At 64.2% G+C, this 115,343-nt stretch carries 94 protein-coding genes and 1 tRNA gene (1 of these 95 running past the window's edge); 54 read left to right on the top strand and 41 right to left on the bottom strand.

Going from position 1 to position 115,343, the window contains the following annotated elements; translation table 11 throughout:
• A protein-coding gene (locus ACG2LG_RS06490; protein ID WP_396257399.1) for an AAA family ATPase crosses the window boundary here: on the bottom strand, positions 1–279 show its 5' end (the start). 777 nt of this gene lie to the left of the window's left edge; 279 of the gene's 1,056 nt are visible here — the first part of the coding sequence; its start codon is at positions 277–279; its stop codon lies beyond the left edge, outside the window.
• A 318-nt stretch (positions 280–597) separates the two neighbouring features.
• Here ACG2LG_RS06490 and rpsM point away from each other — a divergent pair, with 318 nt between their 5' ends.
• From rpsM to ald, 9 genes are all read left to right on the top strand, one after another.
• Positions 598–966: a 30S ribosomal protein S13 gene (rpsM, locus tag ACG2LG_RS06485; RefSeq protein ID WP_396257398.1), complete on the top strand. Its 369-nt coding sequence runs from the start codon at positions 598–600 to the stop codon at positions 964–966.
• Positions 967–998: 32 nt separating this feature from the next.
• Complete coding sequence (gene rpsK / locus ACG2LG_RS06480) at positions 999–1,643, top strand: 30S ribosomal protein S11 (RefSeq protein ID WP_396257396.1); 645 nt, start codon at positions 999–1,001, stop codon at positions 1,641–1,643.
• A 24-nt stretch (positions 1,644–1,667) separates the two neighbouring features.
• A complete protein-coding gene (gene rpsD / locus ACG2LG_RS06475; RefSeq protein WP_396257394.1) occupies positions 1,668–2,279 on the top strand; it encodes a 30S ribosomal protein S4 in 612 nt (203 codons plus the stop codon).
• A gap of 124 nt (positions 2,280–2,403) precedes the next feature.
• Complete coding sequence (gene zwf, locus ACG2LG_RS06470; protein ID WP_396257393.1) at positions 2,404–3,936, top strand: glucose-6-phosphate dehydrogenase; 1,533 nt, start codon at positions 2,404–2,406, stop codon at positions 3,934–3,936.
• A gap of 9 nt (positions 3,937–3,945) precedes the next feature.
• A complete protein-coding gene (locus ACG2LG_RS06465) occupies positions 3,946–5,019 on the top strand; it encodes a glucose-6-phosphate dehydrogenase assembly protein OpcA (RefSeq protein WP_396257391.1) in 1,074 nt (357 codons plus the stop codon).
• A 104-nt stretch (positions 5,020–5,123) separates the two neighbouring features.
• Positions 5,124–6,848 carry a sulfite reductase flavoprotein subunit alpha gene (locus ACG2LG_RS06460; protein ID WP_396257389.1) on the top strand — a complete coding sequence of 575 codons (1,725 nt, stop codon included), beginning with the start codon at positions 5,124–5,126 and terminating at the stop codon, positions 6,846–6,848.
• 39 nt (positions 6,849–6,887) lie between these two features.
• The gene (locus ACG2LG_RS06455) at positions 6,888–7,364 is read left to right on the top strand and encodes a hypothetical protein (RefSeq protein WP_396257387.1); all 477 of its coding nucleotides are present in this window, start codon (positions 6,888–6,890) and stop codon (positions 7,362–7,364) included.
• A gap of 79 nt (positions 7,365–7,443) precedes the next feature.
• Positions 7,444–8,958 (top strand): MFS transporter, encoded by a 1,515-nt coding sequence (locus ACG2LG_RS06450; protein WP_396257386.1) that lies wholly within the window; start codon positions 7,444–7,446, stop codon positions 8,956–8,958.
• An 83-nt stretch (positions 8,959–9,041) separates the two neighbouring features.
• Positions 9,042–10,154 (top strand): alanine dehydrogenase, encoded by a 1,113-nt coding sequence (ald, locus tag ACG2LG_RS06445; RefSeq protein WP_396257385.1) that lies wholly within the window; start codon positions 9,042–9,044, stop codon positions 10,152–10,154.
• On the opposite strand, the gene ACG2LG_RS06440 is transcribed toward ald, so the two are convergent.
• Positions 10,137–12,320, bottom strand: coding sequence for a sulfatase (locus ACG2LG_RS06440; RefSeq protein ID WP_396257383.1), 2,184 nt, complete (start codon positions 12,318–12,320; stop codon positions 10,137–10,139). The genes ald and ACG2LG_RS06440 overlap by 18 nt on opposite strands.
• A gap of 52 nt (positions 12,321–12,372) precedes the next feature.
• Positions 12,373–13,479 (bottom strand): hypothetical protein, encoded by a 1,107-nt coding sequence (locus ACG2LG_RS06435; protein ID WP_396257382.1) that lies wholly within the window; start codon positions 13,477–13,479, stop codon positions 12,373–12,375.
• A gap of 76 nt (positions 13,480–13,555) precedes the next feature.
• Here ACG2LG_RS06435 and ACG2LG_RS06430 point away from each other — a divergent pair, with 76 nt between their 5' ends.
• Positions 13,556–14,662 (top strand): hypothetical protein, encoded by a 1,107-nt coding sequence (locus ACG2LG_RS06430; protein ID WP_396257380.1) that lies wholly within the window; start codon positions 13,556–13,558, stop codon positions 14,660–14,662.
• Positions 14,663–14,724: 62 nt separating this feature from the next.
• On the top strand, positions 14,725–15,321 hold the full coding sequence (locus tag ACG2LG_RS06425) for an HAD family hydrolase (protein WP_396257379.1): 597 nt from the start codon (positions 14,725–14,727) through the stop codon (positions 15,319–15,321).
• On the opposite strand, the gene ACG2LG_RS06420 is transcribed toward ACG2LG_RS06425, so the two are convergent.
• Complete coding sequence (locus ACG2LG_RS06420; protein ID WP_396257378.1) at positions 15,311–16,339, bottom strand: glycosyltransferase; 1,029 nt, start codon at positions 16,337–16,339, stop codon at positions 15,311–15,313. The genes ACG2LG_RS06425 and ACG2LG_RS06420 overlap by 11 nt on opposite strands.
• A gap of 110 nt (positions 16,340–16,449) precedes the next feature.
• Here ACG2LG_RS06420 and ACG2LG_RS06415 point away from each other — a divergent pair, with 110 nt between their 5' ends.
• From ACG2LG_RS06415 to ACG2LG_RS06405, 3 genes are all read left to right on the top strand, one after another.
• Positions 16,450–17,448 (top strand): glycosyltransferase, encoded by a 999-nt coding sequence (locus ACG2LG_RS06415; protein WP_396257376.1) that lies wholly within the window; start codon positions 16,450–16,452, stop codon positions 17,446–17,448.
• A gap of 70 nt (positions 17,449–17,518) precedes the next feature.
• Positions 17,519–17,950 carry a hypothetical protein gene (locus ACG2LG_RS06410; RefSeq protein WP_396257375.1) on the top strand — a complete coding sequence of 144 codons (432 nt, stop codon included), beginning with the start codon at positions 17,519–17,521 and terminating at the stop codon, positions 17,948–17,950.
• A gap of 53 nt (positions 17,951–18,003) precedes the next feature.
• Positions 18,004–18,468, top strand: a complete 465-nt coding sequence (locus ACG2LG_RS06405; protein ID WP_396257373.1) for a hypothetical protein — start codon at positions 18,004–18,006, stop codon at positions 18,466–18,468.
• Between the two features lie 24 nt (positions 18,469–18,492).
• On the opposite strand, the gene ACG2LG_RS06400 is transcribed toward ACG2LG_RS06405, so the two are convergent.
• Both ACG2LG_RS06400 and ACG2LG_RS06395 read right to left on the bottom strand, forming a co-directional pair.
• On the bottom strand, positions 18,493–22,215 hold the full coding sequence (locus tag ACG2LG_RS06400) for a phosphoribosylformylglycinamidine synthase (protein WP_396257372.1): 3,723 nt from the start codon (positions 22,213–22,215) through the stop codon (positions 18,493–18,495).
• Between the two features lie 54 nt (positions 22,216–22,269).
• Complete coding sequence (locus ACG2LG_RS06395; protein ID WP_396257370.1) at positions 22,270–23,262, bottom strand: hypothetical protein; 993 nt, start codon at positions 23,260–23,262, stop codon at positions 22,270–22,272.
• 173 nt (positions 23,263–23,435) lie between these two features.
• Between ACG2LG_RS06395 and ACG2LG_RS06390 the strand changes: the two genes are divergently transcribed.
• Positions 23,436–24,122, top strand: coding sequence for an outer membrane lipoprotein-sorting protein (locus tag ACG2LG_RS06390; protein WP_396257368.1), 687 nt, complete (start codon positions 23,436–23,438; stop codon positions 24,120–24,122).
• A gap of 79 nt (positions 24,123–24,201) precedes the next feature.
• Here ACG2LG_RS06390 and ACG2LG_RS06385 read toward each other — a convergent pair whose 3' ends face one another.
• From ACG2LG_RS06385 to ACG2LG_RS06350, 8 genes are all read right to left on the bottom strand, one after another.
• Positions 24,202–24,828 carry a YqaA family protein gene (locus tag ACG2LG_RS06385; RefSeq protein ID WP_396257366.1) on the bottom strand — a complete coding sequence of 209 codons (627 nt, stop codon included), beginning with the start codon at positions 24,826–24,828 and terminating at the stop codon, positions 24,202–24,204.
• 102 nt (positions 24,829–24,930) lie between these two features.
• The gene (locus ACG2LG_RS06380; protein ID WP_396257364.1) at positions 24,931–25,932 is read right to left on the bottom strand and encodes an NAD(P)H-dependent glycerol-3-phosphate dehydrogenase; all 1,002 of its coding nucleotides are present in this window, start codon (positions 25,930–25,932) and stop codon (positions 24,931–24,933) included.
• A 35-nt stretch (positions 25,933–25,967) separates the two neighbouring features.
• A complete protein-coding gene (gene plsY / locus ACG2LG_RS06375) occupies positions 25,968–26,684 on the bottom strand; it encodes a glycerol-3-phosphate 1-O-acyltransferase PlsY (RefSeq protein ID WP_396257363.1) in 717 nt (238 codons plus the stop codon).
• A 12-nt stretch (positions 26,685–26,696) separates the two neighbouring features.
• A complete protein-coding gene (rfaE2, locus tag ACG2LG_RS06370) occupies positions 26,697–27,182 on the bottom strand; it encodes a D-glycero-beta-D-manno-heptose 1-phosphate adenylyltransferase (RefSeq protein WP_396257361.1) in 486 nt (161 codons plus the stop codon).
• Positions 27,183–27,200: 18 nt separating this feature from the next.
• Positions 27,201–28,220: an HAD family hydrolase gene (locus ACG2LG_RS06365; RefSeq protein ID WP_396257359.1), complete on the bottom strand. Its 1,020-nt coding sequence runs from the start codon at positions 28,218–28,220 to the stop codon at positions 27,201–27,203.
• A gap of 63 nt (positions 28,221–28,283) precedes the next feature.
• Positions 28,284–29,150 carry a glycosyltransferase family 9 protein gene (locus ACG2LG_RS06360; protein WP_396257357.1) on the bottom strand — a complete coding sequence of 289 codons (867 nt, stop codon included), beginning with the start codon at positions 29,148–29,150 and terminating at the stop codon, positions 28,284–28,286.
• Positions 29,151–29,154: 4 nt separating this feature from the next.
• Positions 29,155–29,859, bottom strand: a complete 705-nt coding sequence (locus ACG2LG_RS06355) for an SDR family oxidoreductase (RefSeq protein ID WP_396257355.1) — start codon at positions 29,857–29,859, stop codon at positions 29,155–29,157.
• Entirely contained in the window at positions 29,856–30,791 is a 936-nt protein-coding gene (locus ACG2LG_RS06350) for a hypothetical protein (protein ID WP_396257353.1), read from the bottom strand. Before ACG2LG_RS06350 ends, ACG2LG_RS06355 begins: the two co-directional genes overlap by 4 nt.
• A 137-nt stretch (positions 30,792–30,928) precedes the next feature.
• Between ACG2LG_RS06350 and trpS the strand changes: the two genes are divergently transcribed.
• The 5 genes from trpS to ACG2LG_RS06325 all read left to right on the top strand — a co-directional run bounded on the left by trpS (position 30,929) and on the right by ACG2LG_RS06325 (position 39,251).
• Entirely contained in the window at positions 30,929–31,894 is a 966-nt protein-coding gene (gene trpS, locus ACG2LG_RS06345) for a tryptophan--tRNA ligase (protein WP_396257351.1), read from the top strand.
• 437 nt (positions 31,895–32,331) lie between these two features.
• Entirely contained in the window at positions 32,332–33,084 is a 753-nt protein-coding gene (locus tag ACG2LG_RS06340; protein ID WP_396257350.1) for a YebC/PmpR family DNA-binding transcriptional regulator, read from the top strand.
• Positions 33,085–33,104: 20 nt separating this feature from the next.
• Positions 33,105–34,949 carry a transcription termination factor Rho gene (gene rho, locus ACG2LG_RS06335; protein ID WP_396257348.1) on the top strand — a complete coding sequence of 615 codons (1,845 nt, stop codon included), beginning with the start codon at positions 33,105–33,107 and terminating at the stop codon, positions 34,947–34,949.
• A 348-nt stretch (positions 34,950–35,297) separates the two neighbouring features.
• The gene (locus tag ACG2LG_RS06330) at positions 35,298–37,952 is read left to right on the top strand and encodes a valine--tRNA ligase (protein WP_396257346.1); all 2,655 of its coding nucleotides are present in this window, start codon (positions 35,298–35,300) and stop codon (positions 37,950–37,952) included.
• A 57-nt stretch (positions 37,953–38,009) separates the two neighbouring features.
• On the top strand, positions 38,010–39,251 hold the full coding sequence (locus ACG2LG_RS06325) for a DUF4332 domain-containing protein (RefSeq protein WP_396257344.1): 1,242 nt from the start codon (positions 38,010–38,012) through the stop codon (positions 39,249–39,251).
• Positions 39,252–39,395: 144 nt separating this feature from the next.
• Here the strand turns inward: ACG2LG_RS06325 and dtd are convergent, their stop codons facing one another.
• From dtd to ACG2LG_RS06310, 3 genes are read right to left on the bottom strand one after another with little or no spacing between them, the layout of a single operon-like run.
• Positions 39,396–39,851 carry a D-aminoacyl-tRNA deacylase gene (gene dtd, locus ACG2LG_RS06320; RefSeq protein WP_396257342.1) on the bottom strand — a complete coding sequence of 152 codons (456 nt, stop codon included), beginning with the start codon at positions 39,849–39,851 and terminating at the stop codon, positions 39,396–39,398.
• Positions 39,852–39,869: 18 nt separating this feature from the next.
• Positions 39,870–40,226 carry a rhodanese-like domain-containing protein gene (locus tag ACG2LG_RS06315; RefSeq protein WP_396257341.1) on the bottom strand — a complete coding sequence of 119 codons (357 nt, stop codon included), beginning with the start codon at positions 40,224–40,226 and terminating at the stop codon, positions 39,870–39,872.
• Complete coding sequence (locus ACG2LG_RS06310) at positions 40,223–40,831, bottom strand: L,D-transpeptidase family protein (protein WP_396257339.1); 609 nt, start codon at positions 40,829–40,831, stop codon at positions 40,223–40,225. The genes ACG2LG_RS06315 and ACG2LG_RS06310 overlap by 4 nt, the downstream gene beginning before the upstream one ends.
• Positions 40,832–40,937: 106 nt before the next feature.
• Between ACG2LG_RS06310 and ACG2LG_RS06305 the strand changes: the two genes are divergently transcribed.
• A complete protein-coding gene (locus ACG2LG_RS06305; protein ID WP_396257338.1) occupies positions 40,938–41,570 on the top strand; it encodes a DUF1080 domain-containing protein in 633 nt (210 codons plus the stop codon).
• A gap of 234 nt (positions 41,571–41,804) precedes the next feature.
• Here ACG2LG_RS06305 and ACG2LG_RS06300 read toward each other — a convergent pair whose 3' ends face one another.
• From ACG2LG_RS06300 to ACG2LG_RS06290, 3 genes are read right to left on the bottom strand one after another with little or no spacing between them, the layout of a single operon-like run.
• The gene (locus tag ACG2LG_RS06300) at positions 41,805–42,659 is read right to left on the bottom strand and encodes an alpha-1,2-fucosyltransferase (protein WP_396257337.1); all 855 of its coding nucleotides are present in this window, start codon (positions 42,657–42,659) and stop codon (positions 41,805–41,807) included.
• A 3-nt stretch (positions 42,660–42,662) separates the two neighbouring features.
• The gene (locus ACG2LG_RS06295; protein WP_396257335.1) at positions 42,663–44,192 is read right to left on the bottom strand and encodes an MBOAT family O-acyltransferase; all 1,530 of its coding nucleotides are present in this window, start codon (positions 44,190–44,192) and stop codon (positions 42,663–42,665) included.
• A 2-nt stretch (positions 44,193–44,194) separates the two neighbouring features.
• The gene (locus ACG2LG_RS06290) at positions 44,195–45,400 is read right to left on the bottom strand and encodes a hypothetical protein (RefSeq protein WP_396257334.1); all 1,206 of its coding nucleotides are present in this window, start codon (positions 45,398–45,400) and stop codon (positions 44,195–44,197) included.
• 136 nt (positions 45,401–45,536) lie between these two features.
• Here ACG2LG_RS06290 and rfbF point away from each other — a divergent pair, with 136 nt between their 5' ends.
• Genes rfbF through ACG2LG_RS06250 form a run of 8 tightly spaced genes read left to right on the top strand, consistent with a single transcriptional unit; the run spans position 45,537 to position 52,814 of the window.
• The gene (gene rfbF, locus ACG2LG_RS06285) at positions 45,537–46,307 is read left to right on the top strand and encodes a glucose-1-phosphate cytidylyltransferase (protein ID WP_396257332.1); all 771 of its coding nucleotides are present in this window, start codon (positions 45,537–45,539) and stop codon (positions 46,305–46,307) included.
• Entirely contained in the window at positions 46,292–47,371 is a 1,080-nt protein-coding gene (gene rfbG / locus ACG2LG_RS06280; RefSeq protein ID WP_396257330.1) for a CDP-glucose 4,6-dehydratase, read from the top strand. The genes rfbF and rfbG overlap by 16 nt, the downstream gene beginning before the upstream one ends.
• Positions 47,368–47,928 carry a dTDP-4-dehydrorhamnose 3,5-epimerase family protein gene (locus tag ACG2LG_RS06275; RefSeq protein WP_396257328.1) on the top strand — a complete coding sequence of 187 codons (561 nt, stop codon included), beginning with the start codon at positions 47,368–47,370 and terminating at the stop codon, positions 47,926–47,928. Before rfbG ends, ACG2LG_RS06275 begins: the two co-directional genes overlap by 4 nt.
• Positions 47,925–49,154, top strand: a complete 1,230-nt coding sequence (locus tag ACG2LG_RS06270) for a methyltransferase domain-containing protein (protein ID WP_396257327.1) — start codon at positions 47,925–47,927, stop codon at positions 49,152–49,154. The genes ACG2LG_RS06275 and ACG2LG_RS06270 overlap by 4 nt, the downstream gene beginning before the upstream one ends.
• Positions 49,155–49,214: 60 nt before the next feature.
• A complete protein-coding gene (locus tag ACG2LG_RS06265) occupies positions 49,215–50,057 on the top strand; it encodes an NAD-dependent epimerase/dehydratase family protein (protein ID WP_396257325.1) in 843 nt (280 codons plus the stop codon).
• Positions 50,054–51,109 (top strand): class I SAM-dependent methyltransferase, encoded by a 1,056-nt coding sequence (locus ACG2LG_RS06260; RefSeq protein WP_396257323.1) that lies wholly within the window; start codon positions 50,054–50,056, stop codon positions 51,107–51,109. Before ACG2LG_RS06265 ends, ACG2LG_RS06260 begins: the two co-directional genes overlap by 4 nt.
• Positions 51,106–51,846, top strand: coding sequence for a cephalosporin hydroxylase family protein (locus ACG2LG_RS06255; RefSeq protein WP_396257321.1), 741 nt, complete (start codon positions 51,106–51,108; stop codon positions 51,844–51,846). Before ACG2LG_RS06260 ends, ACG2LG_RS06255 begins: the two co-directional genes overlap by 4 nt.
• Positions 51,847–51,887: 41 nt before the next feature.
• Entirely contained in the window at positions 51,888–52,814 is a 927-nt protein-coding gene (locus ACG2LG_RS06250; RefSeq protein ID WP_396257319.1) for a glycosyltransferase family 2 protein, read from the top strand.
• Positions 52,815–52,864: 50 nt separating this feature from the next.
• On the opposite strand, the gene ACG2LG_RS06245 is transcribed toward ACG2LG_RS06250, so the two are convergent.
• From ACG2LG_RS06245 to ACG2LG_RS06235, 3 genes are read right to left on the bottom strand one after another with little or no spacing between them, the layout of a single operon-like run.
• Positions 52,865–54,184 (bottom strand): hypothetical protein, encoded by a 1,320-nt coding sequence (locus tag ACG2LG_RS06245; RefSeq protein WP_396257318.1) that lies wholly within the window; start codon positions 54,182–54,184, stop codon positions 52,865–52,867.
• Positions 54,117–55,373 carry a hypothetical protein gene (locus ACG2LG_RS06240; protein WP_396257316.1) on the bottom strand — a complete coding sequence of 419 codons (1,257 nt, stop codon included), beginning with the start codon at positions 55,371–55,373 and terminating at the stop codon, positions 54,117–54,119. Before ACG2LG_RS06240 ends, ACG2LG_RS06245 begins: the two co-directional genes overlap by 68 nt.
• Positions 55,374–55,380: 7 nt before the next feature.
• Positions 55,381–56,931 carry an MBOAT family O-acyltransferase gene (locus tag ACG2LG_RS06235; RefSeq protein ID WP_396257314.1) on the bottom strand — a complete coding sequence of 517 codons (1,551 nt, stop codon included), beginning with the start codon at positions 56,929–56,931 and terminating at the stop codon, positions 55,381–55,383.
• Between the two features lie 123 nt (positions 56,932–57,054).
• Between ACG2LG_RS06235 and ACG2LG_RS06230 the strand changes: the two genes are divergently transcribed.
• From ACG2LG_RS06230 to ACG2LG_RS06215, 4 genes are all read left to right on the top strand, one after another.
• Positions 57,055–58,029, top strand: coding sequence for a glycosyltransferase (locus ACG2LG_RS06230; protein ID WP_396257312.1), 975 nt, complete (start codon positions 57,055–57,057; stop codon positions 58,027–58,029).
• A gap of 53 nt (positions 58,030–58,082) precedes the next feature.
• Positions 58,083–58,331: a hypothetical protein gene (locus ACG2LG_RS06225; RefSeq protein WP_396257310.1), complete on the top strand. Its 249-nt coding sequence runs from the start codon at positions 58,083–58,085 to the stop codon at positions 58,329–58,331.
• Between the two features lie 3 nt (positions 58,332–58,334).
• Positions 58,335–58,775 (top strand): TA system VapC family ribonuclease toxin, encoded by a 441-nt coding sequence (locus ACG2LG_RS06220; protein ID WP_396257308.1) that lies wholly within the window; start codon positions 58,335–58,337, stop codon positions 58,773–58,775.
• Between the two features lie 140 nt (positions 58,776–58,915).
• The gene (locus ACG2LG_RS06215) at positions 58,916–59,674 is read left to right on the top strand and encodes a hypothetical protein (protein WP_396257306.1); all 759 of its coding nucleotides are present in this window, start codon (positions 58,916–58,918) and stop codon (positions 59,672–59,674) included.
• Here ACG2LG_RS06215 and ACG2LG_RS06210 read toward each other — a convergent pair.
• Complete coding sequence (locus ACG2LG_RS06210) at positions 59,664–60,542, bottom strand: FkbM family methyltransferase (protein WP_396257304.1); 879 nt, start codon at positions 60,540–60,542, stop codon at positions 59,664–59,666. The genes ACG2LG_RS06215 and ACG2LG_RS06210 overlap by 11 nt on opposite strands.
• 115 nt (positions 60,543–60,657) lie before the next feature.
• Between ACG2LG_RS06210 and ACG2LG_RS06205 the strand changes: the two genes are divergently transcribed.
• Positions 60,658–62,538 carry an ABC transporter ATP-binding protein gene (locus ACG2LG_RS06205; protein ID WP_396257302.1) on the top strand — a complete coding sequence of 627 codons (1,881 nt, stop codon included), beginning with the start codon at positions 60,658–60,660 and terminating at the stop codon, positions 62,536–62,538.
• Positions 62,539–62,548: 10 nt separating this feature from the next.
• Here ACG2LG_RS06205 and ACG2LG_RS06200 read toward each other — a convergent pair whose 3' ends face one another.
• Both ACG2LG_RS06200 and ACG2LG_RS06195 read right to left on the bottom strand, forming a co-directional pair.
• Positions 62,549–63,481, bottom strand: coding sequence for an FkbM family methyltransferase (locus ACG2LG_RS06200; protein ID WP_396257300.1), 933 nt, complete (start codon positions 63,479–63,481; stop codon positions 62,549–62,551).
• A 73-nt stretch (positions 63,482–63,554) separates the two neighbouring features.
• Positions 63,555–64,334, bottom strand: a complete 780-nt coding sequence (locus ACG2LG_RS06195) for a thiazole synthase (protein WP_396257298.1) — start codon at positions 64,332–64,334, stop codon at positions 63,555–63,557.
• A 107-nt stretch (positions 64,335–64,441) separates the two neighbouring features.
• On the opposite strand from ACG2LG_RS06195, the gene ACG2LG_RS06190 reads away from it, so the two are divergent.
• Positions 64,442–64,735, top strand: coding sequence for a FitA-like ribbon-helix-helix domain-containing protein (locus ACG2LG_RS06190; RefSeq protein WP_396257296.1), 294 nt, complete (start codon positions 64,442–64,444; stop codon positions 64,733–64,735).
• The gene (locus tag ACG2LG_RS06185) at positions 64,735–65,136 is read left to right on the top strand and encodes a type II toxin-antitoxin system VapC family toxin (protein WP_396257294.1); all 402 of its coding nucleotides are present in this window, start codon (positions 64,735–64,737) and stop codon (positions 65,134–65,136) included. Before ACG2LG_RS06190 ends, ACG2LG_RS06185 begins: the two co-directional genes overlap by 1 nt.
• Positions 65,137–65,194: 58 nt before the next feature.
• Here the strand turns inward: ACG2LG_RS06185 and ACG2LG_RS06180 are convergent, their stop codons facing one another.
• The 4 genes from ACG2LG_RS06180 to cls all read right to left on the bottom strand — a co-directional run bounded on the left by ACG2LG_RS06180 (position 65,195) and on the right by cls (position 70,830).
• Positions 65,195–65,455 carry a hypothetical protein gene (locus tag ACG2LG_RS06180; RefSeq protein ID WP_396257293.1) on the bottom strand — a complete coding sequence of 87 codons (261 nt, stop codon included), beginning with the start codon at positions 65,453–65,455 and terminating at the stop codon, positions 65,195–65,197.
• A gap of 125 nt (positions 65,456–65,580) precedes the next feature.
• Positions 65,581–68,082: a sialate O-acetylesterase gene (locus ACG2LG_RS06175; protein WP_396257291.1), complete on the bottom strand. Its 2,502-nt coding sequence runs from the start codon at positions 68,080–68,082 to the stop codon at positions 65,581–65,583.
• A 183-nt stretch (positions 68,083–68,265) separates the two neighbouring features.
• Positions 68,266–69,255 carry a malate dehydrogenase gene (locus ACG2LG_RS06170; RefSeq protein WP_396257290.1) on the bottom strand — a complete coding sequence of 330 codons (990 nt, stop codon included), beginning with the start codon at positions 69,253–69,255 and terminating at the stop codon, positions 68,266–68,268.
• A gap of 141 nt (positions 69,256–69,396) precedes the next feature.
• Entirely contained in the window at positions 69,397–70,830 is a 1,434-nt protein-coding gene (cls, locus tag ACG2LG_RS06165; protein WP_396257288.1) for a cardiolipin synthase, read from the bottom strand.
• 82 nt (positions 70,831–70,912) lie between these two features.
• On the opposite strand from cls, the gene ACG2LG_RS06160 reads away from it, so the two are divergent.
• The 7 genes from ACG2LG_RS06160 to ACG2LG_RS06130 all read left to right on the top strand — a co-directional run bounded on the left by ACG2LG_RS06160 (position 70,913) and on the right by ACG2LG_RS06130 (position 77,195).
• The gene (locus tag ACG2LG_RS06160) at positions 70,913–71,317 is read left to right on the top strand and encodes a DUF2721 domain-containing protein (RefSeq protein ID WP_396257287.1); all 405 of its coding nucleotides are present in this window, start codon (positions 70,913–70,915) and stop codon (positions 71,315–71,317) included.
• A gap of 566 nt (positions 71,318–71,883) precedes the next feature.
• Positions 71,884–71,957 (top strand) — tRNA-His (locus ACG2LG_RS06155).
• 15 nt (positions 71,958–71,972) lie between these two features.
• Positions 71,973–72,632, top strand: a complete 660-nt coding sequence (locus tag ACG2LG_RS06150; RefSeq protein WP_396257285.1) for an HNH endonuclease — start codon at positions 71,973–71,975, stop codon at positions 72,630–72,632.
• Entirely contained in the window at positions 72,629–74,158 is a 1,530-nt protein-coding gene (locus ACG2LG_RS06145) for an RtcB family protein (protein WP_396257283.1), read from the top strand. Before ACG2LG_RS06150 ends, ACG2LG_RS06145 begins: the two co-directional genes overlap by 4 nt.
• A 76-nt stretch (positions 74,159–74,234) precedes the next feature.
• Positions 74,235–75,611: an exodeoxyribonuclease VII large subunit gene (gene xseA, locus ACG2LG_RS06140; protein ID WP_396257281.1), complete on the top strand. Its 1,377-nt coding sequence runs from the start codon at positions 74,235–74,237 to the stop codon at positions 75,609–75,611.
• The gene (gene aat, locus ACG2LG_RS06135) at positions 75,611–76,180 is read left to right on the top strand and encodes a leucyl/phenylalanyl-tRNA--protein transferase (protein ID WP_396257279.1); all 570 of its coding nucleotides are present in this window, start codon (positions 75,611–75,613) and stop codon (positions 76,178–76,180) included. The genes xseA and aat overlap by 1 nt, the downstream gene beginning before the upstream one ends.
• A 118-nt stretch (positions 76,181–76,298) precedes the next feature.
• The gene (locus ACG2LG_RS06130; RefSeq protein WP_396257278.1) at positions 76,299–77,195 is read left to right on the top strand and encodes a glycosyltransferase family 32 protein; all 897 of its coding nucleotides are present in this window, start codon (positions 76,299–76,301) and stop codon (positions 77,193–77,195) included.
• Here ACG2LG_RS06130 and ACG2LG_RS06125 read toward each other — a convergent pair.
• A complete protein-coding gene (locus ACG2LG_RS06125; RefSeq protein ID WP_396257277.1) occupies positions 77,158–77,997 on the bottom strand; it encodes an ion transporter in 840 nt (279 codons plus the stop codon). The genes ACG2LG_RS06130 and ACG2LG_RS06125 overlap by 38 nt on opposite strands.
• A gap of 136 nt (positions 77,998–78,133) precedes the next feature.
• On the opposite strand from ACG2LG_RS06125, the gene sucC reads away from it, so the two are divergent.
• From sucC to sucD, 3 genes are read left to right on the top strand one after another with little or no spacing between them, the layout of a single operon-like run.
• Positions 78,134–79,315, top strand: coding sequence for an ADP-forming succinate--CoA ligase subunit beta (gene sucC, locus ACG2LG_RS06120; RefSeq protein WP_396257275.1), 1,182 nt, complete (start codon positions 78,134–78,136; stop codon positions 79,313–79,315).
• Positions 79,316–79,333: 18 nt separating this feature from the next.
• Positions 79,334–79,861, top strand: a complete 528-nt coding sequence (locus ACG2LG_RS06115) for a nucleotidyl transferase AbiEii/AbiGii toxin family protein (RefSeq protein ID WP_396257274.1) — start codon at positions 79,334–79,336, stop codon at positions 79,859–79,861.
• A 5-nt stretch (positions 79,862–79,866) separates the two neighbouring features.
• A complete protein-coding gene (gene sucD / locus ACG2LG_RS06110) occupies positions 79,867–80,763 on the top strand; it encodes a succinate--CoA ligase subunit alpha (RefSeq protein WP_396257273.1) in 897 nt (298 codons plus the stop codon).
• A gap of 89 nt (positions 80,764–80,852) precedes the next feature.
• Here sucD and ACG2LG_RS06105 read toward each other — a convergent pair whose 3' ends face one another.
• The gene (locus tag ACG2LG_RS06105; protein ID WP_396257272.1) at positions 80,853–82,376 is read right to left on the bottom strand and encodes a cryptochrome/photolyase family protein; all 1,524 of its coding nucleotides are present in this window, start codon (positions 82,374–82,376) and stop codon (positions 80,853–80,855) included.
• Positions 82,377–82,549: 173 nt separating this feature from the next.
• On the opposite strand from ACG2LG_RS06105, the gene ACG2LG_RS06100 reads away from it, so the two are divergent.
• Together ACG2LG_RS06100 and ACG2LG_RS06095 are read left to right on the top strand one after the other, a co-directional pair.
• Positions 82,550–83,737, top strand: coding sequence for a cysteine desulfurase family protein (locus ACG2LG_RS06100; protein WP_396257270.1), 1,188 nt, complete (start codon positions 82,550–82,552; stop codon positions 83,735–83,737).
• Positions 83,738–83,741: 4 nt separating this feature from the next.
• On the top strand, positions 83,742–84,656 hold the full coding sequence (locus ACG2LG_RS06095; RefSeq protein ID WP_396257268.1) for a family 16 glycosylhydrolase: 915 nt from the start codon (positions 83,742–83,744) through the stop codon (positions 84,654–84,656).
• A gap of 37 nt (positions 84,657–84,693) precedes the next feature.
• On the opposite strand, the gene ACG2LG_RS06090 is transcribed toward ACG2LG_RS06095, so the two are convergent.
• Positions 84,694–93,300, bottom strand: a complete 8,607-nt coding sequence (locus ACG2LG_RS06090) for a right-handed parallel beta-helix repeat-containing protein (RefSeq protein ID WP_396257267.1) — start codon at positions 93,298–93,300, stop codon at positions 84,694–84,696.
• A 405-nt stretch (positions 93,301–93,705) separates the two neighbouring features.
• Here ACG2LG_RS06090 and ACG2LG_RS06085 point away from each other — a divergent pair, with 405 nt between their 5' ends.
• From ACG2LG_RS06085 to ACG2LG_RS06075, 3 genes are read left to right on the top strand one after another with little or no spacing between them, the layout of a single operon-like run.
• Positions 93,706–94,179: a PTS sugar transporter subunit IIA gene (locus ACG2LG_RS06085; protein ID WP_396257265.1), complete on the top strand. Its 474-nt coding sequence runs from the start codon at positions 93,706–93,708 to the stop codon at positions 94,177–94,179.
• 8 nt (positions 94,180–94,187) lie between these two features.
• Positions 94,188–95,936 (top strand): arginine--tRNA ligase, encoded by a 1,749-nt coding sequence (argS, locus tag ACG2LG_RS06080; protein ID WP_396257263.1) that lies wholly within the window; start codon positions 94,188–94,190, stop codon positions 95,934–95,936.
• 7 nt (positions 95,937–95,943) lie between these two features.
• Entirely contained in the window at positions 95,944–97,629 is a 1,686-nt protein-coding gene (locus tag ACG2LG_RS06075; protein ID WP_396257261.1) for a putative manganese-dependent inorganic diphosphatase, read from the top strand.
• A 32-nt stretch (positions 97,630–97,661) separates the two neighbouring features.
• Here the strand turns inward: ACG2LG_RS06075 and ACG2LG_RS06070 are convergent, their stop codons facing one another.
• The 8 genes from ACG2LG_RS06070 to ACG2LG_RS06035 all read right to left on the bottom strand — a co-directional run bounded on the left by ACG2LG_RS06070 (position 97,662) and on the right by ACG2LG_RS06035 (position 109,079).
• On the bottom strand, positions 97,662–100,340 hold the full coding sequence (locus ACG2LG_RS06070; RefSeq protein WP_396257259.1) for a VWA domain-containing protein: 2,679 nt from the start codon (positions 100,338–100,340) through the stop codon (positions 97,662–97,664).
• A 44-nt stretch (positions 100,341–100,384) separates the two neighbouring features.
• On the bottom strand, positions 100,385–102,214 hold the full coding sequence (locus ACG2LG_RS06065) for a BatA domain-containing protein (RefSeq protein WP_396257257.1): 1,830 nt from the start codon (positions 102,212–102,214) through the stop codon (positions 100,385–100,387).
• Between the two features lie 3 nt (positions 102,215–102,217).
• On the bottom strand, positions 102,218–103,099 hold the full coding sequence (locus ACG2LG_RS06060) for a DUF58 domain-containing protein (RefSeq protein ID WP_396257255.1): 882 nt from the start codon (positions 103,097–103,099) through the stop codon (positions 102,218–102,220).
• Entirely contained in the window at positions 103,096–104,571 is a 1,476-nt protein-coding gene (locus ACG2LG_RS06055) for a hypothetical protein (protein ID WP_396257253.1), read from the bottom strand. The genes ACG2LG_RS06060 and ACG2LG_RS06055 overlap by 4 nt, the downstream gene beginning before the upstream one ends.
• Positions 104,572–104,595: 24 nt before the next feature.
• Positions 104,596–105,645, bottom strand: coding sequence for an ABC transporter ATP-binding protein (locus ACG2LG_RS06050; RefSeq protein ID WP_396257251.1), 1,050 nt, complete (start codon positions 105,643–105,645; stop codon positions 104,596–104,598).
• A gap of 171 nt (positions 105,646–105,816) precedes the next feature.
• Positions 105,817–106,200: a four helix bundle protein gene (locus tag ACG2LG_RS06045; RefSeq protein ID WP_396257249.1), complete on the bottom strand. Its 384-nt coding sequence runs from the start codon at positions 106,198–106,200 to the stop codon at positions 105,817–105,819.
• A gap of 73 nt (positions 106,201–106,273) precedes the next feature.
• Positions 106,274–108,064: a hypothetical protein gene (locus ACG2LG_RS06040; RefSeq protein ID WP_396257248.1), complete on the bottom strand. Its 1,791-nt coding sequence runs from the start codon at positions 108,062–108,064 to the stop codon at positions 106,274–106,276.
• A gap of 4 nt (positions 108,065–108,068) precedes the next feature.
• The gene (locus ACG2LG_RS06035; protein WP_396257246.1) at positions 108,069–109,079 is read right to left on the bottom strand and encodes an AAA family ATPase; all 1,011 of its coding nucleotides are present in this window, start codon (positions 109,077–109,079) and stop codon (positions 108,069–108,071) included.
• A gap of 247 nt (positions 109,080–109,326) precedes the next feature.
• Between ACG2LG_RS06035 and ACG2LG_RS06030 the strand changes: the two genes are divergently transcribed.
• The 3 genes from ACG2LG_RS06030 to ACG2LG_RS06020 form a co-directional block, all read left to right on the top strand.
• On the top strand, positions 109,327–110,247 hold the full coding sequence (locus tag ACG2LG_RS06030; protein WP_396257244.1) for a hypothetical protein: 921 nt from the start codon (positions 109,327–109,329) through the stop codon (positions 110,245–110,247).
• Entirely contained in the window at positions 110,244–110,738 is a 495-nt protein-coding gene (locus ACG2LG_RS06025) for a hypothetical protein (protein WP_396257242.1), read from the top strand. The genes ACG2LG_RS06030 and ACG2LG_RS06025 overlap by 4 nt, the downstream gene beginning before the upstream one ends.
• 13 nt (positions 110,739–110,751) lie before the next feature.
• On the top strand, positions 110,752–115,343 hold a 4,592-nt coding region (locus ACG2LG_RS06020; RefSeq protein WP_396257241.1), incomplete at its 3' end, for a hypothetical protein.

Genomic DNA, 115,343 nt, shown 5'->3' with positions numbered 1-115,343 from the left:
GAAGGTGAGGTCGAAGGTCTGGGCCACCGAGGAAATGAGCAGCGTCTTGGCCAGGCCCGGAACCCCCATGAGCAGCGCGTGACCGCGGGCGAACAGGCAGATTGCCAGCTTTTCGATCACATCGTCCTGACCGACGATCGCCTTGGCGAGCTCGGCCTTGAACGCGGCGTAGGTTTTGCCCAGCTCATCGATCGCCGCCACATCGTCGGGCGGAAGCTGATGATCAGTATCGGGGGCGGGCGTCGGGGCGGCGGGGGAGTCGGTCAAGGTGTCTTCCATGGAGCTGCGGGATACGGCTTGAGAGCGACGCTAGAGCGGCGCTTCGTTTTGTCGAGTCGCTAGAAACCGCGGTCTGCCGAAGCTTGTGCGGAAGCCACGGCCGCCGCTTGAGGAAGTGCCGAGTGAGTGACCTCGTGGCGGCGGACTCGGCGGGGGATCCCGGCAGCGATGGCGGGGAGGGGTGAAAGCCTCGGAAAATTTCCATTTCCCACTTGTCAGCCCGCAATCCTCTGGTAAACAGCCCGCCCGCTCCGCTGTGGTGCGCGCTTCGGCGTCGTCACTTCCATCGGAGCGAATTTCGCTCAACACAGAGTCCCCATGGCACGAATCTTCGGTATCGAGATCCCCAACGAGAAGCGCATCGAGGCTTCTCTGCTTTACATTTATGGCATCGGCCCGTCCACGGCGTCGCGCATCCTGGATCATGCCGGGATCGACCCGAACATCCGGACCGGTCAGCTCACCGAAGACCAGCTGGTCAAGATCGGCGGGGTCATCCAGAGCGAGGAGATCATCATCGAAGGCGACCTTCGCCGGGAAAAGCAGTCACAGCTCAAGCGGCTCACCTCGATCAACTGCGTGCGTGGCATCCGTCACAAGCGGGGCCTGCCCGTCCGCGGCCAGCGCACCCGCACCAACGCCCGCACCCGGAAGGGCCGGCGCCGCACGGTGGGTGTGCAGAAGTAAGCTGGCGACGCGACCCCGAACCATCACCGAACATGGCTGACGACGAGACCAAGAAAGAAGTGCCCGCGGCCGAGGAAGCCGAGGAAAAGCCGGCTGCCGCCGAGAAAGGCGCACCCGCCGCCCCGAGCGAGGAACCCAAGGCCGAGCAGAAAGCTCCCGCCGCCGAGGCGAAGGCTCCCAAGGCTGACGAGAAGGCACCTGCGGGCGAAGGTCCCAAGGAGGGTGAGGAGGGAGCCGGCTCCAAGAAGGAGGAGAAGCGCGACATCTTCGCCGAGATCGCCGGTGCCGAGGAGGGCCAGCTGAAGATCCACAAGGCCAAGAAGTCGAAGAATGTGACCAAGGGCATTGTCCACGTCACCGCCACCTTCAACAACACCCTGGTCAACGTCACCGACGCCTCGGGCAACACCATCGGCTGGTCGAGCGCCGGCAAGATGGGCTTCAAGGGGTCCCGCAAGAGCACGGCCTACGCCGCGCAGGTGGTGTCGCAGGACGCCTGCCGCCAGGCGATGGGGCACGGTCTCAAGGAAGCGGAAGTCCGGGTCAAGGGTCCCGGCTCCGGCCGCGAGTCCGCCGTCCGCGCCGTTCAGGCCCTCGGCGTCGAGATCATCTCGATCAAGGACGTGACCGCCATCCCGCACAACGGCTGCCGCCCGAAGAAGGCCCGTCGCGTTTAATTGTCTCCAACGATTTTCTGAATCATGGCTCGTTACACCGGTCCCCGCACCAAGATCAGCCGCCGCTTCGGCGTGGCCCTCTTCGGTCCCTCGAAGGCGCTTGAGCGCCGCATGTTCCCGCCAGGCCAGCACGGCCTCCGCGCGGGTCGCAAGAAGAAGAGTGACTACTCGATCGCCCTCGGCGAAAAGCAGAAGCTTCGCTTCCAGTACGGCGTTCTGGAGAAGCAGTTCCGCGGTTACTACGAGACCGCCGCGCAGCGTCGTGGAGTGACCGGTGAGATCCTCCTGCAACTTCTCGAGCTGCGTCTCGACAACGTCTGCTACCGCCTGGGCTTCGCCAACACACGGGCCGCGGCCCGCCAGATGGTCAATCACGGCCACATCCTGGTGAATGGCGAAGCGGTCGACATCGCGAGCTACCAGGTCAAGCCGGGTGACAAGATCAAGGTTGGGCCCAAGCCGTCCGCCCAGCAGCTTGCGCTGCGCATGATGGACCTCACCCAGTCGGTGCCGCTGGTCGACTGGCTGACTCTCGACCGCGAGACCATGGAGGCCACCGTCGAGCGGGTGCCCGAGCGTTCCGACATCGATCCGCTCGTCAACGAGCAGCTCATCGTCGAGCTCTACTCACGCTGAGGACTCCGCTCGCTCCGCGATTTTCGAAGGCGCCCGGGGTTTCCCGGGCGTTTTTCGTTCCGGGAATTCGTTGCCATTTGTCTTTTCCATTCGATGAAGTTGGGCGAAACCGCCGACCTGTTTCATGACCAATCCCTTTCGCGAACACCTGGTTTCCCGCAATAGTGCGGAGCCGTGCACCGTGGTGATCTTCGGCGCCACCGGCGACCTGACCCACCGCAAGCTGATCCCCGCGCTCTACAACCTCGCCGTCGATGGCGAGCTGCCGCCGGGGGTGAGGATCGTCGGCTTCGCCCGCCGCGACAAGAGTGACCAGGTCTTTCGCGAGGGGCTCGAGGAGGTGAACCGCAAGGTTTCCCGCTCGGGTCACGACGACGCGATCTGGTCGAGCTTCGTCGGCAACATCGAGTACCACCGCAGCGAGTTCGGCGACCTTGACGGCTACAAGAGCCTGGCCGATCGCTTGGACGAGATCGACCGCGAACGCGGAGGCAAGGGCAACCGCTTGTTCTACATCGCCAGTGCGCCGGATTTCTTCGACGACATCCTCGACTACCTCAAGCAGGCTGGGCTGAACGCCTGCCGCGACGGGTGCTGGTCGAGGGTGATTGTCGAGAAGCCCTTCGGCACCGACCTGGCGACGGCCCAGCACCTCAACGAGGTCGTGAACCGGACCTTCGAGGAGAAGGACACCTACCGGATCGACCACTACCTCGGCAAGGAGACGGCGCAGAACCTGATGGTGCTGCGCTTTGCCAACGCGATCTTCGAGCCGCTTTGGAACAGCCGCTACATCGAGCAGGTCCAGATCACCTGCTCGGAAAACCTCGGCATGGAGGGCGGGCGCGGCGGGTATTACGACACCGCGGGCGCGCTTCGCGACATGGTCCAGAACCACCTCCTGCAGTTGCTCAGCCTGGTCGCGATGGAGCCGCCCACGGATCTGAGTGCCGACGGTGTGCGCGACGAGAAGGTGAAGGTGCTTCGATCCCTGCGCCAATGGGACACGCCGGAGAAGGTCGCGGAGAACGTGGTGCGCGGCCAATACGTGGCCGGCAGCATCGACGGGCGGGGGGTGCCGGGCTACCGCGAGGAGGATCGGGTCGACCCGGAGAGCATGACCGAGGCCTACGTGGCGCTGCGGCTGCGGATCGACGTCTGGCGCTGGAGCGGCGTTCCCTTCTACATCCGGATGGGCAAGCGGCTGCCGAAGAAGGCGACGGAAATCTCGGTGCATTTCAAGGAAGCGCCGGACGTGCTTTTCAGTGCCTTGCCCGGCGGGACGACCGGTTCGAACGTGCTGGTCATCCGCATCCAGCCGGACGAGGGGATTTCCCTCCGGATGGTCTCGAAGCTGCCCGGCACGAACCTGCGGCTCGAGCCGGTGAAGATGGATTTCCACTACTCGACGAGCTTCGGCAAGGGCAGCCCGGAGGCCTACGAGCGCCTGCTGCTCGACGCGATGGCGGGGGATGCGACCTTGTTCGCCCGCCGTGACGAGGTCGAGGAGGCGTGGCGCTTCATCGATCACATCCAGCGCGCCTGGCACGCCAGTGACAATCCACCGCCGATGACCGAGTTCGTCGCCGGGAGCTGGGGGCCGAAGGAAGCCGACGACCTCTTGAAGGCGGACGGTCACGCGTGGCGCAGGCTTTGATTCAAGGACATGAGTGAGACGCTTTCCATCCATCCCGAGCTCGGACAGGAAGTGGCGATCGGCGAGATCGACCATGAACTGCACCGGCTCTGGGAGGCGGACGATGCGCGGACCAACGCGTCGTTGATCAACCTGGCGGTGTATTCCGAGGAGCCGGACTGCCTGGTCCGGAATTCGCAGGCGGTGAGGGAACTCACCCGCGAGCATGCCTGCCGGGCGCTGCTGATCGGAATCGAGGACGACGCCCCCGAGACCTCGATCCGGGCATGGATCACCGCGCACTGCCACCTTCGCGACGGCCGCAAGTCGGTCTGCTGCGAACAGATCGCCTTTCATCTGGCAGGGCGGGCGACCGGACGGCTCCGCAACACCGTCTTCGCCCATCTCAACTCGGATCTGCCGCTGATCCTGTGGTGGCAGGGGGAGCTGAGTCCGATCTTCAACGAGAGATTTTACAGCCTGATCGACCGCTTCGTGTTCGATAGCTCGGACTGGAGTGAACCGATGCCCTCGCTGGAGCGGATTCTCGAGGCCAACGACAGCTCGTCGCGGCTCGTGGTGCAGGATCTTTCGTGGACGCGCTGCTACCAGTTCCGGGTCTCCGTGGCCTCGCTCTTCGATGATCCGGTGGCGCTGGCATCCCTCGACTCGGTGGATTCCATACGGATCGTCCATCACCCCAAGCACCGCCTCACCGCCCTGCAACTCCTGGCATGGTTGGCGAACCAGGCGGGATGGCGCGATGGCCTCGAACTCGGGCTCGCCGACGGGCGCAAGGATGGCTTCTCGTTTGAAACCGAGGGGGGCCACACGATCGAAGCGGTGCTGGTGGCCGATTCCGATGCGGCGGCCCTCGGGCTCCTTGAAATCTCCGCCGGCGACGTTCGTGTCGAGGTTTCCCGGGAAGCGGGATCGAGCCACCTGATGCGGACCCTGCGCAGTCCCGGGCACGACTTCGAGGCACCGGGACCGGCCGATCCCGACGCACCGGCCGACCTGATCGGCGAGCAGTTGTCGCGGGGCGGGCGCAACACGCTCTACCGCAAGATGTTGCCGAGAATGCTCAAGCTGCTGGAACGTTGACGGGAGCGAGGCCAGAGAGTGCGGCGACTGGCATGAAACAGGCTTGAACGCGATTGCGGGCACACGCATCTTGCGCCCCCGCCCAAGCCGGACCATTTCTCGACATGATTCGACTCCCTGACGATGCTCCCTTTACTGCCGAACAGCGACTGTGGCTCGAAGACTTTCTCAGCAAGGCGCTGGCCGGAGCGGCCATCCCCAGTGCCCCGGGTGGACCCGCCGTGCCGGCGACCATTCTCTGGGGTTCGCAGACCGGCAATGCCGAAGGGCTGGCACGAAAGCTCGTCAAGCGGCTGAAGAAGGGCAACTTCGAGCCCGAGAGCTTCGACATGGCGGACTACGACCGCGACCGCCTTCCCAAGGAGAGCAACGTGCTCATCATCACCTCGACCTACGGGGACGGTGAGCCGCCGGACAATGCGGCCGATTTCTACGAATGGATCCTGAGTGACGAGGCCCCGAAGCTCGAGGGGGTGTCCTATTCCGTCCTCGCGCTCGGCGACACCGACTACCCGGACTTCTGCAAGTGCGGGATCGACATCGACGAACGCTTCGCCGCGCTCGGCGCGAAGCGCATCGTCGACCGGATCGACTGCGACGTCGATTTCGATGACGAGTTCAAGCAGTGGTACGAAGGCATCATCAGCGTGCTGGCGCCCGAGGTTCAGGTGATGCCGGCGCAGGTCGATGCACTGGACCAGACCGAGGAGGGCTACTCGAAGCATCGGCTTTTCCCCTCGCGCATCCTGCGGAACTTCAACCTCAACAAGGGAGGGGCCAGGGAAACCCACCACGTCGAACTCTCGCTCGAGGGTTCGGGCCTCGAATATGAGGTGGGCGATGCTCTCGGGCTGATGCCGGCAAACCCGCCGGAGGTGGTGGACGAGATCCTGGCGAATCTCCCGTTCAAGACGGATACCGACGTGCCCCTGCCGGACGGCACCGAAGGCCCGTTGCGGGAGGCGCTGATCCGGTCCTACGACATCGGCACGATCAACAAGTCGATCATCACCAAGTGGCAGCCCCGGAGCGGCTCGCCGTTCCTGCGGGCGCTGGTGGAGGCCGACGACATGGAGGCTTACGAGGAATTCGTCTGGGGGCGCGACCTGATCGATCTCGTCTGCGATCATCCCGCGGACTTTTCCGATGGCGAGGATTTCGTGGGCGTTCTCAAGAGGCTTCAGCCACGGCTTTATTCGATTGCCTCGAGCCCCAATGCCCATCCGGGCGAAGTCCACCTCTGTGCCGGCATCGTGCGTTACGAGACTCACGGGCGGAAGCGCGGCGGCATCTGCACGACCTACCTCGCGGATCGCGCCGAGGGCGAGCAGCCGGGCGTCTACGTGCATTCCAACAAGGCCTTCCGTCTGCCCGGGAGTGGCGACACACCGATCATCATGGTCGGCCCGGGGACCGGGATCGCGCCGTTCCGTGCGTTCCTTGAAGAGCGGCGGATCTCCGGCGCCAAGGGCGGCAACTGGCTGCTGTTCGGCAATCCGCACCGCGAGACCGACTTTCTCTACGAGGAGGAACTCACGGCCTTCCAGAAGGACGGAACGCTCCAGAAGCTCGACCTCGCGTGGTCGCGTGACCAGAAGGACAAGGTCTATGTCCAGCACCTCATGCTCCAGCAGGGTGGGGAGATGTGGAAGTGGCTTCAGGACGGGGCTTCATTCTACGTTTGCGGCGACGCCTCGCGGATGGCCAAGGACGTGGACTCCGCATTGCACATGATCGCCGAGAAGCACGGTGGGATGGGCGCCGAGGAAGCCGAGGCCTTCGTCAAGCAGCTCAAGAAGGACAAGCGCTACCAGCGCGACGTTTACTGATCATTGCCCTTCCTCGGGAAGTAGTTCAACATCGTGAGGATGAAGAGGAACGTGTGGTGGATCGGCCTCGCCGTCCTGGCGCTGCCAGGATGCGAGAAGCAGGAGAAGGCCCCCCGGGCGACGGTGGTGGTGGAGCAGGAGGAGGCAGTCGCGGAATCGTCCGGGGATGTGACGACCGAGCCCTCCGCACCCGAGGTGCCGCCCGCACTGCCCGTGCCCGAACCGGAGGAAGATGCGGAGGAAAGCCCGACGGTGGGCGAGCGGGTCGACCAGGCGATCGAGGCCACCGGCACGGGACTTCAGACCGCGGGCGAGAAAACCCGCGAAGGGGTCGCCACCGCGGCCGAAAAGACCGGGGAGGCCCTCCAGACGGCGGGTGAGAAGACGGAGGAAGGAGTCCGCAAGGGAGCCGAGGCCACCGGACGGTTTCTCAAGAAGGTCGGGGAGCGCATCGAGGATGCCGCCACGGGTGGTGAGTCGGAAGGACCGGCGGAGCCTCAGCCCGCCGATCCCTGAGGGGTGCTGCGGCGGGAATTGCTTTGTCAGTGGGGCGGCGAACTGCTGATCTAACCCCCAGCCTCAGCTTTCCCAACCCATGAGCCAGTCCAGCGCCCCGACCGATGCCCCGGTCGTACCCCGGAAGTTTCTCGTTTCCTTCATCCTCGTCACCTCCCTCTTCTCGCTGTGGGGATTTGCGAACGACATCACGAATCCCCTGGTTGCCGCGTTCAAGGATGTATTCGTAATCAACAACGCGCAGAGCAGCTGGGTGCAGATGGCCTTTTACGGCGGTTACGGCACCATGGCCATTCCTGCGGCGCTCTTCATCCGGCGGTTCAGCTACCGCTCGGGCATCATCCTGGGCCTGGTCCTCTACTCGATGGGTGCCCTGTTGTGCGTGCCGGCGGCATCGAATGCCAGCTTCAACCTGTTCCTCATCGCGCTCTACATCCTCACCTTCGGCCTGGCGTTTCTCGAAACCACGGCCAACCCGTACATTCTTTCGATGGGGGATCCGAAGACCGCCACCCGGCGGCTCAACCTCGCCCAGGCATTCAATCCGATCGGCTCGCTCACCGGGATGACGGTGGCCAGCGTGTTCATCCTCTCGAATCTCCAGATCGAGGATTTCCGCAACGACTTCGATGCCTATCAGGTCCAGTATGGGCCGGTCGAGAAGGCCGAGACCGAGCATGCCGTGCTGCCGATCTTCGAGGCGGAACAAGAGGAGCCGATCAAGGACCCCGTGCTCGGGGCCTACGTCTCCGAGCACTACGCGCAGGATGGCGCGGCGAAGCTCGACCTTTCCGAGGCGCTCGGAGATTACAAGGAGGGCAAGATTGCAACCTTTGCGGGGGTGTCTCACTCCGAACTCCAGCAACATGACCTGAAAATCGTCTCCACGCCGTACATGATCATCGGATTCGTGGTGATCGGAGTGATGGTGCTTTTTCTGGTCAACAAGCTGCCGCACACCTCGCACGGCGACGATGAACGGGAGGACTCGCCGCTTGCGGCCATTCTGGGACGCCTTTTCCGCAACCCGCTCTACCTGGGCGGAGTCGTCGCCCAGACCTTCTATGTCGGTGCCCAGATCATGTGCTGGACCTTCATCATCCAGTATGCCCAGAACGAACTGGGAATGAGCAAGGCAACCGCCCAGAACCACAACATCGGGGCGATGGTGATCTTTCTCAGCAGCCGCTTCATCTGCACCTTCTTCCTGAAGTATCTCTCACCGGGGAAACTCCTGCTGATCCTCTCCATTGGTGCGATGCTCGCGACCTTGGGGGCGATCCACCTCGGGGGCATGTCCGGACTCTACAGCCTGATGGCCATCTCGGCCTGCATGTCGTTGATGTTCCCGACCATCTACGGCATCGCACTCGACGGGTTGGGCCCGGACGCCAAGATCGCGTCGGCGGGCCTGATTCTTGCGATTGTCGGCGGGGCCTTCATGCCCCGGCTCCAGGGCGGGATCATGGACATGGAAACGTTCCTCGGAACTTCAGCCACTCGAGGTTCGTTCTATCTGCCGTTCATCTGCTTTGTGGTGATCGCCATCTACGGATTCTCCGCGGCCCACAGCCGGAGGCACGCCGCACTTTAGGTCGGTTTCTATCCAGAAATTCCTTCGATGGCGGGGTTTTCGGTCACGACACGGGGGATCGGTGTGCTTAGATTCTCCCGCATATGAAGATTGGCATTCCGAGGGAGATCAAAGCGCAGGAGCACCGGGTGTCGATGATTCCGGGGGCGGTCGGGGAACTGGTCCGCCGCGGCCACGAGGTGCTTGTCGAAAGCTCTGCCGGTGAGGGCTCCAGTTACACCGATCACCAGTATGAAGCCCAGGGAGCCCGCATCGTTCCCGACGCGGAGGCGGTCTTCGGCGAGGCCGAGATGATCGTGAAGGTGAAGGAGCCGCAGCCCGCGGAGGTCGCGATGCTCGAGCCCCGCCACATCCTTTTCACCTACCTTCATCTGGCGGCATCAAAGGACCTCACCGAGGGCCTGATGAAGTCCGGATGCACGGCCATCGCCTATGAGACGATCGAGGTGAACGGCCACCTGCCGCTGCTCGAGCCGATGAGCGAGATCGCGGGCCGGATGTCATCGATCGTGGGCTCCTACCACCTCGCGAAGCACGCGGGCGGGCGGGGGATCCTGCTGGGTGGCGTGCCCGGGGTCGCACCGGGGCGGGTGGTGGTCATCGGCGGAGGAACCGCCGGTGTGAATGCCGCGCGGGTGGCCAAGGGGATCGGGGCCGACGTGACCATCCTCGAGGTGGACTTCGACCGGATGCGCTTTCTGGACATCACCATGGACGGAACCCGCACCGTGTATTCGAACGAAACCAACCTCGTCGAGTTGCTGCCACGCGTCGACCTGGTGATCGGGGCCGTGCTGGTGCCCGGGGCTGCCGCACCGAAGTTAATCACCCGCGAAATGCTCCGGGCGATGCCGCCGGGGAGCGTGTTTGTCGACATCGCCGTCGATCAGGGCGGCTGCGCCGAGACCACCCGGCCGACGACCCACCAGGCACCGACTTTCGTGGAGGAGGACGTGATCCACTACTGCGTCGCCAACATGCCGGGTGCTTATGCCCGGACCGCGACGCAGGCCCTGTGCAACGTGACCCAGCGCTGGGTCGCCCTGCTTGCCGAGGAAGGGGTGGCGGGCGCTTGTTCAAGGCACCCGGACCTGCTGGGTGGAATCAACTGCCACGGGGGAAGGCTGACCTGTGGCCCGGTGGGCGAGGCCCACGGGATTGCGGTTGGTTCGGCTGCCTCAGTGCTGGGGATCTGATCCCGCCGGTTCTCCATCCGGAAAAATTTCCGGGATCAAGGTTTCGACCCGGTCATCGATCCAGGCATTCAAGGCCCGTTTCATGGGCTCGATAACCTCGGGCCGCTCGGCGGCCAGGTCCCTGCGGCAGTGGGGATCGGTGGCGGTGTGGAAAAGCTGGAAGTGCCGGCCCCCCGAAACCGTGGGAGTGCAGACCACCTTCCAATCGCGCGTCCGCAGGCAGCGTTGCTTCGAATCGATGACCAGGTCCCTGAAGTCCGGGCGCAGCACGAACTGATGGTTGAAATCCGCATCGACTTCGGTGAGTCCATCCATCGGCGGGAGCTGGGGACGTTCGATGCCGGGGACCCGGAACTGGATGAAGGGGAACTGGGTTTCTCCGTAGAACGGGAGCGGTGAGGCCTTGGCGGGATTCCGCAGCCATGGGCCGAGATCGCGACCTTCCCATTCGTCCGGAGTCTCAATCCCCAGCAGGCCGGTGATGGTTGGGGCAACATCGAGGGTCCGGACCGGTTCGTGGAACCGGTGCGCCGGACGATCCGGCACCCGGATTGCGAGGGGCACGTGGTAGGAGGGGTCGGCGCCGTTGAAACTGAGTCCGTGCCCGAGGGTGAGTCCGGGGCCATAGAGGTCATCGCCGTGGTCGGACACCAGCACGACGATGGTGTGGTCCAGCAGGCCATGCTCGTCGAGGGACCGGATGACCCGGCCGAAGTTCGTATCAAACTGCCGGGTGCATCCATCGAAGAGCGCTCGGATCTGCCGGACCTCCTTCTCGGGCAGGGCGGACCACTTCGTCTCGACGTCGGTGCCGCCGATGAAGGCGTCGATGTCGAAGTCGACGCCGGTCGTGTTGGGACCTGCGTAGTCGGGATCGCTGAACATCCGGTTGTAGGGTTCCGCCGATCGGTAGGGGAGGTGATTGCAGGAATAGAACACGTGCCAGAAAAAGGGCCGGCCGCTCATGGCCTGCCGCTGGATCTTCTTCTCGACCCTTTCGGTCACCACTTCGGGAGTGACGAACTGGGCGAAGGACCGGATCTGGGGAAAGAGCCGGCTGCCGAGCTCGTTGTCGAAGTAAAGGGGCACCACGAAATGGGCCATCAGCACCACCTGGCTGACGTAGATCCGGAAGCTGTCGAAACTCGAGACGTCGATCTCGTCGAAGCCCAGCGGGGTGAGCTGGTAGTAGCCGGCGCACCAGTCGCCGATGGCGGCGGTTTCGTAGCCGTGCTCGCGCAGGATTTCGGCAAGCGCCGTGGTCTTCCGGTCAAGGCCCTCGATCTGATCGCGGCTGGCGAACATCTGGCGCAGCCCGTGGGTGTGGGGATAGGACGATGTCATCAGCGAGACGCCGGATTCGAGCGTCGATCCGATGGGTGTCCGGCAGGCGTCGAACACCACTGCGTCCGCAGCCCACCGGTCGATGTTGGGCGAGACTCCATCGGCCGCGGGGCCGTCGGTGCGGCCCGGCCGGTAGCCGGCGTAGCCCAGCCGGTCGCCCCGCAAGGAATCCGAGCCGATGAAGATGACGTTGAGGGGTTTCGTTCCCGAATTCTCCGAAACCATTGCCGATCCGGTGAAGCCGTGCTGTTCCACGAAACCCAGGATGGCGAGCAGGAGCATCAGGCCGCCGAAGATCAGGCGACCGGCTGGACGGAAGCGGATGAACCACCAGAGGGTGACGGCGAAAAGTCCGATGATGGGAAGGGTGTCGAAGATGAATCCGTTGACCCAGGTTTGCCATGGTTCCGGCGGCAGCCGGAGGATGCCGTAGTACCAGTCGCCAAACGATGCGTCGCCGGTGAAATACGGTCGGGCGTGGGCGAGCCGGAACATGAAGTAGCCATGGAGCAGGAAGGCCCCGCCGAAGCCGATGACGGCGGCCGGGATTTTCCTCCTCAAGCGACGTCGGAGGAAGGTCGCCACCGGCATCACGACCAGCCATCCGGCCAGGCCGATCAGGGCGTAGGCGAGCAGCGCGTGGAGATTCTGGGAGATCACGTAACCCCGGTGGTCCTCGATGGCGATCCGGCTGAACTTGTTGTCCATCCCGCCCGAGTGGGTAAGGCGCCACAACGCCGCCCCGAACTGAAGCACGAGGAACACGGCGATCCCGACGGCGACGCCGCGACCAGTCCGGTGTTTCTGGGCTTCGGAACTCACAACGGGGGGAAACTGGCAGTCTCGATCCCGTCCATCAAGCGGCGAGGAGGCATCAATCGGAATCGACGATCAGCCAATGGGGGCTGACGATTTTTTCGATCACCACCCCCCGTGGCGACTGGGTGCCTTCGGGGATCGACAACCGCAGAATCAGCGTCATCGCCCGTTTGCCGTTGTCGAGGTAGAGCTCGTACATCTTCCGCTCGAGGTCGCTGCCCCGCTTCAGGTAGCCGATCATGAAGTCCTCCGCGTCGGGGGCGGTGAGCTCGAATCCCCTCCACACCTGATCATCGCGGAACTCGTGGCTGTAAAAGCCGCGAAGATCCGGCGCCACCTTGACCCGGAAATCCATGGCCTGGCCTTCGGGGCGTTCGCTGACGAACTCGTCCCATGGCATCGGTTGGTGGCGGACCGAGGTTTCCCAGTCGATCCGCACCGAATCGGGACCGGTTTGTTCGAGAAGAATGGGCTCCAGTTCCTCCTGGTCTCCGTTGCCGGATGCCACCGTCACCACCGACTTCCAGAAGGTGCTCGTGCCGATATTGAGAGGTTCGAAAACCATCAGTCTCCGGAACTCGCGCGGTTCGATGTTTCTGTTCCGATACCATTCGCGGATCAAGGGCTCGACCCGGTCCGGATGGCGGACGTGGGGAAGCAACTCCTCGACCGTGCCGGCGGCGAGATAGCGGGTGATCCGGCCTTCGACCTCCGCGACCAGGGCCTCGGCCTCGAGTTCGGCGGTGACGTCGGCCTCGACCCGTTCGCTCGCCGCCTCGCGCGCGACTTCTCCGGTGCCGGGTTCGTCGTTCCGGCCAACCAAGGTCGAGCCGACCACGGCGAGCACCACGATCAGGGCGATCAGCACGAACCAGCCGTAGGGCACCGGCTTGCGGGTCCCGACCCATTCCTCCTCAGGGTCGCGGGCCTCCTCCTCGGCGTCGATGATGACGTCGATATCCGGCTCGTGGGTGCGGCGTTCCTCGTCGGTGCCACCGGCATCCAGGCGGGTGGCCTCTTCCGGGGGCGGAGCCACCGGCAGGCGGTCCACGGGTTCGGCTTCGACGGCTTCGTCGGTGCTCTTGAGCCGAAGGACGTCCTCCGAGGGCGTTGCCTCGTCCTCGATGACCTTCAGCTCCTTTCTTTTCCCTCGATCGTTCACCCGGGGGGACGAAAGCCCGAATTGCCATTCGACGCAACCCCCCACGCCAGCCTAGAACTTTTCGACCTCGCCCCGCATGCCCGCCCGAATCCTGATCGTCACCGCTGCTTTCGGCGAAGGCCACAACAGCGCGGCCCGCAATCTGGCGCTCGCCTTCGGCGATCTGGGCGCCGAGGCCCGCGTGGCCGATCCCTGCATGGTGGGCATCCCGTGGACCACCCGCAACCTCTGCAAGGCCTACCGCTTCGTCACCACCCATCAACCGCGCCTCTGGAGCCGGATCTACCGGGCTACGGCCGATGTCGATTTCTCCCGCCAGCGGATGCCCTTCATGCGGCGTTCGGAGGCGGCGCTTGCCGGAATGATGGACGATTTCAACCCGGACGCAGTGGTCTCCACCTACCCGCTTTATCCGTATTTCCTCGACCGGATCGGCACCGCCCGGGGCAAGCCGGTGCCGGTCTTCACAGCCGTCACCGATTCGATCGAGATCAATGCCGCCTGGTTGAAGGCACCCGGCACCCGATGGCTGGTCACCGATCATTTCACCCGGGACATCATGATCGATCATGGTCTCGAGGCGTCGCGCGTCGTTGAGACCGGCTTTCCGGTGCCCCCTTCCATCTCGAGGCTCCGTCCACTCGCACCGGATGCGGCGGTGAATCCCTTCGATGTCCTCTATTTTGCCACCGCCAAGTTGCCGCATGTGAGGAGGATCTCGAAGGCGGTGCTCCACGCCCATCCGGACACCCGGATCACCATCGTCCTCGGGAAGAACGTCCGCCTGCTCTTCAAGCGTGCCCGCGAGATCAAGGAGCGCTTCCCCGGAAGGGTGAGGATCAAGGGCTGGACCCGACGCGTGCCCGAGCTTCTCGGCAGTCATCACCTCGTCATCGGCAAGGCGGGCGGGGCCACCGTGCACGAGGCCATCGCCGCGACCTGCCCGATGCTCGTCCACCACCTCGTGCCGGGGCAGGAGGAGGGAAACCTGGCGCTGCTGCGGCGGATCGGTGGCGGCGAACTGGCGGATTCTCCCGAGGCGATCCATCGTCACACCGCCGCACTGCTCGCCGACCGCGCCGCGCTGTGGCGTCGCATGAAGCAGAGCCTCGCCCGGCACGGCCGGAATGCCGGGGCCCTGACCGCCGCCCGCTACATCCTCGAGCAGATCGCCCGGCGCTGATCCCCCCGATTCGAATCCCGGCACCCGTTTCATTCGTCATTCGGAAACTGTTCAACTCCCCCATGACCTTCCTCTTCGACATCGGAAAAGTACTGTTGGACTTCGACTTTGAAGGCACCTTGGAAAGTCTGTTGCCCGCGGGTTCCAGTGTCTCGGCGCTCGACGCCTTGCTCGAGGACAAGGATGCGTTCGAGAGGGGCGACATCGCGCATGAAGACTATCTGGCCCGGGCGCTCGGCATCTTCGGTCCATCGGTGACGAGGGAAGAATTCGAGCGTGCCTGGCGCGACGTGTTCACCCCGAATCTTCCGATGTGGGATGCGGTGGAGCGCCTGGCGGCGGACGGTCACCGGTTGCTTCTCTTTTCCAACACCAATGCCATCCATTGTCCGTGGATGCTCGAGGAATACGACATCTTCCGGCATTTCGAAGCCGGAACCTATTCCTTCGAGGCCGGGTGCCTCAAACCCGAACCCGAAATCTATCAGCGGGCGATCGCCGATCACGGGCTCGAGCCCGCGTCGACCCGTTACATCGACGACCTGTCGGCGAATGTGGAAACCGGACGGGCGCTGGGCCTGCGAACCCACCACTACGACCTCGAAGATCACGCAGCCTTCGAATGCTGGCTCACTGCCGAGATGGCACTCACCCGGTGATTCTCTCGTAGAGCGCGAGTACCTTGCGGGTCATTGCATCGAGGGTCACCTCGCGGGCGACCAGTTTGTAGGACGGCTCAAGCTTCGCCTTCAGAGCGTCGGGTTTCTCAAGAGCCAGGCGCAGACCCCGCTCGAGCTCGTCGACCGAGTGGGTGTCCATCAGCGCCTCTTCGGGCAGGAATTCGGGGGCGAACCCGACCTTCGTCGAAATGCACGGCACCTGCATGTGAAGGGCCTCGGCCAGGGTGTAGGGCCCGCCTTCGTTGCGGGAGGCGACGATGAAGAGATCCGCGCACCCCATCAGCCCGACCGCGTCATCGCGATGACCGGCCATCCAGACCCGGTCGGACAACTCCTGCTTCGCAATGATCTGCTCCAGCTGTTTCCGCTGGTTGCCGTCGCCGACGATCCAGAGCTTGAAACCGGGAACCCGGGCGGTGGCTTCCAGAAGGAGGTCCATTCCCTTGGCGGGGACCAGCCGGCCGACGGTGCAGAACACCGGTTCATCCCCACCGACAAAGGGTGGATCGGTGGCCAGGGCGGCTTCCCGCGTGCCGGACGGTGGAGGCTCGATCGAATTCCAAATGACGGTGGCGGGGATGCCGCCCAGAGAGTCGCGCACCTGGGCCGAGGCGGTGATCACGGCGTCGTAGTCGCGGAACGGTGCCGGACTGCGCTTGATGTTCTGGACGGTCGCCACCCGCTTCATCCGGCCGAGACCCTTTCGGATCGAGCGCACCAGTGCCCCGGCCTTGTTGGCGTGGGCGTGGACGATCTGGGCACGGGTCGAAAGGATGCGCTTGCGCAGCGCCGCCCGGTTCAGGGGATTCAGGCGGCCCGCCCGCATGGGGTGGGGGATGAAGCGGACGTCCTTGGAGAAGTGAGGACGCATGGTCTCGTCGGCCACGGCGCTCACCTCGTGCCCCAGCGACGCCTGGCGATTCGCGAGTTCGATCACGTTCTTCTCGAGCCCACCCTTTTCGCCGACGCTGGCAAGCACATGACAAACCCGGAACATGGCTCGGAGCTTCAAGTTCCAAGTTCCAAGTTCCAAGTTCCAAGTTCCAAGTTCCAGGGTTTGGCACTTGGAACTTCTCACTTGGAACTTCGCCGCCGTAGGCTGCGCCCATGCGCATCGTCCACGCCTGCAACCTCCAGTTCGACAAGGACGGGGCGCACCTGTGGAACCAGGATCAGAAAATCCACCACGGCCTCGTGCGGCTCGGGCACTTTGTCTATCCGTTCTCGATCAACGACCGGGCACGGATGTTTTCGCCGACCGGGAGCAAGACCTTCGGCAAGGGCAGGACCCAAAAGGCGCTGATCGAAACATGCCGGAACGTGCATCCCGACCTGCTGATCCTCGGCCATGCCCAGTGGATTTCGGCCGACACCCTGCGCGAGATCCGCCACCTCCTTCCGGAGATCCGGATCGGCCTCTGGTATGTCGACCCGCTCTGGGACGAGGAGCCCACCCGCCACCTGCGCGACCGGGTGCCGGTGCTGGACGCGCTTTTCTGTTCGACCGGCGGTCCCTTGCTGGAGTCGTTCGCCACGGCGGATTGCCCGGCCCACTTCATTCCCAGCGCGGTCGATGCGGGCATCGAATGCCATCGCGCCTTCGAGACGCCCGACGGAGAAATGGTGCACGACCTCCTGTTCTTCGGTCGCGACAAGGGGCAACCGGAACGCAGGGCCTTTCTCGAGGAGCTGAAGGCGCGGCTGCCCGACCTGAGCCTCGGCTACTACGGCTGCCTCGACCGGCCGCTGATCATGGGTTGGGAGAAGGAACAAGTCATCCGCCGCTCGAAAATGGCGCTCAACCTTTCCCGGCGCAACGATGTCGAACTCTATTCCTCGTCACGCATTGCCGAGTTGATGGGCAACGGCATCCTCACCCTCACCCCGCGTGGGGCGGGACTGGAGAAGCTCTACGCCGAGGATGAGATCGTTTACTTCGAGGGCATCGACGAACTCGTTGAAAGGGTCCGGCGGTTCGTCGGCGACCGCGAGGCCCGCGAGGCGATCGCCCGCAAGGGATGGGAAAGGAATCACCGCGACTATTCGGGCACGGAAGTGGCGCGGATCATGGTAAATGCCCTGTTGCCCGATGCGGCCGGTCGTTGAGGCGTGCCGCAATCCGCCCCACGGGTTTCGTTGACAAGCCATTCGTAGAACCCGAACTTCAACGAAACTCATGACGACGCCTGAGGACACGTATGCGATCGCGCGCATCGATCTGCCGGGCGCCAGCACCCACGGCTGGCAGGTTAGGCTGCAGCGTCGTGGCCGGAAATACGGCAAGTTCTTCGCCGATCGCGTGCACGGCGGAACGCGCGAGGCTTATCGCGTCGCCCGCGCCTGGCGCAACGCCCTGATCGAGCGTCTCGACGAGCGCGAGTCCGGTCCCCGGGTCTGCCTGAAGTCGGCGCGCAACTCGTCGGGAGTGGTCGGGGTGTCGAAGGTCGCGGTCTCCGCCAGCAACGGGGAGACGTATTTCTTCTGGCAGGCCACCTGGTGTCCGGAGCCCGGTCAGCGGCGCTGCGTGAAGTTTTCGATCCGTCGCCACGGGGACCGCCAGGCCTTCCGGCTCGCGGTCGAGGCCCGCCGCGAAGGTGTGAGTCGGTAAGGTGCCGACGGTTTCCGCTTGGCAATCCCGCGCAGCGGTTCTGAATCGCCCTGATGTTCAGCGCCAGCCAGCTCACCGAGGAACAAAAGCAGTCGCTCCAGCAATGGGCGGCGGAAGGGGCCTCGATCGCCGACCTCCAACGCCGGTTGAAGGACGAGTATTCCCTGACGATCACCTACATGGATGCCCGCTTCATGGTGCTCGATCTCGGAATCGAAATCCTCGAGGAGAAGGAGGAGGAGGAGTCCGACGGGAAGCCCGAGGACGAGACCTTGGTGGATGCCGTGCCCGAGATGTCCCCGGGTGCCGTGAACGTCAGCATCGACAGCATCGCCATCCCCGGAGCGGTGGTGAGCGGCAAGGTGACCTTTTCCGACGGCGAGACCGCCGTGTGGATGATCGACCAGATGGGCCGCCCCGGCCTCGATCCCGACACGCCCGGCTACCGCCCGTCGCAGGAAGACATCGAGTCCTTCCAGAAGCAACTCAGCGAGCTGATGCGCAAGCAGGGAATGTGAGCGAAAGGAGCGTCCGCCCTTGCGTTACGAGAACCAGCGCACGCCGGCCTTGAAGAGCGGTTGGTGCTTGTTGCCGGGGATGTTTTTCGCGACGTGGGTGCCGCGGCGCTCGGTGTGGCCCATTTTTCCAAGCACCCGGCCGCAGGGGCTGGTGAGGCCCTCGACGGCCGCGTGCGAGCCGTTCGGGTTGTGGGCGATGTCCATTGAAGGCCGGCCGTCGGCGTCGCAGTACTGGGTCGCGATCTGCCCGGCGGCTGCAAGCTGTTGGAGGGTCTCGGCGTCGGCGATGAACTTGCCCTCGCCATGGGAAACGGGGACCCGATGAAGGTCGCCCTCGCGGCACCCGGCGAACCACGGGGAAAGGGTGGAAGCGATGCGGGTGCGCGCGTAGCACGAGACGTGACGACCGATGTCGTTGTGGAACAGAGTGGGTGATGCCGGGTCGGGCTCGCGGATCTCGCCGTAGGGAACGAGGCCGGTCTTGATCAGGGCCTGGAAGCCGTTGCAGATGCCGAGGATGAGGCCGTCGCGGTTCTGCAGCAGGTCCATCACGGCCTCGGCGACTCGGGGGCTGCGCAGCACGGCGGTGATGAACTTGGCGGAGCCGTCGGGTTCGTCCCCGGAGCTGAAGCCGCCTGGCAGGAAAAGGATCTGCGACTCGCGGATTTTCGCGGCCAGAGCGGCGAGGGACTCGTCGAGGTGGGCGGCGGTGAGGTTGCGGAAGACGAGGATTTCGCTTTCTGCCCCGGCTTCGCGGAAGGCCTTGGCGGAGTCATACTCCGAGTTGGTGCCCGGGAAGGCCGGGATCACGACCTTGGGGGCAGGGAGCGGGGAGCGGGGAGCGCGGAGTGGGGAAGGCGGAGATGCGATCGGAAGATCGGCGGGAACCGATGAGACGGGGGTTTCCTCGGGCCGGGTGGGATAGACGGGTTCGAGGGTGCCGGTCCAGGCCTTCAGGAGGTCATCGAGGGAGTGGGATTGATGGCCGAGTTCGAGGATGGGCTCGTCGGTGACGGAGCCGATCTCGACGGCACCGAGCGAGGGGTGCAGGGGTTCGCTGTGCTCGATGAGGAAGGCGGCCGGCATGGGGGGGGTGCCGATTCGGAGATCGGCGGTCCGTTGGAAGCCGAGGTGGTTGCCGAAGCAGCAGACGGCGAGGGCATGGGCGAGGCCCGGGCTGCCGACATGCTTCATGGAAAGGATGCCACCGGACTTGTTGAGGCCGTGGAGTTGGGTCGCGAGGGCGAGGATGGCAGGGTAGTCGGGAAGTCCTTCTTCGGTCGGAGGTACCTCGACGAGGCTCACGGTGGAGCCGGCTTCCTTGAATTCGGGGGAGAGCGCGAGGCTGGCCTGACCCGGCGCAAGAGCGAAGGAGACCAGCGTCGGCGGGACGTCGAGCTCGTTGAAGGAACCCGACATCGAGTCCTTGCCGCCGATGGCGGCGAGACGCAGGCCATGCTGGGCATCGAAGGCGCCGAGCAATGCAGCGAAGGGGAGTCCCCAGCGGGACGGATCGTCGCCGAGCTTGGGAAAATATTCCTGCAGGGTCAGGCGGATGTCGGACAGGCGCGCTCCGGCGGCAACACACTTGAGAGCGGACTCGGTGACGGCCCATGCCGAACCGTGGAAGGGGGAATCGGAACTACGATACGGATCGTAGGCCCAGCTCATGTAGGAGCAGGTGTCGGTGTCGCCTTCGAGCAGGGGGAGCTTCGCCACCATGGCATCGGGCGGCGTGAGCTGCCTTTCGCCGCCGAAAGGCCAGAGCACGGTGCCGGCACCCACCGAGCCGTCGAACATTTCGCCGAGGCCCTTCTGGGAGCAGTGGTTGAGCTGCGCCAAGTGATCAGTGATCGGTGAGCAGTGATCGTTGTCCTTCGGCGGTGTGGGTGAGTTGACGTGGATGGTGGCGCTCTGTTGGACGCCGTTGGTGTCGAGGAAGGCGCGGGAGAGATCGACGATCGTCTTGCCGCGCCAGGTCATGCGCAGGCGCCCGTGGTCGGCGACGGTGGCAACATGGGTGCATTCGAGATTCTCGGCGTCGGAGGCGGCGACAAAGAAGTCGAGATCCGCCGGGTCGACGCACACGGCCATGCGCTCCTGCGACTCGGAGATGGCCAACTCGGTGCCATCGAGACCGTCGTATTTCTTGGTCACCGCATCGAGTTCGATGTCGAGCGAGGGGGCGATTTCGCCGATGGCGACCGACACGCCGCCGGCGCCGAAGTCGTTGCAGATCTTGATGCGCCTGGCCAGATCGGCGTTGCGGAAGAGGCGCTGGATCTTGCGTTCGGTCGGGGCGTCGCCCTTCTGGACCTCGGCGGAATTCTCGAGCGCGGAGTCGTCGTGTTCCTTCGAGGATCCGGTGGCACCGCCGACGCCGTCACGTCCGGTGCGGCCGCCGATGAGCAGGATGAGGTCGCCGGCTGACGGGCTGCCGCGGAAGACGTTTTCCCGCGGCGCGGCGGCCACCACCGCCCCGATTTCCATGCGCTTCGCGAGGTAGCCGGGGTGATAGACCTCGGCGACCTGTCCGGTGGCGAGGCCGATCTGGTTTCCGTAGGAGGCGTAGCCTTCCGCCGCAATCTGGCAGATTTTCCGCTGCGGCAGCTTCCCCGGAAGCGTTTCCGAGAAGGGGGCGAGTGGATTGGCGGCACCGGTGACGCGCATCGCCTGATAGACGTAGGAACGCCCGGAGAGCGGGTCGCGGATGCAGCCGCCGAGACAGGTGGCGGCACCGCCGAAGGGCTCGATCTCGGTCGGGTGGTTGTGGGTCTCGTTCTTGAACTGGATCAGCCATTCCTCGGAGCGGGGGGCGGAGAGCGTGGAGCCGGGAGTGGGGGAGATCTCGACCGGAACGATGATCGAGGCGGCATTGATCTCCTCGGACTCCTCGAGGTTGTCGAGTTCGCCCGAGGCGCGCAGCTCTCGCATGCCGGCGAGGGCGATATCCATCAGGGTGACCGGCTTTTCCTCGCGGCCGAGCTTCCCGCGGACGTCGAGGTAGGTCTTCCACGCCCGCTGGATGGGTTCGGTGCCCTCGTCGAAGGTGACGTCCTCGATCCGCGTCAGGAAAGTTGTGTGGCGGCAATGATCCGACCAGTAGGTGTCGAGCATCCGGATCTCGGTGATCGACGGGTCGCGCTGCTCTTCGCCCGAGAAGTACTTCTGGCAGAACGCCACGTCCTCGGCCGACATTGCGAGGCCGAGATCCGCGCGCACCGTCGCGGGATCGCGCTCGCCGAAGCCTTCGAGAAGCTCCACGTCCGGTGGCGGAGGGGTTGGATGGTCGAGCGTGTCCGGCAGGGCCATCGACGCTTCGTGCGAATCCACGGCGTTGATCACGTAGCGCTTGATCGCGTCGAGTTCGGCCTCGGAGATAGAGCCCTCGAGCAGGATCACGCGGGCCGAGGCCACGACCGGGCGCTCCTTTCCGGTGAGGATCTGGAGGCACTGGGCGGCGGAGTCGGCCCGCTGGTCGAACTGCCCCGGCAGATACTCGACGGCGAACGCGCGAGTACCGTCGGGGATCGCCAGCTCCCGGAGTGCGACATCGGTCTGCGGCTCGGAGAGCACGTTGGCCACGGCCAGATCGAACTCGGCATCCTCGAGGCCTTCGAGGTCGTAGCGCTGGACGAGGCGGAGCCCGTTCAGATGGCGGAGTTCGAGAGACTCCTGGAGTTCGCGCAGAAGGCGGCGGGCTTCATTGGCGAACTCAGCTCTCTTTTCGACGAAAACGCGGTGCATCGGAAAGTCGGAGAGCGTAGCGGCCCCGCGTCCAAGGGCAAGGCGGGGCCTCGACTACTTTGGAGAGTAATGGGAGGCGCTGCCGGACTCGATGCAGCCGGTGAGCCACTCGATGAGCGCGGCGGCCTCGTCGCTTTCGCGGCGCAGGGAGTCCAGCGCCGACCAGTCGATGTGGTCGCGGTAGCGCGGGGCGGCGATCCGGTCGAAGTTGAGCCGTTCCATCAGCGCCTCGGTCTCCTTGGGGTGGGCGTTGAGGATGTTGGCGGCCCGCGGGAGATCGTCGAGGACCTCGATGGTGATGCCGAAGGAGCTGACGCCGACGCCGAAGGCGGCGTTGAGCGCCCGCAACCCGTCGGCCAGGGCCTCGTCCTCGATCGGGGTGGCGTAGATCAGGTCGCCTCCCTGGGTCCACATGGCCGACGACAGGGCATGGAAAAAGTCCTCACGGAAGCCGTGGAGCGAGGCCTGGATGCGGAGCCGGGTGGAGCAGATGCGGAAGGGGGGCAGGCCCAGCCGCTGCTTGAGGGCCAGCATGCGGGCGTCGAGCGCCATTTCGGCATCGGATTCCTCGTCGCCGGTCTGCCAGTCGACCACGACCATCTCGGGGAACTTCCACAGGTTGCCGAGCGGGGAGCCGGAGGTGAAGGCATTGCGAAATTCGAAGGGGAAGTGCCCGTTGACCTCATTGTAGCGGCGCACGATGGCGCGGAATTTTTTGACCCGCTCCAGGGCGTGGTCGACGGCCTCGCGGTTGTCGCTGAGGTCTTCGAGCCTGCCCTGGCTGAGTGCGACGAGTTCCTGGGCTCCGGAGAGTGCCGGCACGGGGGCGGTGCGGCGGTAGTAGCCCTGACCCTTCTCGACCTTGGCGATCGGCGAGGCCGGGTCGCAGGACATGATCGAAAAGTGGTAGCGCAGCGAGGCATCCGAGTAGTTGCCCGTGAGTTGCAGTCGGACCAGGCGGATCAGCTCGGTTCCTTTGATCGCCTCCGACGGATTGTTGGGCAGGAGCGAAGGTAGCAGGTCCGAGAGCTGGGTGCGGAGACTCATGGGGGTCGTGGGGAATCAGACGAAAGCGTCGTGGAGAATCCAACGGAGCCGCTCGTTTCCCGGCAAGCTCCAATACAAAAAATGAGGCAATTTGCCGCCGGATTCCCTCCGATTTTTTGAACAGCGGGGCGGGCTTGCGCGTCGGAGGGGAACAAGCGATGGTCATGCAGATGATGAAATCATGGATTTTGAGGATGGCGGCGGTGGGTCTGATGACCGCCCCCGCCTGGGGTCAGGACGCCGGGCAGTTGATGGAGCGGGCGCGGATTGCGGCGACGCTGCAGCAAAGCGATCTGCATGGGGAAATCAGCAAGGGACGCACCAAGTTGCCGATTTCGCTGTTCCTGCGGGGTGAGAACATCCAGTTCACCACCGGTGAGGGCCGGAAGCGCTTCCACATGCGACTCGGCGACGATCAGTTCGATCTGTTCGAGATCGTCGACGGCAAGCAGCGGGCTTTTCCCGCCGGTCAACTCGAGGAATCGATCGCCGGAACGGACCTGACCTACGAGGATCTTGCCTTCCGTTTCCTCTACTGGCCAAATCCCAAGCTGGAGGGCGACGAGCGGGTGAGCCGCAACGATTGCTGGAAGATCCGCGTCAACAATCCCGGCAACAAGGGTGCCTACGCGGCCATCTACGTGTGGATCCACAAGGACTCGGGTGCCTTCATGAAGATCGAGGGATTCGACCGCAGCGGCAAGCGGCTCAAGCGTTTCGAGGTGAGGGAGGTCCAGAAGGTCGGTGATGGCTACACACTCAAGGAGATGGATGTCTCGACGATGAACGGCGACCGGACGGCGAGTCGCAGCAAGCTCAGCTTCGATCGACCCAGGCGCGTGGTGCCGGGCGAGCGCTGACCGGTGGGGAGTGCGGCTTTGCAAGCCGCTTGAACTCGCGCTCGGCAGATGAAGCGGCTTGCAAAGCCGCGCTCCTGATTCAGCGCAGCAGCTTGAGCGCCACGATCCCGCCGACGAGGAGGATGCCGAAGGCGACGAAGCACCATTCCAGGTTCTTCTCGATGAAGGGGCGGAAGCGCTGCCCGAAGTAGCGGACGACGGCGGCGACCACGATGAAGCGAAAGCCGCGGCCGATCACCGAGGCGCCGATCAGCACCGGCAGGCTGTAGTTCATCATGCCCGAGAAGACGGTGAAGACCTTGTAGGGGATGGGCGTGATGGCGGCGAGGAGGATGCCCCAGAAACCGTATTCGTCGTACCACATCTCGATCTGCTCGCGGGTTTCGCCACCGCTGTCGAAGAGGTTCAGCAGCGGAATCGCCACCGGTTCGCGCAGGCCCCAGCCGATGTACCAACCGGCGATGCCGCCGAGGACCGAGCCGGCGGTGCAGATGGCCGCATACTTGAACCACTTCTCGCGCGCGCCGAAGCACAGGGCGAGCAGCAGGACGTCGGGGGGGATGGGAAAGAAGGACGACTCGGCGAAGGCGATGAGGAACAGGGCCCAGGCACCGCTGGGCTTGTCCGCCCACGAGACGGTCCAGTTGTAGAGGCGGCGGATGATGCCGTCTTTCTTTTCCAGGTCGGCTTTCGGGAGGGCGTCCATGAGGGCGCGGGAGATCTAGGGGGGATTGTGCGGATTGCCGAGGGAAAAGCGTGGAGACGAGCGCCCTCGCTCGTCCGGTGGCTGGACGGGGAGTCCCGCCTTCTATTCCACCTCGGGACGGGGATCGCGCTGCAGCAACTCGCGCATCGCCTCGGCCGCCGGCTTGTCCTCGTAGAGCACGGCGTAGACGCTGTCGAGGATGGGCGTGCGCACCCCCGCCTTGCGGGCGGCCTCGTGGATCGACAGGGTGTTGGGCACGCCCTCGGCCACCATGCCCAGTGAGTCGACGGCTTCCTTGAGCGTCTTGCCGGAACCGATCGCGTGGCCGACGCGGTGGTTGCGCGAGTGCTCCGAGAAACAGGTCACGATCAGGTCGCCGACGCCCGAAAGCCCGGCGAAGGTCTCCTTTTCGCCGCCGAGCGCGGTGCCGATGCGGACCATCTCGGCCAACGCGCGGGTGACCAGCGCGGCCACCGCATTGTCGCCAGCGCCGATGCCGTGGGCCATGCCGGCAGCCAGCGCGTAGACGTTCTTGACCGCGCCGCCGAGCTCGATGCCGGCGACGTCGTGGGTGGTGTAGGTGCGGAAATGAGGCAGCGTGAAGAGATCCTGCAGCGATTTGGCCAGCGCTTCGTCCTCGGAAGCGACGACCGCGCAGGTAATGAGCTCCTTGGCGATTTCCTCGGCGTGGTTCGGCCCGGTCAGGATGCCGATCGGATTTTCGGCAAACACGTCGCGCAGGATTTCGCTCATCCGTTCGCCGGTGTTGCGTTCGATGCCCTTGGCGCAGGAAAGCAGCGGGGTGGTGGCGGGCAGGCCGAGTCCGGCGAGTTCCTCGGCGACCGGTCGGATGGCGCTGGTGGGCACCGCGAAGATGACGAGTGGTTGGTCGAGCGCCTCGCGCGGGTCACCGGTGGCGCGGATGTTGTGTGGCAGCTCGATGTCGGTCAGGTATTTCGGGTTCCGGTGGTCGCGGTTGATGCCCTCGACGACGTCGGCCTCCACCGACACCAGCAGGACCGGATCGAGCTTGGGCGCGAGCAGTTTGGCGAGGGAGGTGCCGAGCGACCCGGCTCCGAGAATGGCGGCTTTTTGGAAAGTCATGTTGGGGAAAAGGGCTGACAACGAGGGCACGGACCTTACTTCTTCCTGCGTTCGAAGCGGTGTTCGGTCCCTTCGCGGAGTCGTTGGATGTTAGTGCGGTGCTTCCAGATGGCGAGAACGGAGATGAGAAGCGTGAATGCGAAAAGCGGCTTGTTCCAGGTGCCGTCCTGGAGTTTTCCGTGGTGCCAGGAACCGTAGAGCATGAGCGGTGTGATCGCCGCGGCGGCGACGATCGAGGCGAGCGAAACGTAGCGGGTGAGGAAGAAGGTCACGAGCCACACCACCACCAGAAGGATGACCGCGAAGGGCATCAGGGCGATCAGGACGCCGGCGGAGGTGGCGATGCCCTTGCCGCCCTTGAAGCCGACCCAAGGGGAATAGTTGTGGCCGAGGATGGCGAGCAGGCCGGTGAGCACCTGCAGCGTCTGCGCCTTCCACTGGCTCGCGGCGGGGAAGACGTGGGCGTGGGTTTCAAGCGAAGCAATCGCCATCGGGTTGCCGTTGAGTTGGCCGGAGGCATCGACGAAGCGGATGAGGCTGATGCCGAGCAGGGTGGGGATCAGTCCCTTGAGCAGATCGAGGATCAGGCAGGTGATGCCGTACTGCTTGCCGACGACCCGCAGCACGTTGGTCGCCCCGATGTTGCCGGAGCCGTGGGCACGGATGTCGATGCCCTTCATGCGGGCGATGATCAGGCCGAAGGGAATCGATCCGAGCAGGAAGGCGAAGAGGGGGCAGAGCCAGAGCGTCATGGTCGATCGCGGTTAGAGGTGGCCTTGTTCGATCAACTCGCGGATGCGGTCGACGACGTTGGTGGTGCTCCATCCTTCGAGGAAGGGCATGAACTCGACCTTGTCGACCAGCTCGCTGCCGGGCAGTTGCTTGCCTTCCCAGTCCGCCCCCTTGACGAGAATGTTCGGCCGCAGTGCGGCGATGAGCTCGGTGGGCGTGTCCTGGTCGAAAACGACGACCAGGTCGATGCATTCGAGGGCACACAGCAGGCGGGCCCGGGCCGGTTCGTCGCAGATGGGACGGGACTCGCCCTTGAGTCGCTGCACGGAGGCATCCGAGTTGAGGCCGAGCACGAGCTTGTCGCCGAGCTTGCGGGAGGCTTCGAGGTAGTCGACGTGGCCGGCGTGCAGGACGTCGAAGCAGCCGTTGGTGAAGACGACGGTCATGCCGTCATCCTTCCACGCCTTGAGCATGGAGGCGGCTTCATCCCAAGGTTTGAGTTTTCCCGTGGTGGACATGATGGGTGGGGGCGGAGTCTATCCGGTGCGGGCCCGGCTGTCGATGTAGCCGAGGACCTCGTCAAACGATTCGACGACCGCGTGGCACAGGCCTTCGGTGCCGGATTCGCGGATGTTGCCGTGGGCGAGTCCGAAGGTCCGGATGCCGCTGAGGCGCACGGCGCACACCCCGGCTCCGCTGTCCTCGATGCCGATCACCGAACTCCGTTCGACGAAATCGATGCCGAGCCCGACGCGCAGGCTCTCGGCGTAGAGCCACGGATGCGGCTTCGGTGAAAGCTCACCCATCGTTCCGGCCTTGCCCCGGCCCACCGCGGTGCCGGCGGTGATGATCGAGTCGTAGAACTCTTCCGGATCGCCAAGTCCGAGGGTGGAGAAAGCATCGAGGATCTCCGGGTAGGCCTTCGCATACAGGCCCGAAGTCACCAGCGCGATGCGGATACCGCGCGCCTTCAGCTCGAGGAGGAACTCCTTGATCCCCGGTGCCGGTTGGAACGCGCCGGGACGCCCGCGGCCGGCGAGGATGGCCTCCATTTCCTGCTCGGTGGTTTCGAAGTAGATGCGCCGGGCATCGGCAAGTGACTTCTCCGGGCAATATTTGGCGATGCAGTGGCCGAGGTGCTCGGAAACGGAATGACCCGAGACGAAGGGGATGTCCGCCTCCTCCAGCTCAAAGGCATCGTCGCCGATGAGTCGGGCGATGGTGGTCTGGATGATCCAGATCCAGAACTCCTCGCTATGGACCGTGGTGCCATCGAGATCCATCAGGATCGCCTTCACCGGTGAGGGTTCGCCGAGCGGGGGCACCGGATAGTAGGCCGGATAGCCCATGGAGGAGGTGATGTGCGCGAGGGTGGAGTCAGCCAGGCCGACGAATTCCACCTTTCCATCGCCGGTGGCCGCCACCGCTTGCACCCCGTTCTGCCCGCTACGGAAGCGGCCGTCCGAGGTTTGTGCGAGGGCTCTCAGGGCGAGGTCTTCCGCCGTCGGCCCCAGATCGGGGAAAAGCCAGGAGCTTGAACGGGTCGGGGCGGTCACGGGGGGCACCATCTTTTCCGGCCTCTGGCCGCGCAAGAACAAAGCCGGAAGCCGGGCAGCGGCTCAGGGCAGGTATTTCTCCAGGGCCTCGAGGCCTTCCCGGAGGTCGATGTGATCGTAGTAGGCCCGCGGTTCGGGGTCGGCGATGGGCAGATTGCCGTCCGGGAAGCGGACGCGGTCGTAGATGCCGACCGTCCACGGGAAGCGCATCTTGCCGCCCAATGCGGTCGCGCCAAACAGTCCGATGGTCGGCGTTCCCTCGGACTTGGAAATATGGAGGGCGGCCGAGTCGGTCGAAACCGTCAGGGTCGCCTCGCGGATGACCTTCTTCAGCTCCGGAAACCCCGTCTCGCCGGCGAGGTTCTCCGCGTCGCCCGGCAAGGCATCGACGATGGTCTGGATGTAGGGCCGCTCTTCGGCGGAGCCGACGAGCTTGATCGGCAGGCCGAAGCGCTCGTTGAGGATCGCGGCGAACTCGCACCATTTCGAAACCGGCAGTCGCTTGGAAGTCCAGCGGGGACTCGATCCGGCGTTGAAGATGATGTGGGTGAGCTGCTTCGGCTTGCAGTCGAGCTGCGCCACGGCCCGGTCGATGATGTCGGCCACGTAGGGCGGGGGCGAGCTGCGCTGGACGAAGTGGGTGACGGCATCGTGAACCCGGCTTCCCGAGGTCCTTCCGATGAGCCGGCAGCGCTTGTTGCCCTGGAAGTCGACGATGTCGCTGAACTTGCGGCGCCTGACCTCCAGGATCGTGTCGACGTGCGACTTGAACGAGGTCTTGTCGAGAACGATGAAATCGCTGAACTCATCCTGCAGGTAGGCCTTTCCAAGCGGCGAGGTGATGATGCAGGGCGTCGGATCCATGGCCCGCAGGTAGGGCACGGTCGAGGCGATGTCGCCGAGGGCGCTGAATTTCAGGGCGGCAAGCACGGGCTCAAACCTTCTGTTCGGCACTGCGGAGCAGGATGTCGCCGATTTCGACGTGGTCCGGCGTTTCGAGCAACTGAATCACGCAGCGGGCGACATCCTCGGGCTCCAGCATCGTCATGGCCTCGCGCGTCTTCTGCAGGGCCTCCTCACGCCCGCGGAAGTAGTGGTCGAGCAGTGGTGTGTCCACAAAGCCCGGCGACACGCATCCCACCTGCACCGGCAAGCCGGAGGCCTTGATTTCAAGGCGCATGGCGTCGCTGATCGCCCGGACCGCGAATTTCGTCGGCGCGTAGAAGCCTCCGGTGGGAGGCACCCGGTGCCCGCTCATCGAGGAGATGTTGACGATGCGCCCGCCTTTTTTCGGGAAATGGCGGAGGGCGAGTTGCGAGCAGAGGGACAAGGCGAAGACATTCACGCGCCACATCTCCTCCCAGTCGGCCGGGTTGCCATCGATGATCCGCGACAGGTAGGCGATGCCGGCGTTGTTCACCAGCGCGTCGATGCGGTCGATCTGACGGAAGATCTGCTGGATGTCGTCGCGGCTCGTGAGGTCGGCCTTGATCGGGATGATGCCTTGGCTGAGCGAATCGGGCCGGCGCGAGACGCCGATGACCCGGGCACCGCGGTCGAGCAGGCCGCGGGCGGTGGCTTGACCGATGCCACTGGAAGCTCCGGTGAGGAGGATGGTCTTGTTGGCGAGCGGGCTCACGCGGGGACGCTTTCAGTCCCCGGGCCATCTTGCAACCCTTTGAAAAGCCCCGGCAGGTCGGGAAGGTCGGCCTGGGTGCGGGCCCGCTGACCGCGGATGATCTTGCCGTCGCGCAGAAGGAACGCACCGGGCAGTTGCAGTCCGTCGCCCGCCAGGTGGCCCACGCCGCATCCCTTGACGAGTGCGGCGATCAGGGGAATCCAGACGCGGGGACCAAACAATTCGAGAAAGCCCCCCTTGCCGAGGCCGAAGGACCGGTAGAGTTCGCACATCGGGTCGGCGATCCGGGCGATCTCCCGCCGCTCGTCAATGTACTCGCTTTCATCTCCCGGTGCCAGCATGTGCACGAGCACCAAGCGTGCGTCGTGGCGGTCGGCTTCCCGCTTCAGGTCCTCGAGTTCCCGCAGGATCTTGCGCGTGAAGGTGCAGCCGAAGTGGCGGAGGAAGACGAGGACCAGGGTCCGCTGTGAGGCCGCTTCGCCCAAAGTTTCGCCCGAAGAGAGTTTGTAGCGTTCGCCTGCCTCCTCCAGCGTGAGGGGCGGGGCCCCGGACGGAGGCCGCCCGGCGTGGGCCTGGGCGCTGGCCCACAGGATCGCCGCGAAGGGGAACCACCAGATCAGGTCGTCGAGAAGCACCAGGCCGATGATCTCGCGGGGCAGGGGACCCTCGAAGAGACCGACTGCGAGGGTGATGATGACCAGGTTGAACTTGATGAAGCCGATCAGGACCAGTGGCCAGTGACGGATCGGTTTCCGGGCGGCGATGAGGAATCCGACCCCGAAGGCCCCGGAGAGGAATCCCAGACCGCGCCAGAGCATCGGGTGATTCGGGCGATCGCAGCCGATCCAGTCGAAGTAGATGTTCGGCCAGCAGACGACCCAGACGGCGAAAAGGACGTGATAGATCCCGGCAGCGACGAGAATCCGTGGCATCCATCTCGGGACGCCGCATTGGCTGCCGGTGCAATCGATGACCATGGCGGAGGGTAGTCCGCTCCGTGATTCCCGCAAGTGGACTTCGCGCAGGGCGGATCTTGACCGCCGCGGTGGGAATTTCCATCGTCCGCCCGATGCGAATTCTGACGGGTCTCCAGCCGAGCGGCAAACTCCACATCGGCAACTACTTCGGCGCGATGGAGCCGGCGGTGCGCCTGCAGGAGCAGGGCGAGGCCTTCTACTTCATCGCCAACTACCATGCGATGACGACGGTCCGGGACGCCGACGCCCTGCGCGACCACACCCGCGAACTGGCCATCGATTTCCTCGCCTGCGGCCTCGACCCGGAGCGTTCGGTGTTTTTCCGGCAATCGGATGTGCCGGAGGTCAACGAGCTGGCCTGGATCCTTTCCAGCGTCTGCCCGGTGAGCATGCTGGAAAAGGCACACTCGTACAAGGACAAGACCGCCAAGGGGATCGCGCCGACCCACGGACTCTTCGCCTACCCGGTGCTGATGGCGGCGGACATCCTGCTCTACGATTCGAATCTTGTTCCGGTCGGCCGCGACCAGAAGCAGCACCTCGAGATGACCCGTGATCTCGCCGGGAAGATCAACGATGCCTATGGCGAGGACACGCTGGTGGTGCCGGAGCCGATGATTTCCGAGAGCATGGCCGTGGTGCCCGGGCTCGATGGCCAGAAGATGAGCAAGAGCTACCACAACACGCTCCCGCTGTTCGGTGACGAGAAACCGTCGAAGAAGCTCATCATGCGGATCAAGACCGACTCGACCCCGGTCGAGGACCCGAAGCCGGTCGACGGCTCGCTCATCCTGCCCTTGTTCCGGCTCTTCGCCAGCGAGGAGGACTACGCGAAAATGGTGGCCGATCACCAGAGCGGGGGTGTCGGCTACGGTGACTTCAAGAAACGCCTGGCAGAGGCCTACTGGGAGTATTTCGCCCCGATGCGTCAGCGCCGGGAGGAACTGCTGGCGGATCCTGGCTACGTCGACGAAGTGCTCGCCAAGGGTGCCGGGCGGGCCCGCGAGGAGGCAGCCAAGGTGATCGACCGGGTGCGCAAAGCGGTGGGGCTGGCTTGAGTGGAGTGGCGCTCTGCGAGCGCCATGCCGGGGCGTGGCGACGTCCTCGTCGCTCGGAACGGGCCGCCTTGAACTCGTGGAACCGCGACAACTGCGGCTCGGTCCCACTGCCTCCAGTCTCTCCATTCATTTTGGCAGCCGGAATGGGGGATGCCGACCGCGAACTGTCGGCCCCGGGCCGACCTGCCCTGCCATCGCTCCTGGAAGGAGCCACTGCGGAAGATTTCCTTTGCCAAAGCCGGGTGGGCTGGTCAATCTGCGTGTGTCCGACCGAGGCGGCGGCTGTGTTTGAACAGCTTGCTACGGTTCGGGTTTCCGCCACCCGCCGCATTGCGGCAGTTCCGTGCGGGGTCACCCTTTCCGGCGTTTCTCCATCGTTCTTCCTCCTTCGCGGGATGGGTTCATTCATTCCGCGATCGGGTTTCCCTTCCTTCCTCATGGCAGGTCACAACAAGTGGTCCAAGGTTAAGCACATCAAGGCCCGTGTCGACGTCGTCCGCGGCAAGGTCTTCAGCAAGTGTGCCCACGAAATCGCCATCGCCGCGCGCGATGGCGGGGGCGACCCGACGATGAATCCCCGGCTCCGCGCCGCGATCGACAACGCCAAGGCGGTGTCGATGCCGAAGGACAAGATCGAGCGGGCGGTGAAGAAGGGCACCGGAGAACTCGGTGGCGAGGCCATCCAGGAGGCCACCTACGAGGGCTACGGGCCGGAGGGGATCGCCTTTCTGATCGAGGCGGCCACCGACAATCTCAACCGCACCGCCGCCGACATGAGGTCGATCTTCACCAAGGGCGGCGGCAGCGTCGCCGAGCCGGGCAGCGTCGCCTATCAGTTCGACCGCAAGGGTGAGATCCGCATTGCCGCCGAGGGTGTCGAGGAGGATCCGATCATGGAGGCGGCCATCACCGCCGGGGCCGACGACGTGCAAATGGAGGAGGATGAGCATGTGATCCTCACCGATCCTACCCAACTCGCGGCTGTGGCCGATTCATTGCGCGAGCAAGGCTTCGAGCCGAAGACCCAGAAGCTGGTCTCCCTGCCGCAGAATCCGATCGAGGTCGATGAACTCGGTCGGGCCAGGCAGGTCATGAACCTTTACGACAAACTCGATGACCACGCCGACGTGATCCACGTCTTCACCAACTTCGACGTCACCGACGAAGTCCTCGCGCAACTCGAGGACTGACCGCACCCGATTTCATTTCCATGAGCGACGACACCAAGCGCGAATCCGCAGCCAAAGCCGGGGCAACCCGCCCGGCGAAGAAAGCGGCCAAGAAGGCAGCCAGCAAGACCGCGAAGAAGGCGGCCACCAAGGCCGCGAAAAAGACGGCGAAGAAAGTCGCCGCGCGGAAGACCGCCAAGGTGAAGGACACCCCCGCGGAAGCTCCATCCCCCGCGGAGCCGAAGAAGGCCGGGCCATCCACCGAAACGCGGATGGAGCCGCCCCAGGCGGAGCTGAATTTCTCAAGCGTTCCAGACCCGGGAAGTTCGAGGCAGGAACCCGGCCCGGAGCCGAAGGCCGAACCCAAGCCGGATGCGGGCGGCGAAACCGCGGCCGGAGGTGCGGAAGGCGAGAAGGAGGTTCGATTCGGGCGCGTGCCCGGCGGTGGTCCCGTGAAGCGTTCGGACCGGAAGGATCGCGAGGATCGGGGAAGCGGTGAAGACCGCAACGACCGCAACGACCGCGAGGATCGAGGCGACCGGAACGACCGAGGCGACCGCGAGGACCGCGAGGACCGCAATGAGCGGGGCGACCGCCAGGATCGCCACGGCTCGGGCAACGAGTCCCGCGAGGATGGCAACGAAGGGGGTGGCAAGCGCCGCCGCCGCCGCCGCCGTCGGCGCAACCGTCGTGGTGGTGATGACGGCGAGGGTGGAGGAGAAGGCGGATCCGACGAGGTGGAGTTGCGTCCTGCGGTGCTCGAAGGGCCGAAGGTCGAGGTCGACGGGCTGCTGGAGTTGGCCCCCAAGGGGTTTGGGTTCCTGCGTCAGCCGTCGAAGAAGTTCGAGCAGGCTCGCGACGACGTTTTTGTCTCACCGGATCTGGTTCGGCGCTACGGCTTGCGGGTCGGCTTCTGGCTCAAGGGGCTGAGCCAGCAGGGCCCGCGCGGCCCGCAGTTGGTGGAACTGACCAGCGTCAACGACCTCGATCCCGACGAATCGCGCAAGCTGCCCGCCTTTGAGGAGCTGAAGGCGATCAACCCGAACAAGCGGATCTCGTTCGAAACGGTGCCCGAGCGCTACACCACCCGGGTGATCGACCTGATCTCACCGGTCGGTCGCGGTCAGCGCGGTTTGATCGTGTCGCCTCCCCGTTCAGGCAAGACCACCCTGCTGCTGCATGTCGCCGAGGCGGTGCAGGAGTTGCACGACGAAACGCTGCACCCAATGGTGCTGCTGGTCGACGAACGGCCGGAGGAGGTCACCGAGTTCCGGCGGGCGTTGCCGAATGTGGAAATCTACGCCAGCTCGAATGACGAGCACCCGCGCAACCACACCCGCATTGCCGAGATCGCGATCGAGCGGGCCAAGCGGCTGGTCGAGGGCGGGAAGCATGTTTTTCTCGTGATGGACTCGATCACGCGGCTGGCGAGGGCCTACAACAACGCCGCGGGCGGCAAGCGCGGCAAGGGCCGCGGCATCGGCTCCGGGGGCGTCATGGTCGGGGCGCTCGAAACCCCGCGCCGTCTTTTCGCCGCCGCCCGGAACACCCGCGAGGGAGGCTCGTTGACCATCCTCGCCACCGCCCTGGTCCAGACCAACAGCCGGGCGGACGATGCCATTTTCCAGGAGTTCAAGGGCACCGGCAACATGGAGCTGGTCCTCGACCGGAAGGTCGCGGAGAACTACATCTACCCGGCCGTGGACATCTTCAAGTCGGGCACCCGGCGGGAGGAACTCCTGCTGCCCGAGCACACCCTGCACAAGATCCACATGATCCGCCGGGGCCTGTCCGGACACCGCCCCGTGGAGGCCATGGAGCGACTTTTGTTCTTCCTGAAGAAATTCCCCAACAATCCTCAAATGTTGTTGGAAATCAAGGGATAGAGGCTGTTTTGATCCGTTGATTCTGGTGCTTTTTCACGGCCCGACTGCGTAAAAAATCGTAGTCTCTTGCAATTTTTCTGAAACAATCCGGGGTCGGTGGCGTTTCTCCCCATGTAAGCTTTGCGAGAAGCGACATACTTTTGCCGAGGGGCTCACGCCTCAAGGTAGGGAGGCCCGGTTTGATTTCGCGTTGGTTTTTGGGTTTTTTCCAGCGCGGTGTCGGCCGGGCCTCTTGTTTTTCCGGATGCGGCAAGTGAGCGCGCGTGCGCCCGTCTTTACAAAGAGCGGAGGCTCTGGCATGGCTCCGCCGCGATGTCCGAACTGGCGAAAGCGTATGAGCCTCAGTCTGTGGAAGCGAAGTGGTATGCCGCTTGGCTGGAAGGGAAGTGTTTCGAGGCCGATCCGTCCTCGGACAAGCCGGCTTACTCGATCGTCATCCCGCCGCCGAACGTCACCGGCATCCTGCACCTCGGCCACGTGCTGAACAACTCGCTGCAGGACATCCTCGCCCGCCGCGCGCGCCAGGAGGGCCGGGAGGTGCTTTGGCTGCCCGGCACCGACCACGCCGGCATCGCGACCCAGACCAAGGTCGAGCGCCAGTTGCGCGAGGAGGAGGGCAAGAGCCGCCGCGACCTGGGACGCGAGGCGTTCCTGGAAAAGGTTTGGGACTTCAAGGAGCACCACGGGGGGATCATCATCAAGCAACTCAAGCGCCTCGGTTGCTCCTGCGACTGGTCGCGCGAGCGCTTCACCATGGATGAAGGCTACACCGAATGGGTGAGCCACGTCTTCGTCGAACTCTTCAAGCAGGGCCTGATCTACCGCGGCAAGCGGATGGTGAACTGGTGCCCGGTCTCGCTCACCGCCCTCTCCGACGAGGAGGTGATCATGAAGCCGCAGCGCTCGAAGCTCTACACGATGCGCTACGAGTTGGTGGATGAACCGGGCGAGTACCTGCACATTTCCACGACCCGTCCCGAGACCCTGATGGGCGACGTGGCGGTGGCGGTGAATCCGAAGGATCCGCGCTACGCGAAACACATCGGCCGCAAGGTCCGCAGACCGTTTCCCGAAGCGGAGATTCCGGTCGTCGCCGACGAACATGTCGACATCGAATTCGGCACCGGCGCGCTGAAGATCACCCCGGCGCACGACAAGGCGGACTTCGAGATCGGGATCAAGAACGACCTCGACATCATCGACGTGCTCCACCCGGACGGCACCGTGAACTGCCCCGACTGCCCGGACCTCGACGGTCTCGACCGCTTCAAGGCGCGCAAGGTGGCGGCGAAGAAGCTCGAGGAAATGGGTCTGCTGCTCGAGGTCGAGGAATACGAGAACAACGTCGGCTTCTCGGAGCGGGCCGACGTGCCGGTCGAGCCGCGGATCTCGATGCAGTGGTTCCTGAAATATCCCTGCGTCGAGGAGGCCGCGAAGGCGGTCGCCGACGGTGACATCACTTTCCGCCCGGCTCGCTGGGCGAAGACCTACGCCCACTGGCTGGAGAACATCCAGGACTGGTGCATCAGCCGCCAACTGTGGTGGGGCCACCAGATCCCGGTGTGGTACCGCAAGGACAAGCTCGACGCGCTGAAGGGCGCCGAGTCGCTCGACATGTCGGACTTTGAAAAGGGCGACATCCACGTCGGTGTCGAGCCTCCGGCCGACGAGAACGCGTGGGTCCGCGACGAGGACGTGATGGACACCTGGTTCAGCTCCTGGCTCTGGCCCTTCGCGACGATGTCGGATGTTGGCGAGCGCAGCGAGACTCTGGAGAAGTTCTACCCGACCACCGACCTGGTGACCGGTCCGGACATCCTGTTCTTCTGGGTCGCACGGATGATCATGGCGGGCTACCGCTTCGAGGAGCGGCTGCCCTTCAAGAACGTGTATTTCACCGCGCTCATCCGCGACCTCAAGGGGCGCAAGATGAGCAAGTCGCTGGGCAACTCGCCGGACCCGATCGACCTGATGGACAAGTATGGTGCCGACGGACTGCGCTTCGGTCTGATGCGGATCGCGCCGGTGGGCACGGACATCCGCTTCGACGAAACTCAGATCGAGGAAGGGCGGAATTTCGCCAATAAACTCTACAACGCCTGCCGGTTCCGGCAGATGGCAAGCGGCGAAGTTCCAAGTTCCAAGTTCCAAGTTCCAAAGCAAGAGGCCTTGCGGCCCTACCATTTGGATATCATGGCGAAGCTGGATCGCCTGGCGGTGGATCTGGAGGGGTTGTACGCGGACTATCGATTCGGCGAGATCTCGCAGCGGCTCTACGAATTCCTGTGGAGCGAGTTCTGCGACAAGTTCCTCGAGGCGGTGAAGGGAGACCTGCGTGACGATGCGTCCGCGGACGCCCGCGAGGTCACGCTGGCGGTGTTCGACGCGACCATGTCGCGCTTCCTCCAGTTGTTGCACCCCTACATGCCGCACGTGACCGAGGAGCTTTCCGAACGGATGGGCTATGTTCCCGAGGGAGAGTTCCTCATGAGCCGGACGCTGGCGAGCGAGCCGTTGCTTGCAGGGCGGGAGTCGCACGAGGCAGCCAAGCGGGCGTCGGCGATCTATGCTTCGGCGGGGAAGCTCCGGAACCTCAAGGCCGAATACAACGTGGCGTCGCGTCGCGACGTGCGCCTTGTCGTGAAGGGCGCGCCGGACTGGCTTTCGTCGGAGAAGGACGTGCTCGCCCTGCTCGCCGGGGCGGGGGAGATCGAGTTGGAGGACGCATACGAGGCGCCCAAGGGAACCCCGGCGGCGCTGACGGATGTGGGCGAGGTGGCGATGCCGCTCGATGGCCTGATCGATGTCGAGGCCGAGCGTGAGCGCCTCGGCAGGGAGATCGAGAAGATCCGGGGAGAGGTGAAGAAGTCGGAAGGCAAGCTGGGCAACGCGAGTTTCGTCGAGCGGGCACCGGCTGCGGTGGTCGATCAGGAAAAGGCCCGGCTGGAGGAGTGGCGCGAGAAGCTCGGTCAGCTCGAGGAGATGATCGAGGCGCTCGGATGATGGGCTTGTGCCCCGACGCGGTTTCGCTAGCGTCGGGGCTTACCTCCCGCCTCCTTCATGGCGAAACTCTCGATCAGCCCCAACCTCGCCGCAGAGGAACTGGATCTTCTCGAAGCCGCAGGCTTCGAGAGCGACCAGGATCTTCTCTCGGCGGATCCCGAGGTGGTGCACCGGGAACTGGTGCAGGCCAACGAGATGCTGGAACTGGCGACTGATTCGCCACCCTTGGAAAGGGTCCGGGAATGGATCGCCTCCACCCGGGACGGGGGTGCTTCGGCGACGAAGAAGGCCGCGACCAGGAAGGCCGCAAAGAAGACGGCCCGCAAGGCAGCGAAGAAGACCAGCCGCAAGACTGCAAAGAAGACGACCCGCAAGTCGACCAAGAAGACCGCCCGCAAGTCGGCGAAGAATGCCGCAAAGAAGACGGCCGCGAAGACCTCACCCGCTTTGGAGGACGAGCCGGTGAAGGAGGCGACGGCTGAGCGCCTGGATACGCCGGTGAATTTCGAGGCCGACCCCGATGTCCAGGAAATGCTCGACCGCGCCCCGGTCGCGCTGCCGATTTCCAACCGGATGCTCGCCGATGCCGGAATCCGTCCGGCCGAGATCCTCGCCGCGCCGCTCCTCAACCGGGCCGAAAGTGATCTCGAGGTGAATGTCTCGGTCGGAGAGAAGAAACGCGAACTGGCCGGCATGCCGAAACGGCGTGCGTCGGGAGTGGTGCAGGTGGCCGACTTCCGGTCGACCGAAAAGGTCGGCTTCGATGCCTCCCGGGTGCGTCACATCGATGAAACCCACGACGATCCCTCTCCTCCGGCGCGACCGGAGATCGATGAGCGAACGCGCCTGATCCGGACCGCCAAGGAGACGACGAACCGGGGCAGGGATCCGAAGTCGAAAAGATACGTTCGCGGGGTGCTGCACGACCGCGGATTGAAGGTGTTGATCGGTTGCATCACGGTGCTGCTGCTCCAGGTCTCGATTCCCCTGGCTGTCGTTGCGGCGCCCCTGCTCATCCTGTCCGATGTCTCCAAGGAAGGGTTCGAGTGGGTGCCCCAATGGCTGATCGCCTTTCCGATTGCGGTGCCGGTCTTCGGAATCCTCTACTTCGCGATTTCCTTCCGGGTGCGGTGCCGCGTCTGCTCGCAACGCCTGCTTGCGCCCCGCCAGTGCCTCAAAAACCGCAAGGCCCACCACATTCCCCTGCTCGGCTACATCTTCGCCCTGGCGCTCCACGCGGTCTTCTTCCGCTGGTTCAACTGCACCTACTGCGGCACCGCCGTCCGTATCAAGGAGTAGTCCGCGGGGCGGACGAATGACGAAACACCCAAGGGCCGAAAAGAACGCCCAAATCCGAAGTTTCCGGTCGAGGTCTTGTCCGCGCGGTCAGGCGGTCTCCACGACCTTCGTGCTTGGGTGTTTGGGTATTTCTGTCATTCCCCATCACTCCCTCGCCTTGCTGTCGATCACGATCGTCACCGGGCCGTCGTTGACCAGTGCCACCTTCATGTCGGCACCGAAGCGACCGCGGGCCACCGGTCGGGAGAGTTCGGTTTCCAGGCGTTCGCAGAACCGCTCGTAAAGCGGCTCGGAGTGATCGGGCGCGGCGGCCCGGATGAATGACGGGCGGTTGCCCTTGCGGGTCGAGGCGTGGAGCGTGAACTGGCTGACGACGATCACGCCCGCCCCGGGCAGGTCGGACAGGGCGAGGTTCATCTTCCCATCGGCATCGCCGAAAATCCGCATGCGTCCGATCTTCCCGACCAGCCACTCGAGGTCTTCCTCGCCATCGCTTCCCTCGACGCCCAGCAGCACCAGCATCCCGGCGGCGATCTCGGCGACCCGCTCGCCATCGATGGCCACCGATGCCTCGGAACAACGCTGGATGACGGCTCTCATGAATTCGGTCCCGGAGGATCAGTATTTCGGGACATCAGGATCGATCCGTTCCGACCATGCATGGATGCCTCCCTGCATCGACCACACCCGGCTGTGGCCGTGGCTGCGCAGCCACTCGGTGGCCCGCAGCGAGCGCATGCCGTGGTGGCAGTAGATGATGCACGGAGTGTTGCCGTTGCCGAGCACCCCGGCGGCGGCCGTGGCGAACCGGGAGAGCGGGGCGAGCCGGGCGTTGGGCAGGCGGTTGATCTCCCATTCGTCGTCTTCCCGGCAATCGAGGAGGACGATTCCCCCGGATTCGATGGCTTCCGCGAGCGAGTCGACGTCCTCGACGGAAACTTCAGCAGTGGTCTCGGGATCGGGCAGGCCGCTCATCGCTCCACGATCACCGGGGTCCCGATGCTCACATTCTCGAAGAACACCTTGGCCATCTTGTGGGGCATCCTCACGCAGCCGTGGGAGGCATTGTAGCCGGGGAGGTAGCCGGTGTGCATGCCGATGCCGCCGTTGAAACGCATGAAATAGGGCATGGGCGCGCCGACATAGACGCAACCGGGCGGCGTCTTGTCCTTCGAGGTGTCCACGTCGTCGTTGACGATCTCCCCGGTGCGCTTGTCCTTGAAGACCCCGTAGAGGTTCGACCGGTGGTTCTTGCTCTTCTGGGTGATCTTGAAGGATCCGGGCGGGGTCTCGTAGCCGTCGTCGCCGGTGGAGATCCTCGAGACCCCCACCAGTTTGCCGCTCTTGTAGAAGAAGGCCTTCTGGGCGCTCAGGTCGATCTTGATCAGGGGGCTGCCGGAGATCCCGTCGCCCGCCCAGTAGGAGACGTCGTCGGGAAGCGCCGCGCCCGGATCCTCGGGTGCCCGTTGGTTCGGTTGTGGCGGGCCGTAGGCGGAGAGGTAGCGGCTCTGCGTCGATCCCCCGAAATCGCAGGAGGCGAGCAGCAGGACCGGTAGCAGGATGGCGGCAAGGCGTTTCATGGCGATGGCGGAAGAGATACCCGCCGATGGAGCGGGGTCAAGGACGGGTGGTTGACAGGAAGCACCGGTTCGTGGCGTTTCAGGGGTGCTCCCACCATTCACGATCATGATTTTCCGCCTGTTCAGCTTCTGCCTCCTCCTGTCTGCCGTTAGCGCCGCCGGGGAGGAATGGATCGACCTTTTCGACGGCAAGACCCTCAAGGGCTGGACGACGCTCGATGGCGATCCGGTGACGAAGGGCTGGGTCGTGGAGGATGGCACGATTCACCGCGCGGGCCGCGGGGGCGACATCGTCACGACCTCCCGGTTCAAGGATTTCGTTCTGGAGTTCGAATGGAAGATCTCCGAGAAGGGGAACAGCGGGGTGAAGTACCGCGTGCAAAGGAACATCGGGCTGGAGTATCAGATCCTCGACGACGACAAGCATCCCGACCGCAAGAAGGCGTCGCGGCGGTCGGCATCGTTCTACGACCTGGCCGCCGCTCCCGACGACAAGCCGATCAAGCCGGTCGGCGAGTGGAACCACGGCAAGATTGTCGCCAAGGGATCGAAGCTCGAGCACTGGCTGAACGGAAAGCTGGTGGTCTCGCTGGACCAATCGACCGACGACTGGCAGCAGCGCTTCGAGGCGAGCAAGTACAAGAAGCGCGAGGATTTCGGTGTGCCGGAGTCGCCGATCCTGCTCCAGGACCACATGGACCCGGTGTGGTTCCGCAATCTGCGGATCAAGAAGTTGTAGCCCGGCTTGAAGGGCGGTGGAACTGGCGAGGCTGAAGGTGGTCGTGGGAAGAGGAGCGCGCGACGCTGTCGCGCCAAGTGCGGGGGAGGAGTGGCGCAGGTGGCGGCGGCGGGGTTCGGGACGTGTCAGGTCATCTGTCCGTTTGGGAGATCCGCGCCCGTAGGGACCAGACGATGCGCGACAGCGTCGCGCGTTCCTTCCGGCGCCTGCCCGTCGGTTTACACCAGGGAGTCGTCAGGCGTCGTACTCCAATTTGTTCGCGACCGTTGTCCATCCTGCGGCCGGGCGCAGCGGCCAGCCGGGGTTGTCGGGTGTCCAAACCTGCCCGCCAGGCGGCTGCAGCCATGCGGCCCACCAACTGAAGGAGCTGTTGGCAACAATGGCGTGGCGACAAAGCGTCATGCGGCGGAAGTCGATGAGTTCGTCGTCGGCAGGATCGTGGAAGCGGACCGGGTGGTCTCCGAACTCGAGGCGCTCCCTTGCCCAGTCGAGATCGTCACCGAAGACCTCGAAGCGAGGCGAATCCAGGGTTTCCGCCGCGGCATGGATGCCGCGCGTGTAGTAGCCTGAATCCAGGCGGGGCGCGTAGCGGATTCGCCGGATGTGGAGCATCACGGTGTCGCCGGTTTGAAGACCCCTTTCCAACTCATCGTCACCGGAAGCGGGTGGCTGGAGTTCGCGACGGAGGGAATTGGCGATGTCGGCGAAGTAGGCTTCGCTCTGCCAGTATCCGTTGAGGTGGAGGGTTTGCCGCTTCGAGTGGAATGATGTCAATTGCTCCGGCGGGCGACCGGGGGCCTCTTTGACGTAGTCTTTCCAGAAGGGTGGCAGGAGCTTGTTGATCGAGCGGGTCCAGCGGTGGCGAAGTCCCTTCGGGTCGCCAAGGCGTGCATCCGCCGGGGCCGGGTCGGCCTCGATGGGAAAGCGATCGAGTCGAAACGATCGCCCGTAGTCGTCACGGGCGAAACCCGAGGAGTCGTCGATCAGCAGCTTCCGGCCGTCGCGCCTCGCGAGGGCGCGGGCGGCGGCGTAGCCGAACAGCTGGTTGCCGAGGCCGCCCTTGATGATGGCGATGAGGCGGGGTTTCACGGGTCAGAACTGGAAGTAGATGAACTCGCTGATCTTGTCGAAGTCGCGGCTCACGGCATACAGGATGGCGAGGATGAACAGAAGCCAGACGAGCGTGGGCCGCCACTGCCAGCGTCGACGCGGGCCGAGCGCCCCGCCGGGCAGTTCGCCGAGGCCGAGCGCGGGAAAATAGCGGCGCATGAATTGCTGGGTGTTGGGAAAGGCCCAGACCAGCAGAAGCCCGAGGAGGATCGGCCGCCATGCGCGGGTCGAGGTCGCGACGATCACCGCATCCGGAGCCCACAGGTCGAATCCCTGGAAGCCGAACATCGAGGCGAGGATGATGCCGCTCGTTTGCAGGGCATCGGTCATGCTGCCCTCGCTGGTGATTTCGAAGCTGCCGGCGCGGAAGGGAACCCAGGCGACGACCACGGCGAGGAAGGTGATCAGCACCGCGACCGGACGGGGGATCTTCGGAAGGGAGAAGCGGCGGCCGAGCCAGTGCCAGGCGTGATTGATGCACAGGTAGAGGCCGTGGAGTCCGCCCCACAGGATGAAGGTCCATCCCGCGCCGTGCCACAGGCCGCCGATCAGCATGGTCGTCATCAGGTTGGTGTAGCGGCGGGCGTTCCCGAGGCGGTTTCCACCCAGCGGGATGTAGAGGTAGTCGCGGAGAAAGCGGGACAGCGTGATGTGCCAGCGCCGCCAGAAATCGATGATGGAAGCCGCCTTGTAGGGCGAGTGGAAATTGACCGGGAGGCGGATGCCGAACAGGCGCGCCGATCCGATTGCCATGTCGGAGTAGGCCGAGAAGTCGAAGTAGATCTGCAGCGTGTAGGAAAGTGCGGCGGCCCATGCTTCGCCGAAGGTGATGTAGCGGTCGCCGCCGTGTGCCAGCTCGAAGATCGGATTGGCCGTCCGGGCAAGGTAGTCGGCCAGCACCACCTTCTTGAACAGCCCGAGGAAGAGCAGGGTCGAGCCGACGGCGAGGTCGGTCGGCCGCAGCCCGAGTCCCTGGTGCCGCTTGAACTGCGGCAGCATTTCCCGGTGGTGGACGATGGGCCCGGCGATCAGCTGGGGAAAGAAGGTGACGAAGAGCAGGTAGTCGGCGAAGTGGTATTCCTCGGTTTCACCGCGCCAGGCGTCGACGAGGTAGGCGATCTGTTGGAAGGTGAAGAAGGAGATGCCGAGCGGCAGGACGAACTCGGGGATGGGGAGTCCGCTTTCGCTGACGGCGGCGACGGCCTTGGCGAGGAATCCGGCATACTTGTACCAGGCGAGAAGCCCGAGGTTGGCGGTGACGCCGGCCGTGAGGATGAGCCGCCCGGACCTGCTGGCACGGTGCCGGGAAAGGAAGCGCCCGCACGAGAAGTTGAAGAGGCAGGACGCCCCGATGATCCACAGGTTGGTCCAATCCCAGTAACCGTAGTAGATCAGGCTGGCGGCGGAGAGGAAGACGACGGAGGCGCAGAAGGGCGCCCGCCGCAGCAGCTGGTAGCCCAGCAGCACCGCGGGCAGGAAGAGCAGCAGGTAGATGTAGGAATTGAACAGCATGCCTACTCGTCATCCGTTCCCTTCACCACCCGCCGCCTCCACGCGAGGTCGTCACGTCCCGGCCCCTCGACATAGCGCCGATAGCCCTGCTTCGACCTTTCCACCCACGAGTCGAAGGTATCGGGCGTGAGGCGGGTTCCGTAATCCTCGCCAATCTCAAGCTCGACCGGCCAGCCGAGCATGCGGGCCAGCATCACTCCGCCGATCTCGAGGGTGAAATGGTTGAAATCCAACCAGTATTTCATGCGGTCCTGTTCGTCGGCCGGAAGCGGGTCGCAGTTGATCGGATGGAAATCGCCGAAGTCCCAGAGATCGACGTGTTGGTCGGTGGGCGCGTCCTGGTTCATCCCAGCCACGATTTCGGTGATTGCCCTGCGCTCCGCCGAGTAGGGGAGTAGCGGGGGTGAGTCGGCCCGGGCGTGCACCAGCGCGTGCTCCGGGTGGATGAAGAGGATCAGCCGGATGTCGCGCTCCCGGCAGGTGGTGATGATCCCGGCAAGGAGTTCGGCCTTTTCCGGCAGCAGTGCGCCATCGAGCCGCCCGGCCTCCGGGAAGTCGAACATCTTCTCGCCTTCGAGTGCGCGTGCGAGGAATTCGAGCTGGCTGAAGGGCAGGGGCGGGCGCCGGCGCCGCAGGCCCCGAGAGTCGTACTGCGGAAGTTGGCCGGCGGACTTGCGGTGGAGCGTCTGGATCGAGGCTTCGAGTGTCGAAACGCCGGTGAGGTAGCGGATCTGCCGGTCGAGGGCCAGGCGCTCCGGACCGAGCGGCGAGGCGGCGTAGTCGCCCACCACCCGGCTGTCGAAGTCGGAGCTGAGGTCTCCCGGGTCGATGCCGATGATGACGAGTTCCGGTTGATGGCGCTCGACCAGGTAGCGGAACATCGCGTCGGTCTCGTAGATGAACCCGGCCGGGCAGGCGAGGTTGTAGACATCGTCCCGTGCCCAGCGGGGGTCGAGGGGGTCGAGGCCGTTGGCGACGCGCGACGAGCCGATGAGGGCGACGCCGATCGAGGAGGCGGAGCGGACCAGCCCGCACTTCCCGGTGCGGATCTGCGAGGAGATGTCGCGGTAGGGTTCGAGGGTTTCGGAGCTCAACGGAGTGGGGGTGACCCGCCATGGATCCACCCACAGGTTGATGAGGATGCAGCCGAGCAAGGCTGAGCCCAGGGCCACCGACAGCCCCCTGAGATACCTGCTCACGGCCGACATTTGGCGTGTATGGGCGACGCCGCATACGCTGTCAATCGGGGTAATGACGCGATTTCCCCGGCTTCTGCGGCTTGAAGGAGAATCCGTGGTGGACTTGGTCACGTGGAATATTGGAAATTGAAGCCGACGCTACGCAATGAGGGCAGTAATTCTGGCAGGAGGACTCGGTACACGGATCTCGGAGGAGACAGGATTGAAACCGAAGCCGATGATTGAGATCGGGGGTAAGCCGATTCTATGGCACATCATGAAATCGTATTCCTTTCATGGAGTGACGGAATTCATCATTTGCTGTGGTTACAAGGGCTATGTCATCAAGGAGTACTTCGCCAACTACTTCCTGCACCAGTCGGATGTGACGATTGATATGGCGAGCAATGAGATGGAGGTCCACCAGCGGAATGCCGAACCGTGGCGCGTGACCATGGTGGACACGGGCGAGGCCACCATGACAGGTGGGCGTCTCGCGCGGGTTGGTGACTTTCTCCCACCCAACGAAGATTTCTGTTTCACCTACGGGGATGGTGTATCGGATATCGATATCCAGGCGTTGATGGCATTTCACCGTCAGCATGGAAAGATGGCGACCGTCACGGCGGTTCGCCCTCCCGGCCGATACGGGGCACTGAAGCGTGACGGGAACCGGGTGCACGGTTTCATCGAGAAACCCGGTGGCGATGGTGGATGGATCAACGGGGGCTACTTCGTGCTTTCCCCCAGGTGCATCGACCTGATCAAGGGCGACATGACGACTTGGGAGGCCGAGCCTCTTCAGACTCTCGCGGCGGAGGGGAATCTGATGTGCTACGAGCATCCCGGGTTCTGGCAACCGATGGATACCTTGAGGGACAAGATGCACCTGGAGAGTCTCTGGGAGTCGGGGAACGCACCATGGAAGCAGTGGTAGACGCACGACAGTGGAACGGGAAGCGGGTGTTTCTCACGGGGCACACCGGCTTCAAGGGCGGATGGCTCTCGCTGTGGTTGTCCCGGATGGGGGCGGAGGTGCACGGCTTCGCGCTGGATCCCCTCCGGAGTCCGTCGCTCTGCGAGGTGGCGGGGGTGGCTGCTGCGCAAGCATCGGACGTTCGCGCCGATCTGGCTGATCTGCCGGCGCTGACGACTGCCATGACCCGGGCGCGTCCGGACGTCCTTTTCCATCTGGCGGCGCAACCGCTGGTGCGCGAGAGCTACCTGCGACCCCTCGAGACGTTCCAGACGAATGTGATGGGCACGCTGCACGTGCTCGAGGCTGCACGGGGGATCGACTCGATCCGTGCCATCGTCGTGGTGACCACCGACAAGGTCTACCACAACCGCGAGTGGGAGCATCCGTATCGTGAGGTGGACCGACTGGGTGGGCGCGATCCGTACAGTGCGAGCAAGGCGGCCGCCGAACTGGCGACCGACGCCTACCGGGCGAGTTTCTTTTCCGCGGCCGGAGCGGCGCGAGTCTCGACGGCCCGGGCAGGCAACGTCATCGGTGGTGGAGACTGGTCCGACGACCGACTGGTTCCGGGATGCCTCGAGGCCTTCGAAGCAGGTGAGACGGTGAAACTGCGGAATCCGGATGCCGTCCGGCCCTGGCAGCACGTGCTGGATCCGCTGCACGGCTACTTGTTGCTCGCCGAGCGAATGATGGAGGGTGCCGGTGGTTTCGTGGAGAGCTGGAATTTCGGTCCCGAGGACGGGAACGGGGCGCGAGTCGGGGAGGTGGCGGCGATGATTGCCGAGATCTGGGGTGAGGGGGCCAGTGTGTTGGCTGACCCGGGACGGGACGAACCTCACGAGGCGGGATTGCTCAAGCTCGACAGCTCAAAGGCTCGGAGTCGCCTCGGATGGCGGCCTCGATGGGGATTGCGAAAGTCTTTGGAGAAGACCGTCGAGTGGCACCGGGCATTTCTTGCCGGGGAGGACATGAGTGCCGTCACGCTGCGGCAGATCGAAGACTTCACCGGGGAACTTTCGTGAAGCAGTTGCCCCTGGTCGACGGATCCCCCGAAAGCCTGGCTCTTTTCGAGCGGAATCGTCTTGGCGATGCAAGAGGCTGGTTCGAGCGGATGTTCTGCGAGGACGAACTTGCGGGCGTACTGGCCGGGCGCCGAATCGTACAGGTCAATCGCACACTCACCCGGGAATTGGGGGCGGTGCGGGGGATGCACAGTCAGCTGCCACCGCACGCCGAGTTGAAGGTGGTCAGTTGTGTGCGGGGCGAGGTCTTCGACGTGGCTCTCGATCTGCGCAAGGGATCGCCCACCTTCCTCCAGTGGCATGGCGAGGTGCTCAGCGCGGAGAACCGGCGGGCACTGGTGATTCCGGAAGGCTTTGCCCACGGGTTCCAGACCTTGGGCGAGGATTGCGAGATGCTCTACTTCCATACCGCGGCCTATGAGCCGTCGTCCGAATTCCGGATCAATCCCCGCGATCCGCGGGCTGGCATCGAGTGGCCGTTGGGGATTTCGGTCATGTCGGAGAAAGATTCCGATTGCCCCATGCTGGAGGAATCGTTTCAAGGGGTCGCGCCGTGAATTGCCGCCATTGTCAGACCCCGGTTCGTCTGCCCTTCCTCGATCTCGGGAGTGCGCCCCCCTCCAACGCGTATCTGACACCCGCCAAGCTCTCTGAGCCGGAGCTCTGGTTCCCCCTGCGGGTGGGCGTGTGCGAGAATTGCTGGCTGGTGCAGACGGAGGATTTCACGCGTGCCGATGCGCTCTTCGACCCGGATTACGGCTACTTCAGCGCCATGTCGGAAAGCTGGCTGCGGCACTGCGAGCGGTTCGTGGGTGAGGCGTCCGATCGTTTCGGGCTGAATGGCGATTCACGTGTGGTCGAGGTCGCGTCGAACGACGGCTATCTTCTCCAGTATGTGCAGGAGCGGGGGATCCCGTGCCTTGGCATCGAACCGACCCACAGCACTGCGGAGCTGGCCAGGAATCGCGGAATCGAGGTGGTCGAGGAGTTTTTCGGCCGCCGTGTCGGAGCCAATCTGGCGCGTCAGGGTTGGGCGGCGGATTTGATGATCGCCAACAACGTGCTCGCCCACGTGCCCGACATCAACGACTTCGTCAGTGGGTTTGCCGAACTGCTCAAGCCGTCCGGTGTGGCGAGCTTCGAGTTCCCCCACTTGCTGGAGCTGGTCGAGGGTTGCCAGTTTGACACGATTTACCATGAGCACTTTTCCTACCTCTCGCTGACTGCGGTGAAGGCCATCTTTGAAGCGAATGGCCTGCGGATCATCGATGTCGAGCGATTGCCGACCCATGGCGGGAGTCTGAGGATTTTTGCGGATCGACTCGATGGGATCGATCGCCTCGTGAGCGCGGAGGTCAGGGACCTGCTGGAGTTGGAGAAGTCCGCGGGAATGACCCAGCGTGCGTTCTATGAGGGTTTCCAACCGAAGGCGGAGTCGGTGAAGATGGGGTTCATCGAGTTTCTCGTGGACGCCCGGAGGAAGGGCAAGCGCGTCGCCGGTTACGGAGCCGCCGCAAAGGGAAACACATTGCTCAATTTTGCGGGGGTCCGGGGCGACCTGATCGAGTTCGTGGCAGATCGCAGTCCCGGAAAGCAGGGAAAGTTCCTCCCAGGTAGCCGGATTCCTATCGTCGAAGAGAGCGTGCTGCTGGAAAGTGCACCGGATTACGTGATCATCTTCCCCTGGAACCTCAAGGATGAGTTGATGTCCCAGCTTGAAGTGCTGCGAAGAGGCGGCACAAAGTTGGTGACGGCGGTGCCGGGGTTGGAGATTCATGGATGAAGAACCTCCCAATAACGGCTTGTCGGCAGCCCCTGATGGCCACAGAGAAATGAGTGTTGCGTGAAGGTACAGCCAGAGGATCTACGAGAAACGGTGGTCGTCACCGGAGCAACCGGTTTTCTGGGCCGGCATGTCATGGCCAGGCTTCGCGAGGAGCCTGTGAAAATCGTGGCGGCGGCCCGTGCGCTGGAGGACGCACCGGAGAGTCGCCATCTTGATATTCGCGACGATCCGAAAGGCGCATACGAGAAGTTGGGTTGTCCCGACCGGGTGATCCACCTCGCCTGGGGCGGCCTTCCGAATTTTCGAAAGGAGTCCCACCTGGTTGAGGAACTGCCGGCGCACAAGGCCTTCCTTGGCGAATTGCTCGCGGCCGGTCTGAAGTCGCTGACCGTCGCCGGAACCTGTCTCGAGTACGGGATCCGGGAAGGGGAGCTTTGGGAAGGTATGGAGGCGGCTCCGGACACGGCCTACGGGATATCCAAGGACCGGTTGCGGCGATGGTTGGAACAACGGCGCGAGCAGTCGGCGTTTGGGCTGACGTGGGGGCGGATATTTTATGTTTATGGAGAGGGGCAATCGGAGAGGGCCTTGTTGCCGCAGCTTGCTGCTGCGGCAAAGGGGACCGGGGTTCTGGACATGTCGGGCGGCGAACAGGTACGCGACTTCGTGCCGGTGACCGAAGTCGCGGATGCTTTGGTTCGACTCACCCTGGGTGGCGGTGACCACGGGGTGGTGAATATCTGCTCGGGAAGACCGAAGACCGTGCGGGAGCAGGTCGAGGAGTGGCTGGAGGAGAATGGCTGGGAGTTGAAACTGAATCTGGGGCGTTATCCCTATCCTGATTACGAAGCGATGTCGTTCTGGGGATCGCGGGAGAAGCTGAAGCAATGTCTGTCATGAGCCAGATTCAGGAACTCTACCGTGTGGCCGGACTTCCGGTTTTTCAGAACGTCGTCTATCCGACGGCGGAAGAGGCGCGGGACTGCCCCAGGGGGGACATGCGCCTGGTGCAGGACCTGAAAACGGGGCTGATTTTCAACGCGGACTTCGATCCGTCGCGGGTCGACTACGATGCGGACTACCAGAACGAACAGGCGGTTAGTGGAAGTTTCCGGGCGCACCTCGATCGGGTGACGGAAATCATCCGCGGCCACTTCGAAAGCATGGATCTCATCGAGGTCGGGTGTGGGAAGGGCTGGTTTCTGCGGCATTTGAGGGAGTCCGGATTCACGGTGACCGGCCTCGATCCGACCTATGAGGGTGACGACCCGGGGATCCGGAAGGAGTATTTCGGACCTGCGACGGGGCTGCGGGGTGACGCCCTGATCCTGCGTCACGTATTGGAGCATATCCCAGATCCCGTTGCCTTCCTGGAGCATCTGTGTGAGTCCAACGGAGGCAAGGGGCTGATCTACATTGAGGTGCCGTGCTTCGACTGGATCATGGAGCACCGTTCGTGGTTTGATGTGTTCTACGAGCATGTGAACTATTTTCGCCTGAGTGACTTCCACCGCATCTTCGGCCGGGTGCTGGAGTCGGGGCGGGTCTTTGGAGAGCAGTATCTCTACGTGGTTGCCGACCTTTCCTCGGTGATGACACCGGCGATGGTCGATATGGTGGATTTCCCGGAGGACTTTGCCGCTGGTATCGAATCCAGCGTGAGCCGGTTGCGCGAAGGAAGATCGGCCATCTGGGGAGGGTCTTCGAAGGGAGTGATTTTCTCCCTGATGGCCGAGCGAGCGGGGGTGGCGGTCGATCAGGTGTTCGATATCAACCCCGTGAAACAGGGACGCTATTTGCCGGCCACCGGCATCGAGGTGAAGAACCCGGAACGGGTTTTCGAACTCCTTGAGCCGGGTTCGAACCTGTGTGTGATGAACTCCAATTATCTTGAAGAGATTCGGGCGATGACCCGGAACCAATACCGATTGATCGCAATTGACCAGTTATGAGACCATTTGAAGAAGAAGTTGCCGGACGGATCGCGGCCAATGGAGCCGATGAGGGGTTGAAACGTGCTGCCGCCGGGTTCATGGAGGCGAGCATACCGGCGAAGTACTCCTACAATTTCCGGTGGATGGGCCGACCCATCATCCAGTACCCGCAGGATATCGTGGCAACGCAGGAGCTGATCTATTCGGTTCAGCCCGACCTCATCATTGAAACCGGCATTGCCCATGGAGGATCAATCATCTTCTCCGCATCCATGCTTGAACTCAACGCGGCTTGCGGCGGTCCCGCTGATGCCAAAGTCGTGGCCGTTGACATCGAGATTCGCGAGCACAACCGGAAGGCGATCGAGGCGCATCCCATGGCACGCCGAATCCGCATGATCGAGGGCTCCAGCATTGCTCCGGAGGTTGTCGGGCAGGTGCGGATCGAGGCAGAGGGCCGCAGGCGGGTGATGGTACTGCTGGACAGCAATCACACCCATGAGCATGTCCTTGCCGAGTTGCGGGCCTTCGCCCCCCTGGTGACGAAAGATAGTTACTGTGTGGTCTTTGACACGGTGGTCGAGGATCTTCCGGCGGAGTTTTCCTCGGACAGGCCCTGGGCTCCCGGCGATAATCCCCGGACCGCGGTGAACGAATACCTGAAGGAAACCGATGCCTTCGAGGTTGATCGCGGCTTGGACGACAAGATCCTGATCAGCGTGGCAGGAGGAGGCTACCTGAGGCGGATCCGCTGATGGGTGGAAGCTGAATGTAAAGGCGAAGCGGTTCGGACATCATGTCGGATATTGACTTGAGTTCGCTGACGACGGCGGTTCCCGTATTCAATGAGGAGCGATATATCGTGGAGGCCCTCGAGTCGTGCGTGGGCCAGACGGAGCGCCTGTTGATCTACGACAACTGCTCGACCGATGGGACTCGCGAGTTGTGTGAGCGGTTCGCGGCGGAGCACGACGGGTGCGTCTACATCCGGCATCAGAAGAATATTGGTGCGTTTGCAAACTTCCGCCACGCCCTCTTCGAGTGTGATACGGAGTTCTTTCATTGGGTGGGCGCTCATGATCGCCTCGACGACGGGGCGGTCGGCATCCTGTTGGACGCTCTCGGGCGGCACCCTGATGCTGTGTTGGCTGCAGCGCAGGTAAGGCACATGGATGAGGGTAGTCGTCCCATTGCGATGAAGAAGCCGATGACCTACGGCGAGGGATTGATGTCCGATGATGTGTTCGAGCGCTTGTTGACGAGGGAGACAATCACGCGGGACTGTTTCATCATTCACGGGATTTTCCGGACCGAAGTCGCCCGGGCTGCCTGGCGCGACCCGGTTTGTACCGCTTGGGACGAGGCGTATCTGCTGCGTATCGCCGCGGCGGGCAAGATCGCGTTTGACCCCGCTGCCGGCTATTGGGCGAGGATGCGCACGCGGAACTGGAAGAAGGTCTCCGCGGAGAAGGAAGGCCGGGTCGCGGGGGCGAATCCGGCTGAAAGGGACCAGTCGATGATGACCCAGATGATGTTTCAGACGATCACCGGCTTGCTGGATTCTCCCCAGGCGGTCCGGTCCGCGTTCCGGTTGGTCGAGGCAATCCATCGCGCCCACCATGAGACGAGGCAGGAGAGGAGAAAACGACGTGTCAGGCAGTGGTTGCCGATAGCGCTCCTGATTGCGTTGGTGATTTGTGTGCTCGGCTGGATCCTCAAGTAGTGACGGACCGTCTATCTTGGGGGAGCGGCCTTATTCCCGGGAGTGCGGACTCAGGGTTTGCCGGCTTCTTCGAGCATTTGAATGGTCCATCTTGTGTCTTCCGGGTGGGTTCTGGTGTAGCGCTCGTAACCGCGGAAAAAGGCCTGCGAAATGAGTTCCATGTTTTCCGGAGTGACACGGGTGCCGTAAGGGCCTTCGCCTTCAATGGGCGTGACTGGTTTTCCGGTCACGATACATTCAATCATCCAATTTCCGACGGTCTCGGTTGCGTGGGTGCCATCGATCCAGTACTTCATCTTCCCGGTGGAACCCTCGGCGGTGATGGACTCGCAGTTGACCGGGTGAAAATCACAGAAATCCCAAACGGCGACTTCGGGGAATTCCGGGTGCTGTTGTCTGAAGTCCGAGACAATCCGCAAGATGGCCCGGCGATTCGTTTCAAAAGCGGGATCTGGGAAGTCGGCCTCAAAGAAGACGAGGAGGTAAGCGGCGTGATTCGGTGGAATCAGGATGGTCAGGGAGATTTCATGCCTGCGGCAGGTTTCGAGGATGGACTTGAGGGCGGCGACCTTTTCAGGGACAAGTTTCCCGGGGTCGGGCACTCGTCTGATCCATGAGATTGCCTGCGGTAGTGAGTCCGTGAGAAAGATGGCCCGGAACGGACGACCGTCCAATGAGTGGGCCCACTGGCCGAGTTGATCATAGGATGCGAGACGGCCTTTCGCCCGGTAGTGGAGAGCTTTCACCGACATCTCTGTGGAGGACCCGCCCAAGTGATATCGCAGGGTTCTTTCGATTGGGTGGGTTGCCTCGTCCAGAGGTGACTGGGCAAACGCCGAGGGATTGGGAATGGTGATGGAGGACGTCAGGTCGTAGTGATCGATGCCGAGGATCACCGTCTTCAGGTCGTTGGATTGGGCGGCAAGCTCGATCATCGGTGCGAATTCGCACAGGTTGCCGCCGCGAAGCGACAGGTTGACGACTTGCTGTCCTGCGAAGAGCGGATGGCGGGGATCGAAGGCGATATCGAGTCGGGATGATCCGACGATCACGGTGTCCCACTCACCGGTGCTGGCAAGCCCTGCCTTGCCGGTTCGGGGATGCTTGTGGATGGGCTTGTGGTCGGCGAACTGCGGGTCACTCCAAGGAGCTGGCGAAACCCAGAGCGGATTGACCCAAGTGTTCAATCCAAACGAGACCGTGAGGGTGATGACCGTTCCGATCAGCATTCTGAACGTGTATCGGCGCGTTGGCGAGGATGGGCGCATTCGGGTCGAAGTGGTTACTGCCTGCAAAGAAGACTTAGCGCGGGGCCTCTTCGTCGGAGGTGTTCTGGTATTGCCGGGCGATGGATTGGACCCAGTCGACATCGCCGGGGTTCTCTCTCAGATAGCGGTCGTAAGAGTCTCTGATTTCAGTCTCTCGCTCATCAATGTCCTCAGGGGTGATGATGCAGCCGTAGGTCTTTTCGTCGGGATCCTCCAACGGCCAGCCGTGGATGCGTGAGAGCATCACAGTGCCCAGTGTTTCGAGCGCGTGGGTTCCATCCACCCAGTATTTCATCGGGCCTTCTCCCAATTTCGGAATCCTCTCGGCATTCAGCGGATGGAAATCGTTGAAGTCCCAGACGACGACCGGCGGCGAGTTGGGAAACTTCGCATTCTCCTCTGCGACGACCTCGACGATCTTCCGCCGCTCGACCATGAAGAAGGGATCCGGGTCGCCCTGGAGCGGCATGTTGACGAGATAGGCGGCGTGGTTCGGAGGGATGATGATGACCATTTCCACTCCGGCCCCCAGGCAGGCCCTCAAGCCGCGCCGGAGGGCCTCGACCTTGCGCTCGCTGACCTTGAGTTCCGCCTTGCGCAGCCGCACGTAGCGGATGGCGAAGGGAATCGAGTCCCGCTTGAGGATCGTCCGAACCGGGTCGGCCGAGCGATGGTGGGCCCAGTGACCCTTTGCCGTGTAGGGGGGGACGACGCCCTCCTCGCGGGCCTTGAGGGTCTTGTAGGATGCCTCGGCGGAGGAAAAGCCGACCATGTAGCGCAACTCCCGCTCGAAGGGGCTGCCGCGGTCGCTGAAGGGCGAGTCGAAGAAGCCGGCGTTCAGGGCCTTGTCGTCCTCGGAGGTCAGGTCGGTGAGGTCGAGGCCGAGGATGACCCGCTTGAGTTCCGGTTGCCGCTCGACCACGTACTCGGCGATGACCGCGTTTTCGGTGATGCTGCCGGCGCTGATGCCGAGATTGACGACCCGGAGGTCGCCCCACTGGGGAATGTCGGGATCGAGCCCGATCGCAACCCTGGAAGATCCGACGAGGGCCACATCCCAGGGTTGGGAGCGGGCCAGCCCCGCCTTGGCGGTGCGCAGGTTCCGGTAGATCTGCCGGTGCTCGGCGAAACTTTCGTCGGTCCACGGACTCGGTGTCACCCACAGGGGATTGATCCAGGTGTTGACCAGCGTGAAGAGCCCCAGAATGACGAGCACGGTGCCCAGCAGACCCAGCGCCACCCTCCGGTAGGGGTTGCCGCGTCGACGGGATCTGGAAACGGACTTGCCCAAGGAAAGGTCAGAACTGGAAGTAGATGAACTCGCTGAGCTTGTCGAACTGGTGGATGGTCACCAGCAACATCAGCAGGGTGAAGATGAACCAACCGGTTGTCGGCCTCCATTGCCACCAGCGGCGTGGTCCGCGGACATTGTCTTCAAAGGCGTAGGGGTCGATGGACGGCTGGTAGCGCCCCATGAACTGCTGGGTGTTCGGCAGGAGCCAGCAGACGAACACCAGCAGGCAGACGCGGATCGCGTGACTGTCCTTGACGACGAAGGCGCTGCGGTCCGGCCAGCCGCCGAACCCGTTGAAACCGAACATCGAGGCGAACATGGTGCGCGTGGTTTCGAGCGCCTTGGCGGTCGAGCCGCTCGCACCGAGCTCGAAGGCTCCCGCGCGGAACGGCACCCATGCGAGAAGCACGAAGAAGAAGGTCAGCAAGACCGCCACCGGCTTGGGGATGGGCGGCAGGCTGAGGCGCTTGCGCAAGGTGATCCAGGCGTGGTTGACGCAGAGGTAGAGGCCGTGAAGCAGGCCCCAGAGCAGGTAGGTCCAGCCGGCCCCGTGCCAGAAGCCGCCGATGATCATCGTGATCAGCAGGTTGAAATAGCGGCGGGACTTGCCGCAGCGGTTTCCGCCCAGCGGGATGTAGAGGTAGTCGCGGAGGAAGCGCGAGAGGGTGATGTGCCAGCGCCGCCAGAACTCGATGATCGAGGTCGCCTTGTAGGGCGAGTGGAAGTTCAGCGGCAGGCGGATGCCGAACAGCCGGGCGGCGCCGATCGCCATGTCGGTGTAGCCCGAAAAGTCGAAATAGATCTGCATCGAGTAGGCCGTGGCCCCGGACCACGCCTCGAGCATCGTCGGCTCGCGGGTTCCGGACCCGGCCAGCCCGAAAATCGCATTGGCGATGGGCGCCGCGTTGTCGGCGATGACCACTTTCTTGAAGAGGCCGATCAGGATGATGGTGACGCCCACCGAGGCATCGACCCAGCGGTGGTTGCGCCAGGCTTCCCGCTGGAACTGCGGCAGCATCTCCTTGTGATGGACGATCGGGCCGGCAATGAGCTGCGGCCAGAACGACACGAAGAGCATGTAGTCCGTGAAGCGATGCTCCTCGGTCTCGCCCCGCCAGGCATCCACCAGGTAGGCGATCTGCTGGAAGGTGAAGAAGGAAATGCCGAGGGCGAGGACCACGGTCGGGATGCTTCCCGGCCAACCAGTGAAATGCTGGAGAACCTGGGCGAGGAATCCGGTGTACTTGAAGTAGGCGAGCAGGCCGAGGTTGGCGACCACGCCGGCGGTGAGGATGGCCTTGCCGGTGGGGGTTCCCCGGGAGCGGGTGATGGCGTTGCCGCAGATGAAGTTGCCGACGCAGGAGCCGAGGATGAGGAACACGTAGACCGGGGTCCAGGGTTCGTTCGGGTTCGGATTCCACCAGCCGTAGTAGAAAAGGCTGCACAGGACGAGCCAGCCGAAGCCGGCCCGGAGATGGATCCTCGCGGCAAGCGAGAACCCAAGAAGCGCGATCGGGAGGAAGAGAAGGAGATAGGTGTATGAATTGAAAATCATGGGCGCTTCCTCGAAGCCGGGATTTGGCCCGAAATGCCCGGGGAGGTCAAGGGAGGTTGCGGGCGACGGGGGAAGCCGTTAAGCAGGGGCCGGGTGAGTCCTTCAGGGAAAGCAAAGCCGCGCGTGGCGGTGCTCGGAAAGACGCGGAGCATTCTGACGTGGTTCGAGGATCTTGTCGTGGCGCTGCGCGGCCTGGGCTGCCAGGTCGAGGCGATCGGCACGCAGGCGGAGGGTGCCTCGGAGAAGCTCTTGCAGCGCCGCGACGGCCTGCGCGATTTGGACAACCCCGGCGTCCGGGAGCGGGTGGCGACGCGGCTCGGGAGTTTCGCTCCCGATCTGGTCATTGCCTTGAACCGGGCGGGTCTTCCGCAGGGCTTGGATGGTGCCTGGGAGCGCCTGATCGACCGGGTGCCCTGGGTGGGCTGGCTCTGCGACAACCTGAACCGAGTGCCACCGGGGCAGGACGCACGGTTCGCCAAAGTCTTCTACTTCGACAGCGGATGCCTCCCGGCCTTGCGGGAGTTCTACGGCGAGCATCGGGCGGATGACTTCGCCTTCCTGCCGCTGGCGGTCAATCCCGGGCGCTATCCATGCCGCGCCCCGGGCGGGAGGAAGCCCGCGCTGGTCTTCGTGGGCAAATGCAGTCCCCACCGGCGCGCGTTGTTTCAGGAGTTGCGCTCGCTGGGCGTGCCTCTCGAGGTCTATGGCCCGGGAGCGGGTGACTGGAGGCGCCCGTGGCGGTCGCGGCGCTTCAACGCGGCCCAGGTGGCGCGCCTGTATGGCACCCATGCCGCCTGCCTGAACCTTCCCCAGCCGGGCAACACCGAGCGGGGCCTGAACCTGCGCGCTTTCGAGGTCCCGTGTGCGGGTGGAGTTTCGCTCTATCCCGAGGTGCCCGATCTCGCCCGCTGCTTCGAGCCGGGCACCGAAATGCTGGTCTATCGCGACGCGCAGGACATCGCGGAGAACATCGTTCCGCTGCTGGGAGACTCCGGGAAGCTCGATGATATCGCGGAGGCGGGGCGGTGCCGGGTTCTGGCCGAGCACACCTTCGAGCACCGGGCCCGGTCCATCCTTGAGGCGATCGGTCTGGGATGAGCGGGTTGCGTCTGCATGTTTGACAAAGATGCCACGGATGGCAAATTGCCATCATGATCAAGACGCAGGTGCAGATTCCGGAGAAGCTCTACCGCGAGGCCAAGCGCGTTGCGGAAGAGCGTGAGTGGTCGTTTGCCGAGGTCATGCGGCGGGGCTTGGAGTACATGACGCGCACGCACCCGCCGGTCGAGGGCCATGGGGTTGAGTTGCCGGTCCTTCCGGCCAAGGCCTTTGCGGAGGATTTCGATCAACTCGATCTGCGGGCCTTGGCCGATGCGGACGAAACCGCGCGCAGCCTCTGAGTCATGCTTGGCATCGACACGAATCTTCTCCTCTATTCGCTTTCGCCGAAGTCGAGGTTTCATGAAGCATCGAGACGCTTTCTGAAGCATGCCTTCAGTGAGGAACGGGTGGTCATCAGCGACCTCGTGCTGGTGGAGCTTTACCTGCACTTGCGGAATCCGGTGGTGATGAGGAGTCCCCTGAGTCCGATGGAAGCGACGTCCACGGTCCGCTCCTTCCTCGGGTTTCCCAGCGTCACCCGGGCCGAAGCGGCGCCGGTCATGGACAAGGTGTGGGAGTGGGCCGCGAAGCCCCGCTTTGCCCGCCGCCGGATCATTGACTTGCGACTGGCGCTGACCCTTCAACATCACGGTGTCACCCGCTTTGCGACGGCGAACGTGAAGGACTTCCAGGGAGTGGGTTTCGAGAAGGTCTGGGATCCGACGGTTGCCAAAAGGTTATGAGGCAGCGGATGGTGAGGGTGATCGCCAGCGTGCTGGAGATCGCCTTCGGGAGTCGCGCCGTGGCGGCCGTCGCGTGTCTTGCGGGCATGGGGTTGGTTGTTTACATCCGGGTTTCGTAAGGTTGATCTCCCGGTGGGCCCATGATCATCTCCCACAAGCATCGCTTCATCTTCGTCAAGACGGCCAAGACGGCGGGAACCAGCCTCGAGGTCTTTCTCGCGAAGCATTGTGGCGAGGACGACATCATCACGCCGACCTTTCCGCTGGTCGAGGGCCACCGCCCGCGCAACTACCGGGGGTCGTTCTGGCCGTTTCCGGAGTTGTTCAGCTTCAACTACCCGCGGGACAAGTCGTTGTTCTGCGAGAGGCGCTTCTTCACCCCGGTGCAGACCTTCCGGGACTGCGTCAGGCGCTGGCGCTATCACGAGCACATCCCGGCGCGGGTCCTGAAAATGCGGGTCGATCCGGAGATCTGGGACGGCTACCACAAGTTCACCATCGAGCGCGACCCGTGGGACAAGACGATCTCGCACTACCACATGCAGCGGTCGTATCGGGACGGTGAACTGAGCTTCGACCAGTATCTCGACGAGGGGACCTTCGCGGTGAACTATCCCTTCTACACCGATCGCGACGGGTCCCTGCTGGTCGACCAGGTGATCCGCTACGAGGAGTTGGCCGCAGAACTCGGAAAGCTGTGCGAGCGTTGGGGAATCCCCTACGAGGGCACGCTGGGCGTGCGGGCAAAGGGTGGCTATCGGACCGACCGACGACCCTACACCGAGGTTTACACGCCGGAGCAGGCGGAGCGGGTGGGGAAGATCTTCGAGCGGGAGATCGCACTGCACGGGTACCGCTTCGGCGGCACGGTGGAGTCCGAAGGAGGGACTATTCCCTGAACCGGCTGCGGGCGATGGCGCGGTAGAGGCCGACGATGTTGCGCTTCATCCGGCTCATGTTGTCCGGGTAGTGGCGCAGGAAGGCGGGCAGCACCTGGATGCTCTTGCTGACGATGGGCACGCCGTGCCACGGCAGCTTGCGGTAGCCGGTCAGGCGGATCTCGCCGTCGTAGCCGGAGAACAGGTGGGTCACCTTGTCGGTGTCGGTGCGCAGGGTCTCGGCGCGGTTGTCCTCGATGCCGAAGGCGGGGAAGTAGGGGGCGTCGACGAAGATCGCGTTCCAGGAGGTGACGCAGATCAGCTCGTAGCCCTTGTCCTTGCCGAGCTTCTCCAGCGCCTTGAGGCTGCACCCGATCTGGGTGCCGAAGACCGGCGGTTGCACGTAGTCGAGCTCGGTGGCCATGGTCGGGTTGAACTCGATGATGACCAGTTTCGGACGGTATTTTTCGACCGCCTTCCACACGTGCCAGTCGTTGCCGTCGATGTCGATGGAGAGCAGGTCGAAGTTCTTCGGGATCGGGGTCTCGCCCAGGATGTGGTCCAGCTTCTGTTCTCCCTCCCATCCGACGAAGCGGCAGAGCGGGTGGACCTTCGGGTTGTCGGCGTAGTTCTTCTTGAGCACCTCGACCTTGGCCGGATTGCCCTCGATGAAGACGACGTGGTAGTCGTGTTCCTCGGCGAGGTGGCAGGTGTTGCTCATGTGGCGGCCGTCCCAGGCGCCGAACTCGACGCACCAGTGGTCGCGCTCCGGGAGCATTTCGAGGGCTTTTCCAAGGATGCCGTCTTCCCCGCATTGGGAGTGGTGGTCCTTCGCGTGCTCGAGGAGCCAGGTGTTCGCTTTGGGCGCTTCAGGGGCGTCGGTGCTCATGGAAGCGGCAGTTTGTCGGGCCACGGCGGGGTTGGCAAGAGTGCCAGCCGGCATCGGCGTGTCTGGATCGGGGCTTGCGGTGGGGGGGCATGGCGGAAACGATGCGCCTTCACCCATGAGGAAATTCTGGCCTTACTTCGCCCTGCTCCGGGGGGCCCGCGTCAAGTTCGCCGCGGCGATCCTCGCCGGCGTCGTTTACGCGGTGGCCAGCGGTTTCGGATTTCCGTTCATGATCAAGGCGGTCTTTCCGATCATCTTCAACGCGGACCAACCCGTGGAGGAGGTCCAAGCGGCCGAGGAAGCGCCGGTCGAGGAGATCGAGAAGCCGTCGCTGGTTCCCTCCGGCCTGAAGGCCAAGTTCGACTGGATGAACGATCCCGCGGCCATCCGGGCGTTCTTCGTCGACCGCTGGGGCGAGGAGCAGGGGATCACCATTCTGCTCGCCATCGCGTGCGCCATCATTCCCCTCGTGGCCGGGGTGCGCGGCATCGCGAGCTTCTTCAACGTGTACTGGATGACGGGGGCGGGATTGCACGTGCTCCTGCAGCTTCAGCAGTCGGTATTCGTGAAGCTCCAGAAGCTGCCGCTGGGTTTCTTCAGCGGACGCAAGACCGGAGACCTCATCAGCCGGGTGATCAACGACTCGATCATGCTGCAGACGATGGTCACCACGGTGGCCAACGATCTCCTCAAGCAGCCCTTCACGCTCATCGCGGCGCTGACCTATCTGACCTATGACTGCCTGCAGAACAAGGAGCTGACCTTCCTGATCATCTGTCTGGTCAGTGTGCCGATCGTGGTCCTGCCGATCCGCATGATCGGCAAGCGCCTGATGTTCCGGGCGGCGGGCATGCAGCATGAAGGTGGCGATAATTCCGCGATCCTGGCCGAGACCCTCGGCGCGACCCGCGAGATCCGGGCTTTCAATCTCGAGGACCTGATGGCGAGCCGCTTTCTCGAGGGGGTGAAGCGTTGGACGAAGCTGAACCTGAAGGTCATCCGCTACCGCTTTTCGACGCCCCCGCTCATCGAGTTCGTTGCCGCCGCGGCGGTGGCGGCCGCCTTGGGCTACGGGGCGACCCAGGGGCTTTCGCTGGAGCGCTTCATCGCCGTCGTCGCCGCGCTCTACATGTGCTACGATCCGGCGAAAAAGTTGGGCGAGGTCCACAACCGGCTCAAGCAGGGCGAGGCCTCGCTCGATCGTCTCGAGGCGATCCTGCACGCCGAGGAGGGGGTGACCGACCCGCCGAATCCGGTGGAGGTGGGCAAGGTGGCGGGCGACCTGCGTTTCGAGAACGTGGAATTCTCCTATGCCGACAAGCCGGCGCTGCGCGACGTCACGGTGGAAATTCCGGCCGGCCAGATCGTGGCCCTGGTCGGTCCTTCGGGAGCCGGCAAGACAACCTTCGCCAGCCTCGTTCCGCGTTTCTACGACCCGACGGGGGGGCGGGTGACCCTCGACGGCGTGGATCTTCGCGAGTTCCGGCTGAAGGGCCTGCGGGACCACATCACGCTGGTGCCCCAGGAGGCGATTCTTCTTTCCGGATCGATCGCGGACAACATCGGTCTCGGCCGCCTCGGTGCCAGCGAGGAGGAGATACATCGTGCGGCCGAACTGGCGAATGCGGATGCCTTCATTCGTGACAAGAAGGAGGGCTACGACACGCCGGTCGGCGAGCGGGGAGCCGAGCTTTCCGGCGGGCAGCGGCAGCGCATCTCGATCGCGCGGGCCTTCCTGAAGAACGCCCCGGTGCTGATCCTCGATGAGGCGACCGCCTCGCTCGATGCGGAGAGCGAATCCCAGATCCAGAACGAACTCGCGAATCTCGCCAAGGGACGGACCACGCTGATCATCGCCCACCGTTTCAGCAGCATCCGCATCGCCGACCGGGTGCTGGTCTTCGATGAAGGCCGGATCGTGGGGGATGGCAGCTTCGACGAACTGGCGAAGTCCCACAAGCTCTTCCGCAAGTTGCTCAAGAGCCAGTTGCACTGAGGAGGGTCGCTCAGCGACTCAGGTGACCGCGGTCGATCGTCCAGGACGGTGGCAGCCAGCCGCCCGGATTGCCCTTGCCCGCAAGCAGGAGGTCGGTGTGATAGGACTTCTCCGAATCGACAAGGGAAGGCTCGCGTTCGTGGCGGGGCAGCGGGCGGAGCCGCCGGTGCTTGAGGCTGTCGATGAGGAACACGTCGAAGTGCTCCCCGAGCCAGTCGAGGTAGTCGGCGCAATCGACCCCGGCACGGGAGCTGAAAACGGTGTCGTATTCGACGATGCCGACGAACCGCTGCGCCGCGTCGAGGGTCTCCTTGAATCCCCTGAGCGCGTAGGCATCGAAACCCTCGACGTCGATCTTGAAGAGGATGGTCTTGTCCCTGGCATGCTCGACCGGAATGACGGAATCGATGCACCGGGCGGGCAGCCGGATCTCGCTGCGGCGGTGTTCGCCGCCGCTCGTCTCGACAGCGGAGGACATCTCCGACCAGTCGAGGTCGATGAAGAACTTCCGGTCGTCCGCATCGGCGTCGGAGACCAGGCAATGGCTGATGGTCATCCGCTCGCCGTCGGGATGATGGTCGCGGCTCTTCTCCAAGTGCTCGATCAGCTTGGGATGCGCTTCGAAACCGTAGAGAAGGGTCTGGGGCGCGTAGAGCGTCCCGATCAGGCACTCGCCGTAGTTGAGGCCGACGTCAACGCACAGGTCCGGCTTGAGGTGCCGGTTGAACTCGCGCCAGAAGACGAGGTTGTCCGAAACGATGCCGCGCATCGAGGCCTTGAGGATCTTCTTGCGGGCACAGGGATCATCGGGATCGAAGAAGATCGGATGATCGCAGCCCGGGAGCTTCGCCCGGTCCGGCCTCGGGGTTCCGTAACGGCCAATGAGCCGCAACTTCAGAAAGGTCTCGCTGGCCGCTCTCTCCAGTCGCTTGAGGGCATTCATTCGGCGGGACGACCCTCTAGGGAGGCCGGAACCGGGGAAAGCAAAAAGGCCGCGGAGTTTTCCCCGAGGGGAATCAGTGGAGAAAGCCGGTGAGCGGACTGGTGGCCGAGGCGGTGTTGCGGATCTCCGGCACACCGGTCTCGAAGGCTTCGCGGCCGGCCTCGACGGCCAGCTTGAAGGCCCGGCCCATGCGCGCGGGGTCTTCGGCGATGGCGATGGCGGTGTTGACCAGCACGGCGTCCGCCCCGAGTTCCATCGCCGCGGCGGCGTGGCTGGGGACGCCGATGCCGGCATCGACCACCACCGGCACGGTGGCCTGGTCGATGATGATGCGGATCTGGTCGCGGGTGGCGATGCCCTGGTTCGAGCCGATGGGCGCCCCGAGCGGCATGACCGTGGCGGTGCCGACCTCCTGCAGGCGCTTGGCGAGCACCGGGTCGGCATTGATGTAGGGGAGGACGGTGAAACCATCCTTCACCAGCATTTCAGCGGCCTTGAGCGTCTCGATCGGGTCGGGGAGCAGGTAGGTCGGGTCGGGGTGGATCTCGAGCTTCACCCACTTCGGCAGTCCGGCGGCGGCAGCGAGTTTGGCGAGACGCACGGCCTCCTCGGCATTCATCGCGCCGCTGGTATTCGGCAGGATCAGGTATTTCTCCGGATCGATGAAATCGAGGATGTTGGCGAACGGGTCGTTCCCGCCGGAAAGGTCGGCGCGGCGCAGGGCGACGGTCACGATCTCCGTGCCGGTCGCCTCGAGGGCGGCCCGCATCGATTCGTTCGACGGGAATTTGCCGGTGCCGACGAAGAGCCGGGACTGGAAGGTGCGGTCGGCGATGATGAGCGGTTCGGACACGGGCCGATTGAATGGGGGATCCGGCCGAGAGGGAAGAACGGAAGAGGGATTGAAAAATGGAGTAAAAACGGTGTTGAAACGGTGGTCTATAGGTGTATTGAGGATGCGTGAGTGCGATCACCTTGAAAAACGTCCCGGAGGACTTGGTGGCAGGCTTGAAGCGCCGGGCCGCCGAATCCCACCGCAGCTTGAGCGGGGAGATTCTCTTCCGCTTGCGCAAGAGCTTGGAGGGTGGCGACACCGGCGCGAAGGAGGGGCGGCTCCGGGACGAGTCGACGGGGCAAGCCGATGCCTGGGAGAAACTCGCGGGGAGTTGGGTGTCGGATCTTTCCGTCGAGGAGGAAATCGAAGCACTCTACTCGGCGCGGTCCGCGGGCCGGGATGCCGATCTCAGCTGGTGATGAATGGCTACCTGCTCGATACCGACACCTGCGTCGAGATCCTGCGCGGAAACGAGGAGGTGATCGGTCGGCGGCGCGGGATCCATCAGGAGGTCGTGACCACGGAGATCACGGCGAGTGAGTTGTACTTCGGCGCGGCAAAATCGCGGGAGCCGTCGCGCAACAAGCAGGTGGTCGATGATTTCCTGAAGACGCTGAAGGTGATGCCCATCGGGCGTCGCGGGGCGCAGTTCTTCGGGGGCTTCAAGGCGAAGCTGCAGGCGGATGGAAATCCGATCCCGGATGCCGACCTGTGGATCGCGAGCATTTCCCGGGCGCTGCGGGTCACGGTGGTCACGGGAAATGCCAGGCATCTCGGGCGGGTGCCGGGCGTGGTGGTGGAGGACTGGATTCGGAGGTGAGCGATGGTGGATGGCTTTGACGGAGATTGAGGTGCCGGCACCGCTTGGCGGGCGCCCGTCAGCTCCTCCGCAGCTTTGGAGAGACCCAGGCTTTCAATCCTTCCTGACTGTGGTCGGGTTCGCGGTCGACGACGACGAGCGGGATCTTGGAGATGAGCTGGGGGACGAAGGTCGGGCCGAACTTCTCGACTTCCAGGACGGTCGCGAGATTCCTTGCAAGCTCGACATTGCGATCGGTCAGCCCGTCGTCGGCGTATTCCGCGCCGACCTCGAAGAAGAAGATCGGTCTTCCGGCGCTCAGAACCTGAAAGTGTTTCATCGCGCCATTACATCAAACGGCTCCGGAATGTCGAGATTCGAGAAGAGAACGGCCTGCGAGAGCGATCACCAGCAGGTGATCGCCTGGGGCGGGGCCCACTCAGCCACGCGACAAGCCCCGGGCACCTACTCCTCCAGTGGCGGCAGCTCCGGTTGCGGCAGCTTCTGCTCCTCGATCCACACGCTCAAGGGTCCGATCGCGGGGATGAAGCTGTCCGGATTCCAGTTGCTCATCGGGAAGTTGGCGACGGCGATGGTCACCTTGCCGCCCCCGAAGTCGTCGCGGAATTCCTGCCAGACATGGCTCCCCCGCAGGCCCTGCCGACGCCAGGCGGTGACGCCGTTCTTCTGTTCGCCGAGCAGCCTGCCATCGACGTAGATGGCGAAGCCCTCCCCGGAATTGCCGTTGATGCTGCCGTCGACGCGGATGCGGTAGCGATGCCCGTCCTTGACCGGTGGCAGTTCGAAGCTGCCGCGCATCAGCAGCACGTCGTTCTCCACCACGGTGGTGGGCAGGGGGCGCTTGACGGGGTAGAGCGCGTACTTGGCGAGCCACTGGACGCCCTCCGGCCTTTCCTCCTCCATGGCCATGCCAAAGGGGGCGGGGGCGCTTCGCCAGCCGGCTTTCTGCGGGTCGAAGTCGGGCGCGAACCAATTCTCCTGGCCGGCGGGAAACTTGAGTTCCACCGGGGTGGGTTTGAATTTCTGACCCTTCTCCAGTTTGACGGGGGTGGTCTGGTCGTAGGGGTTGTCGGCGAGATCGAAGCCGAAGATCTGCCAATCGGCCGTCCTCATGCCGTCGGGCACAGGCGTCCAGTCGTATTCGTGGATGCCGGCCTCCTGCATGAAGGCAACAACGTCGTCCACCGTATCCTCGAGGTATTCCGGAGTCGCGTCCGGCATCGGCGTGGCCGTGACGAAGGCGGTTTCGAGCTTTTTCCGGTTGCGGGGGTCGGCGAGATAGGCCTGCAGCAGACCGTCGAGGATCATCGGTTTGACCGCCGCGTTGGAAGCGGCGATTTGCTCTGCGGTCGGCTCCGGCGTCGCGGCTTCCGTCGCCATGGCCGCCTTGGTCTTCGCTTCGCGGTCCGACTTGGGCATCTCCGCCGCTTCACCGCCCTGCAGGCGCACCATCGCACGACCCATGGCCTCGCCCGTCAGCAGGTAAAACTCCGGGTTGCGGTGGTAGTGGTAGTCCTGGCTTCGAGGCGACTCCTCGATTTCGCGCCAGAAGTCCCGGGTGTCGACCGAGGCCACGTTGCCTTTGAACTCGGGATGCTGTGCGGGGTCGCCCACGGCCATCTGGGCCTCCCACACACCGCTCCAGTCGCCGCTTAGAATGCGGTATCCGCCGAACCCGGCCGTGGCGACCACGGCCTTCATGTTGGGAGCCTCGAGGTCCTTGCGCAGGTCCTGGATCAGGTTGACCAGATGGCTCTCGTACTCCTCCTTGCTCGATCCGCGGTCCTTGTGGCCCTGGAACCAGCAAAAGCCGGTGAGTTCGTATCCCTGTCCCTGGTAGCCGGGCACGTATTCGCCGATGTTCTCAAGCGTTTCGCGCACGCCCTTGAGCATGAGGCGGTACTCCAAACCTTCCCACTCGCTCTCGGGGTCGAACTTGCCGCTGGAGGGCGGCCGGAAGTCGGAGGCCAGCGAGCGGTTGCCCATGGCGGTCTTGATCAACAGCACCTGCTCGTCGTGGTAGGTACCCATCACGAAACCGAAGCCAAGCTCCGGTCCGATGCTGCCGCCGTTGGAGGTGGCGGTAAGCGGGCCGCTCTTGTCGCCCTTGAGAACCCTGGCCTCCCTGAAATGTACATCCTGGCGGACGGTCCACTCGCCCGCCTCGTCGACTAGGAAGGGAAACTTGCCGTCCTTTTTCGTGAGCGTGACCAGGTCGCCCTTGCCGACGAGATCCACCTGCTCCAGCCACAGGGCGGCCGATCCTCCCCTGAGATAGGTGATGGTGAGCGGATAACGCTGGCCGGCCTCTAGGGTGACCTTGGTGAGTGCGGGTTGTCCGTCGGTCTCCTTGCGGTAAACTTCGCGGCCGTTGACTTGAGCGACCGCGTGGGTGCTGTCGCCAAAGCCGACGTGCACCAGATAGGAGCCGGTTTCGGGGACTTCGATGAAGGCGCGGGCGACCGTCGTGCAGGCACCTTCGAGGGCGGGGACGGTCGCCGCCACCTGACCCAGCTTCATGGTGGTGCTTTCAGCCGGCTTGAGCTTGGTGTAGTCCGCCTTCGGATCGTAGGCACCCTTGTGGATGGCGACCACGGCACCGGTTGGCGATGACTCGTCGGCGGACTGGAAAAGACCGTGGGAGCGGAGAGCCGGGATGTTTTTCCAGAACCACTTGCAGGCGCCCTTGCTGCGCTGGGTGCCGGCCGGCATCTGGCCGGGAATGATGGCTGGATCGGCGGACAGATAGACGGCGGGGTGGGGAGGCCGGGCTCCCTGGATGTCGCCCATGCCGACCATGTTCGATTGTCCGGCGAGGATGTAGACCTTGACGGGTTTGTCGGAATTGCCGGGCTTTCCATCGGGGCGGGAAAGTTCGAGGGGCACCGGAGCGGCGTGCAGGGCGAACAGCGAGAGGGTGGCCGCGAGGAAGCTGATGGGTTTCATGATCCGGGTTGACGGGGGATGGAGGTTTGGAAGTGGCCAGTGATACGCAGGTCGTGCGGGCGTTTGATCATGGAGACGGCGCGGCGTCGCTGGCGTGATTTCCCCGGCACGAAAAAGCCCGGCGATCCAGTGGATGGCCGGGCTTCTGAGAACTGACGAGGCGCGACCGGGTCGCGCGCCGGCTCAGCCGGGGATGAGGTCCTTCACCGCCTCGCGCTCTTCCTTGAGCTCGGCGACGGTGGCGTCGATCTTGCCCTGGCTGAAATCATTCACCGGGACGCCCTGCACGACCTCCCAGCTGCCGTCGGCGTTGGTCTTGATCGGCATGGAGGTGATGATGCCTTCCTCGATGCCGTAGGAGCCGTCGCTGGCCACGGCGACGCTGTGCCAGTCGCCCTCGGGGGTCGGGGTGATGAGGCTGACGACCGTGTCGAGCGCCGCGTTGGCGGCCGAGGCGGCGGAGGAAGCCCCGCGGGCCTTGATGATGGCGGCACCACGCTGCTGGACGGTGGTGATGAATTCGCCCTCGAGCCACTCGCGGTCGGTGATGACCTCGGTGACCGGCCTGCCGTCGATCTTGGCATTGGTGAAGTCGGGATACTGGGTCGCCGAGTGGTTGCCCCAGATGCACAGGTTGGTGACCTGCGAGGGGTGCACGCCGGCCTTCTTGGCGAGCTGCGACTTGGCGCGGTTCTCGTCGAGCCGGGTCATGGCGAAGAACTGGTTCTTCGGCATGCCGGAGGCATTGGCCATGGCGATCAGGCAGTTGGTGTTGCACGGGTTGCCGACCACCAGCGTGCGGCAGGTCGGCTTGGCATTGGAAGCGATGGCCCGGCCCTGGCCGGTGAAGATCTTGCCGTTGATGCCGAGCAGGTCGTTGCGCTCCATGCCGGCCTTGCGCGGCACCGAACCGACGAGTAGCGCCCAATCGGCGTCGCGGAAGCCGGCATTGAGGTCGGCGGTGGCGACGATGCTGTTGAGCAGCGGGAACGCGCAGTCATCGAGTTCCATGACCACGCCTTCCAGCGCGGGCAGGGCGGGCTCGATCTCGATCAGGTTGAGGTTGACCGGTTGGTCGGGTCCGAAAACGGAGCCGGAGGCGATGCGGAAGAGCAGGGCGTAGCCGATGTTGCCGGCGGCGCCGGTGATGGAGATGGTGATGGGATCCTTCATGTGAGTTGTCGGGTGGAATTGACGGCAGCGAGGTAGTCGAGACTTGCTGTGTGGGTCAACCGTATCCGGACCGGATCGGAGGCGGTGAGGCGGTTTTGGTGGAATGTGCGAAGTGCGCAAATCGCCGGAATACCGGGCTCCTCAGAGCACCGGAGCGGCGAGGCGGGCGGCCCGGCATGCGAGCCGGAAGAGGACATGACTTTTCGTGAAATCCTCCATCTCGACCTCGCGGGACCGATCGAAATCCTTCTCCAGCATTTCCGTGAGTTCGCCGATGAATCCGGTGTCGGTGGTCACGGCGGTGATCTCGAAGTTCAGGCGGAACGAGCGGTTGTCGAGGTTGCCGGTGCCGACAAAGCCGTAGCGGTCGTCGACGAGCATGACCTTCTGGTGAAGGAAGCCCTCGTGGTAGCGGAACAGCCGGATGCCGTAGGGGAGGGTTTCCTCATAAAAAGTGAAGGCGGCGAGCCAGACCATCCGGTGGTCGGCCTTTTCGGGAAGCAGGATCCGCACATCGACCCCGCGGATGGCCGCGGTCTGGAGAGCGGTCAGCACGCCGGCGTCGGGGACGAAATAGGGAGAGGTGATCCACAGGCGCTGCTTCGCGCTGTTGCAGGCTTCGGCGACGATCAGTTGCCACGAGTCCGCCGGATCCGCCGGGCCGGTGGGGAGGATGGCGGTGATCTCGTCGTGGGGTTGCGGGTCGCCGTCCCAGTCGAGGCCGGTGATGCGCTCGTCGGCGGCCCAGTTCCAGTCCTCCAGAAAGACCAGCTGGATGGCCTGGACGGTGGGTCCGCGGAGCTGCAGGTGGGTGTCGCGCCATGCGCCGAACTTCTTGTCGCGGCCGAGGTACTCGTCGCCGACGTTCAGGCCTCCGATGAAGGCCTCGCGGCCGTCGACGACGACGATCTTGCGGTGGTTGCGGAAATTGATCTGGAGGCGGGACCACCAGAAGCGGTTGGTGCCGAAGGAATGGCACTCGATGCCCGCGTCCTCCATCTCGGCCAGGTAGGCGTTGGGGAGCTTGTGGGATCCGATTTCATCGAAAAGGAAGAAGACCCGGACACCCTTGCGGGCGCGCTCGATGAGGGCTTGCTGGAACTTCCTCCCGACGAGGTCGTTCTTCACGATGAAGAAGTTGACCAGCAGGTAATTCTCCGCCGAGGCGATGGCGCGGAAGATGGCGGTGAAGGTTTCGTCGCCGTCGATCAGCAGTTCGATGTCGTTGCCCTTGGTGAAAGGAAGTCCTCCGAGGGTCCGGGCGGCCCGGCCGAAGGCGTCGTCGGGCTCGAGCTCGTATTCCCTGAGCCGACGGTGGAGGTCCTCCAGGGTCCGGCGCACGTCCTCGTCCTCGGAACGGCGTGCCCGGACGTAGCCCGTGAAGCGCCGCCGACCGGCGATCCAGTAGAAGGGAATCGCCAGCCACGGCAGCACCGCCATGCAGACGATCCAGGCGATCGTGCCCTGGGCCGTCCGGCCGTGGATCAGCACGTGCACGATGTGCCCGATTCCGATCGCGTGGAGCAGCACGAGACCGAGCAGCGTCAGGAACGGGGGTGAAACAAGTTCAGGCACCGCCCCTTTCTAGCAGTCCCGGGCGTGGGTGAAAGCAGGAACCGAGCCTCGTCGGCGCGCATCCGGGCAGCTACAAGCGGGCGTGACCCTCGAAGTCTCCACACCCGCACTCCTGTTCCCGGCGATCAGCCTCCTGTTCCTGTCGTTCACCAACCGCTTCCTCCACCTGGCGGCATTGATCCGCCAGCTCTACGGCGCGTGGACGACCGAGCGGGATGAAACGCTGATGCGGCAGATCTCCAACCTGCGACGCCGCCTCACGCTGATCCGCTGGATGCAGTTTTTCGGGGCGGTGAGTCTGTTTCTCTGCGTGGTGTCGATGCTCGCGGTCATCGGTGGCGTCCAGTGGCTGGCGGTCTCGTGCTTCGGAACCGCGCTGGCGCTGATGGGGTTGTCGCTGGCCTGTCTGATGGTCGAGGTCTGGATTTCGGGCGGTGCCCTGCGCATTCTGCTCAAGACGCTCGAGACGCGGCAGGGTGGCGAGTGAGTCCATGGCACATTTGCTTTCCCCATATCGCTTGTGATGCATCGATGATGAAAGAATTGTTATTTTAGGTTGACCCAATTGCGGGAGATATGTATTCCCACGCCCGCAACCGAATCCTGCCATGAATTATTCAACCGCCATTACGAAGCTCAGCGCCCCTTGCATGATTGCAGGTTTGGGTCTCGAGGAGGTGGTGGATGCTCCAGGTTTTCTCATGCTTGAGAAGTTTGGTCATGGTCTCCGTTCCTGCCCGAATGACTGCGGGAGCCGGTGTTTGTCCTCGAGAGGCGGTTGACGCCTCGATTCACGGATTCAAGACGCCCGCTCCCCACTGGGAAGCGGGCTTTTTTGCGTCCTTGTGATCCGGTGAAGCTGGATGAATCCCAATATTCAAACCTGAATTCGCGGCCTCATGTCGAACCCATTGAAACACGAAATATCCTGATTCGAGAACATATCATGTCTCACGAGGCGTGGCTTGATCCGCTGTTCATTCGTCCGATGCACCATGGGTGCGGGAGGCGGTGTGCTGAGCGACGGGTAAGTTATGTCTTCGAGCAAAAATGTTGGCCTTGGTGTAGTGGTAGCATCCCGCAGTGTGATTGCGGCGGGGCCGGTTCAAGTCCGGTAGGTCAACCCAAACACTCTTCCATCCATGACGACTCCATTCCTCCATCAACTTTCCGTGCTGGTTCTGAACCGGCACTGGCTGGCCATCGACGCGGTCACTCCCGCGGACGCCTTCCTTCATCTCGCCTCGGGCAGTGCCCGTGCACTGCGGATCGAAGACGGGTCGGTCGAACCTCTCGACTGGGAGGCCTGGCTGGCACTGGATGCGGGCACTCGATCCGTCGGAACTCCCCGCGGGCCGGTCCGGATTCCTGCCGTCCTGGTGCTCAACCACTTCGATCGGGTGCCGATGCACGTGCCAAGCTTCGGGCTCGACGGTCTCTGGATGCGCGATGGCGGGCGGTGCCAGTACACCGGTCGCCGGCTTGCCCGGCACGAGGCCGACATCGACCACGTGATCCCGCGCTCGCGGGGCGGCGTGGACGGCTGGGAGAACTGCGTTCTTTCCGACAAGGAGGTGAACCGTCGGAAAGGTGCGAGGACTCCCGAGGAAGCGGGGCTCAGGCTGCTCAGGCAGCCCGCCGCGCCGCAACCGGTGCCGAAAGTCGTGCGACTCAGGAATCTTTGGAAGATTCCTGAATGGGAATTCTTTCTGAGCACTGGCTCAGCTTCCTCAAGAAGTAGGGGCCAACCCCAGGGAGCGGAGCTTCGGCTCCGCTCCCGAACCCCTTTTCAATCGGAATGAAATCAACACTCACAGGCGAAGATCTGATCGCGGCGGGCTACCGTCCGGGTCCGGTCTTCAAGGAAATGCTCGCTCGCGCCGCGGAATACGAAGCGCGTGGCGTGAGCGGGAAGAAGTATCTTCTCAAGCTCCTGCGCCGCGACTTCGAACCGCCGCCGCCCAAGGCGGTGCTGCGGAAGAGGGCCGTTCCCTTTACCGAGGCGATCCGCCCGGCGAGCAAGGAGGAGCGGGAGAACGTCGCGGCCGTCCGAACCAGGATGGATGAACTCCTCAAGGTCCCGGTGATCCAGCGTGGCGCGATCATGCCGGATGCGTGTCCGGCAGGACCGGGCCGTGCCGTGATTCCGGTGGGCGGAGCAATCGCCGTGGAGAACGCGGTGATCCCGTCCGCCCACTCGGCCGACATCTGCTGTTCGATGTTTGCGACCTTTTACGAGGCCCGCAGCACGGTGGCGAAGGAACTCGATGCCCTGACCTCGGCGACTCGCTTCGGCATGGGGCACCGGCATCTCGACGATCTGGTCGAGGACCCGGTGCTCGATCATGATGTGTGGGGCAATCCCTTCCTCAAGGGGCTGCGTGACCGTGCGCATGCGCACCTTGCGGACCAGGGCGACGGCAACCACTTCGCCTACGTGGGCGAGGTGGCGGTCGATGAACCGATGCGCGCGATGCTGCGGCTGGCGGGTTACGAGGATCTGGCCGGGAAGCTTGCTCAGCCGAGCTACCGGGTGCTGGTGACCCACCACGGTTCGCGGGGTCTCGGTGCGGCGGTTTACAAACGTGGCCAGCACGCGGCGCTGAAGCACACCGAGCGCGAGGCGGATCGAATCCCGCCGGCTGCGGCCTGGCTGGATATGAAGTCGGACGTCGGTCGCAACTACTGGGAAGCACTGAAGTATGTCTCGTTGTGGACCAGGGCAAACCACGAGGTGATCCATCGCCGCTTCCTTGAGCGGATTGGCGGGGTGTCATCGGCCGAGGTCGGCAACGAGCACAACTTCGTCTGGCAACGGGGTGACATGTTCATGCACGGCAAGGGCGCGACGCCGGCGTGGCGCGACTCGGATGGTCGGCCCCGGCTCGGCTTGATCCCGCTGAACATGGCGGAGCCGATCCTGCTGGTGCTGGGTGGCGACCGTGAGGAGTTCCTCTCCTTCGCGCCGCACGGTGCGGGGCGGAACATGTCGCGGACGGCGCTCAAGCGGCAGTTCCCAAGTGAGGACGCCCGGCGTCATCAGATCGAGTCGTCGACCGATGGCATCGACGTGCGTTGGTACTGCGGAAAGCCGGACCTCAGCGAGACTCCGGTGGCCTACAAGAATGCCGCCAGTGTCACGGCCCAGATCCGTGATTTCGGACTGGCGGAGATCGTCGCGCAGATCCGTCCTCTCGGCTGCATCATGGCGGGTGACGTTCCGAAACCGTGGCTCAGCCGCGAGGAGGAACTCACGCCGAAGCAGAAACGCCAGATCCAGCATCGCAAGGAGCGGCGCCGGACGAACCAGGAGATGAAGGAGTGGTGAGTGCGACCCGACTTCAATGCCTTTCGCGGCTTGGGGTCTGGCTTGCCGGAAACGAAGGATACGGCATCATCCGGTGGTGGAACTTTTCGGTGACGGCAAGGAGAAGAAGGCGCTCAGCGTGACCCAGCTCGTGCGGCGGATGAAGAATCTGCTGGAGGTCGAGCTGGGCGAGCAGTGGGTCGAGGGCGAGGTGTCGAACCTGCGCAAACAGGGCAGCGGGCACTGGTATTTTTCGCTCAAGGACGAGAAGGCCCAGATTTCCTGCGCGATGTTCGGCGCGCGGCGGCGGCCGGGGGCGGAGGTTCTGGAGGATGGGGTGAAGGTCCGCGTCTTCGCCGAGCCGAGCGTCTATGAGGCGCGCGGGCAGCTGCAGATCATCGTCCAGAAGGTCGAGGTTGCGGGGGTCGGCGAGCTTCAGGCGCGCTTCGAGGCGCTCAAGCGGAAGCTGGATGCGGAGGGCTTGTTCGCGGCGGAGCGGAAGCGGGAGTTGCCCGCGTTTCCGATGCGGATCGGTCTGATCACCTCCGGGACCGGTGCGGCCATCCGCGACATCCTCAACGTGCTGGAGCGGCGCGCGCCGTGGGTGGAGCCGGTGCTCCTGCCGGTGCGGGTGCAGGGCAAGGGCGCCGAACGGGAGATCGCCGGGGCCATCCGGCGGATGGGTGAGCCCGAAAAGTACGACCTGCCTCGTGCCGACGTGCTGATCGTCGGGCGCGGTGGCGGCTCGCTGGAGGACTTGTGGAACTTCAACGAGGAGATCGTGGCGCGGGCGATCGCCGGGTGTCCGATCCCGGTGATCTCGGCGGTCGGGCACGAGATCGACTTCACCATCGCCGACTTTGTCGCCGACCTGCGGGCGCCGACGCCGAGTGCGGCGGCCGAGCTGGCGGTGCCGTCGGGCGATGAGCTGCGGGGCCGGATCGATGCCTTGCGGAGCCGCCTGGGGCGCCGCGTGGAGGATCGCCTGGGTCGGCTCGACCTGGTGCTGGAGAACGCACGGCGGGGCGTGCTTTCGCGCGGCGGGGATCGCCTGCTGCGCGAGCCGGCGATGCGGGTCGACGGGCTCAGGGAGAGGCTTCGGGGGGCGGTTCAGGCATCTTGGCGCGACCGCGTGCTGGAAGTCCGGGCGGTGGCTCGGTCGCTGGAAACGGTTCGGCCGGAGCGGCGGCTGGAGCGTCAGCGCGAGGCGGCGGTCGACCTGTCGCGCCGCCTTTTCCGGGCGGTCGAGCAGCGTCTGGCGGGCCAGGAGGAACGCCTGGATCATCTGCGCGGACTGCTGCGGGCGCTCGGTCCGGAGTCGGCGTTCGAGCGGGGCTTTTCGATCACGCTCGATCATGAGGGCCGGGCGGTGCGTTCGGTGGACCAGGTGCGGGAGGGTGCCGAGCTGCGGACCAAGCTCCGCGATGGCGAGGCCGTCAGTGAGGTGCGCAAAATCGACCGGCGCGAGGGTTGATGTCGGCGGCGATTCCTCCCGAGATCCTGCTCCGGGCCTACGGCCAGGGGGTGTTTCCCATGGCCGAGGAGGGGGAGATCCTGTGGTTCTCTCCGACGTTCCGGGGTGTCATCCCGCTGGATGAGCGCTTTCATGTGCCCAGGGGGCTCAGGCGCGCTCTGAAGAAGCGTCCCTTCGAGATCCGGCGCGACACCGCCTTCGAGGCCGTGATGCGGGCCTGCGCCGAGCGCGCCGAGACATGGATCGACGAGACGATCGTGGCCAGCTACGTCGGCCTGTTTGAGCAAGGATTCGCCCATTCGGTGGAGTGCTGGGACGAAGAGGGGCTTCAGGGCGGGCTCTACGGGGTCCGGATCGGCCGGGGCTTCTTCGGCGAGAGCATGTTTTCCCGGAAAACCGATGCGTCGAAGATCGCGCTGGTGCACCTGGTGGATTGGCTGAAGAGCGAGGGGGCGGTGCTGTTGGACACCCAGTGGATGACCGATCACCTGCGGCAGTTCGGTGGCTACGAGGTGACGCGGGATGATTATCTGAAGATGCTGGGAGCGGCTCTCGGCGGGGACGGGTGAGGTCGACGGCGCGTCCCGGATGCGGCCATAAGCCTTGTCATCCATGCCGGGGACTCCGCATGGTCCGGGGCGTGATTGTCAGCAAGCTCTCCACCAGCACCTCCGCCTTGATCGAAGCATGATTCCCAAGTGCTTCATCCAGACGTGGAAGACCCGGACGATTCCCCGACGCTACAGGGCCTTCCAGCGCCGGCTGAGGAAGCTGCACCCGGACTACGAGTTCCGGTTTTTCGCCGACGATGAGGTTGAATCCTTCGTGCGGCGGGAGTATCCGGAATTTTCCGAGGCCTATGATGCCTTGCCGGATGTCATTTCCCGGATCGACCTTTTCCGTCTGCTTGCGGTCCACAAGCACGGGGGCTTCTATCTGGATATCGATGTGCTTCCCCACAAGCCCTTCGACGAGCTTCTGAATCACCATGCGGTGTTTCCGTTCGAGCGCTATGCCGACCCCTTCTTCGCGGCGCGATACGGCACCCTTGAGATGATCGGGCAGTATGCCTTCGGTGCCGAGCCCGGGCATCCCTTCCTGATGGCCTGTGCCGAGAACATCCGGAAGGTGGCTCTGGAGCCGGACTCCCTGCGCCTCCCGAGCTCGTCGGATCTGGCAAGCCTCCCCGAGATCATGGGCAATGCCCACTCCTTCCGGGTGCTTTACACCGCGGGGCCGGGCATGGTTACCCGCACTTTCATTGAGTCGCCCGAGTCCCGGGGCGGGCTCAAGCTTATCGCCGCCCTTGATGAGCGGAATCCCGAGCTGGTTCGGAAGGTGACCCTCAGTTTCGGCAACTTCGCCAGCCACCAAGTCACCGGTTCCTGGCTCACCGGGATGCCGCTCAGGGAGATCATCCTTGTCCGCCTGGTGGCCAGGTTGGTCCATCGTCGGAATGCCCGCCTGCTCCGAAATGCGGCACCCGCGACCTCCTCGGAGCTGGTCACGGTGGATTGCCTGTGCCGCGAAGCCGGTGTGGCCGCGGTCAATCCATCCGTTCGATCTGCCGGCGCAGGTCGCTGAGGCCCTGCTCCATCTTGCTCAGGGTCTCCTTCACGGTCTCGTAGCGGGACTTCTGCTCCTCCGGGTCCGGCAGGGTCGAAAGTTCCTGCATGGTGGAGACGATGATGCCGATGAAGAGGTTGAGGATGGTGAAGGTGGCGATGACGATGAAGGGGACGAAGAACGACCAGGCCCAGGGGTGGACCTCCATCACCGGACGGACGATGCCCATCGACCAGCTTTCCAGCGTCATGATCTGGAAAAGCGAGTAGAGGCTCGCCCCGAGGGTGCCGAACCACGCAGGGAAGGTTTCGCCGAACAGGTTCGTGGCGAGGACTCCCATGGTGTAGAAGAAGACCGCCATCACGACGATCACGCCGGACAGCCCGGGAATCGCGTGGATGAAGGCGGCGATGACTTTCCGCAGCTGCGGCATCACGGTGAGCAGCCGCAGCACCCGGAGGATGCGCAGCGAGCGGAGCACGGCCCACGGGCCGGCGTTGGGGACCAGCGCGATGGCGACGACCAGGAAGTCGAACCAGTTCCAGCCGTTGCGCCAGAAGAGGCCGCGATAGGCGACGAGTTTGATGAGGATCTCGGCGATGAAGACCAGCAGGCAGAGCTTGTCGAGAACCAGCAGCAGGGTCCCGGCCCGGTCCATCATGGCCGGGCTCGTTTCGAGACCGAGAATGAGGCCGTTGAGCAGGATCACCGCGATGATGAGCCGCTGCATGGCAGTCGACTCGATCCAGCGGGCGAGGGAGGCCCGGCGGTTCGGTTCAGGCAGGCGCTCGAGGAGGCGGATCAGGTCTTGCTCGCTCATGGTGGTGCTGGGGCGGCGGGACGATCCGGCATGCAGGGCCCGCTGGCAAGTTCCTGGCGTTTGGCACGGAAAAGGCTCACATCTCCTTGACCCCTGCGGTCCGCCGTCACAGCGTCGCGCCGCCCATTCCCGAGTCATGAACATTCACGAATATCAGGCCAAGCAACTCTTTGATCAGTATGGCGTCCCGAGTCCGCAGGGGAAGGTGGCGTCCACGCCGGAGGAGGCGGCCGGGGCGGCCAGGGAGTTCGCGGGATCGAAGCTGGTGATCAAGGCCCAGGTGCATGCCGGCGGGCGCGGCAAGGGGCACTTCAAGAACGGCTTTCAGGGCGGAGTCCACCTGATCGACTCGCCCGAGCAGGCGGCGGAGTTCGCCGGGAAAATGCTCAACGAGACCCTGGTGACCGTGCAGACCGGCGAGGAGGGTCGCCTGGTGCGCAAGGTGATGGTCGCCGAGGCGGTCGATATTTCCCACGAATACTACCTTTCCATCCTGATGGACCGCGCGACCTGCCGGCCGGTGATCGTCGCCTCGACCGAGGGCGGCATGAGCATCGAGGACGTCGCCCACGAAACTCCGGAGAAGATCATCCGCCAGTATGTCCATCCGCTGCTCGGCCTTCAGGGCTACGAGATCCGCAAGTTGGCGGCGGCGCTCGGGCTTTCCGGCGATTTCGCAAAGCAGTTCGGAAAGCTCCTCAAGAATCTCTACAAGCTCTTCATCTCCTGCGATTGCTCGATGCTGGAGATCAATCCGCTGGTCACGACGCCCGACGGCCGGGTGCTGGCGCTCGATGCCAAGTTCGGCTTCGACGACAACGCGCTCTACCGCCATCCGGACATCGTCGCGATGCGCGACACCGAGGAGGAGGACCCGCGCGAGGTGGCCGCTTCGGAGTATGATCTCAACTACATCGGTCTCGACGGCAACATCGCCTGCCTCGTGAACGGCGCCGGCCTGGCGATGGCGACGATGGACATCATCAAGCACTACGGCGGTGATCCGGCGAACTTCCTGGACGTCGGTGGCGGCGCCTCGAAGGAGCAGGTCGCGGCGGCCTTCAAGATCATCCTCGGCGACCCCAACGTGAAGGGGATCCTGATCAACATCTTCGGCGGCATCATGGACTGCAATGTCATCGCCGAGGGCGTGGTCGCCGCCGCCAAGGAAACCGGCCTGCCACTGCCGCTGGTGGTCCGGCTCGAGGGCAACAACGTCGATGCCGGCAAGGCGACGCTCGAGGCGAGCGGCCTGAACATCGTCTCGGCCGGAACCATGGCCGATGGCGCGCAGAAAATTGTCGAGGCGGTTTCCTGATTTGCGATTCACGAGGCGATGACTCACCGCGAGTTCTACGACTGGCAGACCATGGGTGGCGGCGCGGACGTCACCAAGCTGGTCGGCGCGCTCGAGGACCGTGGAATCCCGTGGTGCATGATCGGAGGCCTCGCGGTGAACCATTGGTCCGAGGAACCGATGGCGACGGCCGATGTCGACCTGGTGATTGCGGCGGAGCGCATCGAGGACGCGGTGGAGGTGCTCACAGGTGAGGGTTTCCGCGAGGAGCGCTTCGAGTGGTCGGTGAACCTCAAGGGTGAATCGAAAGTGAGCATCCAGATCAGCACCGAGGCGTTTTATCAGGAGTTTCCCACGAGGTCGGTTCCGGCCGACGTTCACGGCATCTTGATGCGGGTGGCGTCGCTGGAGGACACCTTGCAGGGGAAACTCGCAGCCTATCAGGATGCCGGGCGACGTCCCAGCAAGCGTCAAAAGGATCTTGCCGACATCGCGCGTCTGATCGAGGCCCATCCCCAACTTTCCGACCAATTGCCCGAAACCGTTTCCTCGAAACTCGAACACTGACACCGATGGCCATTCTGATCGACGAAAACACCAAGGTCCTGATCCAGGGCATCACCGGCAGCTTCGGCGGCCGCCACGCGAAACTGTCCCTCGAATACGGCACGCAGGTCGTGGCGGGCGTGACACCGGGCAAGGGTGGTCAGACCTTCGAGGACAAGGTGCCGGTGTTCGACACCGTTTCGCAGGCCGTGGCCGAAACCGGGGCGACGGCTTCCGCGATCTTCGTGCCGCCGGCCTTCGCGGCCGACGCGATCCTTGAGTCGGTGGACGCCGGCGTGGAACTCGTGGTGGCGATCACCGAGGGCATTCCGGTGATGGACATGATGCGGGTGAAGGAAGCCATGATGGGCTCCAAGTCGCGCCTGATCGGTCCGAACTGCCCGGGGGTGGTGACGCCGGGTCATGGCGAGAAGAGCCACGGCGGCTGCCGGATCGGCATCTCGCCCGGTTACATCCACAAGCGCGGCAATGTCGGCGTGGTGTCCCGTTCGGGCACTCTCACGTATGAGGCGGTCTTTCAGCTCACCAGCCTCGGCTATGGTCAGAGCACCTGCGTGGGCATCGGCGGCGATCCGATCAACGGCACCTCGCACCTCGATGTGCTGAAGATGTTCAACGACGACCCGGAGACCGAGGCGATCATCATGATCGGCGAGATCGGTGGCGACGCCGAGGCTGAAGCGGCTCGCTGGGCGAAGGACCACTGCAGCAAGCCGATTTGCGGATTCATCGCCGGGGCGACCGCTCCTCCCGGAAGACGCATGGGTCACGCCGGGGCGATCGTCGGGGGTGAGGACGACACGGCCGAGGCGAAGAAGAGGATCCTCGCCGAATGCGGCATCGCGGTGGCGGAAACGCCGAGCGACATGGCGAGCACGCTGCTGAAGCACTGGGGGAAGTGATCCCTCCGGATCGGGTCCAGTGGTTCGTAGTTCCGCCTTTAGGCGGTCCACGTGCACCGGTTCAGCCGCCCCGCGGCCGCGGGGCGGAACTACATACGCCGGTGGCGGGCCGCCTGATCGTGAATGGCACTCTTATCCTCGTTGCTCAGGCGCGACAGGTTGCGCAGCTGCATGCTCATCCGCTGGTTGCCCTTGAGCTGGTCTTGGTTCCGCAGCAGGAAATCCCAATAGAGCGTGGTGAACGGGCAGGCATTGTCACCGGTTCTCTTCGCGGGATCGAAGCGGCAACCGGCGCAGTAGTTGCTCATCCGCTGGATGTATTTCCCTGAGGCGCAGTAGGGCTTGGAAGCCATCACGCCGCCGTCGCCGAACTGCGACATGCCGAGGGTGTTCGGCAACTCGACCCACTCGACGGCATCGACGTAGATCGCGAGATACCACTCGTGCACTTCCTGAGGACGCACGCCGAGCAACAGCGCGTAGAGGCCGGTGATCATCAGGCGCTGGATGTGGTGCGCGTAGCCGTGCTCGAGCGTCTGTCCGATCGCCTGGCGCAGGCAGTTCATCTCGGTCTCGCCGGTCCAGTAGAACTCCGGCAGCGATTGATCGGCACCCAGCGCGTTGCGCTCGACGTAGTCGGGCATGTGGAGCCAGTAGACGCCACGGACATACTCGCGCCAGCCGAGGATCTGCCGGATGAAGCCCTCGACGGCGGCCAGCGGTGCCTTGTTTTCCTGGTAGGCTTTCTCGGCGGCGTCGATGACCTCGCGGGGGTTGAGCAACTTGAGGTTCAGCGACGACGAGATCAGCGAGTGATAGAGGAAGGGTTCATCGGTCCAGAGCGCGTCCTGATAGTCGCCGAAATTCGGCAGGCGTTCCTCGACGAAGGACCGCAGGTGGGCGAGGGCCGAGCGGCGCGTGACCGGCCACCGGAAGCTCTCGAGCGAGCCGGGGTGGTCGGGGAAATGGGTTTCAACGAGATCCATCACCCCGCGCGTGATCTCGTCGGGCTCGGAGTGGGTCGGCTCAGGGAGTTCGCCCGGCCCGCTCTTGCCGAAGCTCTTGCGGTTCTCCTTGTCGTAGTTCCAGTCGCCGCCGGTCGGCTTGCCATCCTCCATCAGGATGTCGTGACGCTTCCGCATCTCGCGGTAGAAGAACTCCATGCGCAGCGACTTCCGGCCTTCGGCATGCCGACGGAAGTCGTCGATGGTCGAGAGAAAGTGAGTGTCCTCAAGGATGTCGAGCGGGACCGAGAGCCGGTGGCACGCTCCCTCGATGGCTTGTTTCACCCGCCACTCGCCGGGTTCGACGATGCGGACCCGCTCCGGGTCGTGTTTCTCGATGGCCTTGCTGAGTTCGCCGGAGAGGCGGCCGCTGTGGTCGTCTGCGTCCAGCGGGGTGTAATCGACCTGAAAACCCTTGTCTTCCAGCCACTCGCGATGGTGGCGCATGGCGGAAAGGAAGAGGACGATCCGTTGCTTGTGGGACTTGACGTGGGTGGACTCTTCCGAGGCCTCGCACATCCAGATCAGGTCCTTCTTGGGGTCCGCATCGGCGAGCGCCGGACTGTCCGGGTCAAGCTGGTCGCCGAGGATGACGAGGAGGTTCCGCATGGAGAGGGATAGTTCGGGCCGAGAGGCTGTCCAGCGAAGAGGTTCGGCACTTGATGTATGTAGTTCCGCCTTCAGGCGGTCTTCTTTTTGCAGTTCAACCGCCTAAAGGCGGAACTACGTACAAAGGTGGCGGGCTGCTTGATGGGGTCGGAGTTGGTGGCTAGGCTTCCACCGTGATCTACCTCGATGCCAACGCCACGACTCCGATGCTGCCCGAGGTGGTGGATGCGATGCTGCCGTGGATGCGGGAGAATTTCCACAACCCCAACTCGTCCTATGGCCCGGCGAAGGAGGCGCGGAAGGCGATCGACGAGGCACGGGAAAAGGTGGCGGCGCTGATCGGTGCCGAGCCGGAGGAGATCGTGTTCACCGGTTGCGGCACCGAGAGCACCAACATGGCGCTCAAGTGGTTGTCGCGGGTGGTCGGGCGAAAGACCGGACGGGTGATCACTTCGGCAATCGAGCACAGCGCGGTGCTGCGGCCCATCGAGACGTTCGAGGAAGTGGGTTTTGCGGTCGAGCGGGTCGGCGTGGATGCCGGAGGGCGGTTGGATCTTGATGCCTTCCGCACGGCTTGTGAGGCAGCAAAAGAGGGCGGAGGGTTTGCCTCGGTGATGTGGGTCAACAACGAGACCGGCGTGATCGGGCCGATTGCGGAAGCGTGCGCGATCGCCAAGGACAAGGGGTTGGCGTTTCACACCGATGCGATCCAGGCGGTCGGCAAGGTTCCGATCGACGTGCGCGAGGTGCCGGTGGACTTCCTCTCGCTCAGCGCGCACAAGTTTTTCGGGCCGAAGGGGGTGGGAGCGCTCCATGTGCGGCGGGGTTGCCGGTTTGAGCCGATGATCCGCGGAGGAGGGCAGGAAGGTGGGCGGCGCAGCGGCACCGAGAACGTCGCGGGGATCGTGGGTCTTGGCGTCGCGGCGGAAATGGCACGCCAGCGCCTGGCTCATGACCCGGAGGGCGATGCCGTGCGCCGATTGCGCGATCGCTTCGAGGAACTCGTGGTCGAGCGGGTGAAGGGGGTGACCGTGAATGGCGACCAGATCCACCGGCTTCCGGGGACGAGCCACCTTTCCTTCGAGGGCTGCGAGGCGGCCGGGCTGCTCATCCTGCTCGAGGAGCGCGGCGTCGCGTGCTCTGCGGGAAGCGCCTGCATGACCGGCAAACAGAAGCCGAGTCACGTGCAGAAGGCGATGGGCTTCTCCGATGCCAAGGCCAAGAGCAGCCTGCGCTTCGGGATCTCGCACCTGGTGACGATGGAGGAGATCGAAAAGGCCGCCGAGGCCGTGGTGTCATCCGTCGAAAAGCTGCGCCGCGTTCAGGGTGGCAGTGCCGGACCGGTGGTGGTCTATTCGTGAGCTTGTGAAGATCCGGATCCTGCTGATGGCCCTGCTCGCCCCGCTGATGGCGGAGGATTGGAAACTGGTCTGGAGTGACGAGTTCGAGGGCGATTCCATCGATCGGGAGAAGTGGGGTTTCCAGGTGGGGAACGGTTTCTACAACTACGAGGCCAGGCAGTGGATCCACGGCTGGGGCAACGACGAGTTGCAGTACTACTCCGAGGGGAATGCGATCGTCCGCGACGGCAAGTTGGTCATTCAGGCGCGCAAGGAATCGCTGCATGGATGCGGCTACACCTCGGCGCGGATGCGGACCGTGACGCGCCAGGGCGAGACCCTGTTTTCGCAGCGCTACGGGCGGTTCGAAATTCGCGCCAAGTTGCCGGTGGGGCAGGGCCTGTGGCCGGCGATCTGGATGCTTCCCGACGACAATGCGTATGGAGGATGGGCGGCTTCGGGCGAGATCGACATCATGGAGGCGCGTGGGCAGGAGCCGGGAAAAGTGCTCGGGACGATCCACTACGGCGGTTGCTGGCCGGCGAATGTCCATGCGGGCGGCGAGTTTGTTTTTCCCGAAGGGAAGGGCATCGACCATTTCCACACCTATGCCATCGAGTGGGAACCGGGGGTGATCCGCTGGTATGTCGACGGGAAGCTGTTTTCCACGAAGCAATTTTGGTGGAGCACCTCGAAGCGCGGGCCGAACGGCGGCGAGAAGCCGGCGTCGGAGGCGGAGCTGAATCCGTGGCCCGCGCCTTTTGACAAACCTTTCCACCTCGTTCTCAACCTCGCCGTCGGCGGGCGCTTTCTCGGGCCTCCCGACCCGACCACACCCTTCCCTGCGGAGATGGAGATCGACTACGTGCGGGTCTACGAAAAGGAGGGCGGCGGCGGCGACCCGGCTCCGCGAGGCGAGGGCGAGTTGCCCTTCAAGTAGTTTTCCCATTCCCAAGGGCAGTCAATGGGAGTGGACATCAGGGCTCGGCGACGGTGTGGACCCGGAGAAACTCGGCGTCATCGAGACCCACCCATCGGTTGGAGCGCTCGGTGATCTGTTCGAGGTCGGGTCGCAGGCGTTCGGCGCGGACCCGGGTGGTTTCGCCGGTCGACCAATCGTCGTCGTTGCCGAGATCGGTGCTACGCTGGACTTCGGCCCTGCGGAAGGTCCGAGCCCATGGGTTCACTGAATACCGGATCGCGAGATAGGTTTGGCTCAGGTATTCCTCGAAGACCAGCGACGCTGCCTGCCGGGCATCGGAAACCTGTGGATCGAGGCCGAAGAAAAACTCGTCGAGATTGATCAAGCCGTCGCCGTCGTCATCGTCGCCCGCGACGAGGGCGGTGCGCGAGGGCGGAATGGTCGAGGCCATTTCGAAAGCGTCGGAGAGCTGGTCGCCATCGCTGTCCAGTTGGTCGTTCTGACCTTCATAGGAGCCGAGATCGACGGCGGCATTGGTGAGGCGCGGGAGGCCATCAAGGTCGAGGCCGGTGGTGATGAGCAGGTTGTCGCCGGTGTCGAGGGCCGCCGAGCCGAAGCTCAACCGCAGATCGCCGGGAGCGGCAAAGAAATCGGTGGGATCTGCCGGGCTGAGGAAGACGGGATCGGCGTCGACATTGCCGCCAAGGTCGGTGCCGAGGTCGGGATTCCAGGCGGCGCTCCCGCCGGAATGGGCGACGAGGTTGTGGCGGTGGTTGGTGGTACCCGACGCGGTCTGGAACAGCGAGGCGGAAGGGATCGCGGTGCTGGGCGCGCTGTCCGTGCGGCAGCGGTTGTTCCAGACGATGCTGTTGCCGAGGAAGAGCGCACCCTCGTTCCACACGGCGCCGCCGTCGCTCCGCGCGGAATTGCCGGAGAAGGTGCCGTTGATCACCCGCACGGTCGCCCCGGCGCGGACACCGAGGGCGCCGCCGAGGTAGGCGGAATTGCCCTGCCACAGGCAGTTTTCGAAGACCGGCGCCGAGCCGTTGCTGGCGAGCACGGCTCCGCCCCAACTGGAGAAACTCTGACAGGCGATGAATTCGCACGACTCGAAGAACGGCATCGAGCCATTCCCGATCCAGGCGCCCGCTCCACCACTGTATCTGGCGTAGCTGTCCATGAAGCGGCATCCGGTGATCACGGGGCTCGATCCGTCGAGGTGGAGGGCGCCGCCATCGCGCACGTTGATTCCTCCGCTGGCACTACCGCCGATGCCGCCGGCGATGGTGAAGCCGTCCAGCGTGCAATCGCTGCCGACACCAACGGCGGTCACCACGAGGAAGATCCGCGGCTGCGCGACATCCGTCGTGTAACCCTGCAGCAGGGTGGTTCGACGCCCGGGATCGCGCGCCGAGCGGGTCGTTTCGTTGCCGGCGAAGCCGCCGAACACCTGCAGGCCGCTGCGCAGCTTGAAGCTGGCGTCGTCGCTGTGGTAGCGCACTCCGGGACCGTCGAAGGGATAATAGGTGCCCTCGGCGACCCAGATTTCATAACCACTCACGAGTCGGTCGAGGGCCGACTGGAGCGACGGAAAGGCGTCGGCCCAGCTCAGTCCGCTGCCGCTGCCGGTGGCAGATGCATTCACGTGGACGCGTGTCGGGACGACATCCACGACCAGCCCCACCACGCTCCGGCGTCCCTGCGAATCCACCCCGCCGATCCCGAACTGGACGCGGCCGAAGCGGTCGGGAATCACCTCCATGGTCAGCGAACCGGTGGTCGGATCGAGTGCCGCTTCGACGATGCCAGCCGGCTCCATTGACGTGATCTCGAAGGCGACTGCCGATTGGTCGAAGAGCGGGGCGGTCTCGGCCAGGTCGACATGCGTGCCGCTGTTGGGTGTGAGTTGGAGGTCGATGGATGATGACAGAACGCCGGGTCCCGCGGGGGCCGTCTCGTAGCAGCCGAGGTCGGGTGCGGTGCCCTGTGGGCGCGGTTGACCGAGGAGGTCGGAGACCAGCGCCGTCGCAGCCCCTGCGTCGATCGCGGGAGAACCGGTGCGTGGCTGAAAGCCGGTGCCACCGGCCAGCGGCACGGCCGGGGTGCCGGCAGCGATGAATGACGGATCGATGTCGAGGTTTCCGCCCCCATCGGTGCCGATCGAGGGATCCCATGCCCCACTGCCACCCGAGTTGGCAATGAGGCAGGACGTGAAGAGAGTGTCGGGTGCCGCGCCGTTGTAGGTCGAGCTGGACGCGGATGCCGAATCGGTGCGACGCCGGTGCTGGTTGTTCCAAAGAATGCAGTTCGTGTAGCTCGCGAGGTTCTCGTCGGGGTAGTCGGTGTTGCTGACGGCACCGCCCTGCTCCCACGCCGTGTTCTCGGTGAAGGTGCAATGGACGGCCTCAAAAGTATCGGCCGCGTTCTCGATCGCGCCTCCGATGTCGGCCTGGTTTCCATGCAGCAGGCTGTTGTGCAGGGTGGCGCCGAGACCCGCGACGTAGAGCGCGCCCCCTCGCTCTGCCGCGTTGCCGGAGCAGGTGGAGGATTCCAAGGAAAGTCGTCCGCTGCTGTCGGCCAAGGCGCCTCCCCATACCGACCGATTGCCCCGGAACGCGCAGGCGCGGAACTCGACTTCCGAGTCCGTCATATGAACCGCCCCACCCTGGGAACTCGCCGAGTTGCCTGCGAACTCGGAGTTCTCGACCACCAAAGGGGCGCTCCCGACGACGCTTAGCGCTCCGCCGTAGGAGTTGCTGTTGCCGTAAAACCGGCAGCCGTGGAGGGTGGGTGTGGCATTGCTGACGAGCATGCCGCTGCCGAGTTCGCCGAATCCCGGGCCCGCCGCACCCGTGATCCAGATGCCGTCGAGACGGGTGGCCTCGCTCACGCCGACCAAAGCTGCCACCAGTCTCGCATTCGTGCCTCGCTGGTCTCCGGGTTGCACGATCACTCCGTCGGATTCCGGATCGATGTCGTCGCCACCGAGATCCGCGCTCATCACCGTCGGCCAGCGATCGGGATCGCGCTCTGCCATGGTGGTGGCACCGACCGGGAAGCCCCCGTAGATCTCAGTCCCTTCGCCGATCGGGAAGTAGGAGGAGGCATCGCCCGGAGTGTGGCCCGCACCCTGGTCCGGCGTGTGCACGCCGCCCGCCACCCAGATCGCGTAGCCGCTGCCGCCGAGGGCCAGCGCGTCCTGAAGGTGGGGGATGGCGTCGGCCCAGTTGAGCCCGGTGTCCGCTCCGGTGGCCGCCCGATCGACGAACACAACATCCGGAAAGACATCGATCACGATCGCGCGCCATGTCCCGACTCCTGAGCTGTTGGTCGCGCGTACGATCGCCACGAAATGGCCGATCGTGCCGGGCGGGACGGTCACATCGAGTTGGCCGGTGACCGGATCTATCTGCACGTCGAGGGGACCGGCGGGATGCAGTGAGTCGAGTGAGTAGCCGACGGCATCGCTGTCGAAAAGGTCGGCGACCGAGAGCGCGCCGGGCAGGACTCCCGCGTCGGGGTCCAGTTCAAGGCGTGGCTCGGGTCCCGGCGCCGCTGGACCCCCCTCGGTTTCGTGGGCCCCGAGATCGGGCCGGATGCCGCTGAGACGTGGCAGGTCACCGAGATCGAGTGGCAGGGGTTCCGCCGTGGTCAGATCGCCGTCCAGGTCGCAGGGGTCGTCGGGCAGCAGGGTCGGGTCCCCGGCATCGATGGCTGCCGATTGCGGACCGAGCCGAAAGTCACCGGCGATGGTCGGGGCCTGCTGCGGCGAGATCGGGATCAGGAAGGCGGGATCGCCGTCGAGGTTTCCGCCGCCGTCGAGGCCGAAGCCGAGATCCCACGTCGCGCTGCCACCGGAGCCTTCGACGAGGCAGGAATGAAACGTGATCAGAAGCTGGTTGTAGTCCGCCTGCGAAGCGGCGGTCGCCGACGGGAGATTGGTGGAATTGCCGGCCATGTTTCCTGAGAAGACCGAATTGTGGAATGACGGCGCGACCGGGTTGGAAGTGAAGGGGTAGTAGAAGGCACCGCCTCGAAAACCCGCCCGGTTGCCCGTGAAGGTGCAGTGGGAGTAGGTCCCCGGGCCGTTCCCCTGGGTGATGGCACCGCCGTCAGTCGCGGTGTTGCCAGTAAAGATCGAGTTGCTGATTCGAAGGTCCGCGGCGGAGAACAACAGGGCGCCTCCGGAGTTTCCGGTGTTGCCCCGGAACTCGACATTCGCGGCGATGAATGACGGACCGTTGGAGTTCACGGCGCCGCCTTGGGAACCCCGGTTGGCGGTGAAGATCGAGCGGCACAATTCGGTCGCACAGTTCGAGATCATCAGCGCCCCTCCGGAGCCGGCACATTCATTTCCGGAGAAGCTGCAGCCCTCGATTCGGAGATCGAGATCCGTCGCCTTGATCGCGCCGCCACCGCTCGCGCTGCGATTGCTTTCGAAGCGGGTGTCCACAAGCTCCAGCGATTGACCATCGGCCAGAATGGCTCCTCCGGATCCGAGCGGATCGAGGTCGGGTCCCGCCCGATTGGCGGCGAAGACGCACCCCCGGATCGATAGCTGGACGTTCAAGGCCTCGATCGCCCCTCCGTCACGAATGGCGGAACTCGACAGGCTGGCGGCGAGGTTGCCCTCGAATCGCGAGGCCTCGACGACCACGCTGCCGCCTTCAAGCTTGAGCGCACCTCCTCCATTGCCGCGATTTCCGGCGAAACGGCAGTCCCTGAGAGTGAGCTGTGGTGCCGAGGCGTAGATCCCGCTCCCTCCGGACGCACCCGTGATCGTCACGCCATCGATGGTGATGGGGGTCAGCGGAGGCACATACAGGATCCGGTTCGAGTTCACCCCTCGCTGGTCGGCGGCATCGGCGGTCCGGCCGTCGACCACGATGTCGTCCTGGCCGAGGTCGCCACTCAGGATGGTCGGATGCAGATCCGGATTCTGCGAATCGCGCGACGTTTCGTTTCCGGCGAAGCCACCATAAAGATTGGTGCGGGCGGGCACGGAGAACACTGCGCCGGGATTGTCCGCCACTTGCCCGGGCCCTTGGTCGGGGCGGTATTGGCCTTCGGCGATCCAGACATCGAGCGGGATCAACCCGATGCGCGGGACCTGAAGCGCGCTCTGCAGGTCGGGAAAGGCGTCGTCCCACGTCAATCCGGTTGCAAGCCCGGTCGCGGCGGCGTCGACATGGACGACGGAAGGGAAGACATCGATCTGCAGGGTTCGGAAACTCGTGGCACCCGCCGCGTTGGTTGCACCGACGATCACGGACACGGGGCCGAAGCGGTTGGGCAGCACCTCGAGGTCGAACTGTCCGGTCGTGGGGTGGACGCTGGCGGTGACGATGTCGGTTGGCACCACCTGTTCGATCCGGAAGCCGACGGCGGTGCCGTCGAAAAAGTCGGCCAGCTGGATCAAGGCGGGATGGCTGCCACTCAGGGGCTCGAGTCTCGGTCGGGGCAGGCTACCCACCGAGGCGGGTCCGGGTTCGATTTCGTGAGCGCCCATGTCGGTCGCCGCTCCCGCGACCCGCGGAAGTCCACCGAGGTCCTGCGGCAGCGGCTCGGCAAGATCGAGATCGCCGTCGGCATCGAGTTCGTCGGCGGGCAGCAGGGCGTTGTCGCCGGAGTTGATGGCTGGCGAGGTCGACGGCAGCCGCAGGTCGCCCAGGCTCGTTGGTGCACTGGCGGGATCGACGGGGAGCAGGAACTGCGGATCGAGGGCGAGGTTGCCACCGAGGTCGTGGCCCAGTTCGGGATTCCAGGCCGCACTGCCACCGGAATTCGCGATCAGGCAGTGGGCGAAGCTCGATTCGTGGCCTGTGCTTGAATCCCCAACCGAGGCGCGGGCGGTGCCGGTCTCGCCCCATGACCGATTGTTCCAGACGATGCAATGGGTCAGCTGAGGAGCGGCGGGGTTCGCGGTATTCGAGGTCTGGTTGTAGATCGCACCGCCGGTTCCCGCGGCATCGTTGCCGGAAAAGGTGCAGCCGTGGAAAACCGGCGTCGCGCTGTCGTTGTAAACCGCACCCCCGTCGCCGCCGGCATTGCCGCGGAATTCCGACGCAGACACCGCCAGTTCCGCCCCGTCGAGATGGATCGCCCCGCCGTCGTTGGTCGTCGCATTGCCGGCGAAGCTGGCCTGGACGATGCGCGTCACCGTGCCGCCGTCGAGGTAGAGCGCCCCGCCGTCGTAAGCCTGGTTGCCTTCGAAATCACAGCGTAGCAGGTCGATGCTTCCGAGCGAGCCGAAGATCGCCCCGCCGTAGCCGAATGTGCCCGGTGTCGCGTTGCCGGTGAAGCGGCAGTCGCGGGCCGACAGGGGGCTGCTGCGCAGCCAGACCGCGCCACCGCGATCGCTGCTGGTGGAGGCGAGATTGCGGAGGAACTCGCAGCCGGAAAGCTCTATCGTCGAGTCGGATGCCGCCACGCCGCCGCCTCCCGTCGAGCTCCTGTTTCCTTCGAAAACACAGTCGTCCATGGTGGTGCTGGTCCCGATCAGGCGGAGCCCGCCGCCGTCCTGCACGCCGACGTTTTCCTGGAAGGTGCAATCCTCAATGACGATATCGCCTCCGGAAAGGTGCGCGCCGGCTCCCTGCGTGGCCTGATTGGCAATGAAGTCGCAACGGCGCAGGATGATCTGCGAGCTGGTCGCGCGCAGTCCGCCTCCGTTCGTCGACCCGCCCGCCGCGCTGAAGGTCAGGTGCTCCACCACGACGCCAGCTGGCGCACCAGAAACTTCCAGCAACAGGTCGGAGTTCTCACCGACGACTTCGGTGGTGTCGGCGGCAAGCCCGTCGCCATCGGCATCGAGGTCATCGGCATCCACGTCGCCACTGAGGATGGACCTCGCTTCCGGCAGTCTCGAGGCGGAGTCCGTCGAACCACTGACGAAGCCGCCGCGCAACGACACGCCTGCCGGGAGGACGAACTTTGCGGAAGCATCACCGACAGTTCTTCCGCCTCCGAGATCCGGTCGATAAATGCCTTCGGCGATCCAGATTTCGTGACTGCCGCCTCCAAGATCCAGGGCGTCCTGAAGGTGGGGAATTGCGTCTGCCCAGGATAGGCCGGTGCCCGCACCCGTTGCCGTCGCATCGACATAGAGAACCGGCGGGAAGATGGCCACGAGGATGGTGGTGAAGGCAGCGGCTCCGTTCGCGTCGGTCGCGCGGGCCGTGATGGTGACCTCGCCAACCGCTCCCGGCAGAACGGTGAGATCCATCAATCCAGTGACCGGATCGACCGTAGCCTCGACGCGACCGAGTGGCGTCACGGACTCGATGGCAAACTCGACTGCGGTTTCGTCGAAGACGGTCGAGAGATCGACCAGCCCGGGATGAAGGCCGCTGCCCGGCGCGAGTTCGATCGGTGGGACCGGCGCCACCACGGATGGGCCTCTCGAACCCTCGTAGCAGCCCATGTCGGTCGTGCCGTTCTGGAGCCTCTCGGCACCGCCGAGATCCAGCGGCTGGGGTTCGTTGGTGATTCCGTCGCCATCGAGGTCGGCGCGGTCGGCCTCGATCGAGGAGTTGCTCCCCGTATCGATGCCCGGGGAAACTGCGGTGAGTCGAAGCACCTCGAATCCAAGTGCCGGGATCTCACCGACCGCCGGCAAGTCGACGAATTGCGGATCGGCGTCGACATTTCCTCCGAGGTTGAACGTGAGCGGCAGAACCCAGGCCGAACTCCCCCCGGAGTTGGCAAGCAGGCAATGACTGAAGCCGGTTCTGCTTTGTGAACTGGCTGAATGAGTGGCCGCGGGTGTCGTCGTGCTTCCGCTCGCCTCGTTGTTCCAGATGATCGAATTTCGGAAGGTCGGGGTTCCGAATCTTGAGACATTCAGGATCGCGCCGCCCTGGCTCGAGCGGTTTCCCACGAACGTGCAGTGGGTCGCCGTCAAGGTGGCGGATGTTCCGATGTACAATCCTCCGCCTGCGGTGGACGACTCGTTGGCCAGGAAGAGGCAACCGGACAGAACAAGCTCCGCGTTGGCCACACCTCCTCCGCCGAAGCGTGAGGCGCGATTTCCGGATGACGTGCAGCTGACCATGGTGACGTTCTGCCCCGACAGATAGAATCCTCCTGCATCGGTCGCTCGGTTTCCCTGAAACTCGCACCGGGCCACCACGAGGTCGGATGTGATCGAGTAGAGACCGCCTGCCGATGTGCCGGCTCCCGCCGTGATCACCAGCCCGTCAAGACGTCCGCCGCCGTAGGTTCTGTTGAATCGCACCACAGTCGCGGCATTGACGCCCACGATATGGGCTGCACGTGCGGTAATGCCGTCCCCGTCCGGATCGAGATCGTCCTGCTGCAAGTCGCCGCTGAGGATTGTCCGATGGCGATAAACATCGCGCTGGCTCCGCATCGTCTCCGTGCCCGAGAATCCACCATAGAGTTCGACCCCTGCATCCGGCTCGAAGCGTGATGAAGCGCTGTCGGGCATCTGCAGGGGGCCCTCGTCGGGATAATAGACACCCTCGGCGACCCACACTTCGTCGCCGGTCCGGGCCACCAGGAGAGCGGACTGAAGGTCGGCAAACGCGTTGGTCCATGACGAGCCATCGCCGAGGCCGCCGGAGACGTCGCGATCGACGTGAAAAATCGCCCCACACAGCGAGCCGGACATCGACAGCAGGAAGAGAGGGAGCCAGCGCACCGGAATTGAGATACACGATCATTCCGGGAGTTGTCGAGTTTGACGGGGTTGGACTGGGTCAGGCAGAGACGGCATGGGATTGGCGAATGGTTGGATCTCGCGCGAGTTTCGAAGAGACCCTCTGATTGGGTCTGCGGTACGGGTGGAAGGCGTGACCTTGAATGGCGCTCAGATCCGCCGGCTTCGGGGAACGAGCCACCTTTCCTTCCAGGGCTGCGAGGCGGCCGGGCTGCTGATCTTGCTTGAGGAGCCCGGCGTCGCGTGCTCCGCGGGTAGCGCTTGCATGACCGGCAAGCAGAAGCCGGGTCACGTGGGGAAGGCGATGAGCGGAAAAGCGCCTTGCATCGGCTAATTCACGGCGCTAAGCACCCGGCCCGCCCGGGCCTCCCGATTGCTGGATTTCGCATGAAGCTCGCATCCTTGCTGACACCTGATCAGGTCATCCTCGACATGCATGCCGAGGAGCACATTCCGGCCATCGAGGAACTCGTGGACCATCTGGTGGGGATCGGCAGCCTGCCGGCGGACCTGCGCGAGGAGGTCGTCGGATCCCTGCGCGAACGGGAGGAGCAGGTCAGCACCGGTATCGGCTACGGAGTGGCGATTCCCCACGCCTTCTCGGAGAACCTGGAGAACGTCGTCACGATGTTCGGACGCTCCAAGGCCGGCATCGATTTCGAGGCTCTCGACAACAGCCCGGTGCACTTCGTCATTTTGTTCGTCGTTCCCAAGAAGGACTACCACCTGCACCTGCAGACCCTGGCGGCGATCGCCAAGATGTTCACCAACTGCGAGATCCGCCGGCAACTGGCGGCTGCCGAGTGCCGGAACGAGATTCTGAACATTTTGGCTGGCAAGGCACCGAATAACGTCGCCTGACTCCGTGCATGACGCTGCTTCAGGAAATCGAGTCCGCCCTGGCGGATGCCTTCGAGAAGGTTCTCGGTGAGCGGGTGCCGACCCCGGTCGTGCCCTCAGCCGACCTGCGCTTCGGCGACTACCAGAGCAACGTCGCCATGGCGCTGGCGAAGAAGCGCAAGACCAACCCGCGGGCGCTGGCGCAGGAGGTGATCGAGGTGCTGAACCTCGACGGCCTCGCCGGGACGGAAATCGCGGGCCCGGGTTTCATCAACTTCCGGATCGAGCCCGGGACCTTCGCGCGCAAGGCGGGCGAACAACTCCGGGACGATCGCCTGGGTGTCCCCGACTGCGGGCACGGTCGGCGGGTCGTGGTTGATTTCTCCGCGCCCAATGTCGCCAAGCCGATGCACGTCGGCCACATCCGCTCGACCATTCTGGGCGACTCGCTCTCCCGCATTGCGGATTTCCTCGGCTACGAGGTGATCCGCGACAATCACATCGGCGATTGGGGCACGCAGTTCGGGATGATCCTGCACGGCTGGAAGACGATCCTCGACGAGTCGGCGCTGGAGGCGGATCCGGTGCCCGAGCTGCTTCGGGTCTATCGCGAGGTCAACTCACGGGCAAAGGAGGACCCGGCGGTGCTTGATACCTGCCGCTCGGAGCTGGTCGGCCTGCAGGCCGGCGACGAGGAGAACCTCGCCATCTGGCGGCGCTGCGTGGACCTGTCAAAAGAGGGGCTGCAGCGGATCTACGACCGGCTCGATGTGTCCTTCGACCACTGGCTGGGCGAGAGTTTCTACAACGAGCGCCTGCCGGGACTGGTCGACGAGTTCATCGACAAGGGGCTGGCCCGCGAGGACGGCGGCGCGATCTGCGTCTTTTCCGGCGGCGAGCTGCCCGACGACCAGGATCCCTTCCGCATCCACAAGGAAGATGGCTGGAAGGACAATCCCGCGATCATCCGCAAGGCCGACGGAGGATTTCTCTACGCCACCACCGACCTCGCGACGGTCGAGTACCGCATCGACGAATGGAAGGCCGACGAGATCTGGTATGTCGTCGGGGCTCCGCAGCAGCTCCACTTCCGCCAGATCTTTGATGCCTGCCGCCGGTGGGGCAAGAAGGCCGACTTCCACCACATCGCGTTCGGTTCCATCCTCGGTGAAGACCGCAAGCTGATGAAGACCCGCTCGGGGGACAACGTCCAGCTGGTTGACGTGCTCGACGAGGCCGTCGAGCGCGCCGCCGCGGCGATTGCCGAGAAAAATCCGGATCTCGGGGGCGACGAGGCCCGGGAAGTGGCGGAGATCGTCGGCATCGGCGCGGTGAAGTTTGCGGAGCTCTCCCAGCACCGGATGACCGACTATGTCTTCTCGTGGGACCGGATGCTCTCGCTGCAGGGGGATACGGCACCCTACCTCCAATACAGCTATGTGAGGATCCGTTCGATCTTCCGCAAGCTGGACCAGGACTTCGATGCCTCCTCGGTGAAGCTGGTGCTCGAGGCACCGGAAGAGATTCACCTGTCACGCCTGGCCCTGCGCTACGGGGAACTGCTGCCGACGGTGCTCGATGATCACCGGCCGAACCTTTTGGCAAATTACCTGCTGGAACTGGCGCGGGCCTTCCACTCGTTCTTCGAGGCGTGTCCCGTGCTCAAGGCGGAGGGTGTCGAATCCCGCGACAGCCGTCTGGCGCTGTGCGAGCTGGCATCGCGCGTGCTGAGCCATGGACTCGGCTTGCTGGGCATCCGCTGCCCGCAACGCATGTGACCGGATCATGGACCCACGCCGCCTGCCATTCTACGTCATCGGTCACCGGAATCCGGACACCGATGCGATCTGCTCGGCGATCGGGCACGCCGAACTGCTGCGCCGGACCGGCGAGCCCGATGCGATCGCCGCACGCTGCGGGTCCATCCCGCGGCGCACCGCCTGGGTGCTCGAAAAGGCCGGTGTCGAGGAACCGCGGCTGGTGACCGACGTGCGGGCGACCGCGCGGATGATCTGCCAGCCCGAGGTGGTGACCGCCGGTGCTGCCGACACCTTTTACGAGGCCTATCGCTCGATGCTCGCCCACGGCGTCCGCTCGGTGCCGGTCGCCGACGACGAGGGGAGTCCGATCGGGATCCTCCGCTATCGCGACCTGCTGGAGCTGCTCCTTCCCGGCGATGGCTCGGAACTGAATTCGCGAACGGTCCACGTTTCGCTGCTCAAGGTGGCTGAAACTCTCAAGGCCGAGTCGGTCGGGGCACCGCTGCCCGACGGGCGGGATCAGGAGGACCTGATCATGCTGGTGGGGGCGTCTTCGCAGAAGACCGTCGACCGCCGGCTCCGAAAGGCGGCGGAGGAGGGCAACATCCACCGCTATCTCGTCGTGTGCGGCGACCGTCCGGTGGTCCAGCACTATGCGATCGAGCGCGGCGTGCGCGCTCTTCTGGTCACCGGCGGCAACACGATCGACCCGTCTCTCGCCGATCTGGCGAAGGAGAGGGGGGTCGTGGCGCTGCGCTGCCGACAGGATACGGCGGGTTCCACGACGCTGATCCGATGCTCGCGGACGGTCGATCTGGTGATGGTGTCGAATTTCAGCACAATCCCGGCGAACGAACCGGTCTCCCGCTTGCGCAAGTCGGTGGCGTCGCTCGAGCAGGACATTTTTCCGGTGATTGACCCCGTGTCAGGGAAGATGATCGGCGTGCTCTCGAAGTCCGACCTGGTCGATCCGCCGCGGACCCGGGTGGCCCTCGTCGACCACAATGAATTCGCGCAGGCCGTGCAGGGCGTGGACGAGGCGCGGGTGGTGGAGGTGGTCGACCACCACCGCCTGGCCGGCGATCTCGTTTCCCGCGAGCCGATCCGCTTTCTCAACGAGCCGGTGGGTTCGACCTCGACGCTGGTGGGAAGGAAGTTCGAGCACCGGGACCTGGAGCCGAGCGCCGGAGCCGCGATGTGCCTGTGCGCGGGGATCATCTCCGACACGCTTTGTCTGACCTCTCCAACGACCACCGAACTCGACCGGACCATGCTCAAATGGCTGAGCGGCCTGGCCGGGATCGACCCCGAGGAGTTCAAGCGGGAGTTCTTCGCCGTCGGGTCGCTGCTGGTGGGCGGCACCACCGCGGAGGTGCTGAATGCCGACCGCAAGGAGTTCGATGACGACGGCGTCAAGGTGACCATCGCCCAGATCGAGGAGCTGGGGCTCGAGGCGCTCGAGGGTCGCCGGGAGGAGCTGATGGCGGCTCTTGAGAAGCTGATTGCCGAGGAGGGCTTCGATCTTGCGGTGCTGGCGGTCACCGACATTGCCAAGCATCACAGCGTCGTCCTCGCCGCGGGCGACCGGCGGCTCGTCGGCAACCTGCCCTTCGAGGAGGTGTCGCCCGGGTGCTTCAACGCGCCCGGGGTGGTCAGCCGCAAGAAACAATTGTTCCCCAGCGTGTGCCAGGCGGTCCGCCGTCTCGGTTGAGCCGGGTGATCTTCTGCTGCAAGGCGGATCCGTTACCGGCGGTCCTTGGCCCGCTGGTAGCGGGAGCGTCTTTCCGTGGCTTGCTTCTCGGGAGGAGGTTCGGGTGTTTCGGGTTCGGGCTCGGGTTCAACCGTGGGCTCGGGCACGACCTTCTGGCGCTTCACTTTCGGCCGACGCTCAAAGCTTGGCAGGCCGGGCAGCGGCATCTTCCAGCCGGTCCGGGTGAGCAGGGCCTCGGCGATGACCAGCGCGAGCAGGGCGATGGCCAGCCACAGCCGAAGGCCGATCTCGTGCTCGTTAGGTGGGCGTAGCCAGGCTTCGCCCAGGTCGAGCAACTCGCGACCTCCTGTTTGGGTGGCGACGGCGCGCAGCTCGGTGAGCCTCTCCGGTTCGAAGGCCCACTCGACCGAGCTGCCGACGGTGAGGGGACCGAAAGGAATCGCATTGGGCCCGATCCGGACGGCGCCGCGGATGATCGAGCCTTCGTCGAGGTCGCGGCTGACCGAAAAGTGCCCGGGCTCGATCCGGCGCCAAGGGATCTCGTAGGCGGTGTTGCCGCTGCCGCTTTCCAGCAGGCGGATCCCCGGTGGGGTGGCGGCGAGCTTGTCGCTCCACATTTCCGGGTCGTAGAGCAGGTCGAGGGTGAGGCGGGTGCCGTCGAGGCGGTGCCGGAGGCCGATGCCCGGTGGCAGCTCGAGCCCCATCAGCCAGCGGGTGAGGGTCTGGACGAAATCGCCGTAGCCATCCCACGCGCGGGCGGGCTCGGAGAAGTCACCACCGAGCGGAAAGGTCACCGCCGCCGTGCGCCCGAGACCGCGTCGGGCATGGGCCACCAGCGGGGCGACATACTCGTCGGTGGTCACCAGGGCCTGCGAGTCGCCTTCGCGCAGATAGGAAAGGTTGTAGCCGCCGGCCTGTGGCAGCCAGTCGATCGGCTTGGGCGAGACCTCCGCCCAGCGACCACTCGGCTGGGCGCCCACGGCTTCCTCGACGAAGGCGGAGCGGGCGATGGTCACGGTTTCCTGGGCGAAGATCTTCGGGATGTCGACGGCACGGTCGGAGAAGAAGATCCGCCCATCGCCGCGCTTGGCGATGTCTTCGAGCAGCTTGGCGTCGGGATCGGCCTTGGTTCCCAGCGCGATGACCGAGACCGTCGCGCCCTCCTTCTTCATCTCGGCGAGCAGGCGCTTGTAGTCGCCGGGTTCCTCCGAGTCCGCCGCGTCGGAGAAGAGGATCACGTGGCGGGTGCCGACGTTGGCCTTCTTAAGCTCATCCCAGGCGGCCTTGAGGCCTTCGTAAACAAAGATGCCGCCCCCCTGCGACTGGACCTTCCGGGCCCGCCCCATGAGCTTGTTCTTGTCGTTCCGGATCTGGGTCAGGGGGATGATCGTGTGGGGTGAGCTGTCGACCGCGAACACGCACACGCGATCCATCGGGCCGAGCAGGTCGATGGCATTGGCGGCGCCATTGTTGGCGAGGTCCATCTTGGTCTTGCCGCCGGCGACTCCCACCGACATCGAACCGGAGCGGTCGAGGACGATGGCAAGCGCCACCGCCAGCTTGCGGTGCTCGGTCTTGAGCTCCATCGAGATGGGAAGAAGGGGGTCGATCGAGGACTGGAAGTAGCCGCCGGAACCGAAGGAGTGCTTGCCGCCGATCATCAGGAATCCACCGGCCTGCTCGCGAACGAAGAAATCGAGGGCTGCCAGAAAGTCCTGGGGCACTTCGTGGGCGGGAACGTTGTTGAAGATGACCGCCCGGGCACCCGAGATCCGGCCCGGCTGGAGCTTCAGGGAGTCGGTCTCGACATCCACCGTGAAGTCCTGCGTCTTGAGGACCTCGACGAGGGGGTCGTCGGTGTAGTTGGTGACCACCAGCACCCGCGGGCCGCCGGTGATTTCGATCCAGCGCGAGGCGCGGTTGTTGCCGGGGTGGGCGTCGGTTTCCGGGACGACCTCCGCTTCATATTCGAAGGAGCCGCCGACCGGGATCCGGTCGGTGAACTCCGCGCGACCGACACCGTTCACCAATTCGACTTCCGTTTCGACCAGCAGTTGGCCGCCGCGGCGGACGATGAGCGGGACCTTGCCGTCGATCGAGCCCCGCACGGTGACCGCAAGCAGGTAGGGTTCGCCAGTCTGGACCCGCTCCGGGAGGTCGATGCGGGCGATCCGGAAGTCGTCGAGGGTTTCGTCCCGGATCAGACGGAAGTCGAGCGGGATGCCCTGGGCCTCCAGACGATCGGCGGCCTTCTCCAACGGCTCGGTCGAGAATCCATCGGTGAAGAGCAGGACTCTCGACGGCCGGTCTTCTTCGGCCAGCGCGGCGACGTGGGAAAGCGCCAGCTCGGTGCGGGTGAGCTTGCGTGATCCGGTGAAAGTCGCGCCATCCTTGCCGTGCTCGACGATCTCCGCGGCGTAGTCGAGGAGAAGCAGGCGGTCCCGCCGGGACGGCTTCGATTTTTCCAGGAGGCGCTCCCATTCGGGCAGGCCGAGGTCGACCAGGTCCTCGGTGGATTCCGAGCGATCCAGCAGGACCCACAGATCGAGCGAGTCGTCGCGCAGCGTGACCCGCGGATCGGCCAGCGTGAAGGCCGCCAGCAGCACCAGCACCAGTCGCAGCGGTGAGAACAGGCGCAGCCGCTTCCAGAACCAGCCGACCAGCAGGACGGCGGGGATCAGGAGAAACCACTCGGGTGAGGTGAAATGCATGGGCGGGAATGACGAATGATGAAAACCGAATGCCGAATGGAGGATTACCCGGTCGGGGTGGGTTCGGGACTCGTGGTGGCTTCCGGCTTTTCACGAGGGCCGTCCTTCGAGAAATACCACGAAACGAGAATCGCCGCGAGCAGGAGAAGGATCCAGAGGCGCCACCAGTGGTCTTCCTCGGTGTGGCGTTCGACCGCGGCGGCGCTGCTGCCGCCGAGCGAGATGTCGGTGTCGCATTGACGGAAGTCCGCCTCGCGGGTGTCGGCGAAATAGACCGCGGCCTTGAGCAGCTTGTCCTCGCCCTGCGTCACCTGCACAAAGCCGGGCGCGGCGGGAGCCCGGAAGCGGACCAGTCGCGCGGCCGGCAACGTGCGCTGGACGAGAACCTCCACGTCCAGATCGAAGTCGCGGTAGGTGAGGGGTGGTTCCGCCCGGGCCGCGAGTTGGATGGGTTGCGAGGTTTCGTAGTTCTCGCGGACGAGCGCCACCTTTCGCTCGCGGATGCTCTCCACGAATCGGTGCAAGCAGATGATGAAGGCGGGCTGGCGGGCGGCGTTCGACTTGTTCAGGTCGAAGTTGAAGCACAGCTGCCGGGCTTCCGGCCGGCCTTCCGCTGCCGGAATCTGCCGCAGGAAGATCAGCGGCCGCGTGTCCTGCCAAAGGAGGACGTCGTCGGTGGCCAGCCGCTCGAGCTGGATCGACTCGCGGACGAGCAGCGACTGCCAGTTGAGCCCCGCGACCAGCGGATGGGACTCCGCCACAATTCCTCCCTTGAGGTAGGATCCGGGCCGGGCGGTGTCATTGACGAAGATGGCGGCATTGCCCTCCGGAAGGGCCGGGTCGAGGGGGTCGTAGGAAATGAGCGCGAGGTCGGACTGGGACGCGTCGTTGCTCGGCTCGATGGCATCAAGCGACTTGGTCATCCGACCGGCGAGCTTGGCGAATTCGGGCGAGGTTGCCGAAAACAGCTTGATGGCCTTCGGGGCGGGCGGGACCAGCGGCAGGCGATCGTCGATCGTGAAGCGGTCGGGTGAGAGCTCGACCACGGCATGCTCGGCGTTTTCGGGGAACGCCGCCTGGATCGAGACCAGGGCCCCGGCACCGATCTCGAAGGGCTTCGGCTCGGTGCGCTTCCCATCGGGGAGGACCAGCGACCACGTGCGCTCGGCCTGGCGTTCCGAATAGTTGCGAACGACGGCATTCCAGGTCAGCGCGCCTTCCTTCTGCTCGAAGCGAACGCCGGTGATGCCGACATTGTCGATTGCTTCACCGACCGCGAGGAGTTGGGCGTCGAAGGCCAGCGCCTCCTGCGGCGTGTCGGTGGCATAGACCACGGTTCCTTCGCGGCCGACCAGCGAGCGGCCGAGCCGGAGCGCCGCCGTTGGATCGGCGAGACCGGCGCTGGGATTCCAGCTGTCCAGCGTGGCGAGCGCGTCCTCGATGGAGTCGCCGGTGTAGAGCTTGGCGAGGTTGCCGGTCGACTCGAGTAGGGTCAGCTCCAGCGCCGCGGCCGGCCCCTGCAGGTCCGGGAGTTGCTTGGCGAGTTCCTCCTTGAGATGGTCGCGGAAGACGCTCATCGAGGCGGAGGAATCCAGCACCACCGCCACGCGCTGGGTGCTGCGGGCCTTTTGGTAGCGGGGCTCGGTGAGCACCCAGGTGAGCAGCAGCACGGCGAGCAGTTGCATCCACAGCGGCACCGAGTTCATGAGCCGGTCGAAGCGGCGCCCGCTGATCGACTCGCGCTGGGTCTTTTCCAGGAGGAACAGCGTGGAAATCGGCAGGTCCTTGGCCCGCCGCTGTAGGAAATGGATGGCCAGCACGGCGGGGAGACCGAGCAGCGCCCAGAGGCCGGCGGGATTGGCGAGGGTGAGCATGGGTCAGTTGATGATCTCGAGGGCGCCCGAGGGGACGGCGTCGGCGAAGAGCGAGGTCTGGAGGTCGGTTTCGCTGGGGATGCGGGCCAGGGCGCTCATGTGGCGCTGGCAGGCGTTTTTCCAAAGACTGAAGTGGTTGGCGTAGGTCTCCTTGTAGCGTCGCAGGACGGAGGGCTCGACGCGGTGCGGATGGCGGCTCTTCCGCTCGGCGTCGACGAACTCGTAGTTGCCGCTCCAGTCGGGGTTGGCCTCGGAGTTTGAAAACGGCGCGAGGAGGATGGGCGAGCCCTGGCGCGCCGCCAGCAGGCGCAGGCAGGGATCGGGGTCGCCGGGAAAAAGCAGATCCGAGACCAACACGCGGATCGCGTTCTGGCGGAAGGGAATGCGGGAAAGGTCGGCCGCCGCGGCGGGGTCGTCGCACTCCATCGAGTTGATCTCATCGATCCACCGGTGGGTCGCCAGGCCCTCCGGAAGGAGGGGACGAACCGCGCTTCCCCGCACCAGGTGGACGGAGGTCGCGGCTCCCGAGCGGCGGGCGGATTCCACGGCGAAGTAAAAAAGCTCCGCACTCCGCTCGGCCTTCCTTTCCTCGAAGAACATCGAGTCGGAGGCATCGAGGACGACGTCCACCACCGGCCGGACCTCCTCGCGATAGAGCTTCATTGTGTAGTTGCCCGTGCGGGCGTAGGCCTGCCAGTTGATGTGCCGCGGGTCGTCGCCGGGGACGTAGGTCCGGTGGTCCTGGAAATCCAGCGACGAGCCGACGCCGGCTCCGACGAACTCGCCGGCCTGGCCTTTCCACACCTTGGTTCGCAGGGGCAGCCTCAGCCGGCCGGCCGCCGCGAGTGCCCGCGCGTGGGCTTTGCTCAGTTCGTCGACGGTCATTTGAGATCAAGGGCTTCGGATTCGATCCCGGGCATCTCACGGAAACGTCGCAGCGCCACCACCAGAAGCAGCAGCAGATAGACCAGGGCGATGCCCGCTCCGGCGAACATCAGGGTTTCATCATCAAAATCGCGGGGGAAGGCGACCATTGCAATCAGCGCCTGCGGCAGCCAGACGAACAGCCACATGAAACCACGCGCACCGCTGTCGACGGCGTCGGTGATGAATCCGAGCACGAAGGCGACCACGGATCCGGCGGCAAAGATCAGCATGAAGGTCGTGAAGCGGCTCTTCACCTTTTTCTCGAAGAGCGAGGCAAGGGCGGCCGGCATCAGCAGGCTGCCCAGCAGGCCGAGCAGGACGACCACCATTTCATCGTCGATCGAGCGGTGGTCGAGGGAAAGCAGGATCACCCCGGTGGCCAGCGCGACCGCGGTGACCGTGAACAGCACCCCGGAGGGCCAGCCGGGGTAGAGCAGGCGCCCCGCGAGTCGGCCGGGCAGGCCGCGGCGGACAAAGGGCGTGCAAATCGGCGGCAACAGCATGAAGGGCTCGGAGAGGGCGAGGACGATCGAAGGCACCAGGATGACGGCCACCAGGGCCGCGAGAGCCTCCGGGTTCACCGAGGAAAAGGCCCCGACCGGCAGCAGGAGCAGCAACAGGACAAGGGTGATGGACCGCTTCAGGGTTGCATGGTTCTCGGCGGCGGGGGCGATCATGCCGGCGCCGATCCCCAGCGCGGTCCAGCCGATGTAGATGGCGCACAGGACGGAAATCGAAACTCCCCAGAAGTCCTGCGCGGTTTGCATCGAGGCAATGGACACGAGTTCGTCGAACTCCCGGCCGAAGCAGAGAGTGGGAATGGCAAAGAGCCCGAGTCCACCCGCCAGCAACGGCACCAGGCCCCGGAGGATGACGGAGGGGACGCAGGAGATCCCGACGATCACCGCGGTGAGCACGGCCGACCCGAGAAAGACGAGAATCATCAGCGACAACTCGCCGAACAGATTCATGTCGCCGAACCAGTAGCGGAGGATGAGGTAGGGGATGATGGCCGCGAAGATCAGCGCCGACTGGCTGACGATGGAGACCCATTTCCCGAGGACGATCTTCCAGGCGCTGAGCCGGGTCAGGACCATCAGTTCGATGGTCTTGCCCAGCACTTCCCGGTGCAGGGTGCCGATGCCCCGGATCGGCTGGATGACCAGCAAGGCCATCGAGAAGAACATGAAGATGATTCCCGAGATGGCCCCGCCGGCCCGCTGGGGCTGGGACGAGGCCGCCACGGCCGATAGGAGGACCAGAAGGAGCAGCCCCTGCAGCGTGAGGAAGACGATCACGAAGGTCTTCGCCCGCAGTCCCTGGCGCAGCTCCTTCACCAGCATGGGCGAGAGCTTGTCACTGAAGTCCGCCAGCCGGTCGACGACGAGCGGCGGGGACGGAGGGTCGGGAGCGGCGGCGGCTTCGGACATGGGGAACTACTCAGTGAGCGGTGATCAGTGATCAGTGGAAGTGGGGACCGCAGGCGTGACGGGTGGGGTGAACGCGGGCTCGGGCGCGGTGGGAATGGCCGGCGGTTGGGCATCCTCGCCGCGGTCGATGCGGCCGAGCATGTCGATGAAGGCATCCTCGAGGTTGCGCTGCTCCTTGTGGAACTCGACCACCCTCAGCCCATCGCGAATCATGCGTGCGAGGACATCGGCCGCCTTCCCCGGATCGGAGCCCTCGACGCGGATGCGCCCGCCGCGTTTGCGGCTTTCGAGGAATTCGGCGTGAGGATTGACCAGGCACCACTCGGCGAGGGCTTCCGGTTCACCCACCACCTGGACGTCGAAGAGCATGCCGCCGGCGGCATCGGTGCCGAGCTTGAGCGACTCGGCATCCCCGTGGTGGACGATGCGTCCGGCATTGATGAAGAGCAGCGAGTCGCACATCTCACCGAGTTCCGAGAGAATGTGGGACGAGATGAAGATCGTCTTCCCCTCATCCGCCAGCACGCGGATCAGGTGCTTCAGTTCGACGCGTGCCTTCGGGTCGAGGCCGGCGGCAGGTTCGTCCATGACCAGAACCTGGGGATCGTGCAGCAGGGCGCGCCCGAGGCACAGACGCTGGGTCATGCCCTTGGAAAGCTTGTTGGAGAATCTGTCGGCCAGCGGGATCAGGTCGGTGAATTCCATCACTTCCTGAACCCGGCTCCGCCGCTCCTCGCCCGAGTAACCGAAGGCCCGGGCGTAGAAGTCGAGATACTCGAGCACCGTCATGTGGTCGTAGTTGCCGAAGTGGTCCGGCATCCAGCCGATCAGGCGGCGGACCTGCTCGGGGTGGTGCACGACGTTGATGCCGCAGATTTCGGCCAGTCCCATGGTGGGGTAGTCGAGCGAGGCGAGGATGCGCATGGTCGTCGTCTTGCCGGCACCGTTGGCACCGACAAAGCCACAGACCGAGCCGTGGGGAATCTCGAACGACACGCCATTCACGGCCTTCAACTGGCCGAAGTAGCGGTAGAGGTTGTGAACCCGGATCGCGGGAGGGGTGGGAGCTGTCATGGAAGTTCCAAGTTCGAAGGGCCAAGTTCCAAGGGAAGAAGGCGCTGCGCTGGGGCTGCGCTTCGCGCTTGCGGATGATGGATGTGAAGATTCGGGGAGCCGGCTGGAGCGGTCATGAAAGTTCCAAGTTCCAAGTTCGAAGGGCCAAGTTCCAAGTAAGAGAGCGCTGGTCTAGGGCCGCGCTTCGCGCTTGCGGATGATCGAGGTGAAAATGCGGGTGAGTTCGTGGATTTCTTCAAGAAGTCGGCGGACCTCACCAGACTCCGCCGTGCTGAGTTCGTTGGTGTCGTCGAGGAGTCGCAGCCAGAGCGCCGACTCGCGCGTCTCTTTCCGGCAGATTCGGATCCGGTGCGTGAAATCAGAATCGCTCACCGCCTCCTGGGCCTCGATGTAGTTTGCTGCTACCGACCCGGACGATCGAAGGAGTTGATTCACATCGGTCCAACTCGTCGGATCCCATTCGCGTTGCTTCAGAAACAAGCGCACTCTAAAGGCGAACTCGTAGGTTCGCTCCTCAAGATCATAAGGAGGCTTTTCACCGATGCGTGTCTTCATCAGATTTGGAACTTGGAACTTCTTACTTGGCACTTCGGGCAGGCAGCGGATCACGGTCTGGCGCGGCGTGGGATCAGCGCAGCACGGGGCCGGTGAGGATGGTGCGGGTGTCGACCCAGTTGATGGCGTCGAAGGTCTCGATGGCCGGGGCTTCGGTGGCGACGGCGACGTAGTGGTCGGCTCGCTTGGAGACACGGTTGAGTTGTTCGCGCTGACGCCGGGCGAGGCGCCTCGATTCATCGCCGACGGCCGAGCGGTATTCAGCCTCGCTGATCGGGGTGCCGGTCGTGGCCTTGCCTGCCTCGAGGTCGCGCACCATCCAGTAGCCATTGCTACGGTCCGCGTAGTAGAGCCGCTCGACCGGGAAGTCGTAGGTGGAAACGAAGGTGGGCGCTCCGCCGGCACCTTTCAGCTCGATCCGTCCCCGTGTCGGGACCACGGCGCGGATCAGTTGGCCCTGCTCCGACCGGCTCTGGAACCAGTCGCCGGAAATCTCCATGCCGCCCTCGGTGAAGTTGCCGGTGAAGCGCATGCCCGCCCCGCCCACGCCGGGCGTCAAGCGGGCCCAGGCGCTGTTGGCGATCGGCACCGGTGTGATCGCCGAGTCCTCGTCGATCTTGAACGAGCTGCCGAGCAGGACGCCGGTGCGGCTGACCTGCTCCTGGACGACGTAGGCCCGGTTTTCCCCGGATTCGGGACGCACCTCGATCAGGGCGATCCGGGCGCCGCGGCCGCCGGTGCCGTCACGCATCAGGATCAGGGCGATCAACAGCACGCTGGTCGCGATCGAGATGACCGGCGTGGTGATGAACAGCTTGTGGCGCATGCCGGACTTGGCGAAGACGAACAGGTTGACGGGGCCGACCAGCACGCCGAAGGCGATCAGCACGATGATGAAGATGAGGTAGTCGAACTTCTGCTTGCCGAATTCGTCCTGCAGCGCCCACCCGGACGAGTAGTCGTCGGAGATGCTCTCGCTGAGGGCGTCGATGGTGAGCCCGCCACGGGACGTGTGGTAGCGGTTGACGGTCTTCTTGGCGTCGAGGCCCGTGGGCGTTGAGCCTGATTGATTCAGCAGTTCAATGGTGCCGAGTCCGTAGGTCGTGCTGTTGCCGGCCTCCTGGGTCTCGATGCCCAGGGTGCCGAAGCTGGTCGAGGCCCGGCGATAGATGGAGGCGACGCCGCCGAGGCGGATCCACTGAAGAACCGCCGCCCTCGCACCGGGCGGCATGCCGCCCCAGTCGTCGTCGGTGAGCATGATCACGTCGTAGCCCGAGTAGGCACGCCAGTCCTCCGGCAGCTTCGAGGGCGTGAAACGGGCGGCGAAGGTGTAGCTGCCGTAGCCGCCGGAGCGGGTCGAGTTGAGCTGGGCGTCGAGTGCCGATGAGTTCGGAGTGAAGAGCGGTTCGCTCATCAGGATGGCCGGACCGTCGGGATGGAAGTTGCAGGAAAGGCTGCCGTTGTTGCCGCCGAAGCTTCCGGACATCAGAACCTGCACCGACAGGCCTTCGTAGCCGGAGCTATCGAAGCGGGTCGTCAGCGGAACGAGGAGATCGGTCGTCTTGGCCGTGCCGGCGGTGCTTTCGATGGAGAACTCCGATTCCATCGCGCTGTCCTGGGGATCGACCCCGCTTTCCGAGAGGCACCGGAGCCGCAGGCGCCCGTCGTTCTTCCGCTGGTTCACCACGGTCACCCGCAGCGGCAGGTAGCCGGTGGGCGGAGCCATGCTGAAGAGCGACTCGACCTCGATCCGGGTCTTGTCCTTCGGATGGGTCGCGTTCGGCGTCTGGATGAAGAGGTTCTCCTGGGCGGGCAGGAGGGGCGCGAGCAGGAGCCCGGCGCAGATCAGTCGGCGGATCGTCACGGGATCAGGCGGTCTGGTTGAGCGTCTTCGGCGTGGCCCCCGACTGGGCCGGCACCTCCTCGAGGATGGAGCGGACGACGTCGTTCTGGGTCAGGCCCTCGACCCGTGCGTTGTACTCGAGCACCACCCGGTGCCTGAGGACCGCGGGAGCGACGAAACGCACGTCTTCGAAAGAGGCGTTGGTTCGTTCGTTCATCAGGGCCCGGGCCTTGGCCGCCGAGGCCAGGGAAAGGGCGGCCCGCGGGCTGGCGCCGTAGCGGATGCCGCGGGCGGCGGATGACTGGCCGGGGTGGGTGGCATCCACCAGGCGGGCGATGTAGTTGCCGACGACCTCGGGCAGGAAAATCCGGCGCACCAGTGCCAGCGTGTCGTTGAGCGTCGAGGCGTCCATGATGGCCTCGACCACCGGTTCGGTGCCGAGTTCCCGGTGGTTGACGATCCGCTCCAGGGTCCCGACGTCGTTTTTCATGACCTCCAGTTTGAACAGGAAGCGGTCGAGCTGCGCTTCGGGCAGCGGGTAGGTGCCCTCGAGTTCGATCGGGTTCTGGGTGGCGAGCACGAAGAAGGGGCGGGGGAGCTCGTGGGTTTCGCCCAGCACCGTGACGCGGCGTTCCTGCATCGCCTCGAGCAGGGCCGACTGGGTCTTCGGCGAAGCCCGGTTGATCTCGTCGGCCAGCACGATGTTGGTGAAGAGCGGTCCCGGCTGGAAGACGAAGGACCGCTTGCCGTCGACCTCCTGAAGCACCGGGTTGCCGGTGATGTCGCCGGGCAGCAGGTCCGGGGTGAACTGGACGCGCTTGGTGGCCAGCTTGAGGGTTTTCGAGAGCCCCTTGACCAGCTCGGTTTTCCCCAGTCCGGGGAGGCCCTCGAGCAGGATATGGCCGCGGGCGAGGATGCCGGTGAGGACCAGTTCGACCAGCTCCTCCTGGCCGAAAAGCACCTGGTTGAGCGCGGCGTTGAGGGAACGGACGTGTTTGCCGGCTTCGGCGACTTCGGTTTCGGAGGCGAATTCCATGATGGGAGCGTGGGAGCTGCTTATGGGACTAGCCGAAGAGGGTGTGAAGATGCGATGAAAAAGGATGCCGGGATTTGGAGCGGGTTGGAACCAAAGCGCGGGAATCCGCGCTCCCTTTCAGTGACTGAGCCTTCTTGACAGGCTTATGGCGCTTCGCTGCGATGCTTCTCGGATCCTCGGGAATGACCGATTCTTCACAGAAGAAGCGTGGCCCGCCCGGGATCCCATGAGAAGAATCCACCGCGCCATGAAGCAACCCTCCCGCCTTCTCTTCCTGTGCTGTCTGGCTCCCTGTCTCCACGCCCAGGAGACCTACGAGGAAGATCAGGCCACGACCTCCCCCATCGCTGAGGTATTCATTCCCGGCCCGATTGTCGACGGCACGCCGCCACAGCCACCCCCCGCGCCGCCCGGAAAGCCCGACTTCGAGGTTGTCGAATCCCGTACCAGCCGAATGAACGTCGTTGAGCCTCCCCCGATGCACGGGCTCCCCGCAGTCACCGGCACGGTCAACGTGACGCTCAACCGGGTCGAGGATCCGAAGCTTCCTCCGCTACCAGAGCCGCTTCCGGCCACCACCCCGACTGATCCGGCGGTGCTTGCCGCCACCGAGGAGTTCCGGCGCGACTACAAGGGCACCGAACTGTTCTTCATCTCGGCGACGGTCTACGACCGGTCCCGCACCTACCTGCGAATCTACCCGAACGGCGTTGCCCGAAAAGAGATCACCGCCTGGTCGAACATCGACTTCAACCACTTCTCCGGATTCTCGACATTCAGGGTGACCCGGGAGGACGGCAGCTTCACCGACCACGGGATGCTCATGGGGCTCGGCAACCAGACCGCCGAAAGCACCGAACGGCTGCGCGAACTGCTTGAACAGAACGGCATGGAGTATTCCGTGCCCGAAGTGCCGGACTTGCCCGACCTCGCGGTGGCCGGTCCTCGCTACGTGATTGTCGAGGGAGGGGATGTGGAGGATCCGGCCTGCGAGATCCTCGCCTACATGCACCGGCTCTACGCCACCGATGGAGCGAGGATGGAGGCCGCCTACATCGAGCGTGAGCGGGTTCGCAAGGAGCGCGAGGCCTACTACCTCGCCAATCCGCCGAAACCGAAGGACGTGACGATCAATTTCTGGCGCACCAAGAAGGAGGATGACCAATGAAGGTCCGCATCCTCGCAGTCGCTTCGGCAGGCCTGATGGCCCTCGGGGCACACGCCGCCACCATCGAACCGCTCGGCATGTCTTCCTACCGGCTCGACTGGGACGGAACGACCGATGAGGCCTACTTCATCCAGTGGTCGCTCGACCTCGGCGGATGGCAGTATTTTCCGCTCGTCGACCAGGGAGTGGACCATGAAGAGTTCAACTTCAACAGCAGCTCGGAGCGGTTTTTCGTGCGGGTGGTTTCGTGGCCCTACACGGGCTCCGATCCGCATGGTGCCGACTTCGACGGCGACGGACTGAGCAACATCTTCGAGCTGATGTTCGGGCTCGATCCGCTCGACACCGACTCGGACGACGACGGGATTCTCGATGGGGCTGAAGACCTCGACGAAGACGGCGCGCTGAATACTTCGGAATACCTTGCGGGAAGCGATCCGAAGGTGAAGGACCATCCGGACGTGAAGCTCAGCGTGACGGTAGGAAACTGATCAAGGCCTTTCCATGAAGAAGATCCTTCGGCTGCTCGTATCGACGGCTACCTGCGCGTTTCAGATGCCCCTGTCGGCCCAGAGCCTCGCTGAAGTGCTCAGCTCCATTCAGGAGCGAACGCGCGCGGTCGAGCAGGCTGAGCAAATGACCGAATATCTTGCCGCGTATCCGAGTGCCCCGTCTTCGATTTCAGAGCAGGAGATGATTGGATGGGTTGGGTTGTCGCCAACATTGCAATTCCCGACCGACCAGGATCTAAGTGCTCTCGGAGTGGAAGAACGATTGTCGCTGTTGAACCAGGCGATCGATGAGTTTCGTTACTATCTTCACCGCCGCTTTATCAATCTACGCGAAGATGACCTCGAAACCGTTGGTGAATCCATTGGTGACGCGCGTCCCTACTTGCTGGAGGATTTTTCCGAGTTTGAGCGCGCCACCGCATCAAACTATCACGAGATGCTTAGGCGTCTCGCACAGTCAGTGAGACGCTTGAATGTGCTGCGCTGGCCTCTTGCTGGATACATGCGCACGACGCGGGTAGACGTGGATTCGAATACGCAGTTTACTTCTCTGGGAACAGGTGCCGTCGAGGCGGGTGGACAGTGGGAAACCGGCATTCTTGGCGAGCATTCGATCATCAGCAGCCACGAGGAGGAGAATACCGGACCGAACGGGGATGAGACGAGGTATTACGGCGCCAAGGAGGAGAAATTCTGCGAAAGCGTCGCGTTGTTCGCGAAGGTTCCCGGTCGGCAGGACCAGATTGGAGGCAGGGTCGCCGCTCTGGTGCGCAACACCTGGTCTCCCGCGACGTCGACCACCTTTTCGGCGACATCCATGGTTCCGTGGGACCCCGCTGACTGCTCTCTCTTCGTGGCGGTTTCGGCAGATGATCCAGCAAGTTGGCTTGCGTTAGATTCGGCCCCTCAGATCACGGTCCAGATGGAGTGGGCGGAGAACTACGGGTATCCGAAGGGGTACGACGTTCCCGACGGGATCTCGTTTCCTGCAGGTTCATGGGAGGGCGAACTTGGTGTGAATAGCAGCGCCTCACTGCTGCCCGGGATACCACATGGCTACTACGTCCTTGGCCGAACGGTGGAAGCCCTTTTCGCTCCGGACTTCGAGCAGGGGCTGGATGCGTCGAGCAAGGCGGCGTGGCTGGATAAGGCGGAGCTGGCCGAAATTGGGCCCTGTGGTGATGGGAAACCAGTGCTTCATCCGTCGCCCGGTCTGTTGGCTGGTGTCCCGCTGGGAGTCGGATTGGACGGTTCCACTGTGGGGTTTGTCGGCATCACCCCCGGCGAGGACGACAACGATGGCTTGTATTCGGGCGCGTGGAACGCAGCAGCTGAAACCCTCACATCCCGCGCCAGTGAGGACCTCGGAGTCTTATCAGCTCCGAAGGGCTACGACGATCTGGATTACGGCGACCTCGCCTATCGGTTCGATAGTGCTTCGGCCCTTCGTTTCGTGGGTCCGGCAGAAGACTTTCATGTCGTCTATGAGACATTGAGGAGTGAGGCCGCTCGTGGTGCGGCTCTTCCTGCGACTGCTCCCGATACTCAGCAACAGGATGACACGGGACTGAGTGACACGAACTTCTTCCGCAGCTGGGACCTCCCCCGGTTGAGGCAGGTCGTATCGCGCGGTCTGATCGTAGACATCAAACCGGAGGGACATTTCAAGAACATCGTGAAGGTCTACCGACGTCCGCTGACGATGACGGTCGATCGCACTCCAGGGACCTTGGTGTCTGTGGATGGACTCACGCCCATCCGGACCATCGTGATCGAGAATCCGGACGCGACGAGCGAGCCCTACCCGGATACGCCGGAAAAACTTTACCTCACCGATGGTGGGACGACTTACAAGGTCTGGAGAGACGGCTATCCCGAGACGACTCTCGACTCTGGAGGTTATCTCACGATGGCCTCTCCGGACATCCACTTCAAGATCGAGGAAGGAACCTCGACACCGTTCGAGAAAACGATTGCGTTCACGGGAGCGACGGCGGCAGAGATCACCACCAAGGTCGATGGGCTGACCCAATCTGTGGAAGACGTCACCTTCGATGGCTGGGGGGACTGGTGCTGGGCCCGGGCCAAGCCTCCCGGCAACGTGACGATCACCCGGGGATCGCAGCAGGTCATCGTCGTCAACACCTTCGATTCCAGCAGCCCACCCGCCGTCGGAACCCAATACAACTGGTTTCCGCTCAGTTCGCAAATCACGATCTCGGACGAACCGGATGCGTCCTTGGCATGGAATCCCAGTGGGATGCTCCAGAATCGCGTGAGCGGTGTGTGGCGCTCGGATTTCTCAGTCGAGAGCGGCGCGATCAAGACGGTGAGCAAGCTCAACGATGCGATCTATGCAACCACTTGGACGGAATGGAGCAACAACGACCGCACGGTTCGCACGACCACCGCGCCTGATGGCACGGTCGCGACGAAGGCAGGAGCAGCATGCGACTGGAGTGAGATCGAACTCGGCAACTCGTCCGGCACCGGCTTGCCTGGCTTGCCGCGTGTGCGCACCCGCAAGGACGGAAGCGGAACGACTTGGGTTTGGACGGTAAACACGGATGGGTCATCAACCGTCGAGACTGCTGACGGCCTGTTGTCCGGAGGCTCGGTAACGAAGGGCACCAAGTCCGTGGTCGATACCAACGAGCGAGGCTACATCACCGACACCGAGGTCCACCTCCTTCAAGCCGACGGTGAGGTCCAGGTTGGCGGAAGTTCGACCCCCTCCTTGGAGTTTACGGCCTGGGGTGCTCCAAAGAAAATCGAGGATTTCCCCTCGGGGCTTGTGACCGTTCTGACGCATGACGGTGATCGGGAGCGTCTGACAAGCGTTACCGATGCCTTTGGTGTCGCGACCGGATTCACGAGCTACGATGCACTCGATCGCCCCGGTGGGTTTTCGTGGAACGGCCATTCCGGCGGGAACCTGACCTACAACAGTTCCGGATTCGGCGTCTCTTGCTCGATCGACATCGATGGACGCACGGTTGGTCATTCTGGTTCATGGGACGCACTCGGCCGCACGACTGGAGGCAGTGTGACCGCCGGTGGCACCTCCAGCTTCGCACTGCTCCACGAGGCCACCGGCAAGACGCTTACCACCAACAATTCCGTGGCCGGAGCAAGCGGAACCGTGGAAATGCGCCCGGACGACGGGAGTCTTGAGGAGGCGACAGGAGACACGCTGCCGTTCGGTGGCCTCGATGGAACCGCGACGACGGTCGATGAAGGTCTGTTGAAGTCCACCAGCAGCTTGGGAGGGCTTTCAGCAAGTTTTCGAACAACATGGACCGACGCCTGGGGGCGGATCAGAAAGTCAGCGGTGGCAAGCACCGCCGGCACGGGCGACGACGAAACCCAATTCATCTATGGCGCCCCCGGCTCCACGACCAAGAAGATCGAAGTTCAGCATGCCTCCGGTCGCCGTCTGGTCCGGGAGACCGAGCCATGGGCGACTGGCGGCATCATTACAAGGTCCGGCATCGACAAGAACGGGAACGGCTCGCTTGACGCCGGCGATCGGTACGTCACTTCCACGACCGACATGGTCGGCGCTACCCTGCGCACAACTGTCACCCAGACCGGAAACGCCACCGATCGCATGGTGCGGTTCCACACCCCGGCTGCGGGCACGACTACCACCGTGCTGAACGGCGGAGAATCGACGATCACGGAGGTTCCTGATTTCGTGGCGAAAACCATCGCCATTACCCGAACCCAAGGCGGTGACGTCGTTGAAACCCGCACAATCACGCTCAACAATCTCGGTCAGTCGGACAGGACGGAAGTCGTTGGCACCGGACTGGCCGCAGTGGACATCGATCCCGAGTTTCGCGACGACGGTAGTCTGGCCGCCTTTTCGCTGAGCATCGGCGGGGTGGAATCGACGGTCACCTTCGAGCAGGACGGCACGGTCGAGAGCGTGAGTATCCCCAACCGCCAGACCCCAGGCGGGCTAGACGAAACCCTACCCGTCGATCACAGCTTCACTGCCGGTGAAGAGGCAGTTGCGATGGATGGAGCCACCGCGAGCCGTGCGCTGGACGGCTCTTCCAACTCGCTCACCGGAGCCGGGGTAATGGACAGTGATCGATCGACCGTCGTCAGCGGTGGAGGCTTTGCAGAGACCATCGACCCCGCCGATGGAGCGAGCACCGTGCTTGCCAGCAACGCCGCCGGGTTGAAGACCCTGCACAACTACGCGGCTGGCGCTGACACCCAGACGAGTTGGTTGCCTGGGGGTCTGCTCGAAAGTGTATCGCTTGGGCGTGGGGGCAGTACGGTTTTTGGCTACTCGGCAGACGGCGCAAGGGATCTTGAGTCGATCGCTTGGCCGGGGGTGGCGTCAGAGGGGTTCGTCGCCGAGCCGTTTTCCGGAGGGACCATCCTGCTGGGGCGCGACGCTGCCGGGAACATCGATTCGATCACCGACCCATCCGGCGAGCGCGATCTCGACCACGAGAAGAACCGGCTGACGACCACCGACTGGCTCGCTGGCGAGCTGAATCCTTACAAGATCGTTCGCGCCCATGACACGATCGGGCGGCTGGAAACGGTCACCCTCACCCGGGAAGG

This window comes from Haloferula sp. A504 (assembly GCF_044385805.1).
Lineage (GTDB): Bacteria > Verrucomicrobiota > Verrucomicrobiia > Verrucomicrobiales > Akkermansiaceae > Haloferula.
Note: the sequence above shows the minus strand (reverse complement) of the source record. Positions and strands in the feature narration are given on the sequence as shown.

Coding starts and splice junctions, on each gene's coding strand:
- rpsM (WP_396257398.1), top strand. CDS start 598: ATGGCACGAATCTTCGGTATCGAGATCCCCAACGAGAAGCGCATCGAG.
- rpsK (WP_396257396.1), top strand. CDS start 999: ATGGCTGACGACGAGACCAAGAAAGAAGTGCCCGCGGCCGAGGAAGCC.
- rpsD (WP_396257394.1), top strand. CDS start 1,668: ATGGCTCGTTACACCGGTCCCCGCACCAAGATCAGCCGCCGCTTCGGC.
- zwf (WP_396257393.1), top strand. CDS start 2,404: ATGACCAATCCCTTTCGCGAACACCTGGTTTCCCGCAATAGTGCGGAG.
- ACG2LG_RS06465 (WP_396257391.1), top strand. CDS start 3,946: ATGAGTGAGACGCTTTCCATCCATCCCGAGCTCGGACAGGAAGTGGCG.
- ACG2LG_RS06460 (WP_396257389.1), top strand. CDS start 5,124: ATGATTCGACTCCCTGACGATGCTCCCTTTACTGCCGAACAGCGACTG.
- ACG2LG_RS06455 (WP_396257387.1), top strand. CDS start 6,888: ATGAAGAGGAACGTGTGGTGGATCGGCCTCGCCGTCCTGGCGCTGCCA.
- ACG2LG_RS06450 (WP_396257386.1), top strand. CDS start 7,444: ATGAGCCAGTCCAGCGCCCCGACCGATGCCCCGGTCGTACCCCGGAAG.
- ald (WP_396257385.1), top strand. CDS start 9,042: ATGAAGATTGGCATTCCGAGGGAGATCAAAGCGCAGGAGCACCGGGTG.
- ACG2LG_RS06430 (WP_396257380.1), top strand. CDS start 13,556: ATGCCCGCCCGAATCCTGATCGTCACCGCTGCTTTCGGCGAAGGCCAC.
- ACG2LG_RS06425 (WP_396257379.1), top strand. CDS start 14,725: ATGACCTTCCTCTTCGACATCGGAAAAGTACTGTTGGACTTCGACTTT.
- ACG2LG_RS06420 (WP_396257378.1), bottom strand. CDS start 16,339: ATGTTCCGGGTTTGTCATGTGCTTGCCAGCGTCGGCGAAAAGGGTGGG.
- ACG2LG_RS06415 (WP_396257376.1), top strand. CDS start 16,450: ATGCGCATCGTCCACGCCTGCAACCTCCAGTTCGACAAGGACGGGGCG.
- ACG2LG_RS06410 (WP_396257375.1), top strand. CDS start 17,519: ATGACGACGCCTGAGGACACGTATGCGATCGCGCGCATCGATCTGCCG.
- ACG2LG_RS06405 (WP_396257373.1), top strand. CDS start 18,004: ATGTTCAGCGCCAGCCAGCTCACCGAGGAACAAAAGCAGTCGCTCCAG.
- ACG2LG_RS06400 (WP_396257372.1), bottom strand. CDS start 22,215: ATGCACCGCGTTTTCGTCGAAAAGAGAGCTGAGTTCGCCAATGAAGCC.
- ACG2LG_RS06395 (WP_396257370.1), bottom strand. CDS start 23,262: ATGAGTCTCCGCACCCAGCTCTCGGACCTGCTACCTTCGCTCCTGCCC.
- ACG2LG_RS06390 (WP_396257368.1), top strand. CDS start 23,436: ATGAAATCATGGATTTTGAGGATGGCGGCGGTGGGTCTGATGACCGCC.
- ACG2LG_RS06385 (WP_396257366.1), bottom strand. CDS start 24,828: ATGGACGCCCTCCCGAAAGCCGACCTGGAAAAGAAAGACGGCATCATC.
- ACG2LG_RS06380 (WP_396257364.1), bottom strand. CDS start 25,932: ATGACTTTCCAAAAAGCCGCCATTCTCGGAGCCGGGTCGCTCGGCACC.
- plsY (WP_396257363.1), bottom strand. CDS start 26,684: ATGACGCTCTGGCTCTGCCCCCTCTTCGCCTTCCTGCTCGGATCGATT.
- rfaE2 (WP_396257361.1), bottom strand. CDS start 27,182: ATGTCCACCACGGGAAAACTCAAACCTTGGGATGAAGCCGCCTCCATG.
- ACG2LG_RS06350 (WP_396257353.1), bottom strand. CDS start 30,791: ATGCCACGGATTCTCGTCGCTGCCGGGATCTATCACGTCCTTTTCGCC.
- trpS (WP_396257351.1), top strand. CDS start 30,929: ATGCGAATTCTGACGGGTCTCCAGCCGAGCGGCAAACTCCACATCGGC.
- ACG2LG_RS06340 (WP_396257350.1), top strand. CDS start 32,332: ATGGCAGGTCACAACAAGTGGTCCAAGGTTAAGCACATCAAGGCCCGT.
- rho (WP_396257348.1), top strand. CDS start 33,105: ATGAGCGACGACACCAAGCGCGAATCCGCAGCCAAAGCCGGGGCAACC.
- ACG2LG_RS06325 (WP_396257344.1), top strand. CDS start 38,010: ATGGCGAAACTCTCGATCAGCCCCAACCTCGCCGCAGAGGAACTGGAT.
- dtd (WP_396257342.1), bottom strand. CDS start 39,851: ATGAGAGCCGTCATCCAGCGTTGTTCCGAGGCATCGGTGGCCATCGAT.
- ACG2LG_RS06315 (WP_396257341.1), bottom strand. CDS start 40,226: ATGAGCGGCCTGCCCGATCCCGAGACCACTGCTGAAGTTTCCGTCGAG.
- ACG2LG_RS06310 (WP_396257339.1), bottom strand. CDS start 40,831: ATGAAACGCCTTGCCGCCATCCTGCTACCGGTCCTGCTGCTCGCCTCC.
- ACG2LG_RS06305 (WP_396257338.1), top strand. CDS start 40,938: ATGATTTTCCGCCTGTTCAGCTTCTGCCTCCTCCTGTCTGCCGTTAGC.
- ACG2LG_RS06295 (WP_396257335.1), bottom strand. CDS start 44,192: ATGCTGTTCAATTCCTACATCTACCTGCTGCTCTTCCTGCCCGCGGTG.
- ACG2LG_RS06290 (WP_396257334.1), bottom strand. CDS start 45,400: ATGTCGGCCGTGAGCAGGTATCTCAGGGGGCTGTCGGTGGCCCTGGGC.
- rfbF (WP_396257332.1), top strand. CDS start 45,537: ATGAGGGCAGTAATTCTGGCAGGAGGACTCGGTACACGGATCTCGGAG.
- rfbG (WP_396257330.1), top strand. CDS start 46,292: ATGGAAGCAGTGGTAGACGCACGACAGTGGAACGGGAAGCGGGTGTTT.
- ACG2LG_RS06260 (WP_396257323.1), top strand. CDS start 50,054: ATGAGCCAGATTCAGGAACTCTACCGTGTGGCCGGACTTCCGGTTTTT.
- ACG2LG_RS06255 (WP_396257321.1), top strand. CDS start 51,106: ATGAGACCATTTGAAGAAGAAGTTGCCGGACGGATCGCGGCCAATGGA.
- ACG2LG_RS06250 (WP_396257319.1), top strand. CDS start 51,888: ATGTCGGATATTGACTTGAGTTCGCTGACGACGGCGGTTCCCGTATTC.
- ACG2LG_RS06245 (WP_396257318.1), bottom strand. CDS start 54,184: ATGTCGACTGGGTCCAATCCATCGCCCGGCAATACCAGAACACCTCCG.
- ACG2LG_RS06235 (WP_396257314.1), bottom strand. CDS start 56,931: ATGATTTTCAATTCATACACCTATCTCCTTCTCTTCCTCCCGATCGCG.
- ACG2LG_RS06225 (WP_396257310.1), top strand. CDS start 58,083: ATGATCAAGACGCAGGTGCAGATTCCGGAGAAGCTCTACCGCGAGGCC.
- ACG2LG_RS06220 (WP_396257308.1), top strand. CDS start 58,335: ATGCTTGGCATCGACACGAATCTTCTCCTCTATTCGCTTTCGCCGAAG.
- ACG2LG_RS06215 (WP_396257306.1), top strand. CDS start 58,916: ATGATCATCTCCCACAAGCATCGCTTCATCTTCGTCAAGACGGCCAAG.
- ACG2LG_RS06210 (WP_396257304.1), bottom strand. CDS start 60,542: ATGAGCACCGACGCCCCTGAAGCGCCCAAAGCGAACACCTGGCTCCTC.
- ACG2LG_RS06205 (WP_396257302.1), top strand. CDS start 60,658: ATGAGGAAATTCTGGCCTTACTTCGCCCTGCTCCGGGGGGCCCGCGTC.
- ACG2LG_RS06200 (WP_396257300.1), bottom strand. CDS start 63,481: ATGAATGCCCTCAAGCGACTGGAGAGAGCGGCCAGCGAGACCTTTCTG.
- ACG2LG_RS06185 (WP_396257294.1), top strand. CDS start 64,735: ATGAATGGCTACCTGCTCGATACCGACACCTGCGTCGAGATCCTGCGC.
- ACG2LG_RS06180 (WP_396257293.1), bottom strand. CDS start 65,455: ATGAAACACTTTCAGGTTCTGAGCGCCGGAAGACCGATCTTCTTCTTC.
- ACG2LG_RS06175 (WP_396257291.1), bottom strand. CDS start 68,082: ATGAAACCCATCAGCTTCCTCGCGGCCACCCTCTCGCTGTTCGCCCTG.
- ACG2LG_RS06170 (WP_396257290.1), bottom strand. CDS start 69,255: ATGAAGGATCCCATCACCATCTCCATCACCGGCGCCGCCGGCAACATC.
- ACG2LG_RS06150 (WP_396257285.1), top strand. CDS start 71,973: ATGACGACTCCATTCCTCCATCAACTTTCCGTGCTGGTTCTGAACCGG.
- ACG2LG_RS06145 (WP_396257283.1), top strand. CDS start 72,629: ATGAAATCAACACTCACAGGCGAAGATCTGATCGCGGCGGGCTACCGT.
- aat (WP_396257279.1), top strand. CDS start 75,611: ATGTCGGCGGCGATTCCTCCCGAGATCCTGCTCCGGGCCTACGGCCAG.
- ACG2LG_RS06130 (WP_396257278.1), top strand. CDS start 76,299: ATGATTCCCAAGTGCTTCATCCAGACGTGGAAGACCCGGACGATTCCC.
- ACG2LG_RS06125 (WP_396257277.1), bottom strand. CDS start 77,997: ATGAGCGAGCAAGACCTGATCCGCCTCCTCGAGCGCCTGCCTGAACCG.
- sucC (WP_396257275.1), top strand. CDS start 78,134: ATGAACATTCACGAATATCAGGCCAAGCAACTCTTTGATCAGTATGGC.
- ACG2LG_RS06115 (WP_396257274.1), top strand. CDS start 79,334: ATGACTCACCGCGAGTTCTACGACTGGCAGACCATGGGTGGCGGCGCG.
- sucD (WP_396257273.1), top strand. CDS start 79,867: ATGGCCATTCTGATCGACGAAAACACCAAGGTCCTGATCCAGGGCATC.
- ACG2LG_RS06105 (WP_396257272.1), bottom strand. CDS start 82,376: ATGCGGAACCTCCTCGTCATCCTCGGCGACCAGCTTGACCCGGACAGT.
- ACG2LG_RS06085 (WP_396257265.1), top strand. CDS start 93,706: ATGAAGCTCGCATCCTTGCTGACACCTGATCAGGTCATCCTCGACATG.
- argS (WP_396257263.1), top strand. CDS start 94,188: ATGACGCTGCTTCAGGAAATCGAGTCCGCCCTGGCGGATGCCTTCGAG.
- ACG2LG_RS06075 (WP_396257261.1), top strand. CDS start 95,944: ATGGACCCACGCCGCCTGCCATTCTACGTCATCGGTCACCGGAATCCG.
- ACG2LG_RS06070 (WP_396257259.1), bottom strand. CDS start 100,340: ATGCATTTCACCTCACCCGAGTGGTTTCTCCTGATCCCCGCCGTCCTG.
- ACG2LG_RS06065 (WP_396257257.1), bottom strand. CDS start 102,214: ATGCTCACCCTCGCCAATCCCGCCGGCCTCTGGGCGCTGCTCGGTCTC.
- ACG2LG_RS06060 (WP_396257255.1), bottom strand. CDS start 103,099: ATGACCGTCGACGAACTGAGCAAAGCCCACGCGCGGGCACTCGCGGCG.
- ACG2LG_RS06055 (WP_396257253.1), bottom strand. CDS start 104,571: ATGTCCGAAGCCGCCGCCGCTCCCGACCCTCCGTCCCCGCCGCTCGTC.
- ACG2LG_RS06050 (WP_396257251.1), bottom strand. CDS start 105,645: ATGACAGCTCCCACCCCTCCCGCGATCCGGGTTCACAACCTCTACCGC.
- ACG2LG_RS06045 (WP_396257249.1), bottom strand. CDS start 106,200: ATGAAGACACGCATCGGTGAAAAGCCTCCTTATGATCTTGAGGAGCGA.
- ACG2LG_RS06035 (WP_396257246.1), bottom strand. CDS start 109,079: ATGGAATTCGCCTCCGAAACCGAAGTCGCCGAAGCCGGCAAACACGTC.
- ACG2LG_RS06030 (WP_396257244.1), top strand. CDS start 109,327: ATGAAGCAACCCTCCCGCCTTCTCTTCCTGTGCTGTCTGGCTCCCTGT.
- ACG2LG_RS06025 (WP_396257242.1), top strand. CDS start 110,244: ATGAAGGTCCGCATCCTCGCAGTCGCTTCGGCAGGCCTGATGGCCCTC.